This window comes from Vibrio sp. Evd11 (genome assembly GCF_900382755.1).
Taxonomy (GTDB): domain Bacteria; phylum Pseudomonadota; class Gammaproteobacteria; order Enterobacterales; family Vibrionaceae; genus Vibrio; species Vibrio lentus.
Genome location: NZ_OSDX01000003.1, coordinates 1 through 115,343, shown reverse-complemented (window position 1 = coordinate 115,343; position 115,343 = coordinate 1). Strand labels below are relative to the sequence as shown.

General features: G+C 45.1%; 93 protein-coding genes and 3 pseudogenes (1 of these 96 running past the window's edge). 62 read left to right on the top strand and 34 right to left on the bottom strand.

Features of this window, described 5'->3' with window-relative positions; all coding sequences use genetic code 11:
- From ED652_RS02060 to ED652_RS02045, 4 genes are all read left to right on the top strand, one after another.
- Positions 1–1,599, top strand: the 3' portion of a protein-coding gene (locus tag ED652_RS02060; RefSeq protein ID WP_122053338.1) for a phosphoethanolamine transferase. It extends 24 nt beyond the left edge of the window; the window shows 1,599 of its 1,623 coding nt (coding positions 25–1,623); the start codon falls outside the window, past its left edge; it ends in the stop codon at positions 1,597–1,599.
- Between the two features lie 229 nt (positions 1,600–1,828).
- Positions 1,829–2,662 carry a GNAT family N-acetyltransferase gene (locus ED652_RS02055; protein ID WP_122053337.1) on the top strand — a complete coding sequence of 278 codons (834 nt, stop codon included), beginning with the start codon at positions 1,829–1,831 and terminating at the stop codon, positions 2,660–2,662.
- A 121-nt stretch (positions 2,663–2,783) separates the two neighbouring features.
- Positions 2,784–3,623, top strand: coding sequence for an AraC family transcriptional regulator (locus ED652_RS02050; RefSeq protein ID WP_122053336.1), 840 nt, complete (start codon positions 2,784–2,786; stop codon positions 3,621–3,623).
- A gap of 187 nt (positions 3,624–3,810) precedes the next feature.
- The gene (locus ED652_RS02045; RefSeq protein ID WP_122053335.1) at positions 3,811–4,443 is read left to right on the top strand and encodes a triacylglycerol lipase; all 633 of its coding nucleotides are present in this window, start codon (positions 3,811–3,813) and stop codon (positions 4,441–4,443) included.
- Positions 4,444–4,639: 196 nt separating this feature from the next.
- On the opposite strand, the gene ED652_RS02040 is transcribed toward ED652_RS02045, so the two are convergent.
- On the bottom strand, positions 4,640–5,614 hold the full coding sequence (locus ED652_RS02040; RefSeq protein ID WP_004732521.1) for an arginine deiminase-related protein: 975 nt from the start codon (positions 5,612–5,614) through the stop codon (positions 4,640–4,642).
- Positions 5,615–6,265: 651 nt separating this feature from the next.
- Between ED652_RS02040 and ED652_RS02035 the strand changes: the two genes are divergently transcribed.
- On the top strand, positions 6,266–8,116 hold the full coding sequence (locus ED652_RS02035; protein ID WP_122053334.1) for an ABC transporter ATP-binding protein: 1,851 nt from the start codon (positions 6,266–6,268) through the stop codon (positions 8,114–8,116).
- Between the two features lie 298 nt (positions 8,117–8,414).
- Positions 8,415–9,119 carry a DUF445 domain-containing protein gene (locus tag ED652_RS02030; protein ID WP_122053333.1) on the top strand — a complete coding sequence of 235 codons (705 nt, stop codon included), beginning with the start codon at positions 8,415–8,417 and terminating at the stop codon, positions 9,117–9,119.
- A gap of 110 nt (positions 9,120–9,229) precedes the next feature.
- Here ED652_RS02030 and ED652_RS02025 read toward each other — a convergent pair whose 3' ends face one another.
- On the bottom strand, positions 9,230–9,718 hold the full coding sequence (locus ED652_RS02025; RefSeq protein ID WP_102434491.1) for an Lrp/AsnC family transcriptional regulator: 489 nt from the start codon (positions 9,716–9,718) through the stop codon (positions 9,230–9,232).
- Between the two features lie 278 nt (positions 9,719–9,996).
- On the opposite strand from ED652_RS02025, the gene ED652_RS23640 reads away from it, so the two are divergent.
- Entirely contained in the window at positions 9,997–10,167 is a 171-nt protein-coding gene (locus ED652_RS23640; protein ID WP_017106072.1) for a hypothetical protein, read from the top strand.
- Between the two features lie 63 nt (positions 10,168–10,230).
- On the opposite strand, the gene ED652_RS23940 is transcribed toward ED652_RS23640, so the two are convergent.
- Positions 10,231–10,455, bottom strand: coding sequence for a hypothetical protein (locus ED652_RS23940; protein WP_029225820.1), 225 nt, complete (start codon positions 10,453–10,455; stop codon positions 10,231–10,233).
- A 486-nt stretch (positions 10,456–10,941) separates the two neighbouring features.
- On the opposite strand from ED652_RS23940, the gene ED652_RS02015 reads away from it, so the two are divergent.
- Positions 10,942–11,463, top strand: a complete 522-nt coding sequence (locus tag ED652_RS02015) for a MerR family transcriptional regulator (RefSeq protein ID WP_122053332.1) — start codon at positions 10,942–10,944, stop codon at positions 11,461–11,463.
- Positions 11,464–11,582: 119 nt separating this feature from the next.
- Here the strand turns inward: ED652_RS02015 and putP are convergent, their stop codons facing one another.
- From putP to ED652_RS01995, 4 genes are all read right to left on the bottom strand, one after another.
- Positions 11,583–13,109, bottom strand: a complete 1,527-nt coding sequence (gene putP / locus ED652_RS02010; protein ID WP_017111250.1) for a sodium/proline symporter PutP — start codon at positions 13,107–13,109, stop codon at positions 11,583–11,585.
- Between the two features lie 150 nt (positions 13,110–13,259).
- On the bottom strand, positions 13,260–13,964 hold the full coding sequence (locus ED652_RS02005; RefSeq protein WP_122053331.1) for a 1-pyrroline-5-carboxylate dehydrogenase: 705 nt from the start codon (positions 13,962–13,964) through the stop codon (positions 13,260–13,262).
- An 11-nt stretch (positions 13,965–13,975) separates the two neighbouring features.
- Positions 13,976–17,113, bottom strand: coding sequence for a bifunctional proline dehydrogenase/L-glutamate gamma-semialdehyde dehydrogenase PutA (putA, locus tag ED652_RS02000; protein WP_122053330.1), 3,138 nt, complete (start codon positions 17,111–17,113; stop codon positions 13,976–13,978).
- 181 nt (positions 17,114–17,294) lie between these two features.
- On the bottom strand, positions 17,295–18,119 hold the full coding sequence (locus ED652_RS01995; protein WP_122053329.1) for an AraC family transcriptional regulator: 825 nt from the start codon (positions 18,117–18,119) through the stop codon (positions 17,295–17,297).
- A gap of 494 nt (positions 18,120–18,613) precedes the next feature.
- On the opposite strand from ED652_RS01995, the gene ED652_RS01990 reads away from it, so the two are divergent.
- The 3 genes from ED652_RS01990 (at position 18,614) to ED652_RS01980 (ending at position 22,923) form a co-directional block, all read left to right on the top strand.
- Positions 18,614–19,717, top strand: a complete 1,104-nt coding sequence (locus ED652_RS01990; protein ID WP_065105994.1) for a PEGA domain-containing protein — start codon at positions 18,614–18,616, stop codon at positions 19,715–19,717.
- A gap of 217 nt (positions 19,718–19,934) precedes the next feature.
- Positions 19,935–21,764, top strand: a complete 1,830-nt coding sequence (locus ED652_RS01985; protein ID WP_122053328.1) for a formylglycine-generating enzyme family protein — start codon at positions 19,935–19,937, stop codon at positions 21,762–21,764.
- 439 nt (positions 21,765–22,203) lie between these two features.
- Positions 22,204–22,923, top strand: coding sequence for a PAS domain-containing protein (locus ED652_RS01980; RefSeq protein WP_122053327.1), 720 nt, complete (start codon positions 22,204–22,206; stop codon positions 22,921–22,923).
- A 110-nt stretch (positions 22,924–23,033) separates the two neighbouring features.
- On the opposite strand, the gene pdxH is transcribed toward ED652_RS01980, so the two are convergent.
- Positions 23,034–23,669, bottom strand: a complete 636-nt coding sequence (gene pdxH, locus ED652_RS01975) for a pyridoxamine 5'-phosphate oxidase (RefSeq protein ID WP_004732548.1) — start codon at positions 23,667–23,669, stop codon at positions 23,034–23,036.
- A gap of 166 nt (positions 23,670–23,835) precedes the next feature.
- Here pdxH and ED652_RS01970 point away from each other — a divergent pair, with 166 nt between their 5' ends.
- From ED652_RS01970 to ED652_RS01940, 7 genes are all read left to right on the top strand, one after another.
- Entirely contained in the window at positions 23,836–25,692 is a 1,857-nt protein-coding gene (locus ED652_RS01970; RefSeq protein WP_122053326.1) for an ATP-binding protein, read from the top strand.
- Between the two features lie 66 nt (positions 25,693–25,758).
- Positions 25,759–27,054, top strand: coding sequence for a sigma-54 dependent transcriptional regulator (locus tag ED652_RS01965; protein WP_122053325.1), 1,296 nt, complete (start codon positions 25,759–25,761; stop codon positions 27,052–27,054).
- A gap of 112 nt (positions 27,055–27,166) precedes the next feature.
- Positions 27,167–28,558, top strand: coding sequence for an HlyD family type I secretion periplasmic adaptor subunit (locus ED652_RS01960; RefSeq protein ID WP_122053324.1), 1,392 nt, complete (start codon positions 27,167–27,169; stop codon positions 28,556–28,558).
- Positions 28,559–28,617: 59 nt separating this feature from the next.
- Positions 28,618–29,286 (top strand): transglutaminase-like cysteine peptidase, encoded by a 669-nt coding sequence (locus ED652_RS01955; protein WP_029223589.1) that lies wholly within the window; start codon positions 28,618–28,620, stop codon positions 29,284–29,286.
- Positions 29,287–29,291: 5 nt separating this feature from the next.
- Positions 29,292–31,202 carry a LapD/MoxY N-terminal periplasmic domain-containing protein gene (locus ED652_RS01950; protein ID WP_122053323.1) on the top strand — a complete coding sequence of 637 codons (1,911 nt, stop codon included), beginning with the start codon at positions 29,292–29,294 and terminating at the stop codon, positions 31,200–31,202.
- Between the two features lie 18 nt (positions 31,203–31,220).
- Positions 31,221–33,335, top strand: a complete 2,115-nt coding sequence (locus ED652_RS01945) for a type I secretion system permease/ATPase (protein WP_122053322.1) — start codon at positions 31,221–31,223, stop codon at positions 33,333–33,335.
- A 184-nt stretch (positions 33,336–33,519) separates the two neighbouring features.
- Positions 33,520–35,268 (top strand): SgrR family transcriptional regulator, encoded by a 1,749-nt coding sequence (locus ED652_RS01940; protein WP_122053321.1) that lies wholly within the window; start codon positions 33,520–33,522, stop codon positions 35,266–35,268.
- A gap of 150 nt (positions 35,269–35,418) precedes the next feature.
- Here ED652_RS01940 and ED652_RS01935 read toward each other — a convergent pair whose 3' ends face one another.
- The 4 genes from ED652_RS01935 to ED652_RS01920 form a co-directional block, all read right to left on the bottom strand.
- The gene (locus tag ED652_RS01935; protein WP_122053320.1) at positions 35,419–37,089 is read right to left on the bottom strand and encodes a FapA family protein; all 1,671 of its coding nucleotides are present in this window, start codon (positions 37,087–37,089) and stop codon (positions 35,419–35,421) included.
- A 596-nt stretch (positions 37,090–37,685) separates the two neighbouring features.
- A complete protein-coding gene (locus ED652_RS01930; RefSeq protein WP_122053319.1) occupies positions 37,686–39,857 on the bottom strand; it encodes a GNAT family N-acetyltransferase in 2,172 nt (723 codons plus the stop codon).
- 92 nt (positions 39,858–39,949) lie between these two features.
- Positions 39,950–40,924, bottom strand: a complete 975-nt coding sequence (locus ED652_RS01925) for a ParB/RepB/Spo0J family partition protein (protein WP_065106005.1) — start codon at positions 40,922–40,924, stop codon at positions 39,950–39,952.
- Positions 40,925–40,929: 5 nt separating this feature from the next.
- Complete coding sequence (locus ED652_RS01920) at positions 40,930–42,147, bottom strand: ParA family protein (RefSeq protein ID WP_004732566.1); 1,218 nt, start codon at positions 42,145–42,147, stop codon at positions 40,930–40,932.
- Between the two features lie 1,250 nt (positions 42,148–43,397).
- On the opposite strand from ED652_RS01920, the gene ED652_RS01915 reads away from it, so the two are divergent.
- Positions 43,398–45,377, top strand: coding sequence for a replication initiator protein RctB domain-containing protein (locus ED652_RS01915; protein WP_017111265.1), 1,980 nt, complete (start codon positions 43,398–43,400; stop codon positions 45,375–45,377).
- 365 nt (positions 45,378–45,742) lie between these two features.
- On the opposite strand, the gene ED652_RS01910 is transcribed toward ED652_RS01915, so the two are convergent.
- From ED652_RS01910 to ED652_RS01900, 3 genes are read right to left on the bottom strand one after another with little or no spacing between them, the layout of a single operon-like run.
- On the bottom strand, positions 45,743–46,225 hold the full coding sequence (locus ED652_RS01910; protein WP_122053318.1) for a transcriptional regulator: 483 nt from the start codon (positions 46,223–46,225) through the stop codon (positions 45,743–45,745).
- Positions 46,222–47,154 (bottom strand): ATP-binding cassette domain-containing protein, encoded by a 933-nt coding sequence (locus ED652_RS01905; protein ID WP_050620252.1) that lies wholly within the window; start codon positions 47,152–47,154, stop codon positions 46,222–46,224. Before ED652_RS01905 ends, ED652_RS01910 begins: the two co-directional genes overlap by 4 nt.
- Positions 47,155–47,163: 9 nt before the next feature.
- On the bottom strand, positions 47,164–47,988 hold the full coding sequence (locus ED652_RS01900; protein WP_122053317.1) for an ABC transporter ATP-binding protein: 825 nt from the start codon (positions 47,986–47,988) through the stop codon (positions 47,164–47,166).
- A 362-nt stretch (positions 47,989–48,350) separates the two neighbouring features.
- Between ED652_RS01900 and ED652_RS01895 the strand changes: the two genes are divergently transcribed.
- Together ED652_RS01895 and ED652_RS01890 are read left to right on the top strand one after the other, a co-directional pair.
- Positions 48,351–48,545 carry a hypothetical protein gene (locus ED652_RS01895; RefSeq protein WP_017111270.1) on the top strand — a complete coding sequence of 65 codons (195 nt, stop codon included), beginning with the start codon at positions 48,351–48,353 and terminating at the stop codon, positions 48,543–48,545.
- Between the two features lie 179 nt (positions 48,546–48,724).
- A complete protein-coding gene (locus ED652_RS01890; RefSeq protein ID WP_076667500.1) occupies positions 48,725–49,285 on the top strand; it encodes an NADAR family protein in 561 nt (186 codons plus the stop codon).
- A 171-nt stretch (positions 49,286–49,456) separates the two neighbouring features.
- Here the strand turns inward: ED652_RS01890 and ED652_RS01885 are convergent, their stop codons facing one another.
- The gene (locus ED652_RS01885) at positions 49,457–50,215 is read right to left on the bottom strand and encodes an ABC transporter substrate-binding protein (protein WP_122053316.1); all 759 of its coding nucleotides are present in this window, start codon (positions 50,213–50,215) and stop codon (positions 49,457–49,459) included.
- 88 nt (positions 50,216–50,303) lie between these two features.
- On the opposite strand from ED652_RS01885, the gene ED652_RS01880 reads away from it, so the two are divergent.
- A complete protein-coding gene (locus ED652_RS01880; RefSeq protein ID WP_122053315.1) occupies positions 50,304–52,712 on the top strand; it encodes a response regulator in 2,409 nt (802 codons plus the stop codon).
- 103 nt (positions 52,713–52,815) lie between these two features.
- On the opposite strand, the gene ED652_RS01875 is transcribed toward ED652_RS01880, so the two are convergent.
- Positions 52,816–53,544, bottom strand: a complete 729-nt coding sequence (locus tag ED652_RS01875) for a UTRA domain-containing protein (protein ID WP_122053314.1) — start codon at positions 53,542–53,544, stop codon at positions 52,816–52,818.
- A gap of 211 nt (positions 53,545–53,755) precedes the next feature.
- Between ED652_RS01875 and ED652_RS01870 the strand changes: the two genes are divergently transcribed.
- From ED652_RS01870 to maiA, 10 genes are all read left to right on the top strand, one after another.
- Complete coding sequence (locus ED652_RS01870; RefSeq protein WP_162929890.1) at positions 53,756–54,901, top strand: ABC transporter substrate-binding protein; 1,146 nt, start codon at positions 53,756–53,758, stop codon at positions 54,899–54,901.
- Positions 54,902–54,962: 61 nt separating this feature from the next.
- Positions 54,963–55,850 (top strand): alkaline phosphatase family protein, encoded by an 888-nt coding sequence (locus tag ED652_RS01865; protein ID WP_122053313.1) that lies wholly within the window; start codon positions 54,963–54,965, stop codon positions 55,848–55,850.
- On the top strand, positions 55,847–56,740 hold the full coding sequence (locus ED652_RS01860) for an ABC transporter permease subunit (RefSeq protein ID WP_122053312.1): 894 nt from the start codon (positions 55,847–55,849) through the stop codon (positions 56,738–56,740). The genes ED652_RS01865 and ED652_RS01860 overlap by 4 nt, the downstream gene beginning before the upstream one ends.
- A complete protein-coding gene (locus tag ED652_RS01855) occupies positions 56,740–57,525 on the top strand; it encodes an ABC transporter permease (RefSeq protein ID WP_060980833.1) in 786 nt (261 codons plus the stop codon). Before ED652_RS01860 ends, ED652_RS01855 begins: the two co-directional genes overlap by 1 nt.
- Positions 57,525–58,544 carry an ABC transporter ATP-binding protein gene (locus tag ED652_RS01850; protein WP_122053311.1) on the top strand — a complete coding sequence of 340 codons (1,020 nt, stop codon included), beginning with the start codon at positions 57,525–57,527 and terminating at the stop codon, positions 58,542–58,544. The genes ED652_RS01855 and ED652_RS01850 overlap by 1 nt, the downstream gene beginning before the upstream one ends.
- A gap of 1 nt (position 58,545) precedes the next feature.
- Positions 58,546–59,205: an HAD family phosphatase gene (locus ED652_RS01845; RefSeq protein ID WP_102299158.1), complete on the top strand. Its 660-nt coding sequence runs from the start codon at positions 58,546–58,548 to the stop codon at positions 59,203–59,205.
- A gap of 359 nt (positions 59,206–59,564) precedes the next feature.
- Positions 59,565–60,638 carry a 4-hydroxyphenylpyruvate dioxygenase gene (gene hppD, locus ED652_RS01840; RefSeq protein ID WP_065106017.1) on the top strand — a complete coding sequence of 358 codons (1,074 nt, stop codon included), beginning with the start codon at positions 59,565–59,567 and terminating at the stop codon, positions 60,636–60,638.
- Complete coding sequence (locus tag ED652_RS01835; RefSeq protein ID WP_017075602.1) at positions 60,631–61,761, top strand: homogentisate 1,2-dioxygenase; 1,131 nt, start codon at positions 60,631–60,633, stop codon at positions 61,759–61,761. Before hppD ends, ED652_RS01835 begins: the two co-directional genes overlap by 8 nt.
- A gap of 12 nt (positions 61,762–61,773) precedes the next feature.
- Positions 61,774–62,811 carry a fumarylacetoacetate hydrolase family protein gene (locus tag ED652_RS01830; protein WP_122053310.1) on the top strand — a complete coding sequence of 346 codons (1,038 nt, stop codon included), beginning with the start codon at positions 61,774–61,776 and terminating at the stop codon, positions 62,809–62,811.
- A 21-nt stretch (positions 62,812–62,832) separates the two neighbouring features.
- Positions 62,833–63,531: a maleylacetoacetate isomerase gene (maiA, locus tag ED652_RS01825; RefSeq protein WP_122053309.1), complete on the top strand. Its 699-nt coding sequence runs from the start codon at positions 62,833–62,835 to the stop codon at positions 63,529–63,531.
- A 501-nt stretch (positions 63,532–64,032) separates the two neighbouring features.
- Here the strand turns inward: maiA and ED652_RS24135 are convergent.
- The 3 genes from ED652_RS24135 to ED652_RS01810 all read right to left on the bottom strand — a co-directional run bounded on the left by ED652_RS24135 (position 64,033) and on the right by ED652_RS01810 (position 66,198).
- On the bottom strand, positions 64,033–64,179 hold the full coding sequence (locus ED652_RS24135; RefSeq protein ID WP_367889459.1) for a hypothetical protein: 147 nt from the start codon (positions 64,177–64,179) through the stop codon (positions 64,033–64,035).
- Between the two features lie 197 nt (positions 64,180–64,376).
- Positions 64,377–65,246 carry an amidohydrolase gene (locus ED652_RS01815; RefSeq protein ID WP_122053308.1) on the bottom strand — a complete coding sequence of 290 codons (870 nt, stop codon included), beginning with the start codon at positions 65,244–65,246 and terminating at the stop codon, positions 64,377–64,379.
- Positions 65,247–65,304: 58 nt separating this feature from the next.
- Positions 65,305–66,198, bottom strand: coding sequence for an alpha/beta hydrolase (locus tag ED652_RS01810; RefSeq protein ID WP_122053307.1), 894 nt, complete (start codon positions 66,196–66,198; stop codon positions 65,305–65,307).
- A 154-nt stretch (positions 66,199–66,352) separates the two neighbouring features.
- Here ED652_RS01810 and ED652_RS01805 point away from each other — a divergent pair, with 154 nt between their 5' ends.
- Positions 66,353–67,309, top strand: coding sequence for a GlxA family transcriptional regulator (locus tag ED652_RS01805; RefSeq protein WP_122053306.1), 957 nt, complete (start codon positions 66,353–66,355; stop codon positions 67,307–67,309).
- A 37-nt stretch (positions 67,310–67,346) separates the two neighbouring features.
- Here ED652_RS01805 and ED652_RS23930 read toward each other — a convergent pair whose 3' ends face one another.
- From ED652_RS23930 to ED652_RS01770, 7 genes are all read right to left on the bottom strand, one after another.
- On the bottom strand, positions 67,347–67,901 hold the full coding sequence (locus tag ED652_RS23930; RefSeq protein WP_254051671.1) for an MmgE/PrpD family protein: 555 nt from the start codon (positions 67,899–67,901) through the stop codon (positions 67,347–67,349).
- A gap of 227 nt (positions 67,902–68,128) precedes the next feature.
- Positions 68,129–68,467, bottom strand: coding sequence for an MmgE/PrpD family protein (locus tag ED652_RS23925; RefSeq protein ID WP_254051670.1), 339 nt, complete (start codon positions 68,465–68,467; stop codon positions 68,129–68,131).
- Between the two features lie 798 nt (positions 68,468–69,265).
- Positions 69,266–70,153: a glycine betaine ABC transporter substrate-binding protein gene (locus ED652_RS01790; protein ID WP_122053305.1), complete on the bottom strand. Its 888-nt coding sequence runs from the start codon at positions 70,151–70,153 to the stop codon at positions 69,266–69,268.
- Positions 70,154–70,187: 34 nt separating this feature from the next.
- A complete protein-coding gene (locus ED652_RS01785) occupies positions 70,188–70,922 on the bottom strand; it encodes an ABC transporter permease (protein ID WP_006742426.1) in 735 nt (244 codons plus the stop codon).
- Entirely contained in the window at positions 70,919–72,088 is a 1,170-nt protein-coding gene (locus ED652_RS01780) for an ABC transporter ATP-binding protein (RefSeq protein ID WP_122053304.1), read from the bottom strand. The genes ED652_RS01785 and ED652_RS01780 overlap by 4 nt, the downstream gene beginning before the upstream one ends.
- A 24-nt stretch (positions 72,089–72,112) precedes the next feature.
- Positions 72,113–72,769, bottom strand: coding sequence for an ABC transporter permease (locus ED652_RS01775; protein WP_122053303.1), 657 nt, complete (start codon positions 72,767–72,769; stop codon positions 72,113–72,115).
- Positions 72,770–73,203: 434 nt separating this feature from the next.
- Positions 73,204–75,210: an acetoacetate--CoA ligase gene (locus tag ED652_RS01770; protein ID WP_122053302.1), complete on the bottom strand. Its 2,007-nt coding sequence runs from the start codon at positions 75,208–75,210 to the stop codon at positions 73,204–73,206.
- A 199-nt stretch (positions 75,211–75,409) separates the two neighbouring features.
- On the opposite strand from ED652_RS01770, the gene phhA reads away from it, so the two are divergent.
- From phhA to ED652_RS01750, 4 genes are all read left to right on the top strand, one after another.
- On the top strand, positions 75,410–76,204 hold the full coding sequence (gene phhA / locus ED652_RS01765; RefSeq protein WP_122053301.1) for a phenylalanine 4-monooxygenase: 795 nt from the start codon (positions 75,410–75,412) through the stop codon (positions 76,202–76,204).
- A complete protein-coding gene (locus ED652_RS01760; protein ID WP_122053300.1) occupies positions 76,194–76,532 on the top strand; it encodes a 4a-hydroxytetrahydrobiopterin dehydratase in 339 nt (112 codons plus the stop codon). Before phhA ends, ED652_RS01760 begins: the two co-directional genes overlap by 11 nt.
- A gap of 250 nt (positions 76,533–76,782) precedes the next feature.
- Entirely contained in the window at positions 76,783–76,992 is a 210-nt protein-coding gene (locus tag ED652_RS01755; RefSeq protein ID WP_122053299.1) for a DUF3283 family protein, read from the top strand.
- Between the two features lie 96 nt (positions 76,993–77,088).
- On the top strand, positions 77,089–77,805 hold the full coding sequence (locus ED652_RS01750) for a YebC/PmpR family DNA-binding transcriptional regulator (RefSeq protein WP_122053298.1): 717 nt from the start codon (positions 77,089–77,091) through the stop codon (positions 77,803–77,805).
- A gap of 78 nt (positions 77,806–77,883) precedes the next feature.
- Here ED652_RS01750 and ED652_RS01745 read toward each other — a convergent pair.
- Positions 77,884–78,941, bottom strand: a pseudogene (locus ED652_RS01745) (IS630 family transposase).
- 656 nt (positions 78,942–79,597) lie between these two features.
- Here ED652_RS01745 and gadC point away from each other — a divergent pair.
- The 4 genes from gadC (at position 79,598) to ED652_RS01725 (ending at position 84,230) form a co-directional block, all read left to right on the top strand.
- Positions 79,598–81,118, top strand: coding sequence for a putative glutamine/gamma-aminobutyrate antiporter GadC (gene gadC, locus ED652_RS01740; protein ID WP_122053297.1), 1,521 nt, complete (start codon positions 79,598–79,600; stop codon positions 81,116–81,118).
- A 13-nt stretch (positions 81,119–81,131) separates the two neighbouring features.
- Positions 81,132–82,091 carry a glutaminase A gene (glsA, locus tag ED652_RS01735; protein ID WP_122053296.1) on the top strand — a complete coding sequence of 320 codons (960 nt, stop codon included), beginning with the start codon at positions 81,132–81,134 and terminating at the stop codon, positions 82,089–82,091.
- Between the two features lie 14 nt (positions 82,092–82,105).
- On the top strand, positions 82,106–83,500 hold the full coding sequence (locus ED652_RS01730; protein ID WP_122053295.1) for a glutamate decarboxylase: 1,395 nt from the start codon (positions 82,106–82,108) through the stop codon (positions 83,498–83,500).
- A 115-nt stretch (positions 83,501–83,615) separates the two neighbouring features.
- Entirely contained in the window at positions 83,616–84,230 is a 615-nt protein-coding gene (locus ED652_RS01725; RefSeq protein ID WP_122053294.1) for a trimeric intracellular cation channel family protein, read from the top strand.
- Positions 84,231–84,340: 110 nt separating this feature from the next.
- Here ED652_RS01725 and ED652_RS01720 read toward each other — a convergent pair whose 3' ends face one another.
- Positions 84,341–85,249 carry an IS5 family transposase gene (locus ED652_RS01720; RefSeq protein ID WP_122053293.1) on the bottom strand — a complete coding sequence of 303 codons (909 nt, stop codon included), beginning with the start codon at positions 85,247–85,249 and terminating at the stop codon, positions 84,341–84,343.
- Positions 85,250–85,497: 248 nt separating this feature from the next.
- Here ED652_RS01720 and ED652_RS01715 point away from each other — a divergent pair.
- The 3 genes and pseudogenes from ED652_RS01715 to ED652_RS01705 all read left to right on the top strand — a co-directional run.
- A pseudogene (locus ED652_RS01715) lies at positions 85,498–85,690 on the top strand (LysR family transcriptional regulator); the annotation flags it as partial.
- 12 nt (positions 85,691–85,702) lie between these two features.
- The gene (locus ED652_RS01710) at positions 85,703–86,578 is read left to right on the top strand and encodes an NAD(P)-dependent oxidoreductase (RefSeq protein ID WP_122053292.1); all 876 of its coding nucleotides are present in this window, start codon (positions 85,703–85,705) and stop codon (positions 86,576–86,578) included.
- A gap of 406 nt (positions 86,579–86,984) precedes the next feature.
- Positions 86,985–87,845 carry an endonuclease/exonuclease/phosphatase family protein gene (locus ED652_RS01705; protein ID WP_017082936.1) on the top strand — a complete coding sequence of 287 codons (861 nt, stop codon included), beginning with the start codon at positions 86,985–86,987 and terminating at the stop codon, positions 87,843–87,845.
- A 160-nt stretch (positions 87,846–88,005) separates the two neighbouring features.
- On the opposite strand, the gene ED652_RS01700 is transcribed toward ED652_RS01705, so the two are convergent.
- Together ED652_RS01700 and ED652_RS01695 are read right to left on the bottom strand one after the other, a co-directional pair.
- Positions 88,006–88,362: a nuclear transport factor 2 family protein gene (locus ED652_RS01700; RefSeq protein WP_122053291.1), complete on the bottom strand. Its 357-nt coding sequence runs from the start codon at positions 88,360–88,362 to the stop codon at positions 88,006–88,008.
- 45 nt (positions 88,363–88,407) lie between these two features.
- Positions 88,408–89,319 (bottom strand): DMT family transporter, encoded by a 912-nt coding sequence (locus tag ED652_RS01695; RefSeq protein ID WP_102248776.1) that lies wholly within the window; start codon positions 89,317–89,319, stop codon positions 88,408–88,410.
- Positions 89,320–89,422: 103 nt separating this feature from the next.
- On the opposite strand from ED652_RS01695, the gene ED652_RS01690 reads away from it, so the two are divergent.
- The 14 genes from ED652_RS01690 (at position 89,423) to rlmJ (ending at position 108,184) form a co-directional block, all read left to right on the top strand.
- Entirely contained in the window at positions 89,423–90,316 is an 894-nt protein-coding gene (locus tag ED652_RS01690; protein WP_122053290.1) for a LysR family transcriptional regulator, read from the top strand.
- Positions 90,317–90,511: 195 nt separating this feature from the next.
- Entirely contained in the window at positions 90,512–91,192 is a 681-nt protein-coding gene (locus ED652_RS01685) for a hypothetical protein (RefSeq protein WP_122053289.1), read from the top strand.
- 86 nt (positions 91,193–91,278) lie between these two features.
- Positions 91,279–91,977 (top strand): ABC transporter ATP-binding protein, encoded by a 699-nt coding sequence (locus ED652_RS01680; RefSeq protein WP_122053288.1) that lies wholly within the window; start codon positions 91,279–91,281, stop codon positions 91,975–91,977.
- Positions 91,965–93,263, top strand: coding sequence for an ABC transporter permease (locus tag ED652_RS01675; RefSeq protein ID WP_122053287.1), 1,299 nt, complete (start codon positions 91,965–91,967; stop codon positions 93,261–93,263). The genes ED652_RS01680 and ED652_RS01675 overlap by 13 nt, the downstream gene beginning before the upstream one ends.
- Positions 93,256–94,038, top strand: coding sequence for an outer membrane lipoprotein-sorting protein (locus ED652_RS01670; RefSeq protein WP_122053286.1), 783 nt, complete (start codon positions 93,256–93,258; stop codon positions 94,036–94,038). The genes ED652_RS01675 and ED652_RS01670 overlap by 8 nt, the downstream gene beginning before the upstream one ends.
- Positions 94,039–94,047: 9 nt before the next feature.
- A complete protein-coding gene (locus ED652_RS01665; protein ID WP_122053285.1) occupies positions 94,048–95,340 on the top strand; it encodes a hypothetical protein in 1,293 nt (430 codons plus the stop codon).
- A complete protein-coding gene (locus tag ED652_RS01660; RefSeq protein ID WP_122053284.1) occupies positions 95,340–96,374 on the top strand; it encodes a sensor histidine kinase in 1,035 nt (344 codons plus the stop codon). Before ED652_RS01665 ends, ED652_RS01660 begins: the two co-directional genes overlap by 1 nt.
- A 72-nt stretch (positions 96,375–96,446) precedes the next feature.
- Positions 96,447–97,295, top strand: coding sequence for a LytTR family DNA-binding domain-containing protein (locus ED652_RS01655; RefSeq protein ID WP_122053283.1), 849 nt, complete (start codon positions 96,447–96,449; stop codon positions 97,293–97,295).
- Positions 97,296–97,470: 175 nt separating this feature from the next.
- Positions 97,471–100,233 carry a pitrilysin family protein gene (locus ED652_RS01650; RefSeq protein ID WP_122053282.1) on the top strand — a complete coding sequence of 921 codons (2,763 nt, stop codon included), beginning with the start codon at positions 97,471–97,473 and terminating at the stop codon, positions 100,231–100,233.
- A 325-nt stretch (positions 100,234–100,558) separates the two neighbouring features.
- A complete protein-coding gene (locus ED652_RS01645) occupies positions 100,559–103,327 on the top strand; it encodes a pitrilysin family protein (protein WP_122053281.1) in 2,769 nt (922 codons plus the stop codon).
- A gap of 281 nt (positions 103,328–103,608) precedes the next feature.
- Positions 103,609–104,091 (top strand): hypothetical protein, encoded by a 483-nt coding sequence (locus ED652_RS01640; protein WP_102464906.1) that lies wholly within the window; start codon positions 103,609–103,611, stop codon positions 104,089–104,091.
- Between the two features lie 269 nt (positions 104,092–104,360).
- Positions 104,361–106,160, top strand: coding sequence for a protein translocase subunit SecD (gene secD, locus ED652_RS01635; protein WP_122053280.1), 1,800 nt, complete (start codon positions 104,361–104,363; stop codon positions 106,158–106,160).
- Positions 106,161–106,162: 2 nt separating this feature from the next.
- A complete protein-coding gene (secF, locus tag ED652_RS01630; protein ID WP_122053279.1) occupies positions 106,163–107,116 on the top strand; it encodes a protein translocase subunit SecF in 954 nt (317 codons plus the stop codon).
- A 201-nt stretch (positions 107,117–107,317) separates the two neighbouring features.
- Positions 107,318–108,184: a 23S rRNA (adenine(2030)-N(6))-methyltransferase RlmJ gene (gene rlmJ, locus ED652_RS01625; RefSeq protein ID WP_122053278.1), complete on the top strand. Its 867-nt coding sequence runs from the start codon at positions 107,318–107,320 to the stop codon at positions 108,182–108,184.
- A gap of 307 nt (positions 108,185–108,491) precedes the next feature.
- Here rlmJ and ED652_RS01620 read toward each other — a convergent pair whose 3' ends face one another.
- From ED652_RS01620 to ED652_RS01610, 3 genes are all read right to left on the bottom strand, one after another.
- Positions 108,492–109,580, bottom strand: coding sequence for an alkene reductase (locus ED652_RS01620; RefSeq protein ID WP_122053277.1), 1,089 nt, complete (start codon positions 109,578–109,580; stop codon positions 108,492–108,494).
- A 52-nt stretch (positions 109,581–109,632) separates the two neighbouring features.
- The gene (locus tag ED652_RS01615) at positions 109,633–110,841 is read right to left on the bottom strand and encodes an MFS transporter (protein WP_122053276.1); all 1,209 of its coding nucleotides are present in this window, start codon (positions 110,839–110,841) and stop codon (positions 109,633–109,635) included.
- 99 nt (positions 110,842–110,940) lie between these two features.
- Positions 110,941–111,624: an SDR family oxidoreductase gene (locus ED652_RS01610; protein ID WP_122053275.1), complete on the bottom strand. Its 684-nt coding sequence runs from the start codon at positions 111,622–111,624 to the stop codon at positions 110,941–110,943.
- 116 nt (positions 111,625–111,740) lie between these two features.
- Here ED652_RS01610 and ED652_RS01605 point away from each other — a divergent pair, with 116 nt between their 5' ends.
- From ED652_RS01605 to ED652_RS23920, 4 genes and pseudogenes are all read left to right on the top strand, one after another.
- Entirely contained in the window at positions 111,741–112,676 is a 936-nt protein-coding gene (locus ED652_RS01605) for a LysR family transcriptional regulator (protein WP_122053274.1), read from the top strand.
- 224 nt (positions 112,677–112,900) lie between these two features.
- Complete coding sequence (locus ED652_RS01600) at positions 112,901–113,575, top strand: response regulator transcription factor (protein WP_076674670.1); 675 nt, start codon at positions 112,901–112,903, stop codon at positions 113,573–113,575.
- Positions 113,559–114,848 carry a HAMP domain-containing sensor histidine kinase gene (locus ED652_RS01595; protein WP_122053273.1) on the top strand — a complete coding sequence of 430 codons (1,290 nt, stop codon included), beginning with the start codon at positions 113,559–113,561 and terminating at the stop codon, positions 114,846–114,848. The genes ED652_RS01600 and ED652_RS01595 overlap by 17 nt, the downstream gene beginning before the upstream one ends.
- Positions 114,849–114,923: 75 nt before the next feature.
- Positions 114,924–115,163, top strand: a pseudogene (locus tag ED652_RS23920) (transposase); the annotation flags it as partial.
- Between the last annotated feature and the right edge of the window lie 180 nt (positions 115,164–115,343).

The following is a 115,343-nucleotide window of genomic DNA, read 5'->3' as shown; positions in this document are numbered from 1 at the left end:
TCGATAAACAAGCTGCCTTTTGTGTTGGCTGTGTATTATCTGCTTGTCATCAATATCCCTCTCTCCCTAGAACTGATTAGTATTGTTCAGGCATCAAAGTCTGAAAGTGTCGCGTTTCTTATATCCATCCCGATCTTCTTCCTTGCTGCCTTCAATTTTATCTTCCAAGTCTTTAATTGGCCGATATTCTCCAAGACGTTTTTTATTTTGTTGCTGATCACCTCGACACTCGTCAGCTACAGCATGTTCAATTACGGCATCTATGTAGACTACGGGATGATAGAAAATGTATTCGAGACCAATAGTGGTGAAGCAGCAAGCTATGTAAGTACCCACTCCATCTTATGGTTACTCGTGATGGGCGGTATTCCGTCACTCATCCTCTTGCTAACCAGACTTAAGAGAGAGTCTTGGAAAGATTTCTTTGTCTGGAAGTCGATTGGGCTGCTCTCTTCTTTGATCGTCATCGCCATTATTGCAGGGCTGTTTTACAAAGATTACGTTTCGATTGGTCGCAATAACTCGCACATCAAAAAGATGATCATCCCAACAGAATACGTGGCATCAACGGTTAAATACATCAATAACACCTACATAAAAGAGCCTATCCCTTATCAAGAGCTAGGGTTAGATGCGCAGCTAAAACCAGAAGCGAAACAAGCAGAAAAACCAACCTTGTTAGTGTTTGTTCTTGGTGAAACCGCACGTGTATACAACTACCAATATTATGGCTATGAGAAAGAAACCAATGCTCATACCAAGCCTTACAACCCGATATTTTTCTCTGATGTTCAATCATGTGGAACCGCCACGGCAGTCTCCGTACCGTGCATGTTCTCTAACATGAATCGCAGCAACTACGATCGCGACAAAGCTTACAACCAAGATAACGTGGTCGATATTATGAACCGTGCAGGTATTCACTCTATCTGGCGAGAGCATGATGGGGGAGACAAAGCCGTCGCACATCAAATCAAAGAGATGACTCTCGTCGCCAAAGACAGCGACCCTTTATGTAATAACGATGTATGCTACGACACGGCAATGCTAGAGAACTTTGAGCAAGATACTCAAGATCTTGAGCAAGATAGCATCATTTTCTATCACATTTCAGGATCTCACGGGCCGACTTACTTTGAACGTTACCCTGACGATCATAAGAAATTCACACCAGACTGCGCTCGCGCCGACATTGAAAACTGCACCAAAGAGGAAGTGGTTAACACCTACGACAACACGATTTTGTACACAGATTTCTTTCTCTCACAGGCGATTCAGAAACTGGAGAAACTGACCGACAAGTACAATGTCGCGCTGATGTACATCTCGGATCACGGAGAGTCTTTAGGGGAAAATGGCGTGTATCTTCATGGTATGCCCTACTCGCTGGCACCAAAAGAGCAGACTCACGTACCTATGATCCTATGGATGTCTGATGGTTTTGCTACGCAGAAAGGGATAAGCGAGACCTGCTTAAGAAAGGCGGGGAAAGAGCAGAGCTTTTCTCACGATAACCTGTTCGACTCCTTGCTTGGCCTGATGGACGTGCAAACCAAAGAGTACCGAGCGAGCCAAGATATCTTCGCACCGTGTCGGTAGTTCTCTTCAAATGCTGATTTTAAAGGGGCTCATTGTATGAGCCCCTTTTTGCTTTCTATCTAATCTAAAACTGTCGTTTTTGTTCAATACCTATCTCAGTTACTCGCCTACACTTGCTGTCATTGAAACGCAGCTCAACTAATCAATGTATCTCATCGTCAATCGACGTACCTGAGAACCTGACAGCAGCTACGCACTCTACCGAATTGAAACAACAGGAATGAACGCGATGTTAGACATCAAAAAAATCTCAACACTTAGTGACTTAAGCGAACTAAAAACGGCTTACTTTGCTGAGTCAACAGCTCCACTAGATGGCATGTGGCAATTCGGTTTTGTACCAATGTCTGACCATTTTGGTTTTTACGAAAACGGCAAGCTTGTCGGTTACTGCGTGTTGAATGGTGAAGGCTACTTGCTTCAGTTTTTCCTAGCAGCAACAGCCAACGCGAACATTGCCGACTTGTTCACCTTGATCATCGAAAACAACAGCTCTGTGATTGGTGAGGTGAAAGGCGCATTCGTTAGCACAGCAGAGCCGCAGTATCTGTCACTATGCTTGGACAATACCGAGTCCGTCAAAGTCAACGCACTGATGTTCCGCCAGCGTCCAACAGCCGTCGCAAACAACATTGAAAACATCGAGATGACTCTCGCGACGGAAGAGCAACTCGATCAGCTAGTCGAATTTGCTTCATCAGCGATCGGCGCGCCTAAAGAGTGGCTCACAGGTTACTACGGTAATTTGATTGCCCGCCAAGAACTATGGGGCTACTGGGAAAGCGACAGTATTCTTGCTACAGGAGAGTGCCGTAAGTTCGATGAGCACCAAACGCAGTTTGCTGACTTGGGTATGATTGTCGCGCAAGCAGAACGTGGTAAAGGCTTAGCGACGCGTGTTATTCACTTTCTAAAGCAACACGCTAATAGCCAAGGATTAGAAGCTATGTGCTCTACGGAAAGCAGTAATATTGGCGCACAAAAGGCCATCACACGCGCTGGGTTATCATCAAAGCATCGTATCTTGCAGTTTGATTTTAGCGAATTAAAGGAAGCTGATTAGCCTTGATTCGGATTAACAAACATCAAGACTAAGTTCTAACAATAGATACTGATAAAAACTGTCACCTCCAACGATATCCACATATAGTTGGAGGTGACAATCATCTGAAATAGAAGGTCTAATGATCAATTGGTTACAGTCTCCAAAGTCCCCTGTAGTTGCTCAGTTCATTGATTGCTACTGGCTTATTGAAAAGACGCCCGACGCTCAAACTCATCAATTTCCGATACTCAATCCCGATCCATCGGCGCACCTGATCTTATCGCCAAGTGAGCAAGCGTATCACTACACGATTGAGCAACAGGTCGATCAAGGCGTTGGCAGCCATCTGCTGTTACCACACCATAAAGCCATCGAATTGGATCACTCGAAGCCCTTTGTTCACTTGGGCATTAAATTCCATGTCGGAGCCTTGTATTCATTGGCTATCCCAGATTGTCCTCACCCTAGCTTGGACAGCGTTAGTCCCGTCAATCTCGCAGGTTTGCTAAACAATCCAAACGCCGATGCAACGCTACTGATCAAGCTCGCTCAAACCGATGTTGAGGCCTGCTGTCAGCAGTTAGATGATTTGCTGCTTCCTTGGCTATCGACAGCTAAAACGGATAGGCACAGCGAACTGACACGCAAGGTGTTGGGTGTGCTTGGTTCGACACCGATTGCAGAGCTTGGCGACAAGCTGTTTTGCTCGCAAAGAACATTAGAGAGAAGCTTCAACAAGGTAACAGGGCTGACATTAAAACAGTGCCAATCGATGAACAAACTCGAAGCGATGTTGGAATACTTGTATAAGAGAAATTTGGATGACATCGACTGGATGGACGTCGCCTTTCAATTTGGGTTTAGCGACCAACCGCACCTGATTCGTTACCTAAAGAAAACCATCGGTCTAACACCCAATACTTACGCTAAACAAGGCGGTTTAACTATTGATGTTTATGGTGGAGTGAGATCGGACTAACCCACCTTTTGTCCATCAAGCACTCTTTGTCTATAGCGCACTATTTGTCTATAACGCGCATTCTTTCTATAACGAACGTCCTGTTTATAACGTACACCTCTGCCTTTGTGTCCCATTAGTAGCAAGTTTTATTGAGTTTAGATTTGCGACTAAATATACTGGGGACATCATCAGACGGAGGACAAAAATGAATAATAAAAACAAACATATAGTTTTAATTCATGGTCTATATATGCCTGCGTTGATCATGCAATATCTGGATAGAAACTTCAAAAAACGCGGCTTTACAACGCACAAGTTTGCCTACAACTCGCTGCGTTTCCCTTCGGCTGCTAAACGTCTCAATCGTTTCATTAATGCCCGTTTCGATGAGTACGATGAGGTCTACTTTTTTGGTCACTCACTGGGTGGCTTGCTGATTCGCCACTACTTTAAGTTCTACCAGCCCGACTTTGCAGACACCTGCATTATTACCGCAGGCACTCCGCACAATGGGGCAACCATAGCCAAAACGCTTTCGAATCATGGTCTTGGATTTATATTTGGTTCGAGCAAAATGATCTTAAGTGATGGCTTAGGTGACTACGATATTAATGTGCCGATTGGCGTGATTACAGGCACTTACGACGCCGGAGTTGGGCGTATTGTACTGGGAAAAAATCCGGGTGATGGCACGGTAACACTCGAAGACGCAAACCTGAGAGGGGCAACGGATACTTACGCTCTCAAACTCAACCACACGGCGCTTGTCTACTCCAAGGAAGTCGTAACACTGTCGGCTCAGTTCATCGAACACAGAGCTTTTAAGGATGCTTCATAGCTTTTGCGTTAGCTGTTTTCCGTTAACTTTTGTGCGCGTTAGCTCGTGTATCTAGCTCTGGTTCTCTTATTGCTGTTTTCTTACTTCTGGTAGACGGATACAAAGATAGATAAAAACAAAAATACCACTCTGCGATGAGAGTGGTATTCAAAAATTCAATGCTGGAAGTGAGTGCTTGTTATACTTTCTATACTTGTTACAGGCGATTCACTCGCGTTGGTAAAAACACCTCACCCAACATGCATCGCACCGAACCACCACCAATGTCTTCAATCGTTTTCACGTTAAATGGCAGCAGCTTTCCGTGTGTCGAAAGCTGAGCTAACTGAGCTGGAGAAAATGCATCGTAAGCCGATTGAGACATCGCGATTACCTTATCGCCATTCACGGTTTCCAATTGCAGAATGTTGCCGCAGAATCGGTTCATCTGATCGATCGAGATCGAGATAACTTGCTTGTCTTTGGCAAGAGATTTCACCACAAAGCGGCGTTCAAACTCAGGAATCACTTCATCACAGATCACGCAGAAGTTATCACCAATCGCCATCATCACATTGGTGTGGTAAATCGGCTGACCAGACGGTAACGCCGTTTGGAACGAAACCACGCGAGAATAACCAATACGCTTCGCATAATCTTCTAATACTTCACGGTCGCAACGTTGAGAAAGCGCCGCATAAATCGTCTTATTGATGTGATCGATAACCATCACACCGGTGCTCTCTAGATAAGAACCTTGAGCAACGTATGACTCCATAGACTCACTATGGTTAACAATGCGACCAGACGCTTCCAGCACTTCAATAAGAGCAGTAGGCTTAACTTCATGCTGACGGTTTTCACAGGCCATAGGGAAAGTGAATAAACTTCCATCACTACAAGTACTGAACCAGTTGTTTGGGAACACTGCGTCAGGGGTTTCGACACCCAATTCTGGGTAATCAAACTCTACAACTTGCACACCTTCTTTACGCAACGAAGCCACCATAGCCTTAAATTCGGCCATCGTTTCTAGCTTCACCTCAGCTTCGGTCAGATTGACTCTGTGCTGAAACTCATTATCACGTGCTGTTTCTTCGTTAAATCGAAACTCTTTTGGCGGAACCATAACAACGCAATTGGCGTTTTGAACATTAGTAATATGAAGTGATTTTTTGTGTAGGTTTAACATCTCAACCGTCCCTATCTTTTATTTACCTCAGAATTGTAAACAACTTGTTACGACAAGATTCACTGAAAATAATAATGATTTGAATATTTATCCCAAACAATCACTGCAGATCTTAGATTAATCGGTAATTTTTACTGCAAGATAACAGCACATCAGAAAGAACCAACTGTATGCATATTCGCTAAGGCGCTTTATGGATAAATATTCCGATTTCATTTTCTCGCTCACCACGAGTTTTGGTTACAATTCAATCCATTTAACGTTAGGATTATCATCGTTGCATAACCATCAATTACGTTTGAAATAAGCTTAACTTTTCCTGTCTAATTCAATCTAAAATAAGCGTCATGAAAGACACTCTTTGGATCTTTCCTTCGTCACTTAAACTAAGTAATTAACTTTAAAACTAAGCATTAACGTTGAAACTAAGCATTTAACGTTAAAACCAAGTGATTAAAGCTAAGCGCTTAAACCAAGTACTTAGATAAGAGCTAGAACAACACCCATCGAATGACTCAATGCTTATAAGAACCCATTGGCGCTTATATAATTTCAAACTAAGACGGTAAAATTTCAAATCAAGACCATAAAAACAAAGCTGCACCAACGATGCAGTCGCTTATAGATGCACTAGTTTATAAAGGGAAATCTATGTACAAGAAATTTGAAGGCTTTACTGAAGCCTTTCCAAAGGGAGAGCCGATACAACCTCCTACTGGAATACTGGCATTCTGCCGCCATTACACTCGAGGTTTCGAAAAACCGTTGATCTTGCTCGGGTTGATGAGCATGACCATCGCGATCATCGAAGTCGCGCTGTTCGGCTACATGGGACAACTGGTTGACTGGCTATCAACAAGCAATCCCGAAACCTTCCTTGCTGATAATAAATCAACACTGATGGGGCTCGGCGTTCTACTGTTGGTCGTGATGCCAATCTTGATCAGCGTCTACTCTCTATTGCTTCACCAAACTTTGCTAGGCAACTATCCAATGTCGATTCGTTGGTTAGCGCACCGCTACCTTTTGAAGCAAAGCTTGTCGTTCTATCAAGATGACTTTGCCGGACGTGTCGCTACCAAGGTGATGCAAACCTCGCTCGCAGTACGTGAAACCGTGACAAAAATGGTCGATGTATTCGTCTATGTGACGGTCTACTTTACGGCAATGTTATTCATACTCGCAGAATCAGATTGGCGCTTGATGGCTCCGATGCTGGTTTGGTTGTTCATTTACGTCAGCATTCAGCTGCACTTCGTACCGAAACTCAAAGATGTGTCTTCTGAGCAAGCCGATGCTCGCTCGTTGATGACGGGTCGTATTGTGGATAGCTACACCAACATCGCAACGGTCAAACTGTTCTCACACAGCAAAAGAGAAACAGAATACGCCGAAGAAGGCATGGAAGGCTTCTTAGATACCGTCCATCGCCAAATGCGCTTAGTGACCGGCTTCAACATCTGCGTTGAGTTCGCTAACTACTTGTTGGTGTTCAGTATTGCCGGCATCTCTATCTACTTATGGCTAGACAACGCAATCACTGTTGGTGCAATTGCCATCGCAGTCAGCTTGGCTTTGCGTATTAACGGTATGTCGAAATGGATCATGTGGGAAATTGGCGGTCTGTTTGAAAACCTAGGCACCGTGATTGATGGCATTAAAACGCTGTCTAAGCCCATCGCTATTGAAGACAAAAAAGACGCTAAGCCTTTGGATGTGCCACAAGGTGGCATCAACTTCGATAACGTGAGCTTTAACTACGGCGAGAATAAGGGTGTGATTAACAACCTAAACCTCAACATCAAACCGGGTGAAAAAGTCGGCTTGGTTGGCCGTTCAGGTGCAGGTAAATCAACCTTAGTTAACTTGCTACTGCGTTTCCACGATGTAGAAAGCGGCCGCATCCTGATTGATGACCAAGTGATCTCAGATGTCACGCAAGACTCACTGCGCAGCAACATCGGCATGGTGACTCAAGACACCTCACTGCTTCATCGTTCAATCAAAGAGAACATCCTTTACGGTCGACCTGACGCGACAGATGAAGAAGTGTATGCCGCAACCCAACAAGCGCACGCGCACGAGTTCATTGAAACGCTCACCGACCCATTTGGTAACATTGGTTACGATGCTCAAGTTGGTGAGAGAGGCGTTAAGCTTTCGGGTGGTCAGCGTCAACGTGTTGCTATCTCACGCGTACTTCTGAAGAATGCACCGCTGTTGGTTCTGGATGAAGCAACATCAGCGCTCGATTCAGAAGTTGAAGCTGCGATTCAAGAGAGTTTGATTGAGTTGATGGAAGGCAAGACAGTGATTGCGATTGCACACCGTCTATCGACCATTGCCGCAATGGACCGTTTGATCGTACTCGACCAAGGCAATATCGTTGAAGAAGGCACGCACCAAGAGCTCATTAGCCAAAACGGTATCTACGCTCAATTGTGGAACCATCAAACCGGTGGCTTCATCGCTGACGACCTACAGCAAGCAACAAGTGCTTAATTAATGTGCTACTTTAAAAGTGCGGCGTAATTCACACCAAAATGTTAAATACTGGTAAATTACACGTAGCAGAATGTTATGTCGTAATTATATAATAGCGATAACAGATCAAGACGCTTCGCTTGCGCGTTCTGGAATAAGGCTAGACTTCGGGGGGAGGCTAGCCTTTTTTATGCCTGTTGATCTTCGCCCCTTTCTCATCTGTTTTCCTCTGTCCCATAAACTTCATCGATCCTTTTGTTTTTTTCTTGGCGTTTTTTTCTTAAAATGCGCGCAGTATTCTTTCTAGAGATCAACCATGAACAAAAGTGTCTTAACTAACGTTATTGCGTTAGCACTGCTTGCTGGCGGCTATGCGACAGCAAACCAATACTTGCTTTATGCAGGCCTATTCGCCTTTTCTGGTGCCATCACCAACTGGCTTGCGATTCACATGTTGTTCGAAAAAGTACCCGGCTTATACGGTTCTGGTGTTATTCCAGCTCGTTTTGAAGAGTTCAAGGCTGCAATCAAGCAACTAATGATGGAACAGTTCTTTACTGAAAGTAACATCGACCGCTTCCTTAGCAGTGAGATGACCGGAAAATCGCTCAATCTAGAGCCCGTAATTAAGAAGATCGACTTTAACCCGGCATTCGATTCACTGGTTCATGTTATCGAGAACTCACAGTTTGGCGACATGTTGGCGATGGTTGGCGGCACAGAAGCCCTACAGCCGATGAAAGCGCCATTTGTAGAGAAGATGCAAGAGTCTGTGATTGAAATCAGCAAGAGTGATTCGGTAAAAAATGCCATCAAGGATGAACTTGAATCACCTGCAATGATGGATGAAATCAAAGAGAACATTGAAGCGATCATCGATCAGCGTTTGAATGAACTAACGCCAAAACTCGTGAAAGAGATGGTTCAGACCATGATCAAGAAGCACCTTGGTTGGTTAGTGGTTTGGGGCGGTGTATTCGGTGGTGTGATTGGCTTAATCTCTGCGGCAATTACCCTGTAAGTCGGAACAGTTTATCGGACTGCTCTTTATCCGACATTCAACAAAAAATGGAAGCTTATTAGCTTCCATTTTTTATATCTAAATAACCTTGGTAAAACGAAAGCAGGCCGCTATTTTAGGGTCGCTAAAAGCTCAGGGTTCACACCAAAGCCCTTTTTGTGCTCTTCGATCACCACTTCGCTGCGAGTCTGGATCACGCCAGGTAGCGTACCCAGCTTGGTGGCCATAAACGCTTGGTATGCCTTCATGTCTTTCACTCGAACCTTGATCATGGTGTCAAAATCACCTGAGAGGGAATAGCACTCCTCCACCTCGGGCATCATCTCAACGGCTTGGGCAAACTTATCAAAGATAGAGAAGCTCGTTTGGTCGAGTCGAATATGAATAAAGACTTGAACATCGAGCCCCAACTTCTCTGAACACAACTCAGCATGATAACCCGTGATATAGCCATCTTTTTCCAATCGTTTGAGCCTATCGGAACATGGTGAAGTGGTTAAGTTGACTTGTTTTGCCAACTCCACAACCGGTAAACGCCCTTTCATATGCAGAATTCTTAGTATCTCTTTATCGATACGATCGAGTTGATGCTGAGACATAACATTCCTTAAACATTCTAAATTCAGCTCAGTATATTCCATAGTGATCAAAATGGAGCAAAACCCCGCTCACACATTTAAAAAACTAAATACACCCTCAGCATTCATGGAGAATATAAATCAATGCAAACTGTAACAACCCTTATAAATCATCTTCTGGTCATTAACAAATTATTATAAAAATGACCTCAATAACAAATAAGTTGAGCCAGAAACGAAAGAAAGGATATAGGCCAAAGTGAATAATATAATTATCAAAGAGAAAGGATAACTCTATTATGAAAACGCAGGAACTGGCATATAAGCCTTATGGCATTGGCTCATGGACACACGTAACCGTATCAAAAGACGTCGCTCAAGCACTGGCAAGTGAGTACTCCAACTACGGATGGGACGTGAAAATTGATGGTAACTCCATTGAAGCAGAGCTAGCGTTACAAGCCGCCTAGAAATGAAAAAAACCTCCAAGGCGGAGGTTTTTTTGATCTAAATGAGTAAGTACTTACTACTGGCTAAGCTAAGCCAACTTGTGGGACGATACTTCCAGATTCGCAACGGCAATTACACGTTCGGCAAAAATGTTGTGTTTCCATATCGTAGTACTGGTTGCCACTAAAAAGCTTAGATGTCCATTGCAACATGCGGCCAGAAGTCGTCTCAGGTTCTGATTCACAACGTTTCATTATAGACTTATGTAGTGTTGTTTTTTTACATCCTTTGCAATAGAGATCAGGCATACCTTTGTCCTATAGGTCTTTAGTGGTTACTGACAATTGACACATCATGTCCAATTCGGTTCCAGAATTCACCGAGCTAATAACAAAAGTGGGCGCTAAGTTCAAAAAATAGCCATTTTTCTCTTCCATTTTTTGACATCAAACGTCATCAATCTCACACGATTTTTCTTTATTTCCCTCCATCAATCGGTTTCGATTTACATTGTAAAACCCCTTAAGGACAGTACCTAGCCCGAATCTGCTGTCAAATTTACACATAAAAAGCAGCACTTCCATCTTCCTTCCATTGACTGCGTCACCATAAGTCACTGTAATGTATCCAAACGAAAACTGAAATATCACAGACCTAGAAGTATGATTTAAGCATTGCGAGTTCACGACTTTAGTAAGGTTGCTAACGATACACTTCAATAAGGCGTGATTAGAATATGCGACTCTCTGATGTTTTTACTTCTCAACTTCTTCTGGATCATAAAGAGGCAACCAATGCTCACTGTTACTCAAATTGCCAAGGCTTATAACATCTCTCGCACCACCATTCTTTACTACGAACGTGCTGGACTGCTTCTGCCTCACTGTCGTTCCGACAATGGCTACCGCTGGTATGGTGAAAAGGAACAGGCTCGTTTGGAGAGCATCATTTCCTACCGCTCTTTTGGTTTATCTATCCAAGAAATCACCGCGCTCCTTGATCGCAATGATGACGTCAAGCAAGAGCATACCTTAGTAAACCAGTTCAATGCACTAGAGAAAGAAATTCAGAACCTGCGCCAACAACAGAAAGCGATTGTGATGCTGTTGGAACAACCAGAACTGTTAGAACAGAAACTGCTAACAAAAGACCGTTGGGTGCGTGTGATGGAGAACGCAGGATTCAACGAAGAAGATATGAAGAACTGGCACAAGCAGTTTGAGAAGATGGAGCCGACGGCTCACCAAGAGTTCTTGGAGTCATTGAATATCGACCAGAAAGAGGTCGAAAGCATTAGGGAATGGTCAAAAAAATAGAGCCACCAGAGTGACTCTATTACTTTTTGCAATTATTTTTACTGATGTTCTTTGCTAGTTCATCAGAGTTTTACAATGTAAATTCGCCTAGTTTTTCACCTGGACGAATGACAATAAAACTAGTCTAGTTCTACCAGATTCTTCTCGAACTCAGCGTGTTGCTTCTTAACTTCATCTTCTGGCTCGCCAGTAATCAAGCTAACCACAACGATAGAGATAGTCGATAGGATGATTCCCGGTACGATTTCGTAAACATCGAACCAACCGCCCGTGAACTGTTTCCAAAGTACAATCGTAACACCACCAACCACGATACCCGCTAGAGCGCCGTTACGGTTCATACGAGACCAGTACAGGCTCAATACGATAGCTGGACCAAACGCAGCACCAAAACCAGCCCATGCGTAAGATACAAGGCCTAGTACTGAACTGTCTGGCGTCATCGCTAGAACAAGTGCAATTAGAGAGATTAGGATAACCGCGAAACGGCCTACACGAACAATCTCTTCTGACGTTGCGTCTTTCTTCAGAACTTGCTTATACAAATCTTCTGCCATTGCAGATGAAGAAACAAGAAGTTGTGAATCCGCAGTACTCATGATTGCCGCTAGGATTGCAGCAAGTAGGATACCTGCGATTACTGGGTGGAACATCGCGTTAACAAGAAGCATGAAGATCTTCTCGCCATCGTCTAGTTTAGGTGCGCCAGAGTTAGTCACGTAAATTAGACCAACAAGACCCACTAGCATTGCACCAACCATAGACAGTGCAGTCCAGATAACCGCAATGCGGCGTGCTGTCACAAGATCTTTGTTTGAACGAGTTGCTTTAAAACGAGCCAAGATGTGTGGTTGACCGAAGTAACCCAAACCCCATGCCGCTAGCGAGATGATCGCAATAGCAGAAAGCGGCTCACCCTTCGCATCATTCCATAGCGTAAGTAGCTCTGGGTTGATGTTGTGTAGGTCGCTAGACAGTTGACCTAGACCACCGTTCATTGCCGCGATTGGTACAATCAATAGCGCAGCAGACATTAGCAAGCCTTGAACTAAGTCAGTCCAAGATACCGCAAGGAAGCCACCAAATAGGGTGTACGAAACCACACACACCGTACCGATAATTACCGCAGTTGTGTAATCTAGGCCGAATACCGTTTCAAACAATTTACCACCTGCTACCAAGCCTGAACTTGTGTAGAAAAGGAAGAATAAAAGGATAAAGAAAGCAGAAATTGTTTGGATCAGCTTAGAATTATCATTGAAACGACGAGATAGGAACTCAGGCAGCGTCAGTGATTCAGTCGTAATGCTGTAAGTACGTAGACGTTTTGCACTGATTAACCAGTTCGCCCAAGTACCAACAAGTAGGCCACCAGCAAGCCAAAATGCTTCAAAGCCAGCAGCGTAAGCGTAACCAGGCAGGCCAAGTAGCAACCAACCACTCATGTCTGATGCACCAGCAGAAAGTGCAGCAGGCCATGGGCCTAACGAACGACCACCTAGGAAGTAGTCAGTTGAGTTAGATGTACGTTTGTAAGCAATAACACCGATCGCTAGCATCATAATTAGATACGCAATGAACGTCGTCGTTATTGCAAAACTGTTTTCTATCATTTGATAGTCCTCATTTTGTAGAAAGCCTTCCATGCCTAATTCAATGCAAGGCACTCACCGTAAAGGCAAGCAAGTGCATTGAGTTAGGTATTCAGGCTCCAAAGCACTATCAGTTAAATCCAAAAATGGTGAAAACCAAAGTTGGAAAAAACCAAAAGTGCTTAGAGCCAATTTTACTGAAGGTTAGTGAGCTTCGCTTCCAAGTTCGAGCAAGGTCGCGTTACCGCCCACGGCTGTTATATTTATAGTTCGCGTACGCTCGGTAATGAAGCGCAGCGATAGGTGTGGATCATTGGCAACATTCATTGTCGCCAGATCCGTTTCAGCTACTAAACCGACGATTGCACCGTCACGCTTAGCAAGCTGTAAATTGATAGCTTGTGCCGTTTGCGAGTTACCCACGTAACCCACGCTACGTACATCGCAAGACAACAACTGTTGAGCAGCGTCATACGAGGCAACTTGCACCAAGTTAGTTGGCAAGTTCGCCGACTTAGCTGCATCTGCAACTAAAGTATTGAACTGCACATCATCACTGCACAATTGGACGCTGTTACCTGCCAATAGCGCAGTAGTAATCAAAGCCATTGCAGTTTGCAGCGCTGGCACTTTCTCTTCGCAATCATCAACAATCACCAAAGCCACACCGCGACCAGCGGCATACAACTCATTGGTTTCGCCCGTAGGACCTGCCATTAGGTGATGTTCAGAAAGCAGCGCAGACGCTTGCTCTAGATGATAAGTCGCCACCGTCGCCAAAGGCGTAGATTGACTTTCGATCTCTGATTTCAGCGCAAGTACCTGAGCACTCTTGTAATCAAAATCGGTAAGATTCCATTGTTCCCACGCTAGCAAAGCATCAGAAAAACCTGTCACTTGATGAACCATGATAATGCTCCTTATGCCTTGTCTTGTGATTGAGAGAAATGAACATCAGTAAAGCGGTATAGGTAGTGAGGACCACCCGCTTTAGGGCCAGTACCTGACAAGCCTTGACCACCAAATGGTTGAACACCAACAACGGCGCCCACTTGGTCACGGTTGATGTAGCAGTTACCCACACGAACGTGTTTTTCGATCCAACGGTAAGTTGTCTCGTTACGGCTGTGGATACCCATGGTTAAGCCAAAACCGGTTTGGTTGATTTGGTCTACCACTTGCGCTAGCTCACTCGCTTTGAAGCGAACAATGTGTAGCACTGGGCCAAACTGTTCTTCTTTCAAGCAGCTGATATCATCAATTTCAAAAGCACTTGGTGGAACAAAATCACCATGTTCACAATCCATACCTAGAGAAAGTTGAGCCACCTTCTTCTGGGTATTGGTCATGTTTTCTAAGTGCGCCATTAGCTTCTGTTTCGCGTTTTGGTCGATAACAGGGCCAACATCGGTTTTATGAAGATGTGGGATACCCACACTCAATTCATCCATTGCACCGTGAATCAATCCAACCACGCGGTCTGCAATGTCTTCTTGGATGTAAAGCACACGTAGTGCAGAACAACGCTGACCTGCTGAAGCGAATGCTGAACGAATCACATCACGAACTACCTGTTCAGGCAGTGCAGTACTATCGACGATCATCGCGTTTTGGCCGCCTGTTTCCGCAATAAACGGAACTGGCTTAGCATTACGAGTAGCTAATGACACATTGATACGCTGTGCCGTTGGCGTAGAACCCGTAAAGGCAACGCCAGCAATCGCATCATGGCTTGTTAGTGCACTGCCGATCTCAGCACCGCGACCCGGTAGTAGCTGAATCGTGCCAGCAGGGAAGCCCGCTTCATTCATCAGTTCAACCGCGCGAGCTGCAATCAAGCTTGTTTGCTCGGCAGGCTTCGCCACAACCGTGTTACCCGCCACTAGTGCTGCAGTAATTTGGCCAAGGAAGATAGCTAGAGGGAAGTTCCAAGGGCTGATACAAACGAACACACCACGACCTTGTCGCGAAGCGATTCGAGTTTGGCCATCAAAACCTTTAAGTTCGAAACCTTGTAGGTTGTCAGCTTGTTTTGCGTAGTAACGACAGAAGTCGACCGCTTCACGCACTTCATCAACGCTGTCGTGAATCGTCTTACCCGCTTCTTGATGACAAATTGCCACCAGCTCAGCTAGGTTGTCTTCCATCAAGTCAGCTAACTTATCAAGTGCCGCCGCTTTGGTTTCAACCGAAGTTGCGTTCCAATCAGCAAATGCCGCGTCTGCGCCAGTGATCGCTGCGGAAACATGATCAAGGTTAGCGAAAGCCACCTGGCCGACATTAATACGACGATCATAAGGTGCGGTTACTTGCTCTACGTTCTGATCAGCCTTGATCATGCTTTCGGCAAGAGATTCACCGTTGATCACAGGGCCCGCTGTCCATTGATTGTTTAAGAAGCCTTTTACTTGCTCTTCAAACTGATGCGCTTCGCTTTCAATATCAATGTTCACACCGTAAGAGTTCTTACGCTCAGGGAATACCGCTGGAGGCAGAGGAATCTTAGTGTTGTGCAATGTATCGAACGCCAGAAGCATATCGACAGGATGTTGAGTCAGCTCTGCCACAGGGCAACGCGCATCAACTAGACGGTGGACAAACGAGCTGTTTGCGCCGTTTTCTAGCAAGCGACGTACTAGGTATGGCAGTAGATCTTTGTGGCTGCCAACCGGTGCGTAGATACGTACCGACTGTTGGTAAGCTTCCATCGCATGGTTGTAAAGAGAATCACCCATGCCGTGTAAGCGTTGGAATTCAAAATCTTTATGTTCAGTCATCACTGCAATTGCAGAAACCGTATGAGCATTGTGGCTAGCAAACTGCGGGAAGATATTGCCACGAACACTTGGGCTCAGCAGGTAACGTGCACATGCAAGGTAAGCTACGTCTGTCGCTTCTTTACGTGTGTAAACTGGGTAATCAGTAAAGCCAGCTTGTTGTGACCATTTGATTTCGCTATCCCAGTACGCACCCTTCACTAGGCGAAGCGGGATTAAGTCACCTTGCTCTTTCGCTAAGCGATTTAGCCATACAAGAACTGGTAGTGCACGCTTTGAGTAGGCTTGAATAACCAGACCAAATTTACCCCAACCTTTTACAAGATCAGTGCGGTACAGTTTTTCGAATAATTTAAGAGAAAGCTCAAGGCGATCCGCTTCTTCAGCATCAATCGTAATCGCAACATCGAGCTCTACTGCGCGGCGCAATAACTGCTCTAGCGTGTCGCAAAGTTCAGTCAGTACGCGGTCTTCGTTTGCCACTTCATAACGTGGGTGAAGCGCAGAAAGCTTGATAGAAACCGATGGAGCAGGACTCGATTTTGAAGATACGTATGTATCTCGACCCACGGCTTCAATCGCCATTAGGTAATCTTTGAAGTATTTGTTTGCGTCAGCTGTGGTCAGTGCCGCTTCACCTAGCATGTCGTATGAGTAGGTAAAGCCTTTGTCACGCATAGACTTACCGTTCTTTTGCGCTTCAGCAATGCTGCGCCCAAGAACAAATTGGTGACCCATCACCTTCATCGCTTGGTGCATCGCTTTACGAATTACCGGCTCAGAAAGCTTGTTCACTAAGCGGTTCACGGCTTGACCCGCGCTCTGCTCTTTAGATGAAAGCCCAACAACCTTACCTGTTAGCATTAGGCCCCAAGTGGATGCGTTAACAAACACTGAATCAGAATTCTTTAGGTGAGATTTCCAATCCGCAACGCTAAGTTTGTCACGAATCAGTGCATCAGCGGTTGCTGAATCAGGAATACGCATCAAGGCTTCCGCCAGACACATCAGCAAGATGCCCTCTTGAGTATCTAGGCTGTATTCAAGCAACAGTGCATCGATCATCTGGATAGAAGTCTTATCCGCGCGGATAGCTTCAATCAATGATGTCGTTTTGTCTGTGATTTGCTGCTTTTCAGACTCAGAAGGGGTAGCTAGCGGCAGGAGTTGCTCTAGCCATTGGGTTTCATCCACCATATATAATGGTGAGATAAGCGTCCAAAGATCAGCAAGCGACTGCTCGTTGAATTCTGGCTTTAACACATCAGTAGCTGTAAACATGCGTTTTCCTTAATCTCACACCCGGAATTAGCCCGGGATCTCTACAATGGCTGCAGTGTATTTAGAGTATATAAGGATTACTTGTCAAAAACTCCGAGTTTTTTGCTAAAAACTCGCTTTATTAACAAAACAAACACAAGGTCACATATGAAACTTTAAAATAATATGCCGTTTTGTTTCACTATTTAACAGAAATTTTCTTTTTGTATTGAGATGGTGACATGCCTTGAAGGCGTGAAAAGGTGTGAGTAAAGGAAGATTGGCCGGAGAAACCAGCCAGTTCAGCGACCTGACCAAGGCTCAGATTACCTTGTTCGATTAAACGGCGAGAGCGATCGATACGCTTACCAAGAACATACTGGTGTGGAGTAATACCCATTTGATCTTTGAATAGCATGTGGAATTGGCTTTCACCCAAGAACACACTGCCTGCGAGTTGCGCGACTGAGATCTTATTAGCCAAGTGTTGTTCAATGTAGCGATCCAACGACTCAAGATCGAAACGCGAATCTTTAATCGAGGTTTCAAATGCCGAGATGTGTCTTTGCATCAACGCAATCACCGTGTCATTACAAGCTCGGCTTAATAACAGATCATCAGGACTGGCCTGCATCTCTTGCACCAACATGTGGATAAGCTTTTGAATTTGCGCATCTAATTGGAAGTAAACGTTCGATGATTCTAACTGGTTAATCTTCTCTAGCATCAGAGGGTCATCATCGGTTGGCATAGGCATGTTGAGTACGAGAATATCCGACTGACCAACCACTCCACCGAAAGCATGATCAGAGCGAGCCGTGACTACACAGCCTTGCCCTGGACCGACAAGATTACCTTTACCGCTCACTTCAAATTCCGCCTGACCTTTTAGCCCAATAACCACCTGCGAATAGTGATGCTCGTGGCAATCCATATGCGATGGCAAAGTAATGATCTCCGCAGGACGAGGGCCAGTAAGGCCTAGCGGGGACAGGTCTAGGTTTGGAAAAGGTAACGGTTTTGGCATAACAGCAAAATATTCAGGTCGACATAGTAAGAATAATACTCTGAAATCTGCATAAGATGAATTTGTAAATGATCATGAGAGTCATTTCCTCACCTTTAGCAAAAGATCATTATCGCGATCATCTTGATCATGCCTCCGGAAAGATGATCAAGAGTGTATAAACTACGGCCATTGTAAAACCAATCGTTCCGGTGAGTTTAGGGGCTTCACATGCACTCATACAAGCAAGCACACCAGCACGAAAAACCATGTCATCAATAAATACTTCAGCGCCCTAACATAATGAATAAATTTTCTTATATAGCTCAAATAATTGGCGATAAACCTGTAAAAAGTGTATCCGAAGTACCGAAACTTGGCTTTTGAGTAGATTGGATAGCAATAAAACGGTATAAAGACGGGTACTGTGTTAATTGCTAATAACTAGTGACTCACAACTAGGAAGTAGACACTTTATTAACGAGCCAATTTCAATCTACAAGTTGCAGGGACCTATGACTAACTTTCGAATTTCAGCGCTTTTACTTGCGCTATCCCCACTTTGGGTATCTGCATCGGTATCAGCTGAAGAACTGAATCAAGTCGATCCCGTTTCAGCTATCGATGCAAAGCTAACAGAGAAAAACTCAGATATTGAGCGTATTTCAGCAACCAAAGTATCGGCGACTGAAAACCTAAAACAACTACAAAACAAAAATAGTAAGTTGTTGCGCGAAGGTGAAGAACTTAAGGCAAAACGTAACAGAGCTAAGTCTGTACTCGACAAACAGTACAGTCGCTTACTTGAAGATCCAGAAACTGATTTGGTCTCTTTCCAGAAAAGCTATCAAGATGCTTGGGCGGCCGTTAAAGAGAATCAATCGTCTCAGTTAGATAACCAACAAGCGATGAACGAGGGTGAAATTCACCTTTCTCAAATCAAGCAAAAGCAAGCGCGTCTTAATAATGAGCTGGCTAACTTGAGAGAGTCAAAAGTTGAAGCTCGTGTTAAACGTATTGCAACAGAACTTCGTGAAAGTGCCGTTCTTGAAACCAGCTACACCACCACATGTGCGTCAACAATGACACTCGGTGAATGTACATCTCAAGGTAAACACCTAACGAACCAAAAAGCCGTTCAAACGTTCAAGACCCAATTACTTGAGCAGCTCACAGAAAGCACACTAGCGAAGCAAAACTTGCAAGGTGTTCAACTGAACATCCATGTTCAAGACAGCCAAGCAATCAAGAGTGGTTTCTCTGGCAACAACGCATACTTCATGCAGATACAAGCTCAGCTTCAAGCGAAACCTGAAGCCATTGCCGCTTGTAACTTGTTGAACGTGTCTACTCGCTACTGTCTAACAGGCAGTCAAGCCGCTGTCGTTAAGAAAAATGACAAGCAGTGGGCAAATGTGACCGTTCGTTCTGATCAGTACAATGATTCAGTCACCATTAACGGCATCAAGTATGGCAGCACACCAATTGAGGTTGCACTACCAAGCGGACGTCACCAGGTGACCATTTCAAAGCAGGGTTACGAATCTTACAACCGCTCTGTAACCATCAATGGCAGCGATACCATCTGGGTTAAGCTTCTTCCTAGCAAAGAAAGCTAAGTCGGGTATAGAAATTAAATCCGATATAAACCGTTAAGCCCGATTGAAATAGCCGTGCCTGTTTCACAAAGCTGAATGAATACTCGCCATTTTGTTGATAGTTATAAACTGTATGATCGTCATAAACTGATGGTCGTTATAAACAATAGCTGCAGACGAAATGGCGTTTTCGTTTAGAATATTTGATTAACCTAAATTACGATTGAAGTAGCCCATCATGCGCCAAGGTTTTCCAGCTCTACTATTTGCACTTGCTCCCTGCTTAATGACACCGGCTGTTTTCGCTGAAGCAACACCACCAGCAATCACGTCATCTGTCACCGACATTGAAAGCTCGCTTTTCGAAAAGCATGCCGACTTAACGGCTGTCGAGAAAAAGCTCGCAGACAAACAAAATCAAGTCGATAACCATGCACAGCAATCTGCGCGTGTAGCAAAACTGACCGCTAAAGCAGAACAAGACCTAGCAAAAGCGAAAGCGAACCTAGAGCAAGATTACGCTCGTATGATTGATGAACCTGACTTTGATATTTCACTCGCTCAAAACGCTTTCCAAGGGGCTTGGAAAACCGTAAAAGAGAACAAGCTTGCGATGTCTGACTCTGAACAGAAACAGCAAGGCTTAGTGATGGAACTCGAGGCGATTCAAGCAGAGAAAGCGGCAGCAGAAGCTTCAATCGCAAACCTCAATCAAGACAAGCTAAGAGCAAGAGCCGAGCGACTAAGAAACGAGATCACTCAAACGCAAGAGCAAACGGTCAGCTTTACCAATCGTTGTAGCAGCGACATGACACTGGCACAGTGTTCAGATCAAACCGTGACCTTGGCACTTCAAAAAGCCGTGAAGCAATTCCAACATAGCCTCGTAGACAACGCGACTGAATCGAAAGCCGTAAAAGAGCACCTAGCATCGGCTTCGCTGAATATTCACGTCCTACAACACAAAGTGAAATCCTCTGGCTTCTCTGAAGATAACCGTTACCGAGCAGTAATTGCAGCGAATCTAGAGACTCGCCCAGACAAGAACACACCTTGCCGCCTGCTGGGTATTCAATCATCAAGCTGTTTCACCCAAAGCGAGCAACAAGCCAACGATCAGCAAAAAGAAGTCGCTTGGGTTAACTTGGTGGTTCGTTCAAACCAGTACAACGACAAAGTTTCCATCAACGGCGTGAAATACGGCAGCACACCCGTTGAGGTGATGTTACCTACTGGTCAGCACATGATCACCATCGAGAAGGAAGGCTACCTTTCTTTCCATCAAGAATTGAAAATCGCTCGCGATCACAATCTCAGAGCGGTGCTACAAGCTAAGCAAAATTCATTGAATGTGGGTACCAAGTTCGCAGACCCAATGAAAGCCAACGCTCAAAGCCCAGAAATGATTGTGGTAGGTTCAGGTCGTTACTTGTTAGGTGAAAACAACGCACAGCAAGTCACCATTAAGAAGCCTTTCGCCCTTGCAGCGACACCAACACGAGTCCGCGACTTTAAAGCGTTTGCAGAAAGCACAGGCTACGAGACAGACGCAGAGTTAATGAATACCTGCGACACCTTTACAAATGCGGAAATAACCTCAGTATCAGACAAGCATTGGCAAAATCCAGGCTTTAAACAACAAGACGACTCTCCCGTTGTTTGTGTTAGCCAGAATGATGCCAAAGCTTATACACGTTGGTTATCTAAAAACACCGGCTTCACTTATCGTCTACCAACACCACAAGAGTGGGAAGCGGCAGCAAGAGCTGGCCAAGATACCAACTTCTGGTGGGGCAACGAATTCGAGTCTGGCAAAGCGAATACAGGCTGGGCTGGCACACCTTGGTCAAACATCAGCACTTCACCAGTTAAGTCGTTCTCACCAACGCCAACGGGCTTCTACGACATGGTTGGCAACGTGTGGGAATGGACAACAACTCAGAAAGGTCTAGCAAAAGGCGGCGCGTGGAGCTTCTCACCTGAAGAAGCTAAGGTCTTTAATGAACTGTATGTCGCGCCTTCAACCGCAGCCAATTATCTAGGATTCCGAGTAGTGCGAGAGCTATAAGCACTCGATTACTTGTTCAAGATTTTGAAATATTTACTCTAGGTTCTCAATTCTCACATTGAGTGGTGTTTATAGGGGAATTCCCCCCTTATGCATAAGCACTCCTAGGAGTAGATTCATCGATAGAGTAGTAAGTCACTCTGGGTATCTAACTGATGCCTCAGGTTAATTTGCACGACCCTCGCGAATTAACCTGGAAATCTTCTACATGTCGACAAGGCATATCTTGTCTTTAGCCAGCCCATCTTCAGGCTGGCTTTTTTTTGCCTGTTTATCCACCCTTCCGTTCAGCGATTCTCCTCAAGGTAGACACTTAATCAACGATCCGTTTAATGGCTGTTCAGCGTCTCCGGTGTGCTCATCGTTGAGCCCCGAATTGCCATTGCAGCTCAATAAGAAACTGATATTATCAATGTGTCGCACCTAACGAGATAAAACCTTGTCAGAACCTTTAAACTCCATACATCGCTCTTTATTTGAACAACTACCAGGCTGCTGGGGCTGTAAAGATACTGACTCTGTCTTCGTCTACGCCAATCTCGCTTACAACCAATTGATAGGGTTGAAGCCGGGGGAAAGCTGTACTGGCTTAACCGATTTTGATATGCCGAGCCAAACAACCGAATGTGCGCAAGACTTTAGGGCTCAAGACAAACATGTGATGGACACGCGCTGCAGGCTCAAGATTCTCGATATTCATCCTTATCCCGACGGACGTTGGCACGCACATATCTTTACCAAAACCCCTTGGCTTGATGGCAATGACAATGTCCAAGGTACGATTTTCTATGGTCAAGAGCTCACTGATACGGCCATCTTAGAGGTTGGTCATTGGGTGTGTCAGGCGACGTGTGAGAAAGGAAATCAGGCATCGATAGCGGGCTCAAAACCACGAGTGTCAAAGCTGCAAAAAAAGCTGACAGCACGAGAATCAGAAGTGCTGTTCTTATTGCTGTTCGGTAAGAAGCCCCAATACATCGCGCTGACGTTAAATATCTCAATCAAGACCGTCGAAGGCCATGTCGCGAGATTGAAGCAGAAGTTCGATGCTCGAAGTAAAAGCCAGTTAATAGAGTTTGCGTTGGATTCAGGACTAGGTTCAGTGATTCCAGAGACTCTGCTCAAAAAACAGATCTCGGTTGTTCTACACAGCGACTGATTGATGGTTCTGTACGCTCGTACCCAGATGAAAATACAGACAAAAAAATACCGTTGATGTGAGTAAACACAAAATCAACGGTATCTTTTGATTGGTACAACAGGTTCAAACTAAGGCGCTAGGCGATCGATATCCCAGCTGTTGTCTTGGCGTGAGAACAAGAAGCGGTCATGCAAGCGGTGTTCGCCACCTTGCCAGAACTCAATGCTATCAACACGTACTCGGAAGCCGCCCCAGAAAGAAGGCACTGGGATCTCTCCCTTCGCGAACTTCTGTTTAAGCTCCAAATACTTACCTTCCAAGATACCACGAGCAGAAATACGACTGCTTTGCTTACTTGCGATGGCAGCCAACTGGCTCTCTTTCGGGCGAGATGAGAAGTACTTCATGTTCTCCATTGCTGTCAGCTTTTCAGCGGTGCCAGTAATGTGAACTTGTCGCTCTAGAGGATGCCAAGGGAAATGCAGGCTGATCTTACTGTTGTGCTCAAGTTGGTGCGCTTTACGGCTACCTAAGTTGGTGTAAAAAACGAAACCGTCTTTATCAACATTCTTTAACAGAACAATTCGTTGGAATGGCTGACCATTTTCATCAACCGTGGCAACTGTCATGGCAGTAGGGTCAGTCATCTTAGCTTCGATGGCTTGCTCTAACCATAGATTGAATTGCTCAATAGGGTCTGCGGCTAAGTCTTTACGTCTCAACCCACCCTTAGCGTATTCACGACGAATATCTGTCAGTTCCATTTCGTTGCTCCTTTTAATTTTTTGTGATTTTGCGCTGTAATCCTTTGAAACACAAGTCTAAGCCGTGGTTTTGTCTTACAGAAAGCGTTCGGTGTTAACAAGATCTCGGTACTCAAACCATCATATTGATAGTCTATATATAAACGAATCATAAGCTGAGAGACCAGTGACTAAAAAACGGCCTAACCTTCTAACACCCTTTGTTTTATTCTCATTGTTGTTAGGCATTGCAGGACTAAGTGCGACTCACTTTATGGCCGTGCAGTATCAAGAAAAAATCGTCGCACAACAGCTTCATGAAGCCGCCAACAAAGCCAATCTGCAAATCGATTCTGAGCTCGAAAAATTCAAACAAATTCCTGATTTGCTTAGCCACGATCCACGCTTGGTCTCTTATTTTGCTCACGACGCTCAAGCAAACAAAATGACTGCCACAGATCTCAATAAGTTGCTGTTTGAATGGTCGAATCAAAGCCAAGCGGACACCATCTACATTCATGACCAAAGTGGCACCGTCGTCGCGTCGAGCAACTACCAAAAACCACGTACCTTTGTGGGTGAAAACTTCTCTTTTCGTCCCTACTTTGCTTCCGCCATTAAAGGCGATAAAACCCATTATGTCGCCCTTGGTGCACGCTCAAATGTTAGGGGCTACTTTTTATCGTCACCTCTGTATATCGCTGGCAACATCGTTGGAGTTATTACCGTTAAAGTCAGTTTAGAAAACCTTGAAAATATCCTCACCAGCGATGACTTTGAGATCGTAGTACTCGATTCGAATCAAGTGGTGTTTCTTTCTAGCCAACCCAATTGGCTTTACCAATCATTGCTGCCTTTAACTCAAGGGCAACAACAAGAAATTGCGCGCAACCGCCAATACGGTCAAAGCAAAATATCGATCATTGACGCCTTTCAAGCTTCATCAGTGACCAGCAGCAACAACAGTAGCCCGTCGACAAACAATCAAACACAACTGACAACGAATCAATTAAACAAGCTAGGTAACTTTAAGCTTTATCCTGCCTCCACCAGTAATAATCAGTACCAAGTGGTTGCCTTAAAAGAAACCAAGGCCGAATTACGTAAAGTCTTGCAAATAGATGCCATCTTTCTGGTTATCTACAGCTTAGTCGTGCTCATTGCTTGGTCTTGGCGTCAAACTTACTTAGCTAAGATCGCGTTAACTCAATTGAACCAAAATTTAGAGCACACCGTTGATAAACGAACCCACTATTTAAAGCAATCTAACGACCAACTTCAGCAGACGATTTACCAATATCAAGAATCTCAGCTAAAACTTAAGCAGACAGAGCAAGAGCTCACACAAACCGCTAAGTTAGCCGTGCTTGGAGAGTTGTCAGCCAGCATCAATCACGAAATCAACCAACCACTTGCGGCACTAAGAACCTACAGTGAAAACAGCCTAAAACTGCTTGAGATGGATCGCTCAGATCTGGTTAAAAGTAACCTTGAAAAAATGATTGGCCTCAACAGCACCATTACCGAAATCATCGCTCGGCTCAAAGCCTTTACTCGCAAGGTCACCAAACAAGAACATCACGTGGCGAACCTACATCAAGCCGTCAATAACTCGACCAGTATTCTGAGCGCAGTGATGATCAAGCAAGGCATCACGCTCCGATTAAGTACCATACCGAATGACCTCAATATCGCCATTCACCCAACTGAGCTAGAGCAAGTGCTGGTGAACCTGATCCACAACGCCACTCAAGCACTTCAGCAACAAGACCGGCTACAACAAGCGAGCCCGCAGATTGGCATCGAATGGCAATTGCAGGGCGACATCTGCAAGCTAATGGTGTGGGATAACGGAATAGGTATGGCTGATGACAAGCTGAATCAACTGTTCGACCCATTTTTCACTACTAAACCAGAAGGCTTAGGATTGGGACTTTCGATATCGAAACGCATCATTGAAGCGTATAACGGCACCATTAACGCAAACCCGCGCGAGCCATCGGGGATGGTATTTTCACTCGATATTCCGCTCTATCGAAATTAAAGCTAATACCCTGTTATAAATCACTTTATTTAACTGTAAATGCTAAGGACACCGCTTTTGCAATCTATGCCCAAACTCTATTTTGTTGACGATGAGCCAGCAATTCGAGACTCAGTAGAACAAGCCATGCTTATAGAAGGCATCGATGTTGTCTGCTTTCCCAATGCCATTGAGGCACTGAAGAAGATCAACGTTACTCAAGCTGGAATCGTCATTACCGATATTCACATGCCAGTGATGGATGGTATTCAATTGACACAGCAATTGCTCAGTCATAATCCCCATTTCCAAGTGATTGTGCTCACCGGACATGGCGACGTGCAAACAGCAGTGTCAGCAATGAAAGCTGGCGCTTACGACTTTCTAGAGAAACCGTTTGTGGTCGATGCTTTACTCACCGCGGTAAAAAAAGCGGCTGACAAGCTGGCATTAGTAGAAGAGAATAATCTGCTAAGAAAAGAACTGGCGATGCAAAATCAGGTCGGGCCGAAACTTATCGGGCAATCACCTTCGATGCAAACCTTACGTCGGGAGTTAATCACCTTAGATACCAAAGCCAATCCGCTATTGTTGTTTGTTGGAGATTTAGGAACAGGAAAAAGAATCACAGCGCAGTACACACACGATTTGCACAGCCATCATACCGCTGAGCTTTGCCCGATCGCCGCGTTCAATTTACCGCGTAGTGACCAAGCTACGTTTGATCAATTTGTTCTGCAATTATTCCGAAAGCATCAGGGCGGAACACTTTATATCCATGAAACAGAAGCATTAACTTCAGATCAATGGCTATGGTTATTGGCTCTAAAACCCACTCTACTTCTCGAAAACTCATGCAAGACCAACGCAACTTGTTTCATTATCGCAACTACAGTAGTTCCTACTACAATTACAGGTGAACTGCGCCAGTTTAATTTACTACCCTTGGCGCAAAGAACGGAAGATATCGGCTCTTTGTTTAAACATTTTGCTCGCGGTGCAGCAAGTCGATATCAGTTACCACCGCCCGTTATCACAGAAAAAGAGATTCTACGGTTGATCGCAACTCATTGGAGCGAAAACATACGCCAGCTTCGCCAACATGCCGAGCTCAGAGTTTTGACACAAGTAAAGCAACCGTCTCTCGACAGTGATGAAAATGAGCAAAACGAAGAAAACCAGTTTGATGTAAAAATTGAAGAGCAACAACAGTCATTAAGCCAACGTACTGATAGCTTTGAACAAATAATTTTAATCGAGGCACTACATCGCCATCAAGGACGACTTAAAGAAGTACAACAAGAGCTCCAAGTCTCTCGAAAAACGCTGTATGACAAGCTTAGGAAACACCAACTCGACAAAACGGATTTCAAAAATCGATAACTCTTAAAAAATATATAAATTCAAAGATTTAAGCGAACAAATTCTTAACATTTCTTAGAACTAAGAATACACTCAATAGGCTTGCACCTTTATTCAGCACACAAGGACTGTTATGAGTCAGAAAAATTTCAGCAAATTGAACGATACCGAACTTGAGTACGTCGATGATAAAACAGCGGCACTGCTCCTCAATACGCCAACCAGCGCGCGTATAATGTTGTGGGTAATCATTCTGTTTTTTGTTGCTGCTATTGCGTGGGCGAATTGGGCTGAAATAGACAAAGTCACCGTTGGCCAAGGCAAGGTCATCCCTTCCTCTCAAATTCAAGTGGTTCAAAACCTTGAGGGTGGTTTAGTCAAAGAGATATTGGTTAGAGAAGGCCAACGAGTTCAAAAAGGTCAACAACTGCTGTTAATCGATGACACTCGCTTTCGCTCAGACTTCCGTGAACGCGAGCAGCAAGTTGCCAACTTAACCGCCAACGTATTGATGCTTTCAGCCTCATTAACCAGTGTTGTTATCGACGAAGATTTCTCTGTAGCAGAGTGGAAAAAAAGTGTCTTACTCGACTACGGTAAATTGGCCTTCCCACCAAAATTTTACGAGGTTCAACCAAAACTGGTGAATCGTCAGAAAGCAGAATACCGTCAAGACCTGAATAACTTAAAAAACCAACTTTCTGTTTTTGATCAACAAGTTGAACAGAAACAACAAGACCTAATTGAGATTAAAGCGCGTGTCCGTAACCTAAAACAGAGTTACCAATTTGCGCGCCAAGAACTGGATATCACCAAACCGCTTGCCGATGAAGGCGTAGTACCAAGAATTGAATTGCTTAAGCTGCAAAGACAAGTGAACGACACTCGCCGAGAAATGACCTCAAGCGAACTCAAAGTCCCTCTCCTACGTTCTGCCATTAAAGAAGCGATGCTCAGTCGTATCGATGCCGCACTGAATTTCCGTTCAGAGCAGCAAGAAAAGCTTAACCAAGCACAAGACAAACTCTCTGCATTAACAGAGTCCGCAGTTGGCCTTGAAGACAGAGTAAACCGTACTGTCGTGGTTTCTCCGGTAACGGGCACAGTCAAAACCCTTGGCATTAACACCGTTGGTGGTGTTATCCAACCGGGTATGGACATCGTTGAGATTGTACCGACTGAAGACTCTCTATTAGTTGAAGCGAAAATCGCCCCGCAAGACATCGCTTTCCTACGTCCAGAATTGACTGCCATCGTTAAATTCAGTGCCTATGACTTCACTAAATACGGTGGTCTAGAAGGCGTGTTAGAGCACATCAGTGCTGATACTACGCAAGATGAAGAGGGCAACAGCTTCTACATCGTGCGTGTCCGCACCGAAAGGCACAATTTTGGACAAAACGAAGAGCTGCCGATCATTCCAGGTATGACAGCTTCAGTAGATATCATCACAGGTAAGAGAACCGTTCTTGAGTACATGTTGAAACCAATACTTAGCGCTCAGAACAATGCACTAAAAGAGTAAGGACGCTTGATGCTTAACACTGCTATTCAATGCGCAACCCAACCCCAAGAGCGAAGGCTATGAAGTCTCGGCTCTCGCTTTTGCTGTTGGTCCTCACCTCTTTTACCTCTGCGGCACTCAATAAGAGTGACCAACGTTGGATTGATGCTGTTTCCGAAACCTATGGAGAGAGAGCCGCTAAGCGAGTCACCACATGGCGCTCAAATATTGCGGCTTATGGTGGATTAAGCGAAAGGGAAAAGCTCGAATCCATTAATCAATTCTTCAACCAAATGTACTTTGTCGATGACAGCATACTTTGGGGAAAGAACGATTACTGGGCAACGCCACTGGAGTTCCTAGGCAGCAACGCGGGTGACTGTGAAGATTTCACCATCGCGAAGTACTTCTCTTTGCTCGAACTGGGCGTGCCAGACAAAAAATTAAGATTGGTGTACGTAAAAGCACTCGAGTTAAACCAATTCCATATGGTGTTGGCTTACTACTCAAAACCAAGTGCAGAGCCACTAATTTTGGACAACTTAAACCCTGAGATAAAACGCGGTTCTAAGCGCGGCGACCTACGACCAATTTACAGTTTCAATGGTAAAAACCTTTGGTTAATCAAGTCGGCAGCAGGCAGCGGTAAGCTAGCAGGGAAATCTTCAAGATTGAGCTTATGGAACGACTTACGTTCTCGTGAGCGCTCTCTAAAATTAAACAAACCCATTATCAATTACGATGAGTAAGTACAATGACTTTATATAAACAGCTTGTGGTCGGGATGGTTGCGGTGTTCATACTGCTGATGACGTCAGTTTTTATGATCGAATTCAATACCACCCGTGGATACTTAGAGGAGCAGCAACGCTCTGAGGTAAGTAATACCATTAATACTGTTGGACTGGCTCTCGCCCCTTACCTAGAAGAAAAGGACAAGGTGGCAGTGGAGTCTGTTATCAACGCCCTGTTTGATGGCAGTTCTTACTCCGTCGTTCGATTGATTTTTCTAGACACCGGAGACGATATTCTTCGCTCTTACCCAGTGAAACCAACGGGAGTACCGGAATGGTTTACGAGTTTAAACCTATTTGAACCCGTGCATGATCGCCGCGTGATCACCAGTGGCTGGATGCAACTGGCAGAAGTTGAGATCGTGAGTCACCCAGGCCCTGCTTATGATCAACTCTGGCAAGCATTTACCCGCTTACTGACTATTTTTGGTGCGATCTTTTTACTCGGTTTGATCTCTATCTCGTGGATCCTCAAGCGAGCACTGCGCCCTCTCTCATTGATCATTACCAAAATGGATCAGATCGCCAAAAACCAGTTTGGTGAACCACTGGTTCGTCCGAAAACCAAAGATTTGATCTTAGTGGTTGATGGTATTAACCACATGTCTACTCAAGTTGAACAAGCCTTTAAAAACCAAGCGAAAGAAGCTCAGAAGCTACGTGAGCGCGCTTATATCGACCCTGTATCTCAACTAGGTAACCGCGCTTACTACATGTCTCAGTTAACACAATGGTTAGAAGAATCGAGCTTGGGTGGTTTAGCGGTACTTAAAGCGGAGTTTATTAGTGAAGAGTACGATGAAAAGGGCTACCAAGAAGGTGATGCCTTAGTTCACCAACTGGCTGAACAGTTACAGGCGTCAATTTCATCGCCAGATATCACCATCGCTCGTATTTCGAGTGACGAGTTTGGCTTCATTATGCCAAACATCGACGAGAGCGAACTTAAACTCGTCGCGAGCAGCATCGTAAACTGCATTCAAAACCTAGGTTCAGATCCAACAGGTATGGCAAACCCACACATTGCGCTTGGTGTGACATACAGTAACAAACGTAAAACCAGTACCGAAATCATGTCGCTGGTGGATAACGCGCTGTCAAGTGCGAAAGCGAATCGTGAACTTAATTATGGCTACGTAACTGCAGACGATCATGGCGCAGTGATGGGTAAACAGCAATGGCGTATGTTGGTTGAAGAAGCGATCATCAACGACCTAATCACCTTCCGTCTTCAGGCTGCAAACAACGCCTTTGGCAAAACCTATCACCAAGAGGTGTTCTCTGCGATTGAGAAAGACGGTGTTCGTTACGGTGCTAACCAATACCTTTACGCACTAGAGCAGCTTGAAATGAGCCATATTCTCGACCAATACGTTATCGAGAAGATGATTGAGAAACTGAATGCGAAAGAAGTAACGAGCCCAGTTGCTATCAATATCTCGCCGAGCAGTATTTCTCAGCCGAGCTTCATCCGCTGGATCGGAAAAACTCTTGAACACAATGCCTCAATCGCTCACTTGTTGCACTTTGAGATTCCAGAAAACTGCTTCATCAACGTTCCGCACTACACGGCACTATTGTGTAACACCATTCGCAACGCTGAAGCAGTGTTTGGTGTCGACAACTACGGACGTAACTTCCAATCATTGGATTACATCAACGAATACCGCCCTAGCTATGTGAAGCTAGATTACCTGTTTACCCACAACCTTGATGACGAAAAACAGAAATTCACCTTAACGTCGATCTCTAGAACCGCTCACAACCTAGGCATAACCACCATTGCGTCTCGAATAGAAACTCAGACTCAGCTAGATATCCTGTCTGATAACTACGTAGAAGTGTTCCAAGGCTTCATTGTTGATAAATAGTTGTAAGGGTTATATCGCATGCAAGATCCACTATTGAACTCACTGATCTACGTTAGCCGATATTACGGGTTAGCGAATTCGCCCGAGGCGTTGATCAATGGGCTACCACTATCCGATGGAAAGCTAACCCCTTTCCTATTCCCTCGTTCTGCGGAGCGAGCGGGATTAGTGGCGAAAGAAAACCGTTCCGACCTAGAAAATATCCCTCACCTGATTTTACCTGCTGTTCTGCTTCTCAAACAGGGCGAGGCATGTGTTCTCAACAGCATCGATGTAGAAAAACAAGAAGCGGAAATTATTACAGCGGAAAGCGGGATGGTGCCAATCATCATTCCTATCGAAGAATTGAAAGAGCAATTCATCGGCCGCTACTTCTTGGTAAAAAAGCAATTCCGTTATGATGAACGTTCACCAGAGGTTCTAAAAACACGTCAAGGTCACTGGTTCTGGAGCACCATTTGGGAATCGAAAAACATCTACCGAGACGTGCTGATCGCATCCATCTTGATCAATGTCTTCGCCATCGCGGCCCCGATGTTTACTCGATTGGTCTACGACAAAGTGGTACCCAACCTCGCCTTTGAAACCTTATGGGTACTGGCAAGCGGGATCTTCGTCGTCTTCCTTTTCGATCTGCTTTTGAAATTGATGAGAAGTTACTTTATTGATGTCGCGGGTAAGAAGTCGGACATTCTGATTTCATCCAAGCTATTCAGTAAAGTACTCGGCATTCGCATGGAAGCAAAACCGGCGTCAGTCGGTGCTTTTGCGAAAAATCTACAAGAGTTCGAATCGATTCGTGAGTTCTTTACCTCTGCGACGATTGGCTCGTTAATCGATTTACCGTTCGCTCTGATGTTCCTGGCTTTAATTTGGTTAATGGCAGGGAATCTGGTGTTTGTTCCGGTGGTCGGCGTTGTCGTTCTGATCATCTATGCGTTGTTAATCCAAGGCCCGCTGCGTCGAACCATTGAAGAAGGTTCACGCCTTGCTTCTCAGAAATACGCGAACTTAATCGAGAGTCTGGCGGGGTTAGAAACCGTTAAACTTTTCAGCGCTCAAAGCCAATTCCAATTCCGTTGGGAAGAAGCTGTCGCGCACATGGCGAACTGGAACATCAAAAGTCGCCGCATTACTGACAGCATCCAAAACACTGCAGGCTTTGTTCAGCAAAGTACCAACGTCGGTATGATCATTTTTGGCGTGTATCTAATTGCAGAAGGCGAACTTACGATGGGAGGCTTGATTGCTGCGACCATGTTGAGTGGCCGTGCGATTGGGCCTCTTGTTCAACTTTCATTGCTTTCGACGCGTTACAATCAGGCGAAATCTTCGATGACCTTAATCGAACAAGTGATGTCGATGCCTGATGAGCAGGAAGAAGGAAAGCGTTATATCCACCGCCCTATCATTCAAGGCCGTATTGCACTGGATAAAGTAACCTTCCATTACCCGGATTCTCCAGTCGCGTCTGTGAGAGATTTGAGCCTAACCATTACACCCGGTGAGAAAGTGGCGATAATCGGCCGTATTGGTTCAGGTAAAACGACATTAGAACGCTTGATTATGGGCCTCTACAAGCCCACAGAAGGCCATGTTCGTATAGACGACACCGACATGGAGCAACTTCATCATGTCGACGTACGACGCAATATAGGCTGTGTACCGCAAGACAGTAACTTGTTCTATGGTTCAGTGAGAGACAACATCACATTAGGTCATCCATTGGTTGATGACCGCGATGTTATGGATGCTGCTAACCGCGCAGGCGTTACTGCTTTCACTCAGCAAGATCCTGCGGGCTTAGAGCGCCAAGTCGGTGAAGGTGGCGGATTGCTATCGGGTGGTCAACGTCAGGCTATCGCGATTGCTAGAGCCTTTCTAGGTCGTCCGCCAGTGCTATTGATGGATGAACCAACCAGTGCCATGGATAACCGTTCTGAAATGCACATCAAGCATCAGCTTAGCCAACTGTTACCTAGCGAAACTTTAATTCTAATCACGCACAAGACTTCGATGTTAGACATTGTTGATCGAGTGATTGTGATGGAGAAAGGCAGCATTATTGCCGACGGTCCAAAAGCGCAAGTTCTGTCAGACTTGAAGCAAGGTAAGGTAAGAGCTGCAAGTTAAAGCGCTCATGTGGCTTAAAGAATCTAACTAAATCAATATCACAAAAAAGCAAAGGGGGAGCATCAGCTCCCCTTTTTTTATCTGAAAGAACAACAAAAGAGGAACAAAGTAGCCGAACATTTTCTTATTTTTTCAAAGCTAAGTTGAGTAAAATGCAAAGCTATTCATTAACTAAGGGCTTTTAGTGTCTAATCTCAACCTGCTTCGATACTACCAGCGAATCATAACAGTTGGTGTCGGTAGCGAAATCAAAACCACAGTACAGGAAGTTGCTGATTTGCTGTGTACTTCTCCTCGGCATGCTCGCAACTTATTGTCTCAAATGCAGGAGTTGGAGTGGTTAACCTGGCAGCCCAAAGCGGGTCGAAATCAACGATCAACGCTACTTTTAAACATTGAGCTAGGCGCCCTAAAAGAGAGCCTTGCACTAGAACGAATCCAACAAGGCAAGTATGAGAGAGCATTAGCGATTCTCGATGAAGATGAAGCGATGTTTGGCCGCCTCCTAAAAAAAACCTCTGGGACGTCTGTTCAAGAAGGCCGAGTGAACATTCAGCTGACATACAAGCGAATGTTTGAGCGCATTGTCCCCCACCAATTACACCGTTGTAGTGAGCGTTTCTTTTTGCGTCAGGTTTATTGCTGCTTGGTCTCCAGTCATGACAATGGCGTCGTGAGGCCTGAGCTTGCTCATCATTGGCGTTATGATGAGGATAATTATCAATGGACGTTTTATCTTCGTCCTGGGCTAACGTTCCATAACGATACGCCAATCGATGCGGATACTGTTGTGAGCCTGTTTGCCAAGCTTAGCTCTCTTCCGTATTACCAAAAAGAGCTAGCACACGTCACCGATATCACTGCACCGCATCCTCTGAAAGTTGTATTTACATTAAGTAAACCGGATCGTGGGTTCGCTGGGCTTATTTCAGGTGTCAAATACGGCATTCAGCCAGCGAGCCAAGTGAATGTTGCAAACAACAATTCGGTGATTGGAAGTGGCCCATTCTCTGTGGTCGAGCACGATAAAAATAAACTAAAGCTGCAAGCGTTCGATGGCTACTATGCGTGTCGTGTGTTAGTCGATTTGGTCACGATTTGGATTGTTAATGATGAGAAAATGGAGAATCCATCGCTATCAAGTAATGCTCCTATCCAAGTATCTGAAACCACGAGCGGTATTGAAGTTTCAATACAAACACCGAATGCCTCTCACTCGAGTCAACACAGTCGAACTGAAGACGGCTGCTTATTCGCTCTATTCAATCAGCATACGAAACATCCATTAACACGTGCCCAACGTCGTTACATTACGGAGCTAATTCACCCCCAGCGACTGCTCGAGCTATTTCGTAAAGAGAAAACACATTATGGCAGCGTACTAGCCAACAACTTGTTACCCATTTGGAGCCCCGTATTACGCCCGTTTGGTGAAGTCAGCGCGTTACCAAAAACCATCACCATCGCAGGTTACAACTACACAGCATTGCGTCGATGCGCTCGCGCTATTTCTTCTGTACTGACCGATCACGGCTGTAAGGTTGAAATAGTAATGTATTCCTATCGAGAGTTGAGTGAAAAAGCAGAGAACGGCACGCTCAATGAAACACTGATCTTAACGAATACCAATTTGGATGATAATCGTCATGCTTCAGCGTTTTCTAATTTCTACAGCAATAACGTTTTGTACCACACACTGGGAGAGGCAAATGCAAGGTGGCTTGATGAACAATTGGAAAACGTACGAGCATTCACTCAACTTGAAGATTATCTAACAGCACTAGAACCCATCGCTTCAACACTCATCAGTGAATATTGGATTGCTCCTATGTTCCATCACACTCAAACATTACGTTTTCACGGCGTTTTAGAAGATGTATCGCTCACTAATTGGGGGTGGCCAGATATTCGCTCGGTGTGGTCTTCTGATTAATGAAGAATATTGAATAGCAGTTGGGCTCTGTTTTATCTAATGAACATCCGGGGCAATGTCATTCACAGATATCTTTCTTCTAACATGATGCCGTATTGCGATGAAGATATTTTTGATAACCGCTGAATCGGTGCCGTAAATGGGCACCAATTACAACGAGATATCTTCTTGTTCCATCTTGAACGAACATTGAATCTCATACTGGTTGAACGAGAAAACACTGCCGCCATGAGTTCGTTTGGTTGTGACTGTTTCATCGCCAAACTGAATCGTGACTCGGGTATACACCTTTTCGTGTGCCTCTACGGTGCACTCGGCAAGGTTGGTTTCAAACTCCGCTTCGAGTGTATCCAACTGCGACTTGGTATTTTCAATCGCGAGATTGTTCTTTTCTCGTTGTTGCTCAATCTCCAGCGCTTGCTCTTCGCTTCTTTCCGCTTTTGGCCGCTTCTTAAATTCGAGCTCTTGGCGAATTACACCCATGGTTTGTTCTTGCGCGTGTTTATACACTTCTTTGAGTTCTGCAATCTTCTGTCGGTAACCATCGTAGCGCGCAAAACCATGAACCTTAGTAGCGGTATCCCCTTCTACGCCCAAGAAGACGCATTCCACTTTGCCACCCACCTTAGCTTCTCCGCCACTGAGCGTGCCATGCTTCTTCATCGTGTCCATCACGATAAGGTCATGCCCACATCGAATCTCGTTACCCATGCTGTGTACACCAAGACGAAGATCGGTACCCGTTTGTAACTCTGCATTTTGAGCGTAGCTGGCAGTAATGGAGCCTTTGGTAAATACTTTGCAAGACTTGGGCTCACCTTCTTTCGTAGTGTGACCAATAATCCCCTTCGCGACTTTGATGTCCCCTTGCGCTTGAACCTCGGCCGATTCAATAAAACCACCAACCGTAATGCAGCCTGTCGCCTTAACAATCATTCCCGGTTCAATGTTTCCAGAGACAAAAACGTTACCTTTAAATTTAACGTGACCGGTAGACACATCAACATTGCTGACACATAGCGCATCATCAACTTCGATACTGCGTTCTTTAATGATTGGTAAACCGGGGCATGAGGCGAGAAGTAAATTAGGGTCGTCGGGAGAAATGTAGGTGCCCTTGCCAGGTTTGATTAGACTGTCTTGTCCAGGAAGCGGTGGGATGATTCGACCTTGAACGGTAAAGCCAGCAATACCTTTAGTCGCAGGAGTGCGCTTCATCAGGTGATCATTTTGACCAACGGTAATGGTCTCACCTAAATCTCGCATATCGATTTTGCCAGCGTCTTTGCTGCGTGGCTTTAAGACTTGGCGAGTAATGTCTTCAACCAAGGCGGCAAACTTCGCATCCTTACCCTTTACGGGTTGTGTGCCTTGAGCGACTGGCTGAGTGAATTTTTCTCCAGGCTTTAGCTTGCTACTCATCATCAACACTTTTCTGAGCGCTAATTTATTAATACCTTTGGTTATGTGGGCCTGAGCCAAACAGTGAATGATGTCGCTACCACGCAGCGGATGTCCATTATAGGGTCCCGTCACGACAAGGCTCGCGAGCATCTCATCATCTGACAATTCGACCGCAACACTGGCATGACGAACTTCGGCAATCAAGATTCCCTCATAAGCTTCACCCTTACCTTCTTTAGAAAGAGTGACAAAGCGCAGTACCTCTTCTTCGAAAAGAAAATAGTTAGATGCGTTCAAAGCTTCCAAGGCTGGTGGCAATGTCTTGTTATCAAAGCTTGCGTCGACCACAAATCCAGATGGCAAACGAGCAACCACCTGCAGCTTATCTTCTGACAAAGTAACAATGTTGTCCCACATTCGAATCGAGTATCCCTAATGACTCAGTTGTTATTCAGTCTATATAATTCGTTCTGAGCTTAGAATCACCACAGTAGAATAATCAGCGTCACATCACTTACTTTCGATTGTGCAAACATGACTCAGAAATAAGACACCCGCATTTTATGAGCGGGCTCACCTTTACAATCATAATCCGCGATTTTTAAAAGCAATTTTGGAATAGAGCTCTAGAACCTGACAATGGAAAATAGAGCATGAATACGATTAGAATCATTCGATGGCGGAAAGCCTCAGATGAATATACCAAGTAAACACTCGATAAAAGCGATGATGAAAGTCTTTATTGAAACGCACATCAGTAAACAGGTATTCGATTGAGTAAACGAGATTCGGGTTGCCTGAGTTGATGAGCTCAACGTTCAAATTAAATGCTGAGACGGTACTTTCCAATTCTAGGGTTACTAGGTCAATATGAGGATTTAGGAAAAAAGAGTAAGATTAGGGGAAGCTTTAGAAACAAGTAATCGAAGAAGAAGCAAAAGATAGATTTCAGTTTACAGTGTAAATCGACATTTCGGATTTACACTGTAAATTAATCTAGAAACTATCTCTGTCTATTTACACTGTAAATTGGACAACAAGAAAGAGATATCTTGTCGAAGTTGAACTTCTGCTCGCTTACGCCCGACAAGGTTGAACTGTTCAACACAAGACCCCCAACCTTTTTGTTGCACTACTTTTGCAATCAACAAATCAGAGATAGCCGAATAATTGGCATCACGATGTTGTCGTTCAAAATTAGTAGACTGCTCTGTTGATGACGGTGAAGGCTCGCTCGACAGTTGAGTGTTTCTCGCTAGAATTAATTTCAACGTGATAAAGCCAATACTGTCGTAGCTGTTTCCGCCTTCTACATAGTTACAAAGCAACTTCTTTTCTAACTCACTAACTGACAGTGACTGACTTGGTAATAGAGCACGAACCATATCAACTTCAAGAGAAATTAGAGAACCAGAGACGAGAAAGCAAAAGCTTTCCTCAAATTGAGACTGCACGTGCGCGACCCAATTGTTAGCACCAATGACAAGTGGCTTTACCATCAACAGCGAGTGACAACCACTCGCTTGATCTCTTTGATGCCCAATATGAACGGGAGCAAATTGGTTTCGTCGCCAGAAAGAAACCAATTCGCTGGTAGCACCAAAACTCGTTGCTAGATAATCCATATCGGAGACTTGCTTCGATAACTGCTCAAGCATCCAACTCCCTAAGCCTAAACCTTGATGGTCAATTGAAACCGCAATTCTCATCACACGCAGACAACGGTTTGTTGCCGCTTCACTAGCTCCGAGCTGATTAGCTAACAACACTGGCGCAAGATGTCCTTGAGGTCTGCGCTTTCCTATTTGAATCTGAGCAATCAGATCTTTATCTAAACCGCCCTCCACCGTCACCAACATACAACCCAAACAGATATCTTGTTGCCAAGCTGCGTATAAGTGGATAGCCGGGTTATTGAGGAACTGCATTAAGTCATTGGGCGATGTCTGATAATGAGCGTCGACTAAAAGAGAGAAACACTGCTGAAGCTTTTCAGGGTTCGCCAGACACTCGGTTTTAGATAGCTCGACCAGATTCAGTTGGCTGAGCACCTCGTCAGAAAAATCATCAGCCTCATGAACAGCAGAGCTACTCAATAAAACCTCACCACTCAGCAGGAAGCAATCAAACAGCCAACGTTCTAGAGGGTCGTTGTTATTCCAGCGGATTGGTTGCTCAAGCTTATAGCCTCTCCATCCAGGACGATGCTCAGAAAGCCAAGACTCAAACTTAATGCCAAACCCTCGTCCACTTCCCTCGTATCCGTGAACCGTGGTTGAAAAAACCATACGGTGATAACTGCCGACCATAGATTTAAGCATCGGGATCGGAATGGCAGCCGCTTCATCAACTAATAACAAATCGCAATCAGGCTTAGATTGAAGTATTTCGTCTGGTGCGACGAATTTTAGACTGCCACCTTGATGGCTAATGTGAGTAGCATTGATAACGTCACAAGGGTCTAGTCGTTGGCTTGCGTGAGCAAATACTGGCTCAACCGCTTTAACCGAAGGTGCGGTGACAATGATATTGAGCCCGAGACGCTCAACCAAAAGCTCCGCTGCCGCGATACCTAATGTCGAACTCTTACCGCGACCTCTGTCTGCGGTGAGAATCAAGGGACGCTTTCGATGTCCAGAGACGACTTTCTTAACTAACTCTACTGCCGTCTTTTGTTGCTCAAATCTATCGAACAAATTCGGTTGGGTTAATTCTTCAGGCAAAGAATTACGAGTATAGAGTTGCGTTAGCTGTTCATCGTCTTGAGAAACAGAAAACAGTTTGGCGAAGTTGGACGCTAACCAACGTTTTCCAAAAGTAGAATTTAGACCCTGTTCGGATTCATCTGATTTTGGCGGGATAACCAACAACAAGCCGCCGCCGACTAACGCACCCAGTGCCGCACTAAAACTATTGGCGTCAAACTGCTCTCTAAAATCACAAACAAGAAGTTGGCATTCTCGACCTAGGAGTTGTTGCCCCTTTTTAACGGGAACATGTGTTACCGATTGAAAAGGCGAACCACCCATCTGGAAAATTGTTTGTGCTAAAGAGGCATCAAGAAAGCTCTGAATCGTAGCGTCTTGCCAATCACTATCACCAGAAAAGACAACACCGTAACGATGCTGATTATGCTCGGCTGTTTGGGAAAGAGTATGTAGAAAGGTGTTTGTTGGGTTCGTCATAATTAGCGTCCAGATTCATCTAAACACAGTTTATCACAGCCAAATAAAAAGCCGCATAAAGCGGCTTTAGAGTCATTCGATAGTTTGAAAACTTAATCGAGTTTTGATTGAACGAAGTTTAAAATTTCTTGCATCGTCGCATCATCCACTTTTTTAAGATTCAAAGCTAGGTTTGAACCTTTACGGCTATAAGACGCACGACCTTTGATAAGCTCAACTTTTGGAGATACTTTCTTCGCTGGCGCAGGTGCCAGTTCAAGAATCCAACCTTCCAAAGTTTCGGTCACGTCTTTCGTTAAACGCGTAACACCTTGCGCTTCACTACGCTGCCATACAAAACCTTCAGAAGCATCACACTTAGTCAGTAATGTTTGTTGCTGTTCACCCGTTAAACCGCCAAATTGTTTGTGCAGTTTAACAATCGTTGGGCGACCAAGGTCGCTCACATTAGGGTAAGCTTGTAGCAATTCAAGTGGTAAAGCCGCCGCTTTTAATGCGCCACTAACCAAAGCCTCACTGCACTGGAACATTTTAGCTAATGCTTTTTGGTCTTCAGCTTCGCCTTTATCCAGTTTCGCCTGCATCTCTTTACCTTTCTCGTAAAGAGAAAGTGGCTTGTGAGCGTTTGCAACGTCTGATAAGAACTTAGCGTGTTCACCGTTAATGTTTTCCGCTACGTAAATTAGGAACTCTTTGTCCGCTAAAATACATGACATGCGACGACGGCTACCATCAAGAACTTCAATTTTGCCATCTTTATTCTTACGACCAACCGCTGGATATTGCTGACCGCGTTCTTTTAGCGTAGTCAGAACATCAGAAAGAGCGTGTTCATTTAAGAAAGATTGCTCACGAGCATTGTCTTCAAAAACAACCGTTCGAGTCGCAACGTCAGCTGCAGGAATTCGAACCAATTCAAATGAAACCAGCTCTTCACCTGCAACCGAAAGTTCAATCACTTGAGCTTGTTCTTTTGCGGCTGTTTGCGCTTCTTGAGGTGTTGCTACGCGGCGTTTGTTTGCTTTACCAAATAGCTTTGCATTTAAGTCAGATGTTTTAATTGCCATTTTTGTTATCCCTGATTAAGTGAAGGCCAGTTGCTATGTAATACTCGCTCTAATTCTAGAGCACTTTTTTGTACCGCGTCTTGAGCAACGGCTAGAGTTTTCTTACCGCCCTCAAAGTCGCTAACCGTCAGATCGAAAACCGTGCTGTAAGTATCAGCACAAGTTTCGAAGGCACGGCTTCTTGGAATCGTTGCCATCATGACTTGGTCATTCAACAAGTAGTTCATCTCAGTTAATACTGATACCTGCTTCTTGTTATCGTCTTCAAACATCGTTGGCATAAGGCGAACAAATTCAAGCCCTTTCCAATCATCTGGGAACATCTCATACACAGTTGGTAAGTGTTGGAAGAAGTTAACGGTTGAAGCCCAGTCCAAACGCTTCGCAGCACATGGGATAAGAAGTGCATTCGATGCGTACATCGCGTTCCACACTAGCGGGTCAACGTGCGGACCGGTATCAATCATAATCACATCAAAATCATCGGCGATTTTGTCGATAAGCTTCTCTTTAAGGAGACGAACGATATCAAGTGACTGATCTTGAGACAGGCTTTGCCACGCTTCAGCGTTAAACATCGCATCTTCAGGGAACGCCGAAATCGTCTTTAGATTCGGATACTGTGTTGGTAATAGTACGTTCTTACGCAAGAATTCAAGGTCAACATCTTGGCCTTCAGGCACATTGTCCAACATGATATCAACGGCAGAATAGATACTGTCGTGCTCTGCCCCACTAATTTGTGGGTTTAAGAACAGACGCAAAGAACCTTGTGGATCCAAGTCAATCAGACAGATACGGTAGCGCTTGTCTAAATTCAGAGACAAACAAGCCGCTAGGTGAACCGCTGTCATTGATTTACCCGTACCACCCTTCTGGTTCTGTACGTTAATAACCCATGGCTTATTGTCTACATGCTGCTTACGTTGGTGGAACTTCGGCACTTCAGCCGCATCCATCAGCATGTGAGCTTCGGTCAATGAAATCGAGTAATGATTGGCGTTGTTCTTTGTAAACTGATGACCATCTGCTTCAAGCTTGTTGATAGCCTCATCCAATTTACGACGAGTTAAGCCTGAACGCGTCTCCATCATAGCTTTAGACATTGGAGGGAAATGCTCATCACTTCGCTCTTCCAGAATAATCTCAATTCGGTCAGCCTGAACTTGTTGAGTTTGTTCGGCCAGCTGATAGAGCTTATCAATCGTTTGTTCTCTTTTCATTGCCAGTTTCCGTAATGATTAACTAAGTACAAATTGTACAGCGATTAACAACAAACACAACAAAAACATGAACATACATTTATGAGTAAAATCACATAAAATAGACTGTATTTTTACAGTTTGATGAAAAAACGGCTAAGACAAACACAAAAATGACCTTTTCTGTCATGTATAACGGTGCTATTTCTACCTTACATTTAAAATGTTACAGCGTCACTTATTTACAATGTAAATGGAATTTCAGTCAAAACACTTCGGAACGATTGAAACACAAGCATAGATTACGGTTCGTGTGATTTGCATTCGAAATTGACAGGTTTGCAACCAACAAAGAGTAAAAAACTAGAAAATCGTTTGGCAAATAAAAAACAAAGCGCAGATGAGACGTCACTAATCAAAAGAGAATTAAGCCTCAACCGGAAGAATGATCATGGGATACAGAACTCGTAAGAAAATTAATAAGGCTAATTTATGAAGCATGATCAAGGTGTAAACTCGCCAATATTGATCCGCATGAGTGCCCGTTCGAAATGATCAACTTCCGGAAAAATGATCAAGTAAATATCGTTCCGGAAGCATGTAAATTGACAACTAACTTACGGACAAATGCTTTTGTAATGGGGATTCAAGCTCTATAAGGCCTCATTGATGGGAAATTCAATCGACACGGATTGGAAATACAGAAACATGACAATTTCATGATCATGCTTCCTGATTTATTGAGTATCGAGCCAAAAGTCCCCAACCATCGATTATGTAATCAATACCGAGTAAGTTTTAAACAGAAAAGGGGAGGAACGATGTAAAAGTCGCATTACTTGATCATTGTTCCGATAAAATAGCCAACGAAAATATCCACATTGATGATTTAAACCTCGTCGATCAATTGTGGACTGTGGATAAGCTGTATAAGTATAATGATCATGCTTTCGAACCAATAATGATCATGCTTACAATGACTTAATGATCATCGTTCTGATGTTGAGTGATCATGCTTTCTAAACTTTTATGATCATCGTTTCGTTATCTTTATGATCATGCTTTCCAAGTGATATTTTTTTTACACTTTAAATTCAGCAACTTAAAAGCAAATGATCGCCCTGATCATTAGATCACTTAATCATTTAAGATCATATTAATCAAAAAGATCAGTTATTTAAAAGCCAATAAATTCTCTTTATTTATGATCATTCTTTCTTTATCATTCAGGAACTATAGTGAAATTACGGTTAGTGTGATACGGATCAAAAATGAAACCAGAAGAGAAATTGTTAATTAAGGCACGAAGCCACAAAGATGGTCATTTATTTGAGGTATCTGAAACAGCCGTTGAATGGATAGAACAATATCAACACTTCAAAGGGGTCACGAAAAGCATCGTTGAGCTTCTCAACCTAATTTCACTTCGCGGGTTTAGCAGCAAAGATGGATACGTTTCAACCACTGAAATAATCGAATCAACCGATGGGCAAGTCACTCGTGCTGCCTTACAGCAAAGGCTCAGAGCGGCTGTAAATATCGGACTTTTCAAACAAATCCCAGTTCGCTTTGAAGAAGGCCTTGCGGGCAAAACGATGCTACATCGCTTTGTTAATCCCAATCAGTTGATATCAGTGCTAGGTGCCACCAGCTTAGTGACTGAAAGTGTGAAACAAAACGAAAAGCAAAAGCGTTCTAAAGCCCTCGCACAAACCAAAGTAAACAAACGTTTGTTGAATGAACACGGTCTTAATACCCCGCCAACGATGAAAGATGAAGCGGATCAATTTATTGTCTCGCCAACCAATTGGGCTGGGATTATCGATCAAGCGTTAGCGCCACCTAGAACCCGTAAGAGCTACCAGAAATCGATGGTTTCGATCTCGGGAACTCGAGCGGTGATCGAAACACGATCTTCAAAAAACATTATGACCGTTGATGATCTGATGACGTTATTCGCGCTATTCACGTTAACGGTTCAATACCATGATCATCATCAAGACGATTACCATCTAGATGCTAAGCACACACCGAACAAAACGCCGCTCTACATCACGGATATTCTTTCATTGCGTGGCAAGAAAGACAGCGGCCCGGCTCGTGACTCTATTCGAGACAGCATTGACCGCATTGAGTTTACCGATTTTCAGTTGCATGAGCTTACTGGCCGTTGGCTTAGTGAGAACATGCCAGAAGGCTTTAAGAGCGACCGTTTCCGATTCTTAGCCAGAACCATCACTGCATCGGAAGAAGCGCCTACAGAGGGCTCTGACGGCGAAATTCGCATTAAGCCGAACCTATACATCTTGGTATGGGAGCCATCGTTCTATGAAGAGCTCCTAACGCGCGATTATTTCTTCCTGTTCCCACCAGAGATCCTGAAACAGCATACCTTGGTCTTCCAAATGTATTCGTACTTCAGAAGCCGTATGGCGCGTCGTCATTCTGATTGCATGCTATTGAGCGAACTGAATCAAAAACTGGCGCGTAACATTGATTGGCGTCGTTTTTCGATGGATCTGATCCGCGAACTGAGAAAGTTGGGTGAAGTAGGGGAGCAAGAAGATACCTTCCTCGTCAATCTGTGGGGTTACCATCTGACGATCACGGCGTTGATCGAAAAAGGCAAGACCACCGATTATCAGGTCGATATCAAATGTAACGTTGAAGAAGTGCTGCGTTACTCAAGAGCGCGCACCACCAACGCAGGTAAGCGAAACATGGCGCCTACATTGCCGAACCCACTGCGCAATGAAATGGTGTCTAAGCAAAAGCTGGAAGAGTTATCTGAAATCATCGATGGCGAATTTGAGCCTATTCAGCGTAAAGCTCCTTCACCAAGAGGCAAGCTAGGGCGCAGAGTTAAACAACGTAAGCACTCTGTTGAGATCAATGCTGACGAGATCATGATAACTCTATCTAAATATACCTCTTCAGAGGCTCTAGAACGCAGTATAACGGCTTTATCTGCAATGACCGGGCACTCACATGCCTCAATCAAAGAAGAGTGCTCAGAGCTCATTGAGAAGCTTGATTGGTTGAGAGTCGGTGAGGATGTAATTCCTTACGAAACATTGAGTAAGCTGATCGAACTCTACAACGACCGCGACAGCACCAGTAATCGACACCTTTCAATTGAGCGTCTTATTTCTGGCCTGGCTGTGCGCCGCAAGGTATGCAAGCAAGTTCACGAAGGTCACTTAGACGAAAATGTGTTCTTAGCGCTCGATGAAATGGCGATTGGCCATTAACCTTGAGTCGTATAATCACCGCTGAATGGATGATCTGAACATCATTAGGTGTTGATAATAACCGCACCTAATGCTGACAATGTGATGACAATATAGAGCACCTAGTTGATTATTATTTATCCCGAATAGACAACCTTTGTCCTTTCTTATGATTAATAGATTGGCTCATATTTTGTTACATCATACTGAATAGATTTTCGCGAGTTCCTAAGGGACTCGCTTTTTTTTGTCTGAAATTCATCGAATCATTAAAATTCAATAGCTTATAGAATTCAACTCCGAAGCATGATCAAGGTGAGATCATGCTTTCTAGGGATCTAACTTTGATGAGACTCTGATTTGATGTTTGATCGATATAGGGTTGATCAATGAAGTTGGTGTTTGACACTACCTTGATCATCGTTCTGGGGTTGGTTCGCCATAAAGCGCACATGTGATTCGATCAACTTTTCCGATTCTTGTTGCCAGCGTGGTTCTTGTTGTTGGTTAGCAAACTCCAAAGCCAGCACACACAAGTGTTGTACCCGCTTGGTACCCCACTCTTGTAAGCCGGGTTCCGCTTTTGGGTCACAAGACGCCGCCTGAAGCTTACCGTAAGCAAACATCAGGTATTGATAGGCTTTTTCTTGGTGGTGTGGGTTTTCGATTGAGTTTCGATAGAAAGTAAAGATTCTCAGGCACCCATCCAACCAACACGCGATGCCTTTGCTCTGTTCATCCGTGATCAAAGGCCCCCAGAGTGCATCTGGAGGCGTTAAGATCAAAGGTTCTAACCGTTCCACTTGATCATGCTTTCGGTCTTTGTACCAATCTCCGATCCGCTCTAACCAAGTGTCTAGTTCATTCATGCAACGTTATCCCACTGTTTTACAAAGTGATTATCAGCAACTTGTTTGATTTCATGCTGTATTTCACTGCTCTGTTCTCGAATACGATCAGCGTCTATTGAATAGTTTGGCTCATTTTTGACGAGTTCGCCAAACGGCAGATCAGGATCAGGAACGGCAGAGATCAACAGTTTAGTGTATGGGTGTTGAGGATTAGTAAGGATCGACTGGGTTGAGCCCCATTCGACGATCTGCCCTTTGTACATCACCGCTGTCTCTTCTGCGATGTAATGTGCCGTGGCAAGATCGTGGGTTATGTACAAAAAACCTATCCCCAACTCTTTCTTCATTTTCTGCATTAGATTGAGCACGCCAAGTCGAATCGAAACATCCAGCATCGAGGTTGGTTCATCAGCAAGAATAACTTCAGCGCCAACCGCAAGCGCTCTAGCTAGGTTAACCCGCTGTCTTTGGCCGCCACTGAGCTCGTGAGGGTATTTGGCGAGAGTTTCTATGGGTAACTCCACCAGCGTTAATAATTCTTTGAGGCGCTCTGTGAGAGCTTGTTTAGTGGCTACCTGTTTATGGATCTTAAGTGGGCGCGTTAAATGGTGCTCAATGGTGTGAGTTGGATTGAGTGAACCAAAGGGGTCTTGAAAAACCATTTGCACACGGCTGCGATAATCCAAGATATCTTTACGGCTTTTGAGCGTAGAGATGTCTCTGCCTTTGAACAGTATCTCTCCCTCGGTCGCAGGGTAAACCTTGGTCATCAATCGTGCACAGGTGCTTTTCCCGCAGCCAGATTCGCCAACCAGTGCCAGTGTTTTGCCTGCATGTAAGTCAAAACTCACACCATGCAATGCTCTAAAGATCTCTTCTTTGCCAAATCCCCCACCAACAGTGAATTCTTTGACGAGGTTTTTTACTTGAAAAATAGGTTGTGACATAGAGCTCTCCTAGCACGCCGTCGCGTGAGCATGTTCATGAATATTTGGGAAGGAACTCCATAGCTTTTGGGTGTAGGAGTGTTGTGGGTTATTGCGAATCTCATGGGATTTATTGACCTCAACTATCTTGCCGTGGCGCATGATGGCAATGCGATCACACAGTTGGCTCATTAATGCTAAGTCATGAGTGATAAAGAGGATTGAGAAACCAAACTCCTCTCTGAGTTGGTGTATCTGCTGCAGAATCTCACGCTGTACGACCACATCCAAAGCCGTGGTCGGCTCATCCATGATGATCAGCTTAGGGTTGAGAGCAAGGGCAATGGCAATCACCAAACGTTGACGCATGCCGCCACTGAATTGGTGAGGATACTCAGTGAGTCGGTTGCGCGGAATGTTGACTAGGTCGAGTAACTTCTCTGCGCGATCTTTGGCTTGTTCGTTGGTTATGCCTTTGTGGTGGCGTAGCACATCAGCAAATTGTTCTTCGATGGTTAATACAGGGTTGAGTGAATTCATCGCACTCTGGAACACCATAGCAATCTCGCTCCAGCGCAATGTATTCAAGTGGCTGTCTGATAAGCTCAGCAGATCTTGCCCACCAAACAATATCTGGCCTCCGGATATGAACGCTGGCGGCTTATGCAGACGGTTAATGGCAAACGCGATGGTACTTTTGCCACAACCGGATTCTCCGGCTAAGCCGAAAATCTCGCCTTGGCCTATGCTAAAGCTAACGGATTTAACTGCATTGAAATCACCGTCATCGGTGATGTAGTCGACACATAGATTCTTCACTTCGAGAAGTGGTTTATCTGAATTTCCCACAGACATGATAAATACTCAGTTATGATATTGATAACTATTATCATTATCATGTGTTGGATTTAGTGGAAGCAACGAGCACGAAAAGGATGAAGTGCCTCGAAATTTATCTTGGGTTATTTCACGAATTTTCAGCAGAAAAGAAGCATTGAAAGAGGGGAAAATGAGAGTTGGATCAAACCACATTTCTTATGGGGAATCTTTTAAATGTAATTGCAGAAAATGCCTTTGGCAAAGTTTAAATGAGGCATTTATTAATTAGGTTTGTGAAGCGTCGGAATCATCACATTTCAGTACAGAATTTCTTAACAAGTGATTTAGCTTTTGCTACAGATTAGCTGTCCATTACATGGTGCTTTTCGGAGGAAAACATGTCCATTAATTCTATCAACCATGACGAAATGACAAATATTGCAAACAAGTGGGATGCTGAAGAAGAAGTATCTTTCAAACCAGAAAAGAAAATGAAGTCTGCTGAAGCTCGTCGTCGTATTGAGACTCTAAGAGAAATTAGAGAAAGCGGTTTTAGTCTGGAAGAAGCGAGAGATCTTGGCTTGATTCACTAAAATTTCCAACTGTATTTCAAGGGTGGTCACATACCACCCTCTGATTTATATAGATTTTATTTCTTTAACTGCATTTTTCAACAACCACATCCCATTCACTTCTTAATTAATAAAAACTCGCTTCATACCTCTCTTTTCTGCTAAAAACACGCTGATGGCTTACTCTTGAACTAAGTTGTTTGACAGCAATATGCAACGCCACTAATTTTAAAGTTAAAGCAAAAATATGCGATGTCGTTGGTAAGGAGAAGGCTATGTCTAATTCTGTGGCTCAAGCCAAAGAAGTGCTGTTTTATGAACCTGAAGATCCAAACGGATACCTTTCAAATTTTGCGGCTTGCCCCATTAAGGTTGATGACCAAGTATGGGCTACCAGCGAACACTATTATCAAGCGATGAAGTTCGCTTCTCAAGAACTGCGCAATACTATTTTGGAAGCCTGTTCGCCTGCTGAAGCATTTTCGTTGAGTCGTGATTATGAAGATCAAGTACGTGAAGATTGGTATGACATTCGTGTTGAAGTGATGCAGTTCATTGTGACGGAGAAGTTTAGACAGAATCCACAGTTTGCGTTGTTTCTTACCAATACCGGAGATTCGGTGATCAAAGAACATTCGCATAAAGACCACTTCTGGGGCGATGGAGGGGATGGAACCGGCGAGAACCATTTGGGTAAGATTCTGATGGCAGTGCGTCACCAGCTTCGCACTCAGCAACGGCATTTGATTGCTTCGCATTAGTTTGTTCGAGTTCGGTTATTAGAACGGGTCTACCAGCATTAGGTTATTCGCATTTAAAAGGCCGCCCTGCCATTTAGTTTTTAGCTAAGCAGGGCGGCCTTTTCGGTTTAGAGGTAGTTTGGTTAACGAAGAGAGCCAAACTACGGTATCAAGCTATAACTGACTCTGTCGTTATAAGTAGCTCTGTACGATGTCGTTGAGCTGTCCATCGTCTTTCATTTGGTCGAGACGTTGGTTAATGAAGGTTTGCAGTTTAGGGTCCATCTCAGGGTCAAACGCCAAATGGATAGGGTAGTTATTGATTACAGAACCAAACTCTTGCATCTGGTAGTCATCAATACTCAGCTTTTGCTCGTTTAGGTTGTATTTGATTCGTGATTCCATCTCAACAAACACAGTATCACCAGGTGCTCGGTTCAGGACACGAAACGCAGCCGTGTAATCTTTCACTCGAATTTCGTTGAGCTTACCTTGTTTGATGTATGGCTCTAGGTTCGGATACTCAAACCCCACCAGCAACACCACCACTTTTCCGTCTAAATCGTCGATAGTATTAAACTCAAACGGTTTTTTACCGCTGCTGAGTAACACGTGTTTTACATTGTAAATCGGATCTTTAGACAGGTTAACAGACTGGATGTTTCCCCAGCTCGGGCTGCCGTAGGTTACCCAGTTTGGATTCTCTCTTGCATCAAGCTTGTCGATCATTCGATTAAAAGGGTAGGTGTGGTAGTTGATCTCATATTGGCTGTCATCGAACACCGCTTCCACAATATCTGAAACCATTCCTCTGTGAGATGACCCGTCAGTTTCGATCTGAAAAGGTTGCGCTTGGCTCTCAATAATGTAGTAGTGTAGAGGTTCGCTTGCAGAAGCATAACTGCTTGAAAACAAACTGACTATGGATGCAACGATAAGATGTTTTTTCATAACCTTCCCTAGTTATTTGATGAATGACTACTATTATACTAGTTGAGTAATTGTAGTTTGCTAGGATAACAATAATGGTAATTTGTGTATGGTGAAAAAAGGAAAACGCTATATTGGACTCTCTCGACAGTTGATCGGGACAATAATCGCAATCAGCACCTTATTCACAGTTATAGTGACAGGTCTGGGATTATATGTGGAGTACCAAAGTCGAGTTTCTTTTATCAGTTCTCAGATCGAACAGGTTAAAGCTGGCTACCTCTCCGGTTTAACGGCGAGCTTGTGGGTGGAAGACCGAACTCAACTGTTCGTGCAAGCTGAAGGCATCTCTCGTTTACCCTCTGTGAGTTATTTACTCATAGAAAGCCCCGATGAAAAAATTCTAGAACTGGGTCAAGCAACCTCTGGTCAGTCGTACTCCCAGTCTTGGGAAATGGTGCACCAAATGGGAGGTAAAGATTACCCCCTTGCCACATTAACGGTGCAAGCTGATTTAAGTATTATCCTCGATGATTTCGAAGAACGGGTTCTGTTGTTACTCGCCTTCGAAGCCGTGAAAATCTTCTTGCTCTCTCTGGTGTGTCTGACGATCGTCTATCGTTTAGTCGTTAAACGCTTGATGATCATGTCTTCTCAAATTAACCAGCAACAAGTAGAAGACAACAAGCCACGTTTTCTTACCCCGACAGAATGTACCTATCAAGATGAGATTTCGACGTTAGAGTCGAGCTATAACCAGTCTATTGAACGCATTCGCCAACAATACCAAGAATTGGAAAAAGCCAAAAACACCGCAGAAGTAGCTAACCGCAACAAGAGTGAATTCCTTGCCAATATGAGTCACGAGATCCGTACTCCAATGAACGGCATCATCGGGTTATCGTCTTTGCTTTCTGAAATGGACATGCCGAAAGAGCAAAAAGAGTATGTCGACATGCTCAATACCTCTTCGTTGACGCTGCTTGATCTGATTAATGACTTTCTCGATTACTCGAAGATTGAAGCGGGCAGGCTTGAGCTTCAGCAAGAGCCGATGAAAATGATGGGCATTGCAGCCGATGTTGAGTCGACCTTCAGAGTAAAAGCCGAACAAAAAGGGCTCAGATTCCAACTGGCCATTGATCCTAAGATTCCAACCATGGTGATCGGCGATGGCACCCAATTAAGACAGGTTCTGAATAATCTAGTCGGCAACGCCATCAAGTTTACTGAGCATGGCCATGTCACGCTTTCACTTCGCTTGGAAGAAATCACAGAACCTGAGCAAAAGCTGAGAGTCAGATTCGAGGTGAAAGATAGCGGCATTGGTATTGCGGAAGACAAACAACAATCGGTGTTTGATAAGTTCCAACAAGCCGACGGCAGCACAACTCGTATCTATGGCGGTACTGGGCTTGGTTTAACGATATGCGACAAAATCGTTACCTTAATGGGTAGCAAGCTTGAGCTCACTAGTGTGCAAGGGCAGGGTAGTACATTCTATTTCACCGCTGATTTTGATCCGTGTTTGGAAGTGGAAGAGAGCCGTATCGATTTTAACAAGATCTCCGTGCTGTTGGTGGATGATAGCCAACTCAACATGCGGATTACTTCGACGCAACTGCAGTCCTTTGGAGTGACATCGGAATGTTGTGAGACCGGCGCGAGAGCATTAGAGCTGGTGGCTGACTCCATTGCTCAATCGATGCCTTATGATTTAGTGCTGATAGATAAGGTGATGCCATCGATCGATGGTTTCCAGTTAGCCAGAAGTTTACTTGAACGCTTTGAGAAAGATTGTCCTAAGTTGGTGATGATCTCTGCTGACCCAAGAAAGCAGGATGAAGTTCGAGCCAAGCAAGTTGGCTTTGTCGCCTACATTGCTCGCCCATATCAAGATAATCAGCTTAAATGGACCATCAGTGAGGTGTTAGCGAGAGCGGCGGATACTTCGACCTTCACCTACCCAAATCGAGGCGAGGTAGCGTTCAAAGACAATGAGCCTGTGCCAACAACCCAACTTGCGGCTGTTGCTAAACCAGCAGAGCCTGAGAAAACAGCTTTAAAAGAAGAACCAAAACCTGCGGCGGTCACCGCCTCTTTTAGCGGCAAAGTCTTGGTAGTCGAAGATTCGAGAGTGAATCAACAAGTAGCTAAGATGATGCTTAAGAAGCTTGGTCTTGAGGTGGATATCGCGGACAACGGGGAAATTGGTGTCGAGAAGTTTAAGGCCAATGACTATGTGATGATCTTTATGGATTGCCAGATGCCCGTTCTAGACGGCTTCGAAGCGACGAAACAGATCAGAGCGATCGAAGAGGGCTCTTCAAAGCATATTCCAATTGTCGCGCTGACGGCTAACGTTGTGCAGAGAGACAAGCATTTGTGTTTTGATGTTGGTATGGATGAATTTTTACCAAAGCCGGTTAATCAAGGGAAACTGAGAGAGATCGTTGCCAGTTTTTTATCTAAGGAAACCGATTCGGCTAAAGAAGAAGATGAACAAAAGATTGTTTAGTTAGTTCCTCATCAAATGTAACCGTTAAAAACGAAACTCCGACCTAATCCGTCGGAGTTTTTGTTTGTGCTGGTTTCCTAGTTTCTAACCTATTTCTTACGTGCTATCCGATGCTATCAATATGAATAGCTACAGAATCTGGTCGCCAGTATTCCAGTTCGCAATCCATCAACTCGCCGTCTTGCTTGTAATTCACTCGACAGATCTTAAGAACTGGCTGGCCCTCTGCCAAATTCAGAGCCTTAGCGACATGTGCAGGAGCTGAAGTAGGAACCACGTCAAAGCGCGAGCGTTGGGTCTCGTAGCCGTATTTTTCTCGGTAGATGCCTGTCAGCGACATGGTGAGGTTTTCTGATAATACCTTTTCAAACAGAGGTGCTTTCAAGACGTTCTCAACGAAGAGTACCGCTCTGCCATCAATAAAGCGTAATCGCTCAATGACGTGTATCGGCGTTATCTGTTCTATCTCTAATGCTTTGGCGTAATCGCCCGCTGCCATCTCTGTGCGGGTGCTCAGCAGCCTTGTTTCTGCAATACGATGTTGTTCGCGAATCATTTGATGAAAGTGAGAACGTGACAATGGGTTGTAGCGAATCCGTTCGGGCGACACATACCAGCCTCGGCGTTCCTCTCGGTATATCAAGCCTTCAGTTTCTAATGACACCAGCGCATCTTTGAGCGTGATTCGTGTGGTGGAAAACAGCTCGCTGAGCTCTCTTTCGGATGGCAGTTTTTGCCCCTCGGTGAAGATGCCTGATTGAAGCTGTTCTCTAATGCTTGTCTTAATTCTGCCTAGTTGTGTCCCTGATTGCCCTGTACCCAATGTTCTCATTGCTGATCTAGTCCATAAGTTCGTGTACTTAATAAGGTAAACCATGGAGTTAACAGGAATGTGACAGTAAACAAAGGCTTACTGTCATATGAGTGAAATATAACTGCCATGTAAATGCATCTGAACTGTCAAATAAGTTGCGCGAAAGCGTCACACACTGGCGATAGCATACAAAACGAACTTACTGACCTAGTCCAGAGGGATAGAGACAATGAAAACTTTGCTTAGCCGTTCAACTGTATCGCCAGCCAAACTGAATGGTTTACCTGAAAAATTAATCGGTTCACCTGCAAAACTGTTAGGTGCAACCGTTAAATTGATTGGTGTAACAGGAATAACGGCAACACTTTCAATGCCAGCGATGGCGAAGGATGCTGATCTTAAGTCACTGATTGAAGCCGCTCAAAAAGAGGGTGCGGTATACAGTGTGGGTATGCCAGACAGTTGGGCAAACTGGAAAGGCACATGGACTGACCTGAAAGCAAACTACGGTTTGAAGCATCAGGATACGGACATGAGCTCGGCACAAGAGATCTCTAAATTTGAAGCAGAGAAAAGAAACGCAACCGCAGATATCGGTGACGTTGGTTTTGCATTTGCACGTGTCGCTGTGAAAAAAGACGTAACGCAACCATACAAGCCAACCACTTGGAATGACATTCCAGACTGGGCGAAAGACAAAGATGGTCACTGGGCTCTGGCTTACACAGGTACTATCTCGTTCATTTCAAACAACAACCTTGTTGAAGATGCACCCAAATCTTGGAGCGACCTACTAGAAGGCGACTACAAAGTAACAGTCGGTGACGTAGGTGTAGCCGCGCAAGCAAACAACGCGATTTTAGCGGCAGCATTTGCTAATGGCGGTGACGAGTCGAACCTGAAACCAGCGATTAAATTCTTTGGTGAACTAGCGAAGCAAGGTCGTCTATCTTACACAGATCCAAGCATTGCGAACCTTGAAAAAGGCGAAGTGGAAGTAGCGATCATGTGGGATTTCAACGCACTGAACTACCGCGACAAGATCGACCGTGAGCGCTTTACTGTAAGCATCCCACAAGATGGCTCAGTGATCTCTGGTTACACCACCATCATTAACAAATACGCACAAAACCCGAATGCGGCGAAGTTGGCTCGTGAATACATCTTCAGCGACCAAGGCCAAATCAACCTAGCAGAAGGTTACGCACGTCCAATCCGTAGCAACGTTACGCTGCCTAAATCAGTGCAAGACAAGCTGATCTCGAACGAGCAATACAGCAACGTTCACCCAGTAACTGACTTCTCAGCATGGGAAAAATCAGCACGCCGCCTACCGCGTCAATGGCAAGAAAGCGTATTGATTCACCAGCAATAACCCCGCTTAACACGCCACCTTCAATAGGTGGCTCATAGAAACAAGCAATAGAGAATAGACCATGAGCGATAAGGTTATCCTTGTTGTTCTAGATGGACTGAACTATCAGGTAGCCCGTGATTGCATGGGCTATCTAAACGGCCTTCTAGAACTTAGTGACTCGAAAAACACTATACACAGCGTTCCTCTGAGCCAACAGGGCACTTCGCAAATCATAAGCACGCAAAAAAACAAGCTGCGCGCCACACTTTACCCAATGCAGTGTGAACTGCCGTCCATGTCACGCCCACTTTATGAGTGCATTTTAACGGGAGTTCGCCCTGTCGAGAGCGGCATCGTTAACAACCAAATCGTGCGTTTATCGAATCATGAGTCGATCTTTAGCTTGGCTAAATCGCAAGGAAAAGTGACGGCTGCAGCGGCATATCATTGGGTGAGCGAGTTGTATAACCGAGCGCCATTTGAAGCTGTGCGTGACCGCTTTACTAACGATGAGACCATGAACATTCAACATGGCTGTTTCTACCATTGGGATCACTACCCAGATGAAGCCTTGTTCTTGGATGCCGAGCACCTGCGCGTGACTCATCAGCCTGATTTTTTGCTGATTCACCCAATGAACATTGACGACATGGGACACAAGCACGGGCTGGATTCTCGCCAGTACCGCAACAGTGCACGTGGCGCGGATATCTACCTGTCGAACTACCTTGAGAAATGGGTAAATGATGGTTATCAGGTGATCATTACCAGTGACCACGGCATGAACAATGACTTGTCTCACGGTGGTATTCTGCCTGAAGAGCGCGAAGTGCCATTCTTTGTGATTGGCGATAAGTTCACACACCAAGAATGTTCAGTGAAACAGACCGACATCTGCGGCAGCGTGTGTCAGTTACTCAACCTTGAACACGATAAATCTTACACTCAGGAATTGTTGGCCCTATGAGCAGTTCTGTAATCACGCAGAGCGATGGCTCTGCGCTTCAACCCAAAACCAAATCTTTGTTCAAACGCTTCAAGCCCGCTTTGTGGCTTGCGCCTTTCGCCCTGTTTTTCTATCTGTTCCAACTGGCTCCCATGGTTTGGGTGCTGATCAACAGCTTCTTCTATGACGATGAGCTCTCTCTAGAAAACTATTCTGAAGTCTTCGATTCTGCCTTCATGATGCAGGCTTTTGGCAATAGTTTATGGTTGTCGATTTGGTCGAGTATTGTTGGTTTGGCGATCGCGACTCTATTGGTCTCTTCATTGCGCCGCGTTGATTCTAAAATCCGCGATGCGGTGATTGCGTTTACCAACATGAGCAGCAACTTCTCTGGCGTACCTTTGTCGTTCGCGTTCATCATCATCCTTGGCACCAATGGTGCGATCACCTTATTGCTCAAGCAGTATGGATTGCTGGGTGATTTCGACCTTTACGGCAAGTGGGGCTTGCTGGCGATTTACATCTACTTCCAGATCCCATTGGCGGTGTTGTTGCTGTATCCAGCGTTCGATGCCTTGAGTGACGATTGGCAAGCCGCCTCTGCGCTGCTTGGTGCGAAAACTTGGCAATACTGGACCAAAATAGCGCTGCCTGTGTTGTCTCCTGCCTTGTTTGGCACCTTCATCATCTTGATTGCCAATGCGATTGGCGCGTATGCGAGCGTGTATGCGTTGACCTCAGGAAACTACAACGTGATTACGATTCGAATCGCGAGTTTAGTATCAGGCGACTTGTTCTTAGAGCCAAACCTAGCTGCCGCAATTTCCGTGATTTTGATGGCGATGCTGGCCTTCATCACCGTGATTAACCAATGGCTGATCAGCAAAAGCTACGCAGGGAAGAGAAAGTAATGAACACCGTAAATACTCGCTTTCATAAAACGGTTGTCTATTCGATTGTCGGCATCATGATGATTCCGATCTTAGCGACCTTTATCTACTCGATCTCCTCTCGATGGGGCGCAACGATCCTGCCGGATGGTTTTACTCTGGATTGGTACATCAACCTGCTGACGGATCCTCGCTTCTTACAAGCCTTTGGCCGTTCACTGTTTATCTGTGTGGCTGCGCTGTCACTGAGTGTGGTGTTGGTTCTGCCTGCGATTTTCGTGGTGTTTTACTATTTCCCGAAACTCGATAAGGTCATGAATATCATGATCTTATTGCCGTTCGCCGTGCCGCCGGTGGTATCGTCGGTAGGTTTGCTTCAGTTGTATGCAGACAGCGAAATCTCACTGATAGGCACGCCGTGGATTTTGATTGGCACCTACTTCACCATCGCGTTGCCATTTATGTATCGCGCGATTGCCAACAGCTTTGAAGCGATCAATTTGCATGACTTGATGGACGCAGCTCACCTGCTCGGTGCAAGTACCACCAAGGCGTTCTTGTTGATTATTCTGCCAAATCTTAAGAAAGGCTTAATGGCGTCACTGTTCTTGTCGTTCTCGTTCCTATTGGGCGAGTTCGTGTTTGCCAACATTTTGGTCGGTACACGCTACGAGACACTGCAAATCTACCTATACAATATGCGTCAAACCAGTGGCCACTTCACGTCAGCCCTTGTTATGACGTACTTCCTGTTTATTTTCTTACTGACTTGGTTGGCAAGTCGTTTCAGCCAGGGAACAAAATAATGAGCTATGTAAATGCGAAAAACCTCACCAAGCGCTTTGGTGACAACACGGTGTTTGAAGACATTGAATTTTCCATCGAGAAGGGCGAATTCATCACGCTGCTTGGCCCGAGTGGCTGTGGTAAATCAACGCTGCTGCGCAGCTTGGCAGGTTTGAATCCGGTCGATGGCGGTGAAATCTGGGTCAACGGTGAAGAGATTACTCACCAAGTGCCGCAACAGCGTGGCATCGGCATGGTGTTTCAATCTTATGCGTTGTTCCCGAACATGACAGTTGAAGGTAACATTGCCTTTGGCCTCAAGATGAAAAAGCTTGCTGCTGACGAGATTAAACGCGAAGTCGCGAAAGTGATTGGGCTGGTGGACTTAACGGGCAAAGAGAAATTCTACCCGCATCAGTTATCGGGCGGTCAGCGTCAGCGTGTGGCTTTGGCAAGAGCCTTGGTGGTTAAGCCTCGTATATTATTACTCGATGAGCCGCTTTCAGCGCTGGATGCGAAAATCCGTAAACATCTGCGCCAACAGATCCGAGACATCCAAAAAGAGATGAACCTGACCACGATCTTCGTGACTCACGATCAAGAAGAAGCGATGATCATGTCTGACCGTATCTTCTTGATGAACAAAGGCGTGATCGTCCAAGCCGGTACGCCTGAAGAGATCTACACTCAACCTGCCAATGAGTTCGTGGCAGGGTTCATGGGGCACTACAATCTGGTGCAAGCAAACAAGGCTAAGCAGTTGTTCAATATTGAAACCGAATGGAAAGTGGCGATTCGACCTGAATCTATCTATGTTAAGGAGCAAGGTCGACAGTATGGCGAGCATATCTCCGCGCCGAAAACGGGCACCATTCGCAACCACCAGCTCTTGGGTAACGTGATTCGCTACCAAGTGGACGTTGATGAGTGTGAATTAACGGTCGACCTACTTAACCGTTCTTCTGAACGATTGTTGGCCAATGGCAGTCAACTTGAACTCCTGTTTAACCTTAACGAAATTCAACCTGTGAGAGCCTAAGATGTTCAAACCTTTGTATGTATTTGATATGGATGAAACGCTGATCAATGCTGACGCAGCGATGCTTTGGAATGAGTTCTTGGTTGAAAAGGGCATTGCTACTGCGCCCAACTTTATTGAAGAAGATAAGCGCTTAATGGGCCTGTATTCGGAAGGCAAACTGAACATGGAAGATTACCTAGCGTTTTCCATGCAGCCTTTGGCCGATATGCCAACAGAGCAAGTCACCGCATTGGTGGAAGAGTGTGTTGAACAGCATATTTTGCCTAGACAGTTCAAGCAGTCGAAACCTTTGATTGAGCAGCTTGAGAATGATGATATCGACATGTTGATCATCTCTGCCAGCGTGACTTTCTTGGTGGAGGCGGTCGGTCGTAAGATTGGTATTGAGAATGCACTTGGTATCGATTTGATTGAAAACCAAGGCCGCTTCACGTCTCAGATCTCAGGTGTGCCAAGCTACCGTGAAGGCAAAGTCACCCGTTTAAAAGAGTGGTTAGACAATCAAGAAACTAACTACTCAGACATTCATTTTTATACGGATTCAATCAACGACTTACCTTTGTGCGAACACGCTGACTTTGCTTACTTGGTGAATCCATGCCCGCGTTTGAAAGCACTGGCTGATCAACCGAATTGGTCGATCCTCGACTGGGATTAAACAGAATCTTACCTTCGAATTAGGTTCGCTCTAGAACTCATCAAGCCGCTGACTACAGCGGCTTTTTTGCATCATCAGTCTAATGTTCGATTTATCACCTTAGCTGACAAAAGGATGAATGTAACAATTCAATAACATCTCTTGCTCTGCTGTAAATCAAACCACTATCTTTCAATCCCTTGATAGCTCTCACTTTATTGTCTTGATGGTTTGTGTGTAACAAATATTTTACAAATTGACAGGGTTTCATCGAAATTGCCTATTTTCCTCCACCCATTCCATTATCTCGGCTTGTGGGCCAAATTTAATTAAGGACAAAAATACACAACACAAAACCAATAGGTACAAGGAGAAAGTTCATGGTGGATACATACAACCCGCTTGGCACGGATGGATTCGAGTTTGTTGAATACACGGCCGTTGACCACAAGGGAATTGAGCAACTAAAAGCGCTGTTTGTGTCACTTGGTTTTGCTGAGATCGCCAAGCACCGCTCAAAAGAGGCTTGGCTGTATCGACAAGGTGACATCAACTTTATCGTCAATGAACAGCCTCACAGCCAAGCGGCAGCGTTCGCTAAAGTGCATGGGCCATCGGTCTGTGGCATGGCTTTTCGTGTCAACGAAGCAACAGCTGCAATGGAGCAAGCGTTCAAGGGCGGTGGTGAAGAGTACAAGACAGAAATAGGGCCGATGGAACTGAGCATTCCTGCCATTTACGGCATCGGTGAAAGCCTGCTCTATTTTGTGGATCGTTATGGCAAGCAGAGCATCTATGACGTCGATTTCCGATTCTATGACGATGCGGAACAGCGCATGGCCGAAGCCAATGTTGGCTTGTATGAAATCGACCACCTCACGCACAACGTTAAGCAAGGCAATATGGATGTGTGGTCTGGGTTCTATGAGCGTCTTGGTAACTTCCGTGAGATTCGTTACTTCGACATTGAAGGCAAGCTGACAGGCCTTGTGAGCCGCGCCATGACCTCACCGTGTGGCAAAATCCGTATCCCTATCAATGAGTCTTCTGACGACAAATCACAAATCGAAGAGTTTATTCGCGAATACAACGGCGAAGGTATCCAACACATTGCACTCGCCACCGATGACATCTACAAAACCGTGAAGACTCTGCGTGATCGCGGCATGGACTTTATGCCAACCCCAGATACCTACTATGAGAAAGTTGACGATCGTGTGAAAGGCCACGGTGAAGACACTGATCTGCTGCGCGACCTGCGTGTTCTGATTGATGGCGCACCGACCAAAGACGGCATCTTGCTGCAAATTTTCACGCAGACGGTAATCGGGCCTGTGTTCTTTGAAATCATTCAGCGTAAAGGTAATGAAGGCTTTGGCGAAGGTAACTTCAAAGCGCTGTTTGAATCGATTGAAGAGGACCAGATTCGTCGAGGAGTATTAGACGATGCATAAATGGATCTCGTTTCCTCATCGGGAGGGGGTGTGTTCTAAGCAAGCGCACGCCGACTTCCCCGAAGAGGCAATCTATGAGCGAGAAGCCGGCCGAAGTGGTTTCTTCGGCCCTGCCGCTCATTTTCACCACCAACATGCCCCAACAGGTTGGTCGGAGTGGGAGGGCGATTTACGCCCTCGCGCTTTTGATTTTACGCTGGTGGAGAAAGCCAGCCAGATAACGCCTTGGGCGGTGCCTCATCTTTTGCACAATGCGGACTGCAAAATTCGTGTGTGGCGCATGGATGAGAAGATGGATTTCTTAGTGCGTAATTCCGATGGTGATGAGCTGCTGTTCATTCATCAAGGCAGCGCCGATCTCTATTGTGACTATGGTCATCTAGCGGTGAGTGAAGGGGATTACGTGATGATCCCGCGCTCGACCAACTGGCGCTTAGAGCCAAGCGAGCCGATGTTTATCTTGATGATTGAGAACACTGACGCGGCTTACTCCTTGCCAGAGAAAGGCATGGTCGGTAATCACGCGGTGTTTGATCCGGCGGTGCTCGACATCCCTTCTATCAATGATCAATTCCGCGCTCAGTATTCTGAAAACCAGACTCAGGTTCAGGTGAAGCGCCACGATAAAGTCAGCGTGATCACCTATCCGTTCAATCCATTGGATGCGATTGGTTGGCATGGCGACTTAGCGGTGGTGAAAGTGAATTGGCGCGATATCAGACCGCTGATGTCACATCGCTACCACTTGCCACCTTCTGCGCATACGACGTTTGTTGGCGCAGGCTTTGTGGTGTGCACCTTTGTACCACGCCCGATTGAGAGCGACCCAGGTGCATTGAAAGTGCCGTTCTACCACAACAATGATGACTACGACGAAGTGCTGTTCTATCACGCTGGTGACTTCTTCAGTCGCGACAATATTGAAGCGGGCATGGTGACTTTCCACCCCGCGGGTTTCACGCATGGGCCTCATCCAAAGGCTTTTAAAGCGGGTCAGGCGCATAAGAAGAAGTTCACCGACGAAGTGGCGGTGATGATTGATACTCGCCATGCACTGCAGTTCTCTGACGAACTCGATAGCGTTGAGAACAAAGAATATGTCTACAGTTGGCAAGAGAAGTAAGGGGCAACAAGGATGAAATTAGCAACCAAGAAAAATGGCACTCGCGACGGTCTATTGATGGTCGTAAGTAAAGATCTTAAACAATGTGTAGCTGCCACCGAAATCTTCCATGCGATGCATCTGGCGCCAACCATGCAGGTGGCTTTGGATAACTGGGATAGCGTGGCTTCTCAGTTAGAAGAGTTATACGCCTCGTTAAACAACGGGCATGTGACAGGCAGTGAAGTGTTTGCACCTCAGTATTGTGAATCACCTCTGCCACGCGCTTATCAATGGGCGGATGGCAGCGCGTATGTAAACCACGTTGAACTGGTGCGTAAAGCGCGTGGTGCTGAAATGCCAGAAAGCTTCTGGGTCGATCCATTAATGTATCAAGGCGGCTCAGACGCGTTTATCGGCCCTCGTGACAACATCGAATTTGCCAGCGACGAATGGGGCATCGATTTCGAAGGTGAGGTCGCGATTGTGACCGGTGACGTGCCCATGGGTGCAAGTGCTAAACAGGCGCACGAGTCGATTCGATTACTGATGTTGGTGAACGATGTGTCGCTGCGCGGCTTGATTCCGGCTGAGCTCGCGAAAGGCTTTGGCTTCTTCCAGTCTAAACCGTCTTCGGCGTTCTCTCCGGTTGCGGTAACACCTGATGAGCTTGGCGAACAATGGAAAGGCAGCAAGGTTCATCTACCGTTGATATCGACCTACAACGACCAGCCTTTTGGCTGTCCGAATGCTGGCGTAGATATGACTTTCAATTTTGCAGAGTTGGTCGTGCATGCTGCGAAAACTCGCCCACTATCTTCAGGTGCAATCATAGGCTCGGGCACGGTTTCCAATAAGCAAGGCACTGACCATGGCACCTCAATTGCCGAGGGCGGTGTGGGTTATTCATGCATTGCTGAAGTTCGTATGATTGAGACGATTCGCGATGGTAAACCTTCGACTCAATTTATGTCGTTTGGTGACTCTATCAAGCTTGAGATGTTCGATGCGGCAGGTGACTCGATTTTTGGCGCGATAGACCAAAAAGTGAGCCAGTATTGGGCGCTATAGTCCACATAATAGGATTTCTGTATGAGCGAGAGCATCGTGAACAAGAACATTTTACTTTACGGTTACTGGCGCTCGTCCGCAGCCTATCGGGTGCGTATTGGGTTGAACCTAAAGCAACTCAACTATGAGTCGAAATCGGTGCATTTGGTGCGTAATGGCGGCGAGCAGCATGATCCACAATATCGCGAGCTCAATGCCAGTGAATTAGTGCCTGTGCTGGTGGATGGTGAAGTTCAATTCAATCAGTCGCTGACGATTTTACAATACTTGGACGAAAGCTATTTGTGTGAGAGCAGCCCAGACACCTTGTTGATCCCTGAGCAATCACCACTGCGCTATCAAGCGTTGGCAATGGCTCAGGATATTGCGATGGAAATTCACCCTCTGAATAATCTGCGTGTGTTGCAGTATTTGGAGCGAGAATTGTTGTGCGAACAAGAGGCGAAAAGGGATTGGCTTCATCATTGGATGAGCCAAGGTTTCCATGCTTTAGAAGAGAAGCTGGCGAAGCACAGAAAAGCGCACGGCGACTCGGTGTATAGCCTTACGGATTCGCCTTGTATCGTCGATATTTGCTTAGTGCCGCAAGTGTATAATGCGCTGCGCTTTGGCGTTGATATGTCGCCTTATCCGTTGATTAATTCGATTGTCGAAGCGTGTAATCAGTTGCCCGCTTTTATTGATGCGATGCCGGATAGCCAACAGGACGCGATTTCATGATGTAAATATAAAGAAACAAATTTTAGCTGACTTATTTTAGATAATTTAGCACTCCCTATGTTGTGGAGATACTGTAAACATCAGGGTGCCAGATTTACACGCTTGGTCGCTGTTATTTTTACCATTTCAGTGTCGCTGTTCAGTGGTGTGCAAATCTTCCCAGGGTTTATTTTATTGTCGGGGTCAAAACGCCGCTTTCTTACGCATACCATTAATGGCCTGGATGTCTTGGGGTTCACGACAGACTTGATAACCTATTATATCACTGCGTCGGTGATCCATTTCTTTATCGATAATTGAAAGTAAGCGTTCAACTTGATCCTTAATATCATCACTCTGCCTGCTTGCGAACTCGACAAATTTCCTCCGTAATTTTTAACGCTCGCGATCCTATATCACTGTTTAACCATTTGTTTTGTTGAACAGCTCGGTATCGAGCGCCGAACCATCCGTCAATGCGGCTTTGAGTCCGAACACATGATCCTAGGTTTTGCTATATTGCTAAGAGCCTTGGCTTGATGCATCGGTATTAATCATCTCAACTAGTGTTGCGCGGTTGCTGGTCGATAGATCTGGCGAGAAGAAATAACCAAAAGGGCAAATGATGTCGTAGAGTTTGTCTTTGACTGTTCCTGTTTCCACTCTCACCCAGCCCTCCTGCTCGTTAATTTCTAACACTCGTTTCATGTAGCGAGCATCAGTATCAGCCTTGAAATCAAGCTGTTTAAGGGTGAAAAACCTGGATAACCATAGAGTCAGAGGAAGCCTTTAGCGGAAGTGCAGGAAGCATAATTTAGATCAGTGCCTGACGTTTGTCTTTTAAGGTTCGTGACCTGAATGCGGAGTTAAAAGCGGTAGAGGCACTTCGGGTTATCGACCAGAATCTTGCGAAACCGTGTCGTATCTTGCGTCCAGTGCCACAAAGTATCCATCAGCTGGCCATCGTTCGGCATCTCAGCATCAAAAAATGGGTGAGGCCAATCCGAACCCCAGACACATTGCTCTTCATTTGCTTTTAGCAAAGCTTGAGCAAACGGAGAAACGTCATTACAAGGCGGCGATTGAGGAGATAAACGATACGGTGCCGACAATTTTGTCCACACTTTCCCTTCGGCCTTAAGCTTCAATAAGGTTTGAAAACCAGGATGAGAAATAAGCTTGTTTGTTGGCATATGTCCAAGATGATCAATCACTACGGGCAAGGGTAAAGACCTTAATCGCTGATATAAGTCATCAAACTGCGAAACATCAATTAAGCATTGAAGGTGCCAGTGTCGCTCTGCAAGGCGAGCAGCTAAACGTTCAATATCACGCCACTCAATACCACCTTTAAACAGCAAATTCATCCGCACCCCACAAAATCCGGCTTCTTGTAGCTCATCCAGCGTTTGCTCGGAAACGTCCGTATCCACGACCGCGATGCCTTTGTAGTCGTAACCTTGCTGGCGTAAATATCGCAATGTATCAAGATGCAACTGGTTGTCATTGCCATACACACTCGGCTGAACCAGCACGCCATGACGGATGTTTAATTGCTGGTGCAAATGCAGGTACGCGCCGACGCTGGCATCAGGTGGCGTGTAGGTTCGCGTTTCACAGTACGGATAACGTGAAGAAAAAACGTGGGCGTGGCAATCAACCGCGCCTTCAGGAATCGCGATTGTTGGTTTATTTACAAATGGGTCAGACGCTTCACAAAATGGAATTATGCTCATCGAAAATCATCCTGTCAGAAAGGTAGAGGTGCCATCAACGAAAGCACCTCTTGAAGATTTAACTGAAGTTCTCACTCAGCCAGTTCGCGATCACGGCAGAGAACTGAATAAACTTAGGATCATCGTCCAACATCCACTCGGTGTGGCCACCTTCAGGCAGTAAGAATATAGATTTCGGCCCAGGGTATTTCGCGTACAGCGACTTTGCTTCGGTCACTGGGTGAAGGTCGTTTTCTTCACCGTGCGCAATTAAGATTGGCGCGTCTGCAAATCGCTCGTCCAGTAGAGCTTCCGGTTTGAAATTGATGAGAGAATCCGCAAAATCCAGATCAGATGTCACGCCGTAGCCCGGTGCTTTGACCAGTTCAGTGAATACATATTCTCGGCTGACTGGATCAAGCGGGTAGATTTCAAACGGATCAATCCCCTGCTTTTCTCCACCAAGAGCAAGACGTGTACGCTCTTCTAACATAAACTGACGAAACGTTTTCCAACCGTGCTCGCCACGTTGAGCAATCTGAACACGCACTGCATCATAAAAGCCGTTCATGGAGATAAGGCCATCAATCGCATCTTGGCAAACTCGGTAAGCATCAAGAATTAATCCACCCGCCATGCCCCAGCCAGCCAGTACGACTTTGCGCCCTTCCTCGTTAGCTCGCTGCTTCACAACCGCAACTGCATTGGCGATGTCACGTACTTGTTCATCCAGGATAACTCGCTCACGAATACCCTCAGATTCACCAAAGCCGCGGTAGTCAAATCCGAATACTGTAAAGCCCTTCACAGTTAAGGCTCTCGCGTAACGCTCTGGGTGAATATTTTTTTGCCCAGTAAAGCCTGAGCAGACAATAACGATCGGTAAGTCTGGGTTGTTAACGTTCTCGTCAGTAAAGAAAGCGCCATCAAGGCGTAGACCATCACTAATTACTGGGGCTTTTTGTTCAATCATAATTATCTCGTCCAAATGAATGTGTATGCTCGACAATGAACTCCTTGTCTTAAGTCACATCATGTTCGAATTTTGATAGCAATAATTTAATAATTGCGACATTCTTATAAAGAAATACGACATAGACGAACTACCTACTAGGTGACCACAGAGAATGAAAACGACAAACACGTATCGCATTGGTTTTTACCTTATTCCTGATTTCTCGATGCTCTCTTTTTCGGCGGTTATTGAGCCTCTTCGAATGGCTAATCGCCTCGCTGGTTGCGATTTGTATCAGTGGGACATTTATGGATTCGAAGATAAAGAAGTATCGGCCAGTAATGGCGTTTCATTCTCGCCAACACAGTCAATCAACAACATTGCCCATTTAGACTTGCTGCTAGTTGTAGCAGGTATTGGCGCCCACGTTGCTGCTGCGAGTGGCTCGGTGAATCAGTGGTTAAAACAGGCGCTTCGTCAAGGCATCGCCGTGGGCTCAACTTCAACAGGCAGCGTGTTGTTAGCAAAAGCTGGCCTGTTAAAAAACAAAACGTGTACCGTGCATTGGGAGTCCGCCAACAGCCTGGCAGAGGAGTTCCCAGACATTAACGTGACCAGTGAGTTGTACGAATTCGACCCACGCACACCAACTTGTTCGGGCGGCTTAGCTGGTTTGGATATGATGCTTCATTTAATTACAAACCAACATGGGAGCGACTTGGCGAATCAAGTGGCAGAGCAATGCATTCACCCTGCGATTCGACCAGCGCATGATAAACAGCGGATGTCGTTAATCCGTAAACACAACATCCGCCACCCGCGCCTGCTCGACGCTGTAGAGATCATGGAGGCCAACATGGAAGAGCCGCTAAAATGCTATGAAATTGGCGAACAAGTAGGATTATCGGTCAGGCAGATGGAAAGGTTATTTTTACAATACTTGCAAGACAAACCAGGCAATTACTACCTCCAATTGCGCTTAGAACGCGCTCAACATTTGTTGTTGCAAACCATGCTGTCCATCACCCAAATCAGCACCGCTTGTGGGTTCAGTTCTACATCGTATTTTGCGCGCTGCTACAAAAAACGCTATGAAAAAACGCCGCGTGAAGAGCGACGTTTAGCTTAAGATTGAGTAAGAGAAAAGAAGTTCGATCTCTTCGATCTCATAGTGACGTGCCAGGCGATTTGTCAGACAAAGTACCTTGGTAAAGCAATGATAGCCATGCAAGTACCTGCTCTTTACTGGCTTTATCGAGTTGCAAACACCCTTCTTCTATTGCTGACACGCGTGAAGCGAACAGTTCTTTCTCTGCCAAAGTGCGAAACTTACCTCGCATCTCGTCTCGACTGAGAGGATTTTCAGGATTACCTCGCGCAATACAGGGAGGCGAAGTCAGTTTGTCGCCATTTTTCAACGTCACCACGACATGCGCCCAGCGTTCGGCTGGAAACTTATCATTGTAAGCGGGCTCTTCAATTAACTTTATCCGCTCCTTAAGTGCCAAGCGAGCAGGATCTTTCAGTCCTTTGGTAACTGCGCCTACCGTGACCGTATTATCCATGACCGCACTAGCGACTGAAAATGGCAAACTGTACTGAGCCTGCTCGGTTGTATCTGGGCGCTTGGTATGCAGGCACACCGCCTGATGAAAGCTATGAACTTCGATAAGTTCAATCTCATCAGGTTCTAGTTTATTTTCTTGTTGCAGCGTTCTCACTGCTTCAACCCTGGGGTTGAGCCCAACGACAAACCGGATACGGTTTAAAGTATTGCTCCAGAATATACCAGCGCTGCCCTAAATCTGCCCACAAAGCGTGAGTTTGCTGGCCCTGCAGAGTCACGGATCCAACCAGAGCCGTCTTTGAGCATGGTTGGATGTTCAATACAACGCATCATTTGACTGCGCGGACCATAAAACTCGGCAATGCCGAGCGCGTGCTCTGTTTATACCTCCGTTAAGCCTTTTCTTCTTGCAGACACCGCAGCGACGCCAACATGGCCTTTCGTCAGGACTTGGCCGTCGTGCGTGTCCATACTATCAATCAACATGCCGCCATATAGAGTCGCCCCACAACCACTGGCCGTGTGATCAGAAAACAGCATCGGCGTATCACCGGCAAACTGTTTCTGCGCGAGTTTGGCTACCATGTTTTGCAGCTGCGTCGCTTTACCAGCTGCGGCGACACCTAACAGATCCAAGACGCAATATTTCGCTTGTTCAATAACGTAAGCTGGAAGGTGTTCAAAGGTTAATTCGTGAATAAATCGATGAATAGATTGCATCGTCTACTGTTCCAGTTTTAGCGTTTTGCCTTCGACAATAGCCTTGTGATCAATGGTGTATTGCTGTCTCGCATGGTAGTCAGCTCGAATCTGGCTTTATCAATATCGCCCAATAACAAGGTTGCAGTTATCAAGGTTTCACCGCCTTCTGCCTACGCCAATAGCTCGCCCGTTGGATACAAAATACAGCTTCCCCCAAAACCACGCTTTGCCCTCTGGCCCGTAACGATTGGCCATCAAAACTGGGGTTCCGTAGAGTACCGCATAAAACTTAACGTTAACCAGCCAATTGTCTTCATTAGAAAAGTCTTTACTGGCAATACTGTTGGCCGAGTTAATCGGCGCGAGAAAAATTTCAGGCTTATCGAGTAGCGCGCAATGAAACAAAGGTGGATTCCACAAATCAGCACAAGTTAAAACCAAACCATCGCGTTTCAGTGCTCTCCCGAGGTGGCCTGTTCAATAAAGCCGACAACCACGGACATCTGCAGCGCAAGTTGTGCAAGCTCTTTAAGCCACGTATCACCATCACGCTTCATGGTGCCTTCATGCACAGAGGATTTGAGCTGGTATCCGGTCAAGGATAGCTCAGGAAACAGCAATAGCTGTGATCCCTAAGGCCACAGCTTGCTTTATTCTGTGGATACAGAAAACTACGGGTTTACCTGTGGATGAATGGCAGTACCCCGGGCATGCCCGGGGGGATCTTCGTAATCCTGATGAGTATTCAGACTGGCATTCACATCGCCTAACTGGGCGTTGATTTAGACCACACTGACTTTTAGGGGAGTTATGGTATTATCCCAAGTTATGCTCAGATAGGAACTGGCTAGCGACTTCTGAAATTGAACGTCGCTCCACATCAACTTGTTGATTCAACATCGACATCGTATCGCCATCGATCGCCGCAGAAAGCGCGTTCATTTGCTCGGCAAGCTCAGGGTTCGCATCTAACGTTTCTTGGCGAACCACAGGTGTGATCGCGTAATCAGGGAAGAATTGTTTGTCATCCTTTAAAACGGTAAAATCGAATGCTTTGATACGACCATCTGTTGCAAATACTAGCGCAGCATCGACTTCTTTACCTTTCAGCGCATCATAAGTTAACCCCGTATCCATACGTTTCACTTGTTCTCGTGAAGCTTTAAATTTGTAGGCTTTCTGTAAAGGTCGGAAGCCATCTTTTCGTGCATAAAACTCCGCATTCAAAGCAATGGTCATTGGCGGCTCTGACTCTTGGCGCATTTGCTCGGCAAAGTCAGATAGGGTTGAGATGCCACGTTGTTTCGCATCGTCACTGCGCATAGCGAGCGCGTAGGTATTGTTCGCTTTTGAAGGGTTAAGCCAAACTAGGCCTTTCTTTGCATCCAGTTCCTTAACGCGTTGATACACTTGCTCTGCTGGGAGCTTGTCTTTGACTTTATTGTAAATGATTAGTGATGTGCCCGTGTATTCCCAATAAAGATCGATCTGGCCGTTTTCTTGCGCTTTACGCAAAACTGCACTGCCCATGCCTGAACGCTTATCAACGTCGTAGCCTTTTTGGGTTAAATATTGAGACGTGATCTCCGTTAAAAGCTGTTGTTCTGTAAAGTTTTTACCACCTACGACGATTTCCGCAGATGCGTGAAAACTTGAAAGCAGTACACCAACGGCCAGCAAGCGGCGAGTAATTTGCTTCAACATGTTTGACTCCTGTCTGTGTTCAATTTTTGGATTGTTATTGTCTAGCTCTAATAGGGTTACAGCCTTTAGGTACAGTGACATAGGAAACGGCTCCTACCACACTGTCGATAGCGATAGCCAACATCGCTGTAGGAATAGCGCCTGCTAGCATCATGATGGGTTCATCCAGATCAATACCGGTAAAAATGAGCTCCCCTAACCCACCGCCACCAATTAAGAAGGCCAGTGGCACGGTACCCACGTTGACAGCTAAAGCCGTGCGGATACCGGCAAAAATGACGAACAGCGCATTAGGAATTTCAACCTGAAACAACATTTGTAACTCGGTCATACCAATGCCTGATGCCGCTTCTTTTAAATGAGCGGGCACTTCTTTCAGTCCAATGTAGGTGTTTCTGACAATCGGCAATAACGAGGCAATCGTCAGCCCAAATACCGCTGGTACGGTGCCAATGCCAAGAAAGCTCATTGCCAGCGCGAGAATGGCTAAAGTAGGAATCGTGGTCCCCACATTCAAAACCTGCATCGCCGATTCTGCGACTTTCTGAAAACGAGGACGGCTAAGCAATACGCCGACGGGAATCGCGATTAGGATCGCCAATCCACCAGACAGCAGCACCAGTTCAATGTGCTGAACCGTCAAATAAACAATGTCTTCTTGGTAGTAAAGAAAATCATCGATCGTACCCGCGCCTTGTAAATAAATACCCAACGCAAAGACACACGCCAATAAAACGAAATAGTAGGTTTGTTTTAACTGATTGGTCACGATGCCTCCTTAGCCTGATACAATGGCTGCAGCTGACTAGGAGAGGTATCGCGCTGATAAGTTGCGCCTAGATAATGGGTAATGCCGCGCTGTGTGACTTCGCCCACTACGCGGCCATTCTCGTCAACACACGGCATCCAAACAATGTCGTGCGTGAACATCTTCGACGCCACTTTACGCAGATCATCCGTGGTTCGGGCGATTGTTTTCAGACCGACATAATGTTCGCCGCAGTACCCCTTCGTATTGATTGCGGTAGCTTTGGGCACATAACCGATAGGTTGGTGTTGGTCATTCACTAATATCACGGCATCGCGATATCCATACGCGTCAATTTTGGTTAGAGCGTCGGCAAGCGTATCGTTAGGTTTAACGTACGCAAAGGTGGTCTGCATGACGGACTCAGCTGTAACTAAACGAAGACGTTTAAGCGCGCGGTCATCTCCGACAAAGTTTTTCACGAAATCATCTTTCGGGTGTGCAAGCAAATCGTCAGGCGTATCGTACTGAACTAGGTGACCATTACGGAAAATCGCTATTCTATCGGCCATTTTGACCGCTTCATCAATGTCATGACTGACAAACATGATGGTCTTGTTGAGCTCTTGCTGCATTTTAAGGAACTCATCCTGGATTACTTCACGGTTGATCGGGTCAATCGCACCAAAAGGTTCATCCATCAGCATGACGGGAGGATCCGCCGCTAGCGCTCGGGCAACACCAATTCGTTGCTGCTGTCCGCCAGACAACTCATTTGGATAACGATTAAGGAAGACACTGGGATCAAGAGCCACCATCTCCAATAGCTCTTTTGCACGCGTCATGTACCTTGCCTTATCCCATCCTAATAACTTGGGAACCACCACGATGTTTTCGCCGATCGTCATGTTGGGAAATAAACCAATTTGCTGAATAACATAACCGATGTTACGGCGCAGAGTAACCGTATCCATCCCGGAGGTATCTTCACCACCAAGATAGATCTTGCCCGATGTCGCGGGAATAATTCGGTTGACCATTTTCAGCGTGGTGGTTTTGCCACAACCGGATGGGCCAAGTAACACACAAATTTCACCACTGGGAACTTCCATCTCAATGTGATCTGCGGCAGTCACCGGGCCATTAGGCGTTTCAAAAATTTTGGTTAGCTTGTCAATTTTGATCATTTGAATGTCCCTATTATTTATCCTTTATCGAGCTGCGGTCAGGCCCGGTGGCGTTAATCTTTTTTGTAGTCGAATCAATCCGTAATCCGCGATAATAGCCAGAAGGCTGACGGCTATGGCACCCACGATCAGTTGTCGAGGATCACTTTGCGAGATGCCACGGCTGATAAACACGCCTAGCCCTCCCGCTCCGATATATGCGGCGATCGCCATAACGCCAATATTCATTACTACGGCCGTTCTCACCCCCGCCATAATCACCGGAATCGCCAATGGAATTTCCACCATTTTCAAACGCTGAAAAGGCGTCATCCCGATGCCGCGAGCAGCCTCTCTGAGTGACGGTTCTACGTTATGAATGGCGGTATAAGTGTTGCGAATAATAGGCAACTGAGAATAAAGCAGCACGGTAATTACGGCGGGCACGTAACCAATCCCATGACCAATGGTCGATAAGAGAGGAATCATCAAACCAAACAGTGCGATTGAAGGAATGGTGATAATGATGGACGCTACGTAAAGCACCCCTTTCGCAACACGCTCATTTTGTGTGATAAGAATGCCGATAGGTACGCCAGTTAAGATAGCAAGCCCAACAGCCAGAGCGACCAAAGAGATGTGTTCCATTGTAAGCGTACCTAGTAGCGCTAAGTTATCTATGGTGAAATTTAGTAAGTCCAAGTAGGTCTCCCCCAACGGTGATTCTCAACTAAGCCAACAAGTAGTTAAGTTACATCACAATTCATTAACACAGTTGTAAAATGCCGACACCTTAAGATAGAAATACGAAATATTAATAATTAAACTTGGCTTTGTTTATCAAATCAGTGTCAAGTGGAATGAGCTCAATGCCCGTTCAACTTGAAAATTTAGGTTTCGGTAGTTGAAAATTATCCGTAATTCGAGATACCAGCGAGCCTAATGCAACTTTCGGATCTGATGACTTTTTGAGCTGACTTTTGTAGCACTTTGTGGGGAATTTATATAAGGCATAGGCTTTGATGTATAGCTAGCCAATATGAAAAGCCTATCACGCAGTAGAAATGAACCAAAAGCGAGTTAGGCGGTGAACCCTTGCAAGTTGGACAATAAAAACGCCTCATGGTTTTTGAGCATTAAACTGAAACGACACGCTTTATCTCGTCCAAAATCTTGGCGTTAGCAATCGCCCCGAGGTTTTCTACATCCTTGCCATTTACTACCTGTTTCACAGCCAGCTCCACCAGTTTGCCAGAGCGTGTTTTTGGTACCTCACTGATAGTAAAAATTTGGCTCGGCACATGCCTTGGTGAACAAGATGACTTGAGCTTGCTTTTGATGGCAGTCAATAGCGTTTCATCTAGATCCACACCTTGTTGTAACTGAATAAACAGCCATATCTGCTCATTACGATCGATGTCTTTACCGACTGCGATGGAATCGATGATGCCCTCTATGGTGTTCACTTGCTGGTAGATCTCTGCAGTACCAATTCGCACGCCACCGGGGTTAAGTGTGGTGTCGCCTCGACCGTAGAACAGATAGCCACCATGTACGCTCTGGGCGATTTCGTCACCGTGATGCCATACATTATCGAACCTGTCCCAATAGGTGTTGTGGTAGCGCTCTCCGCTGTCATTCCAGAAGCCAACAGGGAAGTTGGGGAGGGAATTTGCACACACCAGTTCGCCACGTTCGTGATTTACCTTATGACCCGACGAATTGAACACCTTGATGTCGACTCCGAGCCCTGCCTGTTGGCACTCACCTCGATAAACAGGTGAGATAGGGTTACCCAATACAAAGCAGCCACAAATATCCGTACCGCCAGAAATGGACGCTAAATGCAGATCTTGCTTGATGTGTTTGTAGACATAATCGAACTGCTCTGGGTAGAGCACTGAACCCGTCGAGCACAGTGTTCTTAATTGAGGCAGAGAGTGGCTGTCGATCGGTGAGAGTTCGGCTTTCTCAATCGCTTCTAGGTACTTGGCTGAGGTACCAAACAGCGACACATTCGCGCGCTGTGCCAAGTCCCAGAGTACATTGGGTTGTGGGTAAACTGGGCTACCATCAAAGATAACCAAACAAGCACCGCTCGCGAGCGCAGAGACGTGCCAGTTCCACATCATCCAACCACAAGTGGTGTAGTAGAACACGCGATCTCTTGGTTTAATATCGCAATGAAGTTGATGCTCTTTTAGGTGGTTGATGGTGGTGCCGCCAACAGAATGTACAATACACTTTGGCTTTCCGGTGGTACCGGAGGAATAGAGCACGAACAACGGTTTATTGAAGCCGACACGAGTAAATCGAAGAGGTTTTGGCTGATAGTGATGAATGATGCTGTGCCAGCTTTGCAGTGACAGGTCATGCTCGAAATCATTCTTTTTTAAATAGCCGATCTGACACACCTGTTTTAGCTCACCGAGATGCTCAATGATGGCGCTGTTCTTGTCCGCCATATCGAATGTTTTACCATTGAAGGTGTAACCATCGCAGGTGAACAACACCTTAGGTTTCACTTGGCCAAATCGCTCAATCACACTCTCGACGCCAAAGTCAGGCGAGGTTGATGTCCAAATCGCCCCCAAGCTGGTGGTTGCCAACATCGCGACCACGGTTTGCGGCAGATAAGGGGTATAAGCGGCGACTACATCGCCTTGTTTTACGCCATAATTTACGAGCCATTGTTGAACGTTAGAGACTTCTTCACACAGGGTTTTCCATGTATAACTCTGCTGCTCGCCACGCTCATTCTCAAACCAAATCGCAAGCTCATCAGACATGGTGTGCGCCAAACGCAGCAAGCTCTCGGCGTAGTTTACTTGCGCATTCGGAAACCACACCGCATCACGATTCGATTTAGGCTGCTGCCAGCGGCTCTCACCTTGAGCTCTAATGCTCTCTCTTTGTGCGTTATCAATACCACCTTGCGAGCCAACCATGCCACAAAACTGCCACACGTTTTGCCAAAACGACTCCGGCTGATCCACAGACCATTGATGGAGTTCGGCATAGCTTTGTATGCCCGTATCTCGGTTTAGTCCAGACAGATTAAGGTTGTCGATAAATTGGGATAAGTTGGTATCAGCGATACGTTGCTCGCTAGGCTGCCAAACTGACTCATTGCTTTCGTGCATTCCTTTACCTTTAACAAAAAGTTAACTTTTTCAGTCTGGTATTTAAGATTTACAAAGTCAAAAGATCAGCAAAATAAGGGATTACCGGAATTGTGTAAATAAAATGTTACACAGCCGCCTATTTCGAAACATCGCGCAAATTGGCGGATATAAGGAGTGGAGATAGGCTTAAAGTGAGACATTCAAAAGGAGGTGTGTAATGACTCAATATCATTCTAAGCCCGTGAGCCAAGAGGGATGGGTTGAGTGGAGCCTCGAAGAAGACGCCATTTGGCACGACTTAGTGAAAAGGCAACTGGACGTCATTAATGACCGCGCATGTGATGCCTATTTGCACGGTTTGACCCTGCTGGATCTACCATTAGACAGAGTCCCCCAGCTTCCAGAGATAAATAAAGTGCTAATGGAAACAACAGGTTGGCAAGTTCAACCCGTGCCTGCATTGATCGATTTCGACCGTTTCTTTGACTTGCTTGCCAATAAGATATTCCCTGTTGCGACATTTCTGAGAACGCGAGATGAGTTCGATTACTTACAAGAACCTGATTTCTTTCATGAAATTTTCGGCCACTGTGCCATGCTCACCAATGCCGATTTCGCGGCTTTCACTGAGCATTATGGGAAACTAGGCCAAGCTGCTACATCTAAACAGCGCGCTTATCTTGCCCGTTTGTATTGGTTTACGGTTGAGTTCGGTTTAGTAAAAGAGGGGCAAAAACTGAAAATTTATGGTGGTGGCATTCTCTCTTCTCCGGCAGAAACCAATTATGCGCTGGAAGGGGATTTGGCCGTTCGTGAGCGTTTTGATTTACAAACGGTGCTAAGAACTCCTTACCGTATCGACATCATGCAACCGAAATATTATGTGATTAATGACTTGGCTGAGCTATTTCAAATCAGCCAAGAAAACCTATTACAGCAAGCTGATCTCGCGATTGATGAGGGGCTACTACCACCACTTTTTAAACCAAAGGAACCGACACATGTTGAATGAACTAAAATGCGAAGCCTGCAGTATCGATGCGATTGCCCTGAGTAAAGATGAGCAGCGGTCTCTTTTGTTGGAGTTGTCTGACTGGCAAACCATCGAAAGAGACGGCATTCCACAGCTTGAGAAGGTGTACAAATTTAAAAACTACAAGCAAGCATGGGCATTTAGCAATAAAGTGTCAGAGTTGGCCGAAGAAGAGTTCCACCATCCTTCGATCTTACTCGAGTGGGGCAAAGTCACCGTCACTTGGTGGAGCCACTCAATCAAAGGCCTGCACAAAAATGACTTCATCTGCGCCTCCCGTTGTGATGTGTTCGCGGTGAGTGAGTAGTTTTTTTGGCTGGAGAAGTACCTCTCCAGCCTCAATGATTCGAATATCTCATTATTCGGCTCATTTGGTGAGTCGAATAAGTGATACTTTCTCATCAAGGTGCACAAGTTCTCTTAAAGTCGCTTGACCTGCATCAGCACTTGCTTGGTTTCTTGTCTCATAAACCCTTTCTGTTACTCATAGTATTGGTTTTATGAGGCTGCTCTATGATATATTTCTCGGCCAAGTGTATTACAGACGAAGGCTAATAATGTCTATCAACCTTTCACTCCTTTCACCCAGTGAGAAAAATAAAATCGAACTGGATAAGCAAGCATCGTTTCTTGTATGGAAACTGAAGCAAGCAAAATGTGGCCCTGAAGTCATTGTTGAAGAAGCAATGAAGCTAGGTGACCCAGAAGAAAAGGCTTGGTTTGAACAGTCTGTAGAAAAATACAAACGGGTAATGGGTGTCGCATAAACGCAGACAAACCTTGCCCAGCAGTGCTGTAGAATTGAAATGACACAGTAATTTGCTAGAATTTGCACCGTTAATTGAATCAGAGAGAAGATCCCGATGGGAAGAAGTTTTGAAGTGCGCAAGGCCTCAATGGCGAAAACTGCAGGCGCAAAAATTAAAGTTTATTCTAAATACGGTAAAGAGATTTACGTACTGGCTAAGAACGGCAGCTCTGACCCAGACATGAACCTACCTCTTAAGCACCTGATTGCTAAAGCGAAGAAAGACCAAGTACCAGCTCACGTTATCGAAAAAGCGATCGATAAAGCGAACGGCGGCGGCGGTGAAGACTTCCAACCAGCTCGTTACGAAGGTTTTGGCCCTGGTGGCACAAGCGTAATCGTTGACTGTTTAACTGACAACGGCAACCGTACTTTCCAAGACGTTCGCCAATGTTTCGTTAAAACTGGCGCGAAAATCGGTGTCGAAGGTACTGTTTCTCACATGTTCGCTCACCAAGCTGTATTCCAGTTCAAAGGTGAAGATGACGAGATCATCCTAGAAACACTAATGATGGACGACGTAGACGTAACAGATGTAGAGCTAGAAGATGGTGTAATCACTGTATTCGCTCCAACAACTGAGTTCTTCAAAACGAAGACTGCACTAACTAACGCGTTCCCTGAGCTAGTTCTAGATGTTGAGGAAATCACTTTCGTTCCTCAAACTATGACGCCAGTAGCGGAAGAAGACTCTGAGAAGTTCCAGAAGTTCCTAGACCTTCTTGATGACTGTGATGACGTTCAGCAGGTTTACCACAACGCTGAGCTTTAATTATCTTTCTATTGTGTGATAGTAAAAGAGGGCATTGAATGCCCTTTTTTATTATTAACTTTTTAAAACTATACCCGCTCAACTTGAAGATGCAGGTTTCAAAATTTGAAATTTATCCGTAATTCTGGATACCAGTGAGCCTGCAACGTTTGGCAGCGTCACATTGAAAAATTCATTAATAGCTGTTGTAAATTCAACCTTCGAGGAGAAGTAGATATTGTTCCTCGTATACTCATTCATCACTTTCCATAACGGCTCTATTGGATTTAAATTTGGACTGTAAGGCGGTAAGTAATGAAGCTCGATATTGAGTACTTTTGCCGCATTTCTGACTGATAATAGGCGGCGCCATCAAGTATTAGGTGTACTTTTTGCTCCAACGGGTAATGCTCCTTCTTGAGCTCCCAGAAGAAGCGAACGATGCTCTCGCTGTTTATCGTGTCATACGAGTCTGTCACGGTTACGCCAATATTTTGAAGCGGTAACGCACCTATAATATTAAGACGAGTTCGACTGCCTGTTGTCTCAATCACTTTGTCTTGGCCTTTTCGTATCCAGCCATAACTAAGTTTTGTTGACTGCGTAGGATGAACGGCATCCATGAATAACACAGGGTCTTCGCTGTTTTTTAGCGTCTCGTTGTAATGTTCGATAAAGGCTTGCTGCATCTCTGGATCAAACTTATGCGGCACACCTTTCGGCTTGTTATAGGAAAAGCCATGATGATGTAGCCACTTGTTCATTCCTGCCACGGTATAACGGATACCAAACTCAGCTTGTACATAAGCGACAATTTGGTGGGTATGAAAGTACGTTTGCTCAACCAGATGTTCGATAAGTTGCATGGTTTGCCCAGCAGAAAGTCGGCTTTGGCTGCCACCATTTTCAGGCTTAATTTTTTCAGAAAGAACATAATCACTGAGATGACGAGCAACGGTCGATTCGTGAATACGAAGAGCTTGAGAAATCATAGTCTGAGTCCAACCTTCAGAAGCCAGCAAAACAGCCTTAATACGGTCACGCACTCGACCATCACGAGTTGAATCGTGCTTCTCTTCGAGTTGTTGTTTCTGTTGAGGAGTCAGTATTATTTCATGGTGTGTAGCATGATCCTGATTTTCTGAGAAATAAAGCATCTTCAATGATCACGGGTATTGTTAGGTTTTTTTATTGATCTTCCGAAAATTAACCGAATTCAGGTGATCTATTAAACTTGAAAATAGCTCCATAAAAGCGATTCTTATTCATTGTATTCAATAGAGTGTTGATTCAGTAATTAAAACTATTCTTTACAGATAGTTAATGGTCAGCTGGTGGCTTTTAATTTGGATGTTTTTTACCTATATTGAGATTGAACACCATCTTTTTGTAGATTAATAAATAAAATAATCTAAATTATTTTAGTTCCATCTATTTATCCGAATTATCCAGTCATAATAACTAGGAAATAGTGACATCAGCTTGACTTAATGGCTTGTTAATTAATATTTTTATCATAAAAACTTCGCTTTATAGTACTTAGAATAAAAATATTCATAGCATGGGTATTATTATAAGATTAGGAAGATCATTACTACCTTTGGCTATCATATTACAAGCTACTTAGCAATTTCTATATGTGAAATATGAAATTGTTTTTTATGGAATGTTCAGTTTATTCTCTTGGTGGTATTTTCCGGCTATTGGGTTCCTCCTGTCTCCATAAAACCTGTCACTATTAAGTAAGGTTATATGCCTACTCGCAGCACCCGACCTGTTAAATTTAAACATGATAAATATAAGGTTGGTAAACATGGCAAATTTGCATAATACGAAAAAAGAGGGTATTGGAATATTTGCCCTCGCAATGCTGAACATCGTTGCGGTGGTCAGTTTAAGGGGGCTTCCTGCCGAAGCTGAGTATGGTCTCAGTTCCATTTTCTACTATATTTTTGCAGCAATCGTTTTTCTCATTCCTGTCTCTCTTGTTGCGGCTGAGCTCGCCACGGGGTGGTCAGAAAAAGGCGGTATTTTCCGTTGGGTAGGCGAAGCATTTGGCCCTCGTTTTGCTCTCGTGGCCATGTTTATGCTGTGGATTGAAGTAACGGTTTGGTTTCCCACAGCATTAACATTTGGTTCCGTTTCACTTGCTTTTGTTGGCCCCGACCAAACATGGGATCAAGCATTGGCACAAAACAAATTTTTTGTTCTCGGTATTGTGTTGGCCATTTATTGGGTTGCAACCTATATCGCTTTACGTGGTACGGAGGCATTCTCCAAAGTCGCGAAATGGGGCGGTCTAATTGGTACGGTGATTCCTGGGCTTGTGTTGATTGTTTTGGGTTTTTCGTATTTATTATTCTCAGGCCAATCACCTCAAGTAGAATTATCGTGGAGCCAGGTGATCCCTGATTTCTCCAACTTCAATAATGTGGTTCTTGCAGCAAGTATCTTCCTGTTTTATGCCGGTATGGAAATGAACGCATTACACGTAAAAGAAGTGGACAACGCTGCACGCAATTATCCCTTAGCCATCATGATTGCAGCCATTGGTACCGTAAGTGTTTTCGTTCTAGGCACTCTAGCCATTGCTTTTGTGATCCCGCAACAAGACATCAGCTTAACGCAAAGCTTACTTGTCGCTTACAACAAAATGTTTGCGTGGGCAGGTATCAGTTGGGCATCACCTATTATGGCCGCTTGTTTGGCTCTGGGCGTATTAGCAATGGTTGTTGGTTGGGTCGCTGGCCCGTCTTCAGGTTTACTTGTTGTTGCTAAAGGGGGGTATCTCCCACGTTTTTGGCAACAAACCAACCAGCATGGTATGGCGACACATATCATGATGGCACAAGCATTGTTGGTAACAATGATTTCAACCGTCTTTGTTGTATTACCGTCAGTACAGGCGGCATATCAGATCTTAAGCCAGTTAACGGTAGTTCTTTACCTCATCATGTATCTGTTGATGTTCGCAGCGGCAATCCATCTACGTTACACCCAGCCTAATCGTCCACGCCCTTATAAAATTCCGGGTGGCAATGTTGGGATGTGGCTCATCGCTGGTCTCGGTTTTATCGGATCATTGATTGCATTTGTCTTCTCATTCATTCCGCCAAGTCAAATTTCAGTGGGTAGCCCTGAAGCGTATATTGGTATCCTTGTTGTGTTAACGGGGATGTTCGTTACCGTGCCATTTGTTATTTACAAAGTGCGCAAACCACATTGGCGTGACCCCGCAGTGACAGATTTCGCTCCGTTTACATGGGAGATTGAAGATATCCACCCTGGGGTGATCAATACATCTGACAAAGTTACGCATACATTGAACTCATAGGGTAGGATTTCTAATGTCAAAAGGTGATACCTCTATATGTAGCAATGAGCTAGCTGCAGCTATGCAGAAAGCGTTGGAAAGTAATATTAATAACGATGAGGGTCAAAATGCCGATTACATCCCATGTTTGGCCTTAGTACCTCCGCAATTGACGGGCTTGGCTTTTGTCTCGGTCACTGGTGATGTCATTCAGTTGCAAGATGCGGAGTACCCATTTGCGATTGAATCTATCTCCAAAATTATGACATTGGGCTTAGTCCTGGAACAGTCCGGTGCCGATGAACTGCATCGTAAAATTGGTGCAGAACCAACAGGTATGCCTTTTAACTCTGTTTTGGCTCTGGAGCTACATCAAGGTAAGCCACTTACGCCATTAGTTAACGCGGGTGCGATTGCAACGGTGAGCATGGTAAAAGCTAATGACGCACAAGATCGTTGGCAGAAAATCTTGGCGTTTCAATCTGCCTTAGCCAATAGCGATATAGTGCTTTCTGAAGAAGTGAACCAATCTGAGCAAACCACCAATGTACATAACCGCGCTATTGCATTATTACTTGAGTCGTCTGACTGTATTTACTCTGATTCGATGCAAGCGTGTGATGTTTACACTCGCCAATGTTCAACCTTATTTAATACAGTTGAGCTAGCAACCGTTGGTGCCACCTTGGCAAATGGTGGTAAAAATCCACGCTCAAAACATGTCATTATCTCGCCAGAAAACATCCCTCATATCTTGGCTGAAATGACGATGGAAGGGTTGTACGATACGTCCGGTGATTGGGCGTATGACGTTGGTCTTCCGGGGAAAAGTGGTGTAGGTGGTGGTTTGGTTGTCGTGATTCCTAATGTAGGCGCATTAGCGGCATTTTCACCACGCTTAGATCAATATGGAAACAGTGTGCGTGGTCAACAAATGATCAAACAAATTGCTCAAACTATGGGTTGGAATTTGTTTAGTAGTCAGCAACGTTAAAGTAGGAAAAAAATATGGCACTTCATCATGTAAAACAAAACAATGATCCCATTTTTGGCTCAGAAAATATCCATCGTGTTGCGGCTGCTCAAAAGCTGCCACAGCAAGAACAATCACCAACCGTGATCTACCAGATGATCCGTGATGAGCTTTACCTAGACGGTAATGCTCGACAAAATTTAGCGACTTTTTGCCAAACATGGCAAGAAGATGAAGTTCACAAGTTAATGGACCTCTCTATCGACAAAAATATGATTGATAAAGATGAATATCCTCAATCGGCAGAAATCGAAGGTCGTTGTGTACACATGCTGGCTGATTTATGGAATGCGCCAGATGCCAGTACTGCGGTTGGAACTTCTACTACGGGGTCAAGTGAAGCCTGTATGTTGGGAGGTTTGGCAGCATTATGGCGTTGGCGTGATAGACGTCGTGAACAAGGTTTATCAATCGAAAAGCCCAATATGGTTTGTGGACCTGTGCAAGTTTGTTGGGAAAAATTTGCTCGCTATTGGGATATAGAAATTCGTCAGATGGATATGGAGGAAAACCATTACTTCATGCAGCCAGAAGACATGTTAAATATGGTCGATGAAAACACAATTATGGTGGTTTCTACCTTTGGGCAAACATTTACAGGTCTTTACGAAACGGTAAAACCCTTATCAGATGCTTTAGATACTTATGAGCGTGAAAGTGGTGTTTCGATTGATATTCATGTTGATGGTGCCAGTGGTGCAATGTTAGCGCCTTTCTGTGCGACAGAAATTGATGCGTGGGATTTTCGCTTAGATCGTGTGAAATCAATCAGTACCTCTGGTCATAAATTTGGCCTATCACCTTTGGGCGTAGGTTGGGTCATATGGCGCACTAGTGAAGATTTACCGGAAGGTTTGGTGTTCCATGTTAATTATTTAGGTGGTGATATGCCGACCTTCGCGTTGAACTTCTCTCGTCCTGCCGGTCAAATCATCGCGCAGTATTATAACTTCCTTCGTTTAGGTTATGAGGGGTATCGACGTATCCATTCTGCGAGCTACGATGTGTGTGACTATTTAGTAGAGGAGCTCAGTAAGTTCGACTTGTTTGAATTTTTATTCGATGGTAACCGTGAAAAAGGCATTCCGGCTATCGCGTGGCGTTTAAAACCGGGAGTTAAGGTAGATTACACTCTCTATGACTTAGCTGATCGTCTGCGCACGCGCGGTTGGTTAGTGCCTGCGTACAGCTTGCCTGCTCATATTGAGAGTATGGTTATACAGCGTATTTTGGCAAAACAAGGTTTGACCATTGACTTAGCGAACTTATTGATTGCAGATTTCAAAAGGTCAATTGAATTTTTGGAGAAAAATGGTTCCACTAATTGCAGTGCGAAAGATTCTAGTTCATTTGATCACAGTGGTCATTAAACCAAATTATCGACAATTCGATATTAGGTGAAGCAATACATGTATTAAAGGCTAATCGTAATCTCAGTTAGCCTTTATTCTCTTTAAGCCAATGAAATTCACGAGCTAGAGTTGTATGTTTGTCCACATAACTGAAATTATTTGTATTTGTGCCTTTGCGCTCAGCGCAGTATTAAGTGAAGCCAACAAAGGGGAAGACATTATTAGTGTATTGGTTCTTGGCTTAACAACGGCATTAGGTGGCGGTACAGTTCGTGATGTCATTCTATCCACCGAGCAAGTGTTTTGGATTCAATATCCTGAATATTTTTGGGCAGCGATCATTAGTTCACTGGTTGGTTTTGTTAGCGCGGCTAAACTAAGGCAACTTAAAGCGGAGCGAATTATTTTGATTTTGGATGCGATTGGTATTTCAATTTTCTCTATTTTGGTCACTAAGAAATTGATCCACCTCGATTATGCGGATTATGTTGCTATTACCATGGGGGTAATCACTGCCGTATTTGGAGGTGTAGTGCGTGATGTCCTTGTTAATCGCCCCACAATGTTCAATAACACTGAATTCTATGCCACGCCAGTTATCATGGGGTGCGTAGCGTTTGTAGGGCTCTCTCATTTAGGTATGGACACCAATATTAACACGACTTTCTGCATTGCCTTTATTGTGATTTTTAGAGTTTATATCGTTCTGACTAAGAAGAGTTTCCCAAGCTATTTGTTACTTAAATAAACGAAACCTCGGATGGTTGTCCTTTATAATGAGCCTCTAACTTTTTAGTCTAACCCGGCGTTGTTGATCAAATCAGCTTGAGGTTCAACGACGCCATATTTGACTAATCGTTAGCTTCTAACAGGCATACCTAGTCCTATGACTTTGTTTATAGCTTTGACATTCGCCATGATTTCTCCCACTTGAGCGTTGTAACATCTCAAGCTCAATTTACCGCTGGTTAGTCCTTTATATCGAGACATTGCGGTCTCAGATATTGAGCGATAGTGGTAACCAGACTCAGATTTCCACTCCGTTATTGTTCCGTTTTTAAGAGCCTCTACAGCTTCATTTCTGGGATGCCCATCTTCCCAAAGAGCCGCATTCTTTCGAGGTGGTATCAACGGAGTACAGCCCTTATTCTTCAGAGTCTCATGGCAACTTTTTGTGTCATATGCTCCATCAGCAGATACTGTATGGATCTTTCTACGTAAAGGGTTGAGTAATGTTGGCAGCACTTCGTTATCGCCAACACTTACAAGACTGACTTCTGCACTAATGGCCTCATGAGTTTCTACATCAACAGCTAAGTGCAGTTTACGCCAAGTTCTGCGTTTTTCGGCGCCGTGCTTTTTCACTTTCCATTCACCCTCGCCAAAAACTTTGAGACCAGTCGAGTCAATGGCTATATGGCGAATAGCTCCTTTGGATTTATTGCGATATTTGACCTGAACTGTCTTCGAGCGTTTGCTGATACAGGTGTAGTCAGGGGACGTCAGTGGAACATCCAATAGCTCAAAGATAGAATCAATAAAGCCTTGAAGAGCACGTAATGGCAGAGAGAAGATCCCCTTAATCATCAAGGCAGTTTCAATCGCGGTATCAGAATACTGGAAACCTCTACCACGCTTACCATGATGGGTTGTACATCGCCATGCATCTATGGCTGAATCATCTATCCAGAACGTAACCGAGCCACGCTTGCACAGAGCCTTATTGTATTCCGCCCAGTTAGTTATCTTCTTTTCCGCTTTACCCATGTCACCACCGTTCTAACCACCATAAAGGATCAGATCACAGGACTTGGAAAAGGTTCAACTGATTTAAGCAACAACGCCGTCTAACCCTATCAAAGTTAGTGTTCAGAAATAGCGGCAAAAAAGGCTTTAGAACAAAGCCTAGTTTTTTGATAAGCAGTGATTCGACTATCAAACATCTCGACGAGATTATCGAGTATTTATAAACCTGAGGTGCTCCGTTATTTACTGCGATTGATTTGTACAAATTTTCCTCATTGCCTTTTCGTCATGTCTCCCCGGAGCTGAATCTGATTCAAGTGCTCCCTGAGTATCATTGGAGATGATCGCCAAGCGTATTTAGTGTACAAAGAAAGAAAATATCAGCCAAAGGCTTTGACCCTGCTTATTGATGCATTGATTGAGAGTGTTCGATCTTTTCATAGCGATGACTTGGTCAAATAAAAGGAGAAAGAAATGAAAGTAAGTTTTATCGGGCTAGGCGTTATGGGTTTCCCAATGGCAGGCCACCTAGTCAAAGCCGGTTTTGAAGTAACGGTATTTAACCGCACTCACAGCAAAGCGCTAGACTGGGCTGATAAACATCAAGGTAAAGCGGCAGAATCTGTGGCTGAATGTGTAGCAGAAGCTGACGTGGTATTGGTTTGTGTTGGTAATGATGACGACGTTCGCAGTATGACAACCAGCGAAACAGGTGCATTAGCCGCAATGAAGCCAAACGCGATTCTTGTCGACCACACCACAACGTCTGCAGTGCTGTCTGAAGAGCTTGAAGTGACCGCGAAGCAAGCGGGTGTTCGCTTTATGGATGCCCCCGTGTCTGGTGGTCAAGCGGGCGCAGAAAACGGCGTGTTAACCATCATGTGTGGTGGCGAAAAAGAGCTATTTAACGATCTTAAACCTGTGTTCGAAGCTTACGGAAAATCGTCAGTTCTGATGGGTAAAGTCGGCCAAGGCCAACGTGCAAAAATGGTCAATCAGATCTGTATCGCAGGCGTATTGAATGGCCTATCTGAAGGCTTGGTACTTGCAGAGAAATCGGGCTTGGATATCCAAACACTGGTTGATTGCCTGAAAAACGGCGCTGCGGGCTCATGGCAGATGGAAAACCGTGCTACCACAATGGCACAAGACAAGTTCGATTTTGGCTTCGCCATTGACTGGATGATCAAAGACTTAGGTTTCTGCCTAGATGAAGCTGAGCGCCAAGGCATTCAACTTCCATTGACGGAAAAGACCAACAACGCATACAAGGCACTGTCTGCACAAGGTGAAGGCCGCATGGATACCTCTGTATTGATGAAAGCTGTGGTTGAAGAGACAAAGAAGTAGAAAGATAGAAGTAATAGAAGCTTCGTTTACATAACTAAAAATAGCCGCTGATTAGCGGCTATTTTTGTATGTGTGAACTTAGGAATGCAGTAAAAGCGTTTGTTTAAAACTCATTAAATAATATCAATTAGGATAATTCACAAAAAAAAAAATGATAGAAAAAATAAGTAAGGCACTGATTTAATAAACGATATTTTTTTTGGTTCGGTGGTTTATAGGCATTTTTACAAACGTAATCTCAAATTAGACTTGGGGAATAGCCTTATTTTTGATGTAAATTGTAACAATTTGTGATCTACAGCGTTTTACCCTTAGAATATTGCGATTCATATCACGACATTAGCACATATTTCGGATCAATAATTTACCTCTAAAAATAACCACTTAGTAAATAAAAGAGCGTGATATGAAATATAAAAGCTTGCTACTACCTCTATCCTTAGTCATTTCAGCAACAGCAATGGCTGGAGGACACCGTGAACCTTATCAAGCCCAAACCGATTTGATTGATAAAACTTTTACTGAGCAACAGGCTCCAACAATACGAGTGGCCACATTCAATATGGCGGCCGCTCGAGTATCATCATTGACCGAAATTGCTAAAGCGATTAAAGCGCTTAATGCAGATGTTGTAGCAATTCAAGAAGTTGATGTATTAACAGACCGAAGCGGAAACGTCGATCAGCCTAAAAAGTTGGCCGAACTGACAGGGCTCAATATTGAATTTGGTCGTGCCATCGATTTTGATGGTGGCCAGTATGGTCTTGCCATAGCCTCGAAGTATCCTATCTTAAAAACTGAAGTCACCCAGCTTCCTTCAGGTAATCGTGAGCAACGTATTGTATTCGAAGCGCATATCGACGTTCCTGGCTTTAATGCACCGATAACAGTGTTTAATGCTCATTTAGATACGAAAGAAGATCCAACAATGCGAGTGGGGCAAGTTCGAGAGCTGAACGATACTGCAATTGATACACGTGGCATCAAAATTTTGCTTGGCGACATGAATGATGTTCCTGAATCTGTGACCTATCGAGAGCTTTCTCGATACTGGAACAATATTACTGACCAGAATGTCGATTTTCGTAGTTGGCCAGCTGGTAATCCTGAAATTCAAGTGGATTACGTCATGACCAGCAAAGCGCAAGTTTGGAAAATCAAAGAGATAACTGTACCGCAAAATAATACACAGTATGCTGACACTAATTGGCCTGCAGTTACAGATCACCTTCCTATTGTTGTCGAAATGAAAATGCTCGAACAATAATCTATCCAGTTTAAATTTGTTTAAGTCACTACTCTATCTTAGGTTAGGTAGTGACTTATTTGTCCTACTCTACTGTTTTGAATTGCAAGCCCTATCATCCTACGGGGCTGTTATTACGGTGAGAATCTCCAAGAATAAAAAAGATCTTGGATAAGAATTCTTATAATTCAGAGACATCCGCAAAGATTTTATATTGATGTATCAACCCCTGTTTGAAAGATAAGAAAGTCGCGAACTTAGCGGCGTACGAGCTGCCATTTAGGCGCACATAGTCAACTTGCCCCTCACACGCAACCGTATCACCGTTTACGTAGATCCCTGAAAACGTATGCATCATTGATTCAATTGATCCAAAGAACGCTGCGTTGACCGCTTCGACAGCTGGCTTTCCTACTACTGGTGCGGCGTTCGAAAAATGAAACGACACGTCATCATGCAGTAGTGCCATTAGGGCGTGGACATCCTTTTGGTCGACGATTTGATATAGATGTTTTGTCTGTTCGATTAATGGTGACATAGCAGTTGCTCCTTTGAATTTGAACTAATTTGGATTTGAACGAGATTAAGACTTAGCGTGATTAAATAAGTACAGGCTTATCAACAACAGTATTACGGATGCGATCAATTGCAGCGTTAATGGCTCGCCATACCACGTGATCCCAATGGAAACGCCGACGACGGTCACCACATTTCCCACTTGGCTAAAGCCCAACCCGTCCGTGATCCGTTGAAAACGAAACGTCAGTAAATAGCTGAGTGCCGATAAGCATGCCATCAGCGCAAGTACGCCAGTTCCGTTTGCAATGACCTCACCATCGATCGCATGAGTAAACGGAAGCCATACCATGCTCTGTAGTGTCAGCATGCCAGCGGCCAGAACAATTGGATTGGCAAGAGAGGGGAACGCGCGACTGCGATAGACATTGCCAGCGGCCAAAAATATGGGTACGAGTAGCGCAATGGCTAGTGCTGACCAAGGGGATGAAGTGTTCATTTGTGGTGACAAAGTCACAGAGAGTGCGGCAACGACCCCAACCATGATTCCAAGTACTTTTCGCCAGGTTAACGAGGACCCTTGAAAAGGTAAGGTGAATAACAAGGTAAAAATGGGCGACAAAGTGACGAGTACACTGAATGTACTGGTATTAAGAGATTGTAGGGCATAGGTTGACGCCAGATTAGGGATTGCGACGCCCAGTAAACCAGCCCAAAGATAATAACGGTAATGCACCAATGCCGTTCGGTTGAGCTGACCTCGCATAACCAATAACGTCATCAACAATAAAGCGGCACCTGCTATCGGTATTATCGCGACATCAACCGGTGGAATGCCAATGGTCACAGCATATTTGGCTAACGCAAAGTTTACGGCGACAAGACTGCCAATGCTGACCACGTATAGCGGAGACTGGAATTGCCGACCGATACCATTTATGTGCCTTCTTGCCGTTATCGGTTTTATCAGTGATTTCATGTCTTACTCTATTATTGAAGTCGATGAAATCAGCATAAAAGACCTAGATTGATTAGAGAATAGGCTCTACACTCTCCACACTGTATCCAAATTGGCGACAATCATGCAGCACTTAGACGCTATTCCTTATTTCCTTGCGGTGGTAAAACAATCGAGCTTTGCGGGTGCAGCGCGTGAACTGGGCGTGTCACGTTCGGCAGTCAACAAACGGGTGATCCAACTGGAGTCGAGCCTTGGAGTGCGTTTGCTGCATCGTACTACGCGCCAAGTATCGCTTACTGAATCTGGTGAGCAGTTTTATGATCACCTCACCAAAGCCAATTATTGGCTGCAAAAAGCTGAAGATGCGGCAACCAGCCAACAAAATCAGGCGATTGGTACATTGCGGGTCAGTGCACCGATGTCCTTTGGTCGCCTTGTGTTAGCCCCTCTCATCCCCCAATTTCTTAAACGCTATCCCCATATTCACATCGACATGACGATGGATGATGGTTACGTCGATATTGTGGAGGGAGGGTATGACGTAGCGATTCGAGCTGGTGATTTAAGTGACTCAAGTTTAGTCGCTAAGCGATTAACCAGTGTCCGTAGTGTCATTTGTGCTTCTCCTACCTATTTTGAAGAGAATGCTTTAACCATACCCACAGAGGTTTACGAACTTAGTGCGTATAACGCTTTACTCTATCGCCACACATCCGAGAGTGCCGAATGGTTTTTTGGCCATCAAGATCAAGTGACAAGCGTGGTCGTGAAAGGCAATTACCGAGTCAACAACAGCGAAGCATTACTGTGTGCGACCATGGCAGGGCTTGGGATCGCTAGGCTTCCCGATTTTATCGCCAATGCTCCCATTCAGTCGGGGCAATTGCTGCCCTTGCTATCTAACTATCTGATGCCAGAGAAGAATGTCTATGCATTGTTTCCTGAGCGAGATCCAATGCCACTCAAACTACGATTGTTTATCGATTTCCTTGCAGCTTCGCTCAATGATCGTTAAAAGTTTATTAAGTTGATAAGAGGCTTTAGGCGTACCTAGCCTTTTATGTTTTCACTACTTGTGCTTTTTGTTCCCGCCACTCACACCCTCTCTAAACCATTCACTCCTCGTAATTACCATTCGTCGCATTGATAAAACTACATGACAAATTCTAGTTAACCTTTCAACGTCAACATTTGAAAGGGATTAGAAATCATGACTACTTCACACTCATTAAATTCAGGCTTTACCACTTCTCTGCTTAAGCGTTTATTACTGATTGCGCTTGTTTCGTTTGCTCCATCGTTAGCTTTGGCGAATCCAAGTTCAGATGTGCTCGATATCTACAACCAAGCCGCGCAAGGGAATGAAGATCTGGTTGAAGTGGCTTACGAACGCCTCAACGACACGCTGCAACAAGACGGCGCTACGCCACTGACCTTGGTGTACCTAGGCAGTACAGAGACTTTGATGGGGCGTGATGCGTTCTTGCCTTGGAACAAGATGAAGCATGTGGAAAAGGGCTTATCAACCATTGATAAATCTCTGATGCTACTGAAAGACGAAGACCAACCGATTCATGAGCAACCTCGTGTTCAAGGGTTGCCAGATTCTTACCTAACTCGCGCTATGGCGGCGGTGACTTACACTTCTCTGCCTGACATGTTTAACCATTTTGATCGTGGTTATGACCTGTTCCTCTCGTTACTTGCGGAAGATGATTTCCAGCAACAGCATTTCGCTGCGACATCGTGGATTTACCGTTACGCCATTACCGCATCGATTTGTGCTGAAGACTTCGAGCAAGCACAGGTGTGGCTAGAACAAATGGAAACTGCTGATGCTGGCAACATCGAGACAATGACGGCGAAGGCCCTAATAGCGAAAGCCAAATAACAGCTGCGAATGCTAAATAGCGGTTTACTAAAGCTCATTAACAGCAGCGAACGCTAAAGAATGATGGGTAATCAGAGGACAATGAAATGATTGAATTTAAAGGTATCGGCAAAGCGTATGTTACGGGTGGTCAAAGCGTAGACGCACTCAAGGGAGTCGATGGCCAAATCAAACGTGGTGAAATGGTCGCCTTGTGTGGCCCATCTGGTTCTGGAAAAAGCACGCTTTTGAATATCCTTGGTTTGTTGGATATGGACTATCGAGGCGAGATTCACATTGATGGTAAAGCATATCCAACAGAGCAAATCGCCGCTGCGCGTTTTCGCCGTCAGTCGTTGGGTTTTGTATTTCAGCGCTTCAATCTGGTTCCTGTGATGACGGCGCTTGAAAACGTCGCTTATCCATTGATGTTGAACCAATGCTCAAAACAAGAACAACAGACCAGAGCGCAAGAGATGCTAGAGCGTGTTGGGCTAGGAGATTACGTTCATCACCGCCCAGACAACCTTTCAGGCGGTCAGCAACAACGTGTCGCGATAGCCAGAGCGCTAATCCACAACCCAAGCCTAGTGATTGCCGATGAGCCGACCGCGAGCCTAGACAGTCACACTGCCAACCTTGTGATCGACATTATGAAAGAACTCGGCCACGAAATGGGCACGACTTTTATTGTCGCAACGCACGACCCAAGAATGGCACAGCGCTGCGATCGAGTCATTGAACTTATCGACGGTCAACTGGCGCCACAAGATGCAACCACGGAGACGATCTCATGGGCAAGTTAACACAAAGAATGAGCACGTTTTTACTTCCAACTTCGGTGCGTTTGGCGTGGCTTAATTTATTAAGAAATGGTCGTCGTAGTTTGCTTTCTGTGTTGATCATCGCGATTGCGGTATTTGCGCTGACGTCGGCAGGAGGCTATGGGCTTTACACCTACGAATCTTTGAGAGAATCGACCGCTAGAGATACTGGTCATCTCACCTTGAGTACACCGGGCTATTTTGAACAAGACGAAGATATGCCGCTGAGCAATGGTCTGGATAATGTTCAAGCGCTCACCAAGAGCATTATTGGCGACAGCGATGTACGTGGGGTGCAGCCGCGAGTTTACTTTAGTGGTTTGGTATCTAACGGAAGCAAGTCGACCATCTTTATGGGAACTGGCGTGAATGAGCGTGAGTTCGACATGAAAGGTCCTTTCTTAGATGTGCGTAGCGGGCAAACCCTGTCGGATGTGAAATCACCAAGATACGATAACCAAGAGCCACAAGTGATGCTGGGAACTGACCTTGCTCGTAACCTCAAAGTGGCCGTTGGCGATTGGGTCACATTGCTCGCGACTACCAGTGACGGCGCATTGAACGCTTTTGATTTTAAGGTGCAGGGCATCTACTCGACAGGTGTGCCTGAGTTGGATAAGCGCCAGTTGTACGTCCATATCACGACCGCACAAGAGCTTTTAGCGTCAGACAAAGTCAGTACCTTGTCGGTGTTCCTGTTTGAAACCAGCAAGACCTCGACCGTTCAACAGCGCATTCAAGCGACTTTAGATCGAAATAGTGCGAGTCAAAGCGAACAAGGCACAGAGATCGAGATCACCCCATGGCAAGATCGCGCGTTTTTCTACACCAAGGTTAAAGATCTTTACGACCGGATTTTCGGCATCATGGGCGCGGTGATGGCATTGGTGGTGTTTGTGTCGTTGTTTAACACCATGACCATGTCGGTGACGGAACGTACTCGTGAAATTGGCACCTTGTCGGCTCTTGGTAGTTACCCGTCAGAAATCGTTGCAGGCTTCTTAAAAGAGGCGGGTTTGTTAGCTGTGATTGGCAGTGCGATAGGTGCGTTAGTGAGTGGCTTAATGTCGGTGTTATTGCTAGTGGTTGATATCCAAATGCCACCACCTCCCGGCAGAACCGAGGGTTACCCACTCAACATTTACTTCTCATTGGAACTGGTTGGTTACGCCACTTTAGGTGTGCTGACGATATGTTTGCTGGCTGCTTATTTCTCTGCTCGTAAAGGCGTGAATAAGCCAATCACGGAGGCGCTGGTTTATGTGTAAATTTACTCGTTCACTCACTATTTTAGGCTCTATTTGGGCTTTGACTCTAGCATCGACACCAAGCTGGGCAGTCGATTCACAACAAGTCACAGAGATGATCGCCAAGGCGGATAGTTACCGGTTGAACAGCGCACAAGCCTCTAAGGTAGTGTCTTTGGTGGCGCTTTACCAAGACGAGCAACTGGACAAAACCCGTGAATACAACGTCTACACAAGACCAAATCGAGAGTCATTAGTCGTCTTTAAATCAGCTGTTGAGGCAGGTCAAAAGATGCTGATGATTGAAGATAATTATTGGTTATTGATGCCGAAATCGCGCCGTCCAATTCGTATCACACCGATGCAAAAGCTATTGGGTGAAGCTTCGGTAGGCGATATTTCAACACTCACTTGGAGTGAAGATTACCAAGGTGAGTGGGTTGCCGAACAACAAGTTGAGATGCCGGCTGGCGAGACACTCGATACCCATCACTTAAAGCTCGCGGCGAAAACCAAGGGGGCGAGTTACCAGTCGATTGATCTGTGGTTAACAGCAGACCGTGCATTCCCAGTTAAAGCGGATCTGTATCTGCGCTCAGGAAAACTGGCGAAACAAGCGTGGTTTACTGAAGGCGTGCGTTATGGATTACCCACAGTGGTGTCGATGACCTTGCTCGATCAGATACAGCCAAGTAAGAAAACCGTGATTGAGTATCTCGAGGTGAGCGAACAAAGCTTGGAAGACAAATACTACAACCCTGCCTACCTATCGCGTAACAGCGTGTCTGGGTTGTAGGTGGACGTCATGAAAGCTTCCAATCGCCGATTCCACATCAAGTCTTCAATCGCTACTTTGCTTGCCTTGTCTTGTGGGAGTAACACAGTTCAAGCGGACGATCTGAGCTTGGCCTGGGACTGGCAATTGAGTGCAGAAGCCGTTGAATCGAGAGAGTCGCCATTCAGCCCTTTAGCGTCTGATAATCGTCAGTCTTTAAATAGCTTGCTGGATCTAGAGGTTGGATATGGCAATTGGCTTGGTCTGTTCGCAGTGAAAGCCAACGATATTCTAAGCAACAACCCTCAAGAACAAGACGCGATCTTTGAGGCTGAATTCATTGTGCGTGAGTTGTTTTGGCAAGGTGGTGTCGAGCTGTCGAATTCAGTAATCGGAGACCACTACCTCGATGTCACGCTTGGTAAGGTTCGTTTGGATTGGGGCGTGGGCTATGGCTATCGACCTTTAGACATCATCAAGCCTTATCGACAAAACCCTGTGGGTATTGTGGCAGAAGAGGGCGCGGGTGTGGCATCGGCGTCACTGTTCGATATGACGGGCGAATGGACACTGCTTTACAGTGATTCGTCATGGACTTCTCAAGACGTAAATGAATTCGAAAAGCAGAACCAGCAACAAGGATTTGGGTTACGTCGTTACAACTTAGTAGGTGATCACGAGTATCAGTGGGTCGCTTATTACGACGATGTACGTCACGGCTTGCTTGGGGCGAGTTTAGTGTCGGTGTTGAACCTCGCGTGGGAGTTTCATGGTTCGGTGGTCTATCAACGACAAAGCCTTGGCTACAGTCAGCCGGATTCAATGCTTAAACCGGTTTATCTTGAAGAGCAGGGCGAAGCTTATCAAGCGTTAGCAGGACTAACATGGGCCAATGATACTGGCCACAATGTGGTGTTGGAATACTGGTTTGATAACCGTGCTTGGAGTCATTCTGAGTGGCAAAGCGCAATAGAAAGTGCCGAGTCTTTGTTGGTTAATCCGATGACAGCATCACTGGCAGGCTCTTACGCGCAAGGTTATCAACACGCCAATTTGGTTCAACACAACATCATGTTTCACTGGTCTTTGGATTCGACACATGGCTGGCTCGAAGATATCACGCCGACATTCGACGTCATGTTGTCTCCTCAAGACGGCGGCTTTATTGCTACCCAGTGGCTCAACTATCAGGCTTTAGATAATGGCAATTCATCGTTGGATTTGGAACTTGCTGCACGCTTTCTAGGCGGTAAAAGTGATTCTGCTTACGCCAACTTACCCGATAGTCATATGATTCTTATAAATATCAAAGGACGATTTTAATGAACATTTCTTCAAACAGTCAGTTTCCATGGATTAAAAGCTTCACGCTGACCACTCTGTTTTGTTTCGTCATTGCCATCACCACTCAAACGATTTGGGGTGGAGACCTTGTGGTCAATCTCGCGATAAGCTTTGGTTTTGGTTACAGCGCGGTGGGATCCTCTTTTATCTTGGTTGAGGTGTTTAAGAGGAAATCAAAGGTGTTTGATGTGGGTATCTCAATGGTGATCGCGATGACCTTTGGTACCTTGAACGCGCACTATTGGTTGAACGGATATTTCGGGACAAATATCTCGGACCTTAAATCTGTAGTGCTATTGGGCGTGATCTTTTGTTCAGTTTGTTATTACTATTTCTATACCCGAGAGCAGCAGTTACGTGCCGATAACGAATTGGAAGTGGCCAAGCGTCGTCAGGCCGATCAAGAGAAGGTGGTAGTGCTGAGTCAGCTTAAACAACTACAGAGCCAAATTGAACCGCACTTCCTGTTCAATACGCTTGCGACTATCAATGTACTGATTGAGAGTGACAGCGCGAAAGCCAAATTGATGCTCGAAAAACTGACGGACTTATTGCGTGTAACTTTGAAAAACAGCCGCACCGAGCAATCGACCATCGCACAAGAGGTCGACTTGTTAGACGCTTATCTTAATATCCAAAAGATACGTTTGGGTGAACGCTTAACGTTCTCGATTGAAACACACGAGATTAGCAATTTACAGGTGATTCCACCGTTCTTGATTCAACCTTTGGTCGAGAATGCACTCACGCATGGCATCGAGCCCAAAGCCGCTGGTGGCCAAGTGAATATTCGTATTACTCAACAAGCCGAGCAGTTGAAGATTGAAGTGTCAGACAGTGGTGCTGGGTTGAAAACGCCCTCTGCGAATACGGGGCATGGTGTTGGGTTAAGCAATATCCGTCAAAGAATCGAAACCCTTTATGGTGATAAGGCGAGCCTAACGATTACTGAACACGCTGAGGGCGGGGTAGTCTCTACGATCTTGTTACCACTGACTGACGCAGCCGCCTAGAGTTACTGACCAGAAAGCGCAGAACCGTGACGAAAAATAGACGATTTACAGTGTGAATTTAAAGGATTAACCATGAACAACCCAGCAATACAGCCGAGCGTAACGGCGATTATCGCAGACGATGAAGCACTGTTAAGGCACCACTTAGACAAGAGCCTTGCTGAGGTTTGGCCGGAGCTGGAGATCGTCAGCAAGGCACAAAACGGTTTGGAGGCGATGCAGAGTATTCAGCAGCTTAAGCCCGATGTGGCTTTTCTCGATATTCGTATGCCTGAGCTGGATGGAATCTCACTAGCGAAACAACTCAACAAGCTAGATTCGCCGCCATTGATTGTGTTTATCACGGCTTATGACGAATATGCGGTTAAAGCCTTTGAGCACAATGCGATGGACTACCTACTCAAGCCAATCAATGAAGAGCGCCTGCTTGCTACCTGTCAGAAGATTCAAGCGCGCTTATCAAGTAATCAAACGCAGTCCGGTCATATGCCAGAACAACCCGACATCGCTGCACTCATGAGTCAACTTCAGCAACTGTCACAATCGGCGTCACAGCAAACGCAGCCTCCTTATCTGTCGCAGAAAAAGTATCTAACGTGGCTCAAAGCCAGCGTTGGCGAAGACATTCACCTGATCGCCGTCGATGATGTGGCGTATTTCAAAGCCGAAGACAAGTACGTGTCTATATTTAAGAAGGGTCAAGAGGGTGCATTAGAGGAGTTTATTCTTCGCGTATCACTAAAAGAGTTAATTGCTCAGCTTAACCCTGATGAGTTTTGGCAGATCCACCGCTCAGTGGTGGTGAAAGTATCTGCGATAGATAAGGTGAAAAAAGGCCTCTCCGGCCAGATGTCTGCGTATGTGTCAGGCGATAAGCTACCCATCAGCCGCGCCTCGCAAGCGTTGTTTAAGGGTATGTAGAGAACGAACAAAAGGCGCTACATATCGGCTTTATAATTGATTCATGTAATTTATAAATCAAACATTTTCATACTTATATCGAGTGACTCTAAAGTTTTAGTCGTTTGATTTAATGGCGAATTATTACACTTTGGCGATCGGGTATATTGGAGCAAAGCCCTTCAAAGAGATCGTTATGAAAGCATACTATTTAGTCGTCGTATTGAGCTCCACATTGCTAGGTTGCAGTTCTACTCCTCAGCAACAAACGTTATTGAAATCCGACCCATATTGGGTCACTGGTAAATTAGATAACGGCTTAACCTACCACGTTTACCCTGACCGAGAACAACCTGTATCGGTACGCCTACTTGTGCATGCCGGCTCTTTCCAAGAGAGCGAACAGCAAAAAGGTTATGCCCATTTTGTTGAGCATATGGCGTTTAATGGCAGCAAAAATTTTTCAGGGAATGATGTAGTAGAGTTGTTTGAGCAATCTGGTGCTAGCTTTGGCGCCGACTTAAATGCTTATACCTCTTATCAAGAAACCCTCTATAAGTTAGATCTGCCCGATAACAAGAATCTAGATAAAGCGTTGGCTTGGTTTAGAGATATTGGCGATGGTTTACTGCTGCCTGAAGATGAAATCGAAAAAGAGAAAGGTGTGATATTAGGGGAATTTCGACACACACGCGTTGAAGATAAACCGCTCTCATTTAAGTTCTACGATCATATGATTGAAGGCACGAATTACCAAACCAACGATCCCATTGGCAATAAAGAATCCGTTTCTTATGCGAATGTTCAAGAATTAAAAAACTATTATCAAACCTGGTACCAACCTCAGTTAACCGAGGTGATTGTCTCTGGTGATATTACTCTAGCCGAAGTGATCCCTTTGATTGAAGAAAGCTTCTCTGACTGGCAAAGAGGCACAACACCGGTTCCCGTGAAGAACACATCGACAGATTACAATACTCAAGATTTTGTGGCGTATGGATCTGGGGTCGAGCCACCGAGCATCGGGATAGTGATTGATCGTGGGCAAAGAGTGACACAGAGTCATGAGCAACAACATCAGCTTTGGCTAGATGATATTGCCCAGCAACTAATCCAACAAAGGTTGAATTCAGATTTTGTTGATGCTGCGTTGCCAGTGCAATGGGTTGCTTCGACTCCCTATTTATTAGAGTACCAAAGGTATTCCATTACTACGGTTGGTTTTCCTGTCGATAGTCGAGAGCAAAGTCAGCAGCAGTTTATTTCTACTCTCGCCTCATTGCGTGATCATGGTGTGAGCGAATATGAGTTTACGAGTGTGATACAGCAATACCAAGCGAACCTTGATGACATTAAGTCTAACTGGGAGAGAATGAACGCAGTGGCTCATGCTGACGGTAAGTCGACAGCACTGGTGATTAACCAGACGGTTCAATCACAGCTTGATTATAAGTCGAGTTTGAAAGAGTTTCTTGCGAGTACTGATCTGGAAGCCGTAAATGATAATTTAGATGATTTACTTTCTAGCCCTTATATTTTGGGATTAGGTTTATCGTCTAAAGAAGACTTGCAGGCAATGAATAACGAGCTAAAAGATGTCAGAAAAGCCTATAAAAAGACAGGTAACAGACCATTGCTCGCTACTGCAAGCTCCGCGTTTAGTGTGCCTGCGTCTCAAGGCGAAATTGTAAAACAAGTTCAGGTGAGTGACGATCCTAATTTGAAGCAGTGGACATTAAGCAACGGCATTGAAGTTTTGTATCTCCGTAACTCTGAGGCTGGTAATAGTGTTGGGGTTTACTATGCCAGTGAGGGCGGAAAAGCGGCGCTGGATCCTTCGCTGTTTCCTGCAGTAGAGATTGCGCTGCCAGCTTCGGTTCGTAGTGGTGTTGGTAAATTTAGTGGTTCGGAGTTAACTGCTCACTTGAGACGCGAAGACATTGAAATCTATCCCTTCATCAACTTTACTCATCATGGCTTAGAAATAAGTGCCAAGAAAAAGACGCTTGCAGAAGGTTTAGCTGCGCTGCACACCATTGTCACTGAACCCAAAATAGACAGCGATCAGCTTGAGGCTGTGAAATCTGAATTTGCTCAAGATCGTACAGCATATTTAGAAACTCCAGTTGGCCAGTTTATTCAGATGGTTAATCGCAATAGCTATCAAACAAGCAGCCGTCACATGATGCTTGAAAGTGAAGATATTAAGGCTGTCACGTCGCAAGATATATTAGACGTGCATCATCAACTCTTTCAAAAGTTAAGAGACAATACATTGGTTATTGTTGCTGATATTAACCCAGCTGAAATTAAGCCTCTTGTGCGTCAATACATTGCTTCATTGCCATTAGAAGCCACTGTGTCTCCTGATTATCAGGTGGCTTATAGTCCTGATTCGAAAGAACGAATGGATATATCCGTCAATAATGAAGACAGCAGTCAGTATTTATTGCGTGTGATTTCTCAGCAAGCTCGGGATAAAACCGCAAAAGATGTGTTTATGGACGATATGCTTCAGCGCGTGTTGTCGAGCCGTTTAACGGCTTATGTTCGTGAAGAGTTAGGTTTGGATTATGCGCCTTATGTGTACTCGGTTGCACAAGACAGTGAGCCGAGTTATGACTGGTTAATCGGCTCTTTAACGGCTCCAGAAAATTCAGATAAAATTGAACAGGCGATTGATAAGGTCATTGCTGAAGCGGCAAAAGGGATTTCTGAAGATGAGACTCGAACGGCCGCTAAGCAGCTTGTAGCGGACCTTACTCCACTTAAATATAAGCCTACTGAACAAGCTTGGTTTATTTCTCGTTATTTGATTCATGATTATGGTTTTGAAGCCTTGTTCGATCTGCAGGGGACGGCAGACTCAATTTCTAGTCAAGACATGACAGAGTATGCGAAAGAAATTTTTGGTGATAACAGCTATCAGTTGAAGAATTTGTTGAGCCCACAAGGTTAGGTCTAGCTAGGTGAGTGGTTTTTCTTGAAAGCCACTTCTACTCTTTATACATGGATTCACTTCCAAGCCAAATGTTCAAGCATTTGGCTTTTTTATTGCGCTGAATCTTTATGAGGTTTGGTAGAACCACTTATTTGCCGCGCCTCGTAAGCTCTGTTTAAAGGCATGTAGAGAAGTGGTTTAAAAGTATGTAACGATCTCGCAAATCGCATGGTGATTTATAAAATGTAGATCAAAATCACAAAGATATTCATCGGGTTAAATATTAAATAATAATCGTTAGCTCAATCTGTATATTGTCGATGAATGACATTAAGAGGTTGTTATGAAAACATATTATTTAGCGGCGGCAGTATGCCTCACCTTAGTTGGCTGTAGTTCAACATCAAGTATCACCGAAACCTTAATCCAGCCGGATCCGGCATGGACATCAGGCCAGCTAGAAAATGGCCTTACCTACCATGTTTATCCAGATCATGAAGAATCCGTATCTGTTCGTTTAGTCGTGCACGCGGGCTCTATTCAAGAGACTTCTCAACAAGAAGGCTATGCGCACTTCTTGGAACACATGGCATTCAATGGCAGTACCAATTTCTCTGAAAATGACGTGATTCGCTTATTTGAAGATGCAGGCGCTAGCTTTGGCGCTGATATTAATGCTTACACCTCTTATGAAGAGACGGTATACCAGTTAGATTTGCCAGATAACATCCAATTGCAGTCTGCCCTGACGTGGATGCGTGACATTGGTGACGGTCTGGATCTATCAAGTTCAGAAGTTGAAAAAGAGAAAGGCGTGGTTCTTGGCGAGTTTCGTATGGCTCGCCTCGATGATAAGTCATTCGGAGAGAAATTCTTTGACCACTTCATTGAAGGCGGCCCGTATGAATCGCAAGATGCATTAGGCACTAAGCCGTCGATTGTGAATGCTACCCCTCAAGGCATCAGCAACTTCTATCAGACTTGGTATCAACCTCAAATAGTTGAACTGGTCGTTTCTGGTGATGTGGATATCAAAACCGTGATTCCACTCATTGAAGAGAAGTTTTCGAACTGGGAGCGTGGCGACACGCCGAGACCAGAAAAACAGAAAGTGACCTCGTTCAATGAAGATGATTATGTTGAGTACGCAGGAAGAGAAGCGCCAAGCATCACTCTGACGTTTAACCGAGGTTTAGATAGAGTTGAAAATCATGCTCAGCAGCATCAACGCTGGTTGGATGAAACCGCTCAACAATTGATTCGACAACGATTAGAAGCAGTATTCAATGATGCAGCGCTGCCGACTCAATGGATAGCGTCTGATGGCTATCGAATGGGTGCTCTGCACTATTCTTCAATAAGTGTTGGGTTTCCGGCTGGCGGTCGTGAAGTGATTCAACAAGATCTGCTTTCTACATTGGCATCATTGCGTGATTTTGGCGTTTCGGAAACGGATATCGTTGGCGAGCAGCACTACTACCAAGACTTGCTGGATAACATCGAGCATGACTGGGATGAAATGGACAGCGTTGAACACGCGAACTACAAAGCGAGAGCGTTAGTCACTGATCGAATTGTCCAATCACAGAAAGACTACCAAGTCAGTTTGGAAGCCTTCATTGCTAACTTGAGCCTTGAAGTGATTAACGACAACATCAAAAATCTACTTTCTGATGATTACTTCCTTGTTATTGGTATAGATGACTCCGAAGACAGAACAGCGATCATCAACTCTCTAGATAGTTTAAAAGCCACGTATAGCGAGGCGGGAGTTCCACCGCTTACTATTGGTACAGCAAGTGCCTTTGCTGTACCTAGTTCGCAAGGCGAGGTTGTGCTTGCTGAACAAATGTCCGTAGACCCATACATCCAAAAGTGGACGCTAAGCAATGGTATCGACATGTGGTATCTGCGCGATTATCTTGCTGGCGATGATGTTGGTGTGATGTACATGAGCCTCGGTGGAAAAGCCGCTTTGGATCCGAGCTTATACCCAGCCGTTGAAGTTGCGTTACCTACCTTCGCTCGAAGTGGTGTTGGTGAATTTACGGGTTCTGAGCTTTTAGCGTATTTTGATCGTGAAGATATTCGAGCCGATTCCTTTATTGGCAACACCCGCCATGGTATTGAATTTAATATTAATAAAGATGGGCTTAAAGATACGTTTGCTGCGCTTTATACCTTCATCACTGCGCCTAAAATTGTCCCCGAGCAATTAGAGGCCGTTAAGCAGGAGTTTGTACAGGGTCGAGAATCTTTCTTGAGCAGCCCTGTTGGCCAATTTGAACGAGCGGTAAACCACAATATTTATCGTCAGGAAAGTGGTCATCATCTTGTTGATAAAGAGCGTGTTGAAGCGGTTTCTGTGGAAGATCTTAGTCATCTTCATCAGCAACTGTTTGGTCAATTGAGACATAACCAATTGGTGATAGTAGGTGATATCGACCCAAGTGAATTAAAGCCTTTGGTTCAGCAATACTTGGCTTCGATTCCATTAGAAAAAGCCGAGGTTCCTGACTTTAAGGTGGCTTACAAGCAGCCAACTGAGTCACGCATTGATTTGGCGATCAACAATGTGAATAGCGCAGAGTACGTCCTAAGAGTTATCTCTGAGCCTAATATTGAAGTTAAAATGTCGGCAAAAGATGTTTTCATGGAAGACTTACTGCAACGCTTGCTGGCGGCTCGTTTAGATACTTATATTCGTGAAGAGTTGAGCTTAGATTACTCGCCATACACGTATGCAAAGTTATTAGATAGCGAACCGAGCTATGAGTGGGTTATCGGGGCGATGGTAGCGCCGGAGAACGTTGATCAAGTCGAAGTGGCGATCGATAAGGTGATTACTGACCTTCTGCAAGGTGTCTCTGAAGAGGAAATGCGAGCGGTCGTGAAACAGTTCGAAGCTGATTTCACGCCTCTAGAGAAGAGCTCTATCGACCAAGCGTGGTATGTGTCTCGTTATCTGCTCCATGGCTACGGTATCGAAGCTTTGTCTCAAGTAGAACGAGTGGCGAGATCGGTCTCTGTAGAAGAGATGAATGCGCTAGTACAACGCATCTTTGGTGAAAATAGCCGTAAGGTTAAGAACATCATGCGTCCTAAAGCCTAAAGCCTAAAGCCTAAAGCTAAAAAAATACTTAACCAAAGCCAAGCGAGCACCGCTTGGCTTTCTTGTTTCTACCATTCGTAACATCTATACATCACCTGTTGTTAAGTACTTTTAGATCTATGTAAATCTAAATTGCGAGAGCGCTTAATCGGTTGCATCGAATCATTTTCTAAAAAAATGTTTTAAATCAAGACAGCGTTTCATTTGTATTGTAGATTGGCGATCTATGAGAATGTTGTTTGGATATTAGATTGCTTAAACTGGGTACCCGATTAGTCTTAATGTTGTTTTTACTGAGCTTTGGCTTAGTGAATTCTAACGGCTATTCGTTTCCTTCTAAGCCATTCCAAATCCACTCCGCTCAAGAGCAGTCTTCGCAGAATGAACAATCTTCCGCGAAAAAACAGTGTAAACAAGCCGCTACGGATAACCCGTCGAGCTACATGGAATGCGATCAGGTTCAGTTTGACACTGTGTCTTTAGGTGATAGTTCCAACTATCACGACACTGAATCGAGTCTCCAAGCGGTAACCTTTAGACGTATGCTCAGCAACGAGCAAGAAAGCGTGGCCGATCTTGAGCCTGCTTATCATCTATTGATCGATTTCTCTCCTCCTTCAATATTGGCTTCTCTGCTCTTCAACACGCCGTTGTTGGATTCCAAGCAGCACTGGACCAGCATTGTGAGTTCTCCGTCCTCCCGGCTTTCTGGGTGGAAAGAGGGCAATATCCAATACTCGCATTTCCGAGAACTTCTTAGCTAATCGTTTGACCCTAAATTGGTCGTATCGGTGGTCACTTTGTGCCCGTTGAACTCGCCCATTAATCAAATATAGCGACACACCATTTTTAGCATTACTACTCAATCAATTGGTTGTGGTTGTGGCTAGTCATCGCTCGTGTTCGCAAAACATTAGTTGTACCAATCGTAGTAAATAACAGGTCACCCTAGCGGGTTAAAATGCTCGGCCACTGCTTTTTCCGGCGCTATTTTTGAGCACGTGTTTACGATGATTGGTAAAAAGAAGAGATCTTGACTGTGAAAAAACGCATTCCAAGAAAACAAATTAACCACTACTCAAAGTGGAAATACGTGGTGCTTATTGCCACCATTATCATCATGATTCTGAGTGCTCTACCTTCTTGGTTTGGTGAGAATGCATCGGTTCAAATCAGCAATCGTTCTGAACAGACAATCGACGCCACTCAAATTACTCAATACCTTGCTAGCGAGGGTATTCAAGCCAAATCAGCCTTTCAAAAAGACAAACGCTTAGTGGTGATCTTAGAAGATGCAGAGCAGCAAGCGAAAGCCAAAGAGGTGCTGAATGAACATCTATTGGATAACGCGACGGTTGCCTTAGCGATGGAGCCAGCAGCACCAAAATGGTTGACTGACATGGGCTTTGCGCCGATTCAGTTAGGCCTTGATTTACGTGGTGGTGTGCAGTTCTTATTAGAAGTGGACATGGAACCGGTTTATCACGCGCAAGCTCAAGCGATGGTCGACGAGGTCACCAGCGAAGTGCGTTATGCCCGCGGTAAAGTGGTCAACAACCAAGTTCAGTTTGATTTCCGTACCGACGCCGATTTCGAAAAAGCACAGAAGCTGATTCGTCAAGAGTTCCCACAATGGCTACGTAACCGCTCAGACAAGTCGTTAACGTTAACTCAGTCTGAAGAAGAACAAAGAACGCTACGCAACCTAACAGTTCAACAAAACCTGCAAATCATGCGCAGCCGCATTGAAGAATTAGGCATCACAGAAGCATCGATTCAACGCCAAGGTGAAAGCCGTATTCGTATTGAATTGCCAGGTGTACAAGATCCTGCAGCGGCGAAAGACGTGATTGGTGCTACGGCTTCATTGGCGTTCTATTCGGTGTACGACAATGCAACTCGCAATACTCAAACACTGAAAGATTCAGATGGCAACCGTGTCGTTGTTGCTCGCAAAGCCGTGTTGAGTGGTGAACACATTATCGATGCTCGCAGCGGTATTGGTGAGATGGGCAGCGCAGAAGTAAACATTACCCTAGATTCTTCTGGTGGTAAGAAGATGTCTGAGTTCTCACGTCATAACATCGGCAAGCCAATGGCAACGGTGTACAGCGAATACAGCCGTGATAGAGCGGGTAACAGCAAGCAAGACAGTGAAGTGATTAGTGTGGCAAACATTCAGTCTCAACTGGGTAGCCGTTTCAGAATCACGGGTGCTGGCAGCTTGGCTGACGCGCAAGAGCTTGCGTTACTGCTGCGTGCGGGGTCATTGACTGCGCCAGTGACCATCATTGAAGAACGTACCATTGGCCCGTCTCTGGGTGCAGAAAACGTAACCAACGGCTTTGCTGCTCTGGCGCTTGGCCTTGGTCTTACTCTGACGTTTATGGCGCTATGGTATCGCCGCTTAGGTTGGGTCGCGAACTGTGCATTGGTTGTGAACATGACCACATTGTTTGGTTTGATTGCGTTACTACCGGGTGCGGTATTAACTCTGCCGGGTATTGCGGGTTTAGTTCTGACGGTCGGTATGGCGGTGGACACCAACGTGCTTATCTTCGAGCGCATTAGAGACAAGATGAAAGAAGGACGCAGCTTTGCTAGCTCTATCGATCGTGGTTTCGATAGCGCATTCTCGTCTATTTTTGATGCTAACGTCACCACCATGATTGTTGCTGTGGCTCTGTATACCATTGGTAATGGACCGATTCAGGGCTTCGCTCTGACACTGGGCTTAGGTCTTCTAACCAGTATGTTTACGGGCATTTTTGCTTCACGAGCAATCATCAACTTGGTTTGGGGGCGTGACCAACGCCACGATGTAAGGATTTAAGCATGAGTACTTCAAAAATGATTAATTCAAACAGCAATATTGCAGACCGCTATATTACAGACAGCAATATGACTCGCCTTCGTAAGGTGATGTCTATGATCTCTATTGTGCTGTTCATGAGCTCTGTGATGCTAGTGGCAGTGAAAGGCTTTAACTGGGGTTTGGACTTTACAGGCGGTGTGGTTGCCGAAGTTCAGCTCTCGGATCAGGTAACTAAAGACGCGTTAAAAACAAAACTCGATACAGCTTTCCAACAAGACGTGCAAGTGGTTGGTATGGCAGAGCAGGATCGTTGGACGATTCGTTACAGTCAGCTGACCGACGCTCCACAACCGAATTTAGTGGATGCTTTGACGACGGTCAGCGACCAAGTAAAAGTGCTCAACAGCAGTGTGGTTGGCCCTCAAGTAGGTCAAGACATGGTTGACCAAGGTGGCTTGGCGGTATTGGTGTGTTTCTTGATGATCATGCTGTATCTGAGTGTACGATTTGAGTGGCGTTTGGCACTCGGTGCGCTTGCCGCGATCATCTATGACGTCACGCTCATCTTGGGCTTGTTCGCTTTTACTCAGTTTGAGTTCAACCTGACGGTATTGGCGGCCGTATTAGCGATTCTTGGTTACTCATTGAATGACTCGATCATCATTGCCGACCGTGTACGTGAAATGCTGCGTGGCAATCCAAACGGTGAAACAGACAATCTGCTTAACGAATCGGTTAAAGCGACCTTCTCACGCACCATGGTGACCTCAGGAACGACTTTGATCACCGTATCGGCGCTTTGGTTACTTGGTGGCTCTGCGTTGCAAGGTTTTGCGATTGCATTGGTTGTCGGCATTGTCAGCGGTACGTGGTCTTCTGTTTCTGTCGGCATCACCCTACCTAAGCTACTTGGTCTACAGCCTTGTCACTACCAAGTGAAAGCGCCAGTAGAAGTTGAGGGTGAGTACCCTTAGGTTATCTATTCGTTCACAAGACGACTTAGTCAGTAACTTCAATAAAGCCCTTCGTTTATAACAAAACTAGGGGCTTTATTTTTTATAAGAGTCAAACAGTTACAGAAAAGAGAGCCTATTTCAAAAAACGATGGATTCAGCAGGCAAGCCCCCATGATATGAAGTATGTTTAGATGACGTTAGTAGAAATGAGGCAAAGGAATGGAATATCGACATCAATGTCACGTAGGCGACCATGGTGATGCGCTAAAGCATCCAGTATTGAGTGCACTGGTTCAGTCATTAATGCAGCAGCATTCGCGCCTCAATGTTATCGACACGCACTCAGGTACAGGGTGTTATGACCTAACCACCGCACCAAGCAATCACGCAGGTGAGTTTGCAGAAGGGGTCGGGTACTTGTGGCGAAATAAGGCTTATCTTCCTCCGGCGTTCGCTTCTTTTATGTCGGTTCTTGAATACTACAATCCGAATCAACTTATCTCTTTGTATCCGGGTTCTGCCGCCATCACTTACCAACAAGGTCGCAGCCAAGATAGCTTCTATTTTTCAGACATTCAGCAAGATGAAGCTGATTTACTACAAACCAATATCGAGAAGTTACAATGTAACCTGGATATTTCGAGCAAGCTTACGATTAGCGCCGGTGATGGGCTTAAAGCGTTACCTGATGATGTAGCTAAACACGACAGCCACCATCTGATTGTTATTGACCCGCCTTACGAAACCGATTCTGAATATCTCGCGGTGATTGATGCCTTGGTTAAGGCGTATCAGCAATCTGAAAAGGTATCTGCACTAATTTGGTACCCACTTTACACGGACGACAAGAGCTCACTGATTCTGAACCACTGTGTGACCGCAGTGAAAGATGGATTGCTACCAAGCCCAATTAAGTCGGAGCTTCGCCTTCGAGACCCGAAAGGAGATGATCGCCTAATCGGTAGTGGTTTACTGTTGTTCAATCCACCACAAGGTATTGCTGGAACGGTGGCTGACACTCTGGATTACTTACACAGTCAACTCGCGACCAATGGCGAAGGTTACTGGCAAATGAGAAGCCTATAGATCTGATTTTTATGGGATTTGTGATAATTTTCGAGATGTAGATCGCTAAATTATTTCAATCTGTATGGTTTAAATTGACCAAACTCTAACTTTTATCGATTGATTAATTGCAGTGAATCATTTAAAAATAGAATATCAATGCGCACAAGTGCATAATGGCTCATAAGTTAAATAATTAATCTTAAGATTAAACTAGATTGTGGTTTACCCCCTAAACTGCATAAGGCTCGCACTAGTCATGCGAGCCTTTCTTTTGCCTGTCGGAAATGTTTTTAGTGGTTAGAAACCATTATCTCCTCCAAATTCACTACAACGCTGGGTAATCGATGTAGCCTTTTTCGTTGCCGCCGAACAGAGTGGCGCCGTCGAGATTGGATAGTTCACGGCCGTTTTGTAGGCGTGAAACGAGATCTGGATTCGCAACGAATGGGCGACCAAATGCGACGAGATCGGCGTAGCCTTTACTCAATACTTCTTCGGCGCGTTCTGGTGTGTAGCTGCCAGCGACGATGATGGTGTTAGAGAACAACTCTCTCAGTTCGACACGGAAGCTTTCAGGAATAATTGGCGCGTCATCCCAATCGGCTTCTGATAGGTGAAGATAAGCGATATTACGAGCTTGCAGTTCCTTTGACGCTTCTAAAATCGTTGGCACGATGTCTGGGCAGTTCATGTCTTTGAAGGTGATAAAGGGAGCTAAACGTACGCCTACTTTGTCAGCACCAATCGCTTCAATTACCGCATCCACGACTTCAATTAGAAAGCGAAGTCGGTTCTCACGATTGCCACCATAGTTGTCGGTGCGCTTATTTGAATTGGTTCTTAGGAATTGATCGATGAGGTAACCATTACCACCGTGGATTTCCACTCCGTTGAACCCTGCCTCGACGGCTTTCTTCGCTGAGTTCGCAAAATCTTGAACCACACGATCGATGTCTGCTTGGTTCATCTCTCTTGGTTGGATGCAATCCACCATGTTGCCGTTACCATTTTCATCAGAGATCCAAACCTGAGTTTCTATTGGCGCTAATGCTGAAGGTGCAATCGGCAACTCGCCTTTTTGAAAGGTAGGGTGTGATACTCGGCCTACGTGCCATAGTTGGCAGAATATCGCGGCACCTTGTGCTTTGGCTGCTGTTGTTACTGATTTCCAACCTTCGATTTGTGCATCGGTATAAACACCGGGTGTGAATGAGTAACCTTGAGAGTCATCTGAAATCTGTGTGGCTTCAGTGATGATTAGCCCTGCACTTGCTCGTTGTTTGTAATAAGTCGCCATCATGTCGTTTGGCACGTTTCCAGGTTGGCTAGTGCGAGCGCGTGTCATGGGAGCCATAACCACACGGTTTTGTAGTTCTAGATCTTTGAGTTCTGTTGTTTCGAATAATTTTCTCATGGTATTTACCTTGTGTCGGTCATGTGTTGATTGATTTAGCGTGCGGTGGTCACTATTTCGATTCCGCAGGGCTGAAGATTGAGTTGCTTTGTGGTTTTTCAGCTTTGTTGGCTTTCGCGATAAGCAGTAAACCAATAACAGGGACAACAACGGCTGCGAATGGAATCATTCCTGCACCTAGCTGGCTGTCGAGTACCATGCCGCCAAGGAACCCACCGAAGGCATTGGCTAAGTTAAACGCTGAGATATTCGCGGTTGCTGCTAGCTCTTGCCCTTCGCCACCGTGGTTCATTACTCGAAGCTGCATGGCAGGAACGTTCGCAAATGATGCAATACCAAAGACAAATGCAGCGGCAACGAAGAGGATTTTGTTGTCTACCACTAGGCCAACCACCACCAATGACACGATCATTGCGACAGCCCAAAACATTGAAGCTTTGCCTAGGTTTTTATCTGAAGAGCGTCCGCCCAAGGTGTTACCGATGATTAAGCCAACACCCACTATCACTAAGATCCAAGTTACGGATTCTTGACTGTAACCTGTGATGTGCATGGCGATTGGCGCAAGGTAGCCGTAAAGCGTCATGAAGCCAGACCAAGCAAAAGCGGTGATCGCTAAGCTGATCAGTAACATTGGATTTTTGAACGCTAGAAGCTGAGTTTTGATGTCTTTCGCTTCACTGTGACCGGCCGATTTAATCGAAGTCAAAATGGCAAGCATCGCGATAGTGCCAAGTGCTGCCACGGTAAAGAAAGTGGTGTGCCAGCCGAATTGCAAGCTGACCCATGTACCAGCTGGAACGCCAAGAACGTTAGCGAGTGTTAAGCCTGCGAACATTTGGCCAACGGCACGACCTGCCATTTTTTCAGACACTAAGTTGGTTGCGACAACTGCACCTATGCCATAGAAAGGACCTTGAACCAAGCCTGCGATAACGCGACTTGCCAGCAGCAATGGGTAGCTTGGCGCTAAGGCCGACAACACGTTACCGATGATGAACAGTGCCATTAAGCCAATCAGCACCATCTTCTTGTTAAAGCGAGCAAGGTAGATGGTTAAGATCGGTCCACCGATAACGATAGCCAACGCGTAGGCACTGATTAGGTAGCCAGCTTGACCTTCGGTGATCGAAAGGGATGTGGCGATTTGTGGAAGGATGCCTGCGATAACAAACTCAGCCGTGCCGATTGCAAACGCTGCGAGTGTCAGTATCCAAACTTGGAATGGGATCTTTTCTTTATGGATCGCTTCTGATTTCATAATGAAGTACCTGTGTTAATTCTTGTTTGTTAGGACGCTTAGATACACGCCCTAACGATTGTTCTTTGCTTCTTTGCTTCTTTGCTTCTTTGCGGAGTGTTAGCCGAGTAAAGCGCCGCCGTCGATATCGATGATTGACCCAGTTACGTATGGGTTATTAATTGCGAACAGGTAACCCATGGCTATCTCTGAAGGCTCACCAACCTTGCCTGCGGGTAGGTTGTTTTTGGCGTTGTCGTACATGCTTGCACGAGCGGAATCGTCCATGTTCTTATACGCTTCAGTCATGGTTAAGCCGGGGCTCACTGCGTTGACTCGAATCGGTGACAGTTCTTTTGCTAACACTTTTGTGACGCTTTCTAGCGCGGCGTTAATCGCGGTTTTAACGTAAGTGCCTGCAACGACTTTGCGTGACAGCATGCCAGTGGTAAAAGTGATTGAGCCGTTTGGAGTCATGTAACGTGCGGCGTGCTTGGCTACGTTTAAGCTTCCCCAAAACTTGGTATCAAATGCTGCTTTTGCGTCTGCGATAGAAACGTCTGTCACTTTTCCTGCGGGAGCGTATGAACCCGCGGTTATCACCAAGTGATCAAATGCACCAATCGATTCGAAGTATTCACAAACCGATTTCTCATTACTGATATCAACGCCGGTGTGTCGGCTGGCAATGTGGACTGTGTTGTCTTCGTTTCTCAATTGCATTGCTAATGCTTTGCCGATACCTGATGTTCCACCAATGATGACGAATGTGTGTTTTTCTTGGTTTGTAAGTTCGTTGTTCATGTTCTGAATTCCTGCGTGTTCTGCTGATGGTTGCCATTATATTTATTCGACTAAATTTGATAATTGGCTAAAATATGAAATCATTATTCGGATTGGCTGAATAGTAGGAGAGGTGAATGGACAAGTTTTCAGATATGACGATGTTCGTAAGCATTGTTAAGTATCACGGGTTAGCTGCGGCGGGGCGAGAGTTAGGGCTTTCTCCTGCGACCATGACAGCAAGGCTTCAGGCGTTGGAAGAGCGATATGGTGTGAAATTGCTGAACCGAAGCACAAGACATGTGTCTTTAACTGACTCTGGGGAGCTGTATCACAAGGCGTGTCTGGAGATATTGGATAATGTCAGCGAGGCTGAAAACCTGATTCAAAATGGCGTTAAAGAGGTTAAAGGCCCCTTAAAAATAGCGGCGCCGAAGGATATTGGTAAGCAGTACATTCTTCCGATCCTGTCTGAATTCTGTCAGCAATATCCCGATGTTATCCCTTACTTATATTTGGACGATCACTTATCGAATATTGCCGAATCGGGCTTGGACATTGTGATCCGCTATGGAGACTTAGTGGACAGTAGCCTTATCTCCAGACGCTTATCGCCAAGCCGACGAGTGTTGTGTGCCTCACCGGAATATCTTGCCAAGCATGGAACGCCTTTAAAGCCACAAGACTTAGCAGAACATGACTGTTTGGCCATGCTCCGCAGCAATGAAGAACTCAAAACTTGGCACTTCCAAGATCATGATATGAAGAAAGCTGTCACGGTCGTACCTAAGCGATTCTCGAATGATGGCGAAGTGATTCGATACTGGGCATTAAAAGGCGAGGGTATTGCGCTTAAATCAGTGTTGGATGTGCAAGACGATATCAATAACCAGCGCCTCGTGACGTTACTTAACGGCTACATGAAGAACTTCAATACCGCGATGTCGGTGTCCAGTGCCGACTTGAATGTGGTGTACATCAGCAAGAAGTATCAGCCAAAACGTATCCGGTTGTTTCTGGACTTTCTGTTCGAAAGATTTAGCAGCTTGATCGAGAAACCTGGCAGAGATTAATTATTGTTAATCTATTGGAAATCAAACCTCAATGCAGGTGGATTTATATTGTCATTGAAGCGTTATTGATGAAATAAAGCTTTGTTACCAATTTATCAAGTTACCGAATTGCCGTTTACCCCCTAAACTGCATCTGGCTCGCATTAGTCACGCGAGCCTTTCTTTTTTCTGACGATAAATATTTTGTTTGCGATAAAATTTATCTTCGATAAAGAGGGCTACCAGTGAAAATACTAATCATCGAAGATGACACCACCACCAGAGAATTTATTGCCAAAGGCCTTGAAGAGCATGGCTATGCGGTCGACCAAGCGGAAGATGGCAAGAAAGGCCTGATGATGGCGTTGAGCTCTGAATATCAACTGGTTGTTCTTGATCGCATGCTGCCTTACTTGGATGGTATGAAGGTGCTTTCTGCCATTAAAGCCACAGAAGAAAATTTACCGGTTTTGATTTTAAGTGCCATGGACAGTGTGGAAGATCGCGTGAATGGCCTACAAGCGGGAAGTGATGATTATTTGATAAAGCCTTTTGCGCTCGCAGAGCTTATCGCAAGGGTTGATATCATTATTAATCGGACTAAACGTCAAAGCTCTAGCGATAACGGCCTCGCGTACGATTGCCTAAAAATAGATTTACGAGCACACCGTGTGATGTGCATGAATCAAGAACTTCAACTTCAGCCTAAAGAGTTTCAACTGATTCAGTATTTCGTGGAGCACAGCGAGCAAGTGGTATCAAGAATGCGCTTGTTTGAAGCGATTTGGAGTTACCACTTCGATCCGAAAACCAATGTCATCGATGTTCATGTTGCGAACCTCAGAAGAAAGCTTGAGGAAGCTGGATGCCCGGATCTACTTCATACGGTGAGAGGGGCAGGTTATGTCCTTCGTCGATGATTACTCCCTTACTCGTTCCTCGGTATTTAAAACCTTAGTTGGGTTGTTTGTGTTGGTGACGGTGATTAATGTCATCGTGATTAGGCAGGTATACAAAGACTCCGATGCTTTTCATCGAGAACAATTGGTCAAGCAACTGCAAGATGAATCTTCTGAATTTAGCTATGTCGCCAAACAGAGCAAAGCCGATGTTGAGAAGCTACTGGCCGCTAAACAGACCTCTGACACCAACTTTTACTATCATTTGGTCGAACGCTCAAATACCCCTGCCACTGTTCCTATTTACCCTGTGAGTTCTGTCGTATCAGAGACGGCTGATATTCCAGTCGGAAATACGCATCGTCTTGTTATCGGTATTGACCAAAGAGCGGTAGAAGAATACCGCAACACCCTGATTCCCATTGTCTTCTCTGGAATAGTATTACCGATCGCTGTGATGTTGATTGCGGCTCTGTTTTTCACTGTACTTATCTTAAAGCGCTTGGAAAGAGTCAACCAAGCGATGAATCGAGTGTTGTGTGGCGAACAACGCGTAAAAATCCCAGTATCTAAGCAAGATGATGAATTTGATATTTTGGCGATCCATCTCAATTTCATGATTGAGCAGATGGCCAAAAATGAAGAGTCTTTAAAATCATTAACGGTCGGTATGGCACATGACATGCGCACTCCTATGGCTCGACTGAAATTGCGATTGGAAGAGGTGCTTTCAGATCCAACGCTGACCGAAGCACATCAAGACCAGTTTTCTGCTTGTCACGACGAGCTTGAGCTTATCTTGTCTCTGTTCAACAGCATGTTAGAGATTACCAAGTTAAATAGCGGCCAAACACCGATCGCCACAGAGCGCGTGGGCCTTGGGAAAATAGCCCAAGATGCCATCGAATTTATTAGCCCCATCGCTGAGATGAAACAGCAAAAATTGGTTTGTCGTTTAGACCAAGAGTGCGAAGTATCTGGTGATAAAAGCCTACTGTTCAGGGCTGTTTTCAACTTGGTTGAAAATGCAGTGAAGTACACGCCTGAAAAGGGAGAAATTGAAGTGGTGGTTGATTATTTTGGTGTCACGGTGGCAGACAATGGCATTGGAATTTCAGACAGCGATAAGATGAATGTTTGTCGCCCTATGTTCCGTGCTGACAAAAGCCGCACTGAGCTTGGCAATGGCCTAGGGTTATCTCTGGTTGATGCGGTAGTAAAGCGTCACCATGCTCACCTTATCTTAAGAGACAACACCCCCGGATTAAGAGCGCGCCTCTATTTTGAACGTTAACTCTAGGAATGTTTGTAGGAGGCTACGTAACACCTTAATCTTTGTTTGTTGTGTGCGTAAAAAGTCACATACGATCTATGTATTACGTTGCTCGCTGAAATCTTGATGTGGTGGAATGGCCTAATTGCAGTACAAGCCAAATGGCATTTTGACTTCCAAGCCAACAGCATTAAACACCGCCGAGTTCTATCCATACCTCGTCTAGGAAGAGAGGTACGAAATCATCGACGATATCAAATTAACGAATCCCAATATCAATGGGGAATGTTCGAATATCAAAGGCTGACACTCAATGCAGGGCTAGGGACATTATGAGGGGATCCGTCAGCGCCTGCATAACACGTTTGCTACCATGCAGATTAAGCTTAAATTTACCACTTAATGCGGTAAACCCAAAGAAACCTAGAATGCCGAGTGTAGTAAATCGTGTTGATGCGATTGTGTACGCCCAGCATGGGCATGAACTAATGAGGTGAAAGTCCTCTGTAGGAAGAT

Coding starts and splice junctions, on each gene's coding strand:
- ED652_RS01910 (WP_122053318.1), bottom strand. CDS start 46,225: ATGAATGAACTAGACACTTGGTTAGAGCGGATCGGAGATTGGTACAAA.
- rlmJ (WP_122053278.1), top strand. CDS start 107,318: ATGGAATATCGACATCAATGTCACGTAGGCGACCATGGTGATGCGCTA.
- ED652_RS23640 (WP_017106072.1), top strand. CDS start 9,997: ATGAAAACGCAGGAACTGGCATATAAGCCTTATGGCATTGGCTCATGG.
- pdxH (WP_004732548.1), bottom strand. CDS start 23,669: ATGGAACTGACAGATATTCGTCGTGAATACGCTAAGGGTGGGTTGAGA.
- ED652_RS01620 (WP_122053277.1), bottom strand. CDS start 109,580: ATGAGAAAATTATTCGAAACAACAGAACTCAAAGATCTAGAACTACAA.
- gadC (WP_122053297.1), top strand. CDS start 79,598: ATGGCAAATTTGCATAATACGAAAAAAGAGGGTATTGGAATATTTGCC.
- ED652_RS01760 (WP_122053300.1), top strand. CDS start 76,194: ATGTTGAATGAACTAAAATGCGAAGCCTGCAGTATCGATGCGATTGCC.
- ED652_RS01835 (WP_017075602.1), top strand. CDS start 60,631: ATGCATAAATGGATCTCGTTTCCTCATCGGGAGGGGGTGTGTTCTAAG.
- ED652_RS01710 (WP_122053292.1), top strand. CDS start 85,703: ATGAAAGTAAGTTTTATCGGGCTAGGCGTTATGGGTTTCCCAATGGCA.
- ED652_RS02055 (WP_122053337.1), top strand. CDS start 1,829: ATGTTAGACATCAAAAAAATCTCAACACTTAGTGACTTAAGCGAACTA.
- ED652_RS01870 (WP_162929890.1), top strand. CDS start 53,756: ATGAAAACTTTGCTTAGCCGTTCAACTGTATCGCCAGCCAAACTGAAT.
- ED652_RS01645 (WP_122053281.1), top strand. CDS start 100,559: ATGAAAACATATTATTTAGCGGCGGCAGTATGCCTCACCTTAGTTGGC.
- ED652_RS01815 (WP_122053308.1), bottom strand. CDS start 65,246: ATGAGCATAATTCCATTTTGTGAAGCGTCTGACCCATTTGTAAATAAA.
- ED652_RS01790 (WP_122053305.1), bottom strand. CDS start 70,153: ATGTTGAAGCAAATTACTCGCCGCTTGCTGGCCGTTGGTGTACTGCTT.
- ED652_RS01905 (WP_050620252.1), bottom strand. CDS start 47,154: ATGTCACAACCTATTTTTCAAGTAAAAAACCTCGTCAAAGAATTCACT.
- hppD (WP_065106017.1), top strand. CDS start 59,565: ATGGTGGATACATACAACCCGCTTGGCACGGATGGATTCGAGTTTGTT.
- putP (WP_017111250.1), bottom strand. CDS start 13,109: ATGGAAGGCTTTCTACAAAATGAGGACTATCAAATGATAGAAAACAGT.
- ED652_RS02015 (WP_122053332.1), top strand. CDS start 10,942: ATGCTCACTGTTACTCAAATTGCCAAGGCTTATAACATCTCTCGCACC.
- ED652_RS01995 (WP_122053329.1), bottom strand. CDS start 18,119: ATGCCAAAACCGTTACCTTTTCCAAACCTAGACCTGTCCCCGCTAGGC.
- ED652_RS01855 (WP_060980833.1), top strand. CDS start 56,740: ATGAACACCGTAAATACTCGCTTTCATAAAACGGTTGTCTATTCGATT.
- ED652_RS02035 (WP_122053334.1), top strand. CDS start 6,266: ATGTACAAGAAATTTGAAGGCTTTACTGAAGCCTTTCCAAAGGGAGAG.
- ED652_RS01780 (WP_122053304.1), bottom strand. CDS start 72,088: ATGATCAAAATTGACAAGCTAACCAAAATTTTTGAAACGCCTAATGGC.
- ED652_RS01700 (WP_122053291.1), bottom strand. CDS start 88,362: ATGTCACCATTAATCGAACAGACAAAACATCTATATCAAATCGTCGAC.
- ED652_RS01750 (WP_122053298.1), top strand. CDS start 77,089: ATGGGAAGAAGTTTTGAAGTGCGCAAGGCCTCAATGGCGAAAACTGCA.
- secF (WP_122053279.1), top strand. CDS start 106,163: ATGAGTACTTCAAAAATGATTAATTCAAACAGCAATATTGCAGACCGC.
- ED652_RS01960 (WP_122053324.1), top strand. CDS start 27,167: ATGAGTCAGAAAAATTTCAGCAAATTGAACGATACCGAACTTGAGTAC.
- ED652_RS01670 (WP_122053286.1), top strand. CDS start 93,256: ATGTGTAAATTTACTCGTTCACTCACTATTTTAGGCTCTATTTGGGCT.
- ED652_RS02005 (WP_122053331.1), bottom strand. CDS start 13,964: ATGGTTCATCAAGTGACAGGTTTTTCTGATGCTTTGCTAGCGTGGGAA.
- ED652_RS01920 (WP_004732566.1), bottom strand. CDS start 42,147: ATGAAAAGAGAACAAACGATTGATAAGCTCTATCAGCTGGCCGAACAA.
- ED652_RS01730 (WP_122053295.1), top strand. CDS start 82,106: ATGGCACTTCATCATGTAAAACAAAACAATGATCCCATTTTTGGCTCA.
- ED652_RS01610 (WP_122053275.1), bottom strand. CDS start 111,624: ATGAACAACGAACTTACAAACCAAGAAAAACACACATTCGTCATCATT.
- ED652_RS01850 (WP_122053311.1), top strand. CDS start 57,525: ATGAGCTATGTAAATGCGAAAAACCTCACCAAGCGCTTTGGTGACAAC.
- ED652_RS01660 (WP_122053284.1), top strand. CDS start 95,340: ATGAACATTTCTTCAAACAGTCAGTTTCCATGGATTAAAAGCTTCACG.
- ED652_RS01865 (WP_122053313.1), top strand. CDS start 54,963: ATGAGCGATAAGGTTATCCTTGTTGTTCTAGATGGACTGAACTATCAG.
- ED652_RS01680 (WP_122053288.1), top strand. CDS start 91,279: ATGATTGAATTTAAAGGTATCGGCAAAGCGTATGTTACGGGTGGTCAA.
- ED652_RS02040 (WP_004732521.1), bottom strand. CDS start 5,614: ATGTTAAACCTACACAAAAAATCACTTCATATTACTAATGTTCAAAAC.
- ED652_RS01955 (WP_029223589.1), top strand. CDS start 28,618: ATGAAGTCTCGGCTCTCGCTTTTGCTGTTGGTCCTCACCTCTTTTACC.
- ED652_RS01950 (WP_122053323.1), top strand. CDS start 29,292: ATGACTTTATATAAACAGCTTGTGGTCGGGATGGTTGCGGTGTTCATA.
- ED652_RS02050 (WP_122053336.1), top strand. CDS start 2,784: ATGATCAATTGGTTACAGTCTCCAAAGTCCCCTGTAGTTGCTCAGTTC.
- ED652_RS01640 (WP_102464906.1), top strand. CDS start 103,609: ATGTTGTTTTTACTGAGCTTTGGCTTAGTGAATTCTAACGGCTATTCG.
- ED652_RS01650 (WP_122053282.1), top strand. CDS start 97,471: ATGAAAGCATACTATTTAGTCGTCGTATTGAGCTCCACATTGCTAGGT.
- ED652_RS01985 (WP_122053328.1), top strand. CDS start 19,935: ATGCGCCAAGGTTTTCCAGCTCTACTATTTGCACTTGCTCCCTGCTTA.
- putA (WP_122053330.1), bottom strand. CDS start 17,113: ATGTTTACAGCTACTGATGTGTTAAAGCCAGAATTCAACGAGCAGTCG.
- ED652_RS01770 (WP_122053302.1), bottom strand. CDS start 75,210: ATGCACGAAAGCAATGAGTCAGTTTGGCAGCCTAGCGAGCAACGTATC.
- ED652_RS01685 (WP_122053289.1), top strand. CDS start 90,512: ATGACTACTTCACACTCATTAAATTCAGGCTTTACCACTTCTCTGCTT.
- ED652_RS01875 (WP_122053314.1), bottom strand. CDS start 53,544: ATGAGAACATTGGGTACAGGGCAATCAGGGACACAACTAGGCAGAATT.
- ED652_RS01915 (WP_017111265.1), top strand. CDS start 43,398: ATGAAACCAGAAGAGAAATTGTTAATTAAGGCACGAAGCCACAAAGAT.
- ED652_RS23940 (WP_029225820.1), bottom strand. CDS start 10,455: ATGCCTGATCTCTATTGCAAAGGATGTAAAAAAACAACACTACATAAG.
- ED652_RS01925 (WP_065106005.1), bottom strand. CDS start 40,924: ATGGCAATTAAAACATCTGACTTAAATGCAAAGCTATTTGGTAAAGCA.
- ED652_RS01965 (WP_122053325.1), top strand. CDS start 25,759: ATGCCCAAACTCTATTTTGTTGACGATGAGCCAGCAATTCGAGACTCA.
- ED652_RS01830 (WP_122053310.1), top strand. CDS start 61,774: ATGAAATTAGCAACCAAGAAAAATGGCACTCGCGACGGTCTATTGATG.
- ED652_RS01690 (WP_122053290.1), top strand. CDS start 89,423: ATGCAGCACTTAGACGCTATTCCTTATTTCCTTGCGGTGGTAAAACAA.
- ED652_RS01990 (WP_065105994.1), top strand. CDS start 18,614: ATGACTAACTTTCGAATTTCAGCGCTTTTACTTGCGCTATCCCCACTT.
- ED652_RS01845 (WP_102299158.1), top strand. CDS start 58,546: ATGTTCAAACCTTTGTATGTATTTGATATGGATGAAACGCTGATCAAT.
- maiA (WP_122053309.1), top strand. CDS start 62,833: ATGAGCGAGAGCATCGTGAACAAGAACATTTTACTTTACGGTTACTGG.
- ED652_RS01935 (WP_122053320.1), bottom strand. CDS start 37,089: ATGTGGGACAACATTGTTACTTTGTCAGAAGATAAGCTGCAGGTGGTT.
- ED652_RS01605 (WP_122053274.1), top strand. CDS start 111,741: ATGGACAAGTTTTCAGATATGACGATGTTCGTAAGCATTGTTAAGTAT.
- ED652_RS01805 (WP_122053306.1), top strand. CDS start 66,353: ATGAAAACGACAAACACGTATCGCATTGGTTTTTACCTTATTCCTGAT.
- glsA (WP_122053296.1), top strand. CDS start 81,132: ATGTCAAAAGGTGATACCTCTATATGTAGCAATGAGCTAGCTGCAGCT.
- ED652_RS01755 (WP_122053299.1), top strand. CDS start 76,783: ATGTCTATCAACCTTTCACTCCTTTCACCCAGTGAGAAAAATAAAATC.
- ED652_RS01885 (WP_122053316.1), bottom strand. CDS start 50,215: ATGAAAAAACATCTTATCGTTGCATCCATAGTCAGTTTGTTTTCAAGC.
- ED652_RS01665 (WP_122053285.1), top strand. CDS start 94,048: ATGAAAGCTTCCAATCGCCGATTCCACATCAAGTCTTCAATCGCTACT.
- ED652_RS01725 (WP_122053294.1), top strand. CDS start 83,616: ATGTTTGTCCACATAACTGAAATTATTTGTATTTGTGCCTTTGCGCTC.
- ED652_RS01695 (WP_102248776.1), bottom strand. CDS start 89,319: ATGAAATCACTGATAAAACCGATAACGGCAAGAAGGCACATAAATGGT.
- ED652_RS01930 (WP_122053319.1), bottom strand. CDS start 39,857: ATGACGAACCCAACAAACACCTTTCTACATACTCTTTCCCAAACAGCC.
- ED652_RS01810 (WP_122053307.1), bottom strand. CDS start 66,198: ATGATTGAACAAAAAGCCCCAGTAATTAGTGATGGTCTACGCCTTGAT.
- ED652_RS01720 (WP_122053293.1), bottom strand. CDS start 85,249: ATGGGTAAAGCGGAAAAGAAGATAACTAACTGGGCGGAATACAATAAG.
- ED652_RS01705 (WP_017082936.1), top strand. CDS start 86,985: ATGAAATATAAAAGCTTGCTACTACCTCTATCCTTAGTCATTTCAGCA.
- phhA (WP_122053301.1), top strand. CDS start 75,410: ATGACTCAATATCATTCTAAGCCCGTGAGCCAAGAGGGATGGGTTGAG.
- ED652_RS01945 (WP_122053322.1), top strand. CDS start 31,221: ATGCAAGATCCACTATTGAACTCACTGATCTACGTTAGCCGATATTAC.
- ED652_RS01900 (WP_122053317.1), bottom strand. CDS start 47,988: ATGTCTGTGGGAAATTCAGATAAACCACTTCTCGAAGTGAAGAATCTA.
- ED652_RS01860 (WP_122053312.1), top strand. CDS start 55,847: ATGAGCAGTTCTGTAATCACGCAGAGCGATGGCTCTGCGCTTCAACCC.
- ED652_RS01615 (WP_122053276.1), bottom strand. CDS start 110,841: ATGAAATCAGAAGCGATCCATAAAGAAAAGATCCCATTCCAAGTTTGG.
- ED652_RS01880 (WP_122053315.1), top strand. CDS start 50,304: ATGGTGAAAAAAGGAAAACGCTATATTGGACTCTCTCGACAGTTGATC.
- ED652_RS01655 (WP_122053283.1), top strand. CDS start 96,447: ATGAACAACCCAGCAATACAGCCGAGCGTAACGGCGATTATCGCAGAC.
- ED652_RS01895 (WP_017111270.1), top strand. CDS start 48,351: ATGTCCATTAATTCTATCAACCATGACGAAATGACAAATATTGCAAAC.
- ED652_RS23925 (WP_254051670.1), bottom strand. CDS start 68,467: ATGCAATCTATTCATCGATTTATTCACGAATTAACCTTTGAACACCTT.
- ED652_RS02025 (WP_102434491.1), bottom strand. CDS start 9,718: ATGTCTCAGCATCAACTCGATCGTATCGATAAAGAGATACTAAGAATT.
- ED652_RS02045 (WP_122053335.1), top strand. CDS start 3,811: ATGAATAATAAAAACAAACATATAGTTTTAATTCATGGTCTATATATG.
- ED652_RS01595 (WP_122053273.1), top strand. CDS start 113,559: ATGTCCTTCGTCGATGATTACTCCCTTACTCGTTCCTCGGTATTTAAA.
- ED652_RS01675 (WP_122053287.1), top strand. CDS start 91,965: ATGGGCAAGTTAACACAAAGAATGAGCACGTTTTTACTTCCAACTTCG.
- ED652_RS02030 (WP_122053333.1), top strand. CDS start 8,415: ATGAACAAAAGTGTCTTAACTAACGTTATTGCGTTAGCACTGCTTGCT.